Origin of the sequence: Acinetobacter sp. TSRC1-2 (assembly GCF_049895885.1) — a bacterium.
Lineage (GTDB): Bacteria > Pseudomonadota > Gammaproteobacteria > Pseudomonadales > Moraxellaceae > Acinetobacter.
Genome location: NZ_JAFCTF010000015.1, coordinates 1 through 106997, shown reverse-complemented (window position 1 = coordinate 106997; position 106997 = coordinate 1). Strand labels below are relative to the sequence as shown.

At 37.3% G+C, this 106997-nt stretch carries 90 protein-coding genes, 1 tRNA gene and 5 pseudogenes; 43 read left to right on the top strand and 53 right to left on the bottom strand.

Annotated features, from left to right (window positions below):
- The 4 genes from ACP69Y_RS14690 to ACP69Y_RS14675 form a co-directional block, all read left to right on the top strand.
- A partial coding sequence (locus ACP69Y_RS14690; RefSeq protein WP_425918557.1) for a 4Fe-4S dicluster domain-containing protein occupies positions 1-312 on the top strand: 312 nt, incomplete at its 5' end.
- A gap of 74 nt (positions 313-386) precedes the next feature.
- On the top strand, positions 387-1778 hold the full coding sequence (gene mdtD, locus ACP69Y_RS14685; RefSeq protein ID WP_425919188.1) for a multidrug transporter subunit MdtD: 1392 nt from the start codon (positions 387-389) through the stop codon (positions 1776-1778).
- Positions 1779-2224: 446 nt separating this feature from the next.
- Positions 2225-3103 (top strand): LysR substrate-binding domain-containing protein, encoded by an 879-nt coding sequence (locus tag ACP69Y_RS14680; RefSeq protein WP_425919185.1) that lies wholly within the window; start codon positions 2225-2227, stop codon positions 3101-3103.
- A gap of 18 nt (positions 3104-3121) precedes the next feature.
- Entirely contained in the window at positions 3122-4474 is a 1353-nt protein-coding gene (locus tag ACP69Y_RS14675; RefSeq protein ID WP_425919184.1) for an MmgE/PrpD family protein, read from the top strand.
- 127 nt (positions 4475-4601) lie between these two features.
- Here ACP69Y_RS14675 and ACP69Y_RS14670 read toward each other — a convergent pair whose 3' ends face one another.
- Positions 4602-6029, bottom strand: a complete 1428-nt coding sequence (locus ACP69Y_RS14670; protein WP_425919183.1) for an NAD-dependent succinate-semialdehyde dehydrogenase — start codon at positions 6027-6029, stop codon at positions 4602-4604.
- Positions 6030-6064: 35 nt separating this feature from the next.
- Positions 6065-6955 (bottom strand): NAD(P)-dependent oxidoreductase, encoded by an 891-nt coding sequence (locus ACP69Y_RS14665; protein WP_067724263.1) that lies wholly within the window; start codon positions 6953-6955, stop codon positions 6065-6067.
- 225 nt (positions 6956-7180) lie between these two features.
- Between ACP69Y_RS14665 and ACP69Y_RS14660 the strand changes: the two genes are divergently transcribed.
- The 12 genes and pseudogenes from ACP69Y_RS14660 (at position 7181) to ACP69Y_RS14605 (ending at position 23927) form a co-directional block, all read left to right on the top strand.
- Entirely contained in the window at positions 7181-7975 is a 795-nt protein-coding gene (locus ACP69Y_RS14660; protein ID WP_425919181.1) for an N-acyl homoserine lactonase family protein, read from the top strand.
- Positions 7976-8246: 271 nt separating this feature from the next.
- Positions 8247-9509 carry an MFS transporter gene (locus ACP69Y_RS14655; RefSeq protein ID WP_425919179.1) on the top strand — a complete coding sequence of 421 codons (1263 nt, stop codon included), beginning with the start codon at positions 8247-8249 and terminating at the stop codon, positions 9507-9509.
- 23 nt (positions 9510-9532) lie between these two features.
- Positions 9533-10870, top strand: a complete 1338-nt coding sequence (locus tag ACP69Y_RS14650; protein WP_425919177.1) for an OprD family outer membrane porin — start codon at positions 9533-9535, stop codon at positions 10868-10870.
- 157 nt (positions 10871-11027) lie between these two features.
- Positions 11028-12176: an acyl-CoA dehydrogenase family protein gene (locus tag ACP69Y_RS14645; RefSeq protein ID WP_425919175.1), complete on the top strand. Its 1149-nt coding sequence runs from the start codon at positions 11028-11030 to the stop codon at positions 12174-12176.
- 74 nt (positions 12177-12250) lie between these two features.
- Positions 12251-13486 (top strand): annotated as a pseudogene (locus ACP69Y_RS14640) (MFS transporter); the annotation flags it as partial.
- A 229-nt stretch (positions 13487-13715) separates the two neighbouring features.
- The gene (locus ACP69Y_RS14635; protein WP_425919173.1) at positions 13716-14864 is read left to right on the top strand and encodes an acyl-CoA dehydrogenase family protein; all 1149 of its coding nucleotides are present in this window, start codon (positions 13716-13718) and stop codon (positions 14862-14864) included.
- Positions 14865-14885: 21 nt separating this feature from the next.
- Positions 14886-16985, top strand: a complete 2100-nt coding sequence (locus tag ACP69Y_RS14630; protein WP_425919171.1) for an acetate--CoA ligase family protein — start codon at positions 14886-14888, stop codon at positions 16983-16985.
- Positions 16986-16988: 3 nt separating this feature from the next.
- Entirely contained in the window at positions 16989-19037 is a 2049-nt protein-coding gene (locus tag ACP69Y_RS14625; protein WP_425919169.1) for a 3-hydroxyacyl-CoA dehydrogenase NAD-binding domain-containing protein, read from the top strand.
- Positions 19038-19194: 157 nt separating this feature from the next.
- The gene (locus ACP69Y_RS14620) at positions 19195-19644 is read left to right on the top strand and encodes an acyl-CoA thioesterase (protein ID WP_227574697.1); all 450 of its coding nucleotides are present in this window, start codon (positions 19195-19197) and stop codon (positions 19642-19644) included.
- 35 nt (positions 19645-19679) lie between these two features.
- On the top strand, positions 19680-20885 hold the full coding sequence (gene pcaF, locus ACP69Y_RS14615; RefSeq protein WP_425919187.1) for a 3-oxoadipyl-CoA thiolase: 1206 nt from the start codon (positions 19680-19682) through the stop codon (positions 20883-20885).
- 247 nt (positions 20886-21132) lie between these two features.
- Positions 21133-22389: a DcaP family trimeric outer membrane transporter gene (locus ACP69Y_RS14610; RefSeq protein WP_425919166.1), complete on the top strand. Its 1257-nt coding sequence runs from the start codon at positions 21133-21135 to the stop codon at positions 22387-22389.
- A 399-nt stretch (positions 22390-22788) separates the two neighbouring features.
- Positions 22789-23927 (top strand): IS3 family transposase gene (locus tag ACP69Y_RS14605; protein ID WP_425919164.1). Its coding sequence is split into 2 segments (ribosomal slippage): positions 22789-23047 and positions 23047-23927, totalling 1140 coding nucleotides; the frame shifts between segments, so codons are not numbered across the junction.
- Positions 23928-24119: 192 nt separating this feature from the next.
- On the opposite strand, the gene ACP69Y_RS14600 is transcribed toward ACP69Y_RS14605, so the two are convergent.
- The 3 genes from ACP69Y_RS14600 to ACP69Y_RS14590 form a co-directional block, all read right to left on the bottom strand.
- Positions 24120-25352, bottom strand: coding sequence for a type II toxin-antitoxin system HipA family toxin (locus ACP69Y_RS14600; protein WP_425919162.1), 1233 nt, complete (start codon positions 25350-25352; stop codon positions 24120-24122).
- Entirely contained in the window at positions 25349-25609 is a 261-nt protein-coding gene (locus ACP69Y_RS14595) for a helix-turn-helix domain-containing protein (protein ID WP_425919160.1), read from the bottom strand. The genes ACP69Y_RS14600 and ACP69Y_RS14595 overlap by 4 nt, the downstream gene beginning before the upstream one ends.
- Before the next feature lie 366 nt (positions 25610-25975).
- Positions 25976-26470 (bottom strand): hypothetical protein, encoded by a 495-nt coding sequence (locus ACP69Y_RS14590; RefSeq protein WP_425919158.1) that lies wholly within the window; start codon positions 26468-26470, stop codon positions 25976-25978.
- A gap of 85 nt (positions 26471-26555) precedes the next feature.
- Here ACP69Y_RS14590 and ACP69Y_RS14585 point away from each other — a divergent pair, with 85 nt between their 5' ends.
- Positions 26556-26765: a helix-turn-helix domain-containing protein gene (locus ACP69Y_RS14585; RefSeq protein WP_425919156.1), complete on the top strand. Its 210-nt coding sequence runs from the start codon at positions 26556-26558 to the stop codon at positions 26763-26765.
- Here the strand turns inward: ACP69Y_RS14585 and ACP69Y_RS14580 are convergent.
- From ACP69Y_RS14580 to ACP69Y_RS14565, 4 genes are read right to left on the bottom strand one after another with little or no spacing between them, the layout of a single operon-like run.
- Positions 26754-27191, bottom strand: coding sequence for a hypothetical protein (locus ACP69Y_RS14580; RefSeq protein ID WP_425919154.1), 438 nt, complete (start codon positions 27189-27191; stop codon positions 26754-26756). The genes ACP69Y_RS14585 and ACP69Y_RS14580 overlap by 12 nt on opposite strands.
- A gap of 1 nt (position 27192) precedes the next feature.
- Positions 27193-29523 carry a hypothetical protein gene (locus tag ACP69Y_RS14575; protein WP_425919152.1) on the bottom strand — a complete coding sequence of 777 codons (2331 nt, stop codon included), beginning with the start codon at positions 29521-29523 and terminating at the stop codon, positions 27193-27195.
- Positions 29513-31093 (bottom strand): site-specific integrase, encoded by a 1581-nt coding sequence (locus ACP69Y_RS14570; protein WP_425919150.1) that lies wholly within the window; start codon positions 31091-31093, stop codon positions 29513-29515. The genes ACP69Y_RS14575 and ACP69Y_RS14570 overlap by 11 nt, the downstream gene beginning before the upstream one ends.
- Positions 31094-31104: 11 nt before the next feature.
- Complete coding sequence (locus ACP69Y_RS14565) at positions 31105-32451, bottom strand: tyrosine-type recombinase/integrase (RefSeq protein ID WP_425919149.1); 1347 nt, start codon at positions 32449-32451, stop codon at positions 31105-31107.
- 239 nt (positions 32452-32690) lie between these two features.
- On the opposite strand from ACP69Y_RS14565, the pseudogene ACP69Y_RS14560 reads away from it, so the two are divergent.
- Positions 32691-33458: pseudogene (locus tag ACP69Y_RS14560) on the top strand (ISNCY family transposase); the annotation flags it as partial.
- 61 nt (positions 33459-33519) lie between these two features.
- Here the strand turns inward: ACP69Y_RS14560 and ACP69Y_RS14555 are convergent.
- The 11 genes and pseudogenes from ACP69Y_RS14555 to ACP69Y_RS14505 form a co-directional block, all read right to left on the bottom strand.
- Positions 33520-34215, bottom strand: a pseudogene (locus tag ACP69Y_RS14555) (OmpA family protein); the annotation flags it as partial.
- A 70-nt stretch (positions 34216-34285) separates the two neighbouring features.
- On the bottom strand, positions 34286-35245 hold the full coding sequence (tagF, locus tag ACP69Y_RS14550) for a type VI secretion system-associated protein TagF (protein ID WP_425919147.1): 960 nt from the start codon (positions 35243-35245) through the stop codon (positions 34286-34288).
- 49 nt (positions 35246-35294) lie between these two features.
- The gene (tssM, locus tag ACP69Y_RS14545; RefSeq protein WP_425919145.1) at positions 35295-39113 is read right to left on the bottom strand and encodes a type VI secretion system membrane subunit TssM; all 3819 of its coding nucleotides are present in this window, start codon (positions 39111-39113) and stop codon (positions 35295-35297) included.
- Positions 39114-39169: 56 nt separating this feature from the next.
- Positions 39170-40597 carry a hypothetical protein gene (locus tag ACP69Y_RS14540; protein ID WP_425919144.1) on the bottom strand — a complete coding sequence of 476 codons (1428 nt, stop codon included), beginning with the start codon at positions 40595-40597 and terminating at the stop codon, positions 39170-39172.
- Positions 40594-41589: a type VI secretion system baseplate subunit TssG gene (gene tssG, locus ACP69Y_RS14535; protein ID WP_425919143.1), complete on the bottom strand. Its 996-nt coding sequence runs from the start codon at positions 41587-41589 to the stop codon at positions 40594-40596. Before tssG ends, ACP69Y_RS14540 begins: the two co-directional genes overlap by 4 nt.
- Positions 41553-43361: a type VI secretion system baseplate subunit TssF gene (gene tssF / locus ACP69Y_RS14530; protein WP_425919141.1), complete on the bottom strand. Its 1809-nt coding sequence runs from the start codon at positions 43359-43361 to the stop codon at positions 41553-41555. The genes tssG and tssF overlap by 37 nt, the downstream gene beginning before the upstream one ends.
- Before the next feature lie 11 nt (positions 43362-43372).
- Positions 43373-43849, bottom strand: a complete 477-nt coding sequence (gene tssE / locus ACP69Y_RS14525; protein ID WP_425919139.1) for a type VI secretion system baseplate subunit TssE — start codon at positions 43847-43849, stop codon at positions 43373-43375.
- A 74-nt stretch (positions 43850-43923) separates the two neighbouring features.
- Positions 43924-44427: an Hcp family type VI secretion system effector gene (locus ACP69Y_RS14520; protein ID WP_086193152.1), complete on the bottom strand. Its 504-nt coding sequence runs from the start codon at positions 44425-44427 to the stop codon at positions 43924-43926.
- Between the two features lie 51 nt (positions 44428-44478).
- A complete protein-coding gene (tssC, locus tag ACP69Y_RS14515; RefSeq protein WP_425919136.1) occupies positions 44479-45960 on the bottom strand; it encodes a type VI secretion system contractile sheath large subunit in 1482 nt (493 codons plus the stop codon).
- Positions 45953-46456, bottom strand: coding sequence for a type VI secretion system contractile sheath small subunit (gene tssB, locus ACP69Y_RS14510; RefSeq protein ID WP_425919134.1), 504 nt, complete (start codon positions 46454-46456; stop codon positions 45953-45955). The genes tssC and tssB overlap by 8 nt, the downstream gene beginning before the upstream one ends.
- Before the next feature lie 15 nt (positions 46457-46471).
- Complete coding sequence (locus ACP69Y_RS14505) at positions 46472-47173, bottom strand: hypothetical protein (protein WP_425919132.1); 702 nt, start codon at positions 47171-47173, stop codon at positions 46472-46474.
- A gap of 374 nt (positions 47174-47547) precedes the next feature.
- On the opposite strand from ACP69Y_RS14505, the gene tssH reads away from it, so the two are divergent.
- From tssH to ACP69Y_RS14475, 6 genes are read left to right on the top strand one after another with little or no spacing between them, the layout of a single operon-like run.
- Positions 47548-50226 carry a type VI secretion system ATPase TssH gene (gene tssH / locus ACP69Y_RS14500; RefSeq protein ID WP_425919130.1) on the top strand — a complete coding sequence of 893 codons (2679 nt, stop codon included), beginning with the start codon at positions 47548-47550 and terminating at the stop codon, positions 50224-50226.
- A gap of 38 nt (positions 50227-50264) precedes the next feature.
- The gene (gene tssA, locus ACP69Y_RS14495; RefSeq protein WP_425919128.1) at positions 50265-51383 is read left to right on the top strand and encodes a type VI secretion system protein TssA; all 1119 of its coding nucleotides are present in this window, start codon (positions 50265-50267) and stop codon (positions 51381-51383) included.
- 5 nt (positions 51384-51388) lie between these two features.
- Positions 51389-52753 carry a type VI secretion system baseplate subunit TssK gene (tssK, locus tag ACP69Y_RS14490; protein WP_425919126.1) on the top strand — a complete coding sequence of 455 codons (1365 nt, stop codon included), beginning with the start codon at positions 51389-51391 and terminating at the stop codon, positions 52751-52753.
- A gap of 11 nt (positions 52754-52764) precedes the next feature.
- Positions 52765-53571, top strand: a complete 807-nt coding sequence (gene icmH / locus ACP69Y_RS14485) for a type IVB secretion system protein IcmH/DotU (protein ID WP_425919124.1) — start codon at positions 52765-52767, stop codon at positions 53569-53571.
- A 12-nt stretch (positions 53572-53583) separates the two neighbouring features.
- Positions 53584-54015, top strand: coding sequence for a hypothetical protein (locus ACP69Y_RS14480; RefSeq protein WP_425919122.1), 432 nt, complete (start codon positions 53584-53586; stop codon positions 54013-54015).
- Entirely contained in the window at positions 54012-54980 is a 969-nt protein-coding gene (locus ACP69Y_RS14475) for a M15 family metallopeptidase (RefSeq protein ID WP_425919120.1), read from the top strand. Before ACP69Y_RS14480 ends, ACP69Y_RS14475 begins: the two co-directional genes overlap by 4 nt.
- A 48-nt stretch (positions 54981-55028) precedes the next feature.
- Here ACP69Y_RS14475 and ACP69Y_RS14470 read toward each other — a convergent pair whose 3' ends face one another.
- From ACP69Y_RS14470 to ACP69Y_RS14440, 7 genes are all read right to left on the bottom strand, one after another.
- The gene (locus ACP69Y_RS14470) at positions 55029-55793 is read right to left on the bottom strand and encodes an alpha/beta fold hydrolase (RefSeq protein WP_425919118.1); all 765 of its coding nucleotides are present in this window, start codon (positions 55791-55793) and stop codon (positions 55029-55031) included.
- Between the two features lie 331 nt (positions 55794-56124).
- Complete coding sequence (locus ACP69Y_RS14465) at positions 56125-56994, bottom strand: MBL fold metallo-hydrolase (RefSeq protein ID WP_425919186.1); 870 nt, start codon at positions 56992-56994, stop codon at positions 56125-56127.
- Positions 56994-57416, bottom strand: coding sequence for a DUF6691 family protein (locus tag ACP69Y_RS14460; protein WP_425919116.1), 423 nt, complete (start codon positions 57414-57416; stop codon positions 56994-56996). The genes ACP69Y_RS14465 and ACP69Y_RS14460 overlap by 1 nt, the downstream gene beginning before the upstream one ends.
- Position 57417: 1 nt before the next feature.
- The gene (locus tag ACP69Y_RS14455; RefSeq protein WP_425919114.1) at positions 57418-57834 is read right to left on the bottom strand and encodes a YeeE/YedE family protein; all 417 of its coding nucleotides are present in this window, start codon (positions 57832-57834) and stop codon (positions 57418-57420) included.
- Positions 57835-58255: 421 nt separating this feature from the next.
- Positions 58256-58990: a zeta toxin gene (locus tag ACP69Y_RS14450; protein WP_425919112.1), complete on the bottom strand. Its 735-nt coding sequence runs from the start codon at positions 58988-58990 to the stop codon at positions 58256-58258.
- 25 nt (positions 58991-59015) lie between these two features.
- A complete protein-coding gene (locus tag ACP69Y_RS14445) occupies positions 59016-59273 on the bottom strand; it encodes a hypothetical protein (protein WP_425919110.1) in 258 nt (85 codons plus the stop codon).
- A gap of 716 nt (positions 59274-59989) precedes the next feature.
- Entirely contained in the window at positions 59990-60346 is a 357-nt protein-coding gene (locus ACP69Y_RS14440) for an immunity protein Imm33 domain-containing protein (RefSeq protein WP_425919108.1), read from the bottom strand.
- A gap of 125 nt (positions 60347-60471) precedes the next feature.
- On the opposite strand from ACP69Y_RS14440, the gene ACP69Y_RS14435 reads away from it, so the two are divergent.
- Positions 60472-61080, top strand: coding sequence for a LexA family protein (locus tag ACP69Y_RS14435; RefSeq protein WP_425919106.1), 609 nt, complete (start codon positions 60472-60474; stop codon positions 61078-61080).
- A 149-nt stretch (positions 61081-61229) separates the two neighbouring features.
- On the opposite strand, the gene ACP69Y_RS14430 is transcribed toward ACP69Y_RS14435, so the two are convergent.
- Positions 61230-61379 carry a hypothetical protein gene (locus ACP69Y_RS14430; protein ID WP_425919104.1) on the bottom strand — a complete coding sequence of 50 codons (150 nt, stop codon included), beginning with the start codon at positions 61377-61379 and terminating at the stop codon, positions 61230-61232.
- A 344-nt stretch (positions 61380-61723) separates the two neighbouring features.
- Between ACP69Y_RS14430 and ACP69Y_RS14425 the strand changes: the two are divergent.
- The 4 genes and pseudogenes from ACP69Y_RS14425 to accC all read left to right on the top strand — a co-directional run bounded on the left by ACP69Y_RS14425 (position 61724) and on the right by accC (position 65218).
- A pseudogene (locus ACP69Y_RS14425) lies at positions 61724-62700 on the top strand (DUF4113 domain-containing protein).
- A gap of 246 nt (positions 62701-62946) precedes the next feature.
- Positions 62947-63402, top strand: coding sequence for a type II 3-dehydroquinate dehydratase (gene aroQ / locus ACP69Y_RS14420; RefSeq protein WP_425919103.1), 456 nt, complete (start codon positions 62947-62949; stop codon positions 63400-63402).
- A 16-nt stretch (positions 63403-63418) separates the two neighbouring features.
- A complete protein-coding gene (gene accB / locus ACP69Y_RS14415) occupies positions 63419-63832 on the top strand; it encodes an acetyl-CoA carboxylase biotin carboxyl carrier protein (protein ID WP_424620432.1) in 414 nt (137 codons plus the stop codon).
- Between the two features lie 18 nt (positions 63833-63850).
- Positions 63851-65218, top strand: a complete 1368-nt coding sequence (gene accC, locus ACP69Y_RS14410; protein ID WP_425919100.1) for an acetyl-CoA carboxylase biotin carboxylase subunit — start codon at positions 63851-63853, stop codon at positions 65216-65218.
- A gap of 78 nt (positions 65219-65296) precedes the next feature.
- On the opposite strand, the gene ACP69Y_RS14405 is transcribed toward accC, so the two are convergent.
- Positions 65297-65779: a hypothetical protein gene (locus tag ACP69Y_RS14405; RefSeq protein ID WP_425919098.1), complete on the bottom strand. Its 483-nt coding sequence runs from the start codon at positions 65777-65779 to the stop codon at positions 65297-65299.
- A gap of 441 nt (positions 65780-66220) precedes the next feature.
- Here ACP69Y_RS14405 and ACP69Y_RS14400 point away from each other — a divergent pair, with 441 nt between their 5' ends.
- On the top strand, positions 66221-67711 hold the full coding sequence (locus ACP69Y_RS14400) for an amidase (RefSeq protein ID WP_425919097.1): 1491 nt from the start codon (positions 66221-66223) through the stop codon (positions 67709-67711).
- Positions 67712-67740: 29 nt separating this feature from the next.
- On the opposite strand, the gene ACP69Y_RS14395 is transcribed toward ACP69Y_RS14400, so the two are convergent.
- Positions 67741-68898 (bottom strand): MFS transporter, encoded by a 1158-nt coding sequence (locus ACP69Y_RS14395; RefSeq protein ID WP_425919095.1) that lies wholly within the window; start codon positions 68896-68898, stop codon positions 67741-67743.
- A gap of 627 nt (positions 68899-69525) precedes the next feature.
- On the bottom strand, positions 69526-69666 hold the full coding sequence (locus ACP69Y_RS14390; protein ID WP_425919093.1) for a hypothetical protein: 141 nt from the start codon (positions 69664-69666) through the stop codon (positions 69526-69528).
- A 686-nt stretch (positions 69667-70352) separates the two neighbouring features.
- Between ACP69Y_RS14390 and ACP69Y_RS14385 the strand changes: the two genes are divergently transcribed.
- Positions 70353-70523, top strand: coding sequence for a hypothetical protein (locus ACP69Y_RS14385; RefSeq protein WP_425919091.1), 171 nt, complete (start codon positions 70353-70355; stop codon positions 70521-70523).
- A 239-nt stretch (positions 70524-70762) separates the two neighbouring features.
- Positions 70763-70999 (top strand): hypothetical protein, encoded by a 237-nt coding sequence (locus ACP69Y_RS14380; protein WP_425919090.1) that lies wholly within the window; start codon positions 70763-70765, stop codon positions 70997-70999.
- 64 nt (positions 71000-71063) lie between these two features.
- Here ACP69Y_RS14380 and ACP69Y_RS14375 read toward each other — a convergent pair whose 3' ends face one another.
- Complete coding sequence (locus ACP69Y_RS14375) at positions 71064-71318, bottom strand: hypothetical protein (protein ID WP_425919088.1); 255 nt, start codon at positions 71316-71318, stop codon at positions 71064-71066.
- Positions 71319-71442: 124 nt separating this feature from the next.
- Positions 71443-71610 carry a hypothetical protein gene (locus ACP69Y_RS14370; RefSeq protein WP_425919086.1) on the bottom strand — a complete coding sequence of 56 codons (168 nt, stop codon included), beginning with the start codon at positions 71608-71610 and terminating at the stop codon, positions 71443-71445.
- 1079 nt (positions 71611-72689) lie between these two features.
- Between ACP69Y_RS14370 and ACP69Y_RS14365 the strand changes: the two genes are divergently transcribed.
- Both ACP69Y_RS14365 and ACP69Y_RS14360 read left to right on the top strand, forming a co-directional pair.
- Complete coding sequence (locus ACP69Y_RS14365) at positions 72690-73304, top strand: SOS response-associated peptidase family protein (protein ID WP_425919084.1); 615 nt, start codon at positions 72690-72692, stop codon at positions 73302-73304.
- A gap of 392 nt (positions 73305-73696) precedes the next feature.
- A complete protein-coding gene (locus ACP69Y_RS14360; protein WP_425919082.1) occupies positions 73697-73906 on the top strand; it encodes a DUF2171 domain-containing protein in 210 nt (69 codons plus the stop codon).
- Positions 73907-74037: 131 nt separating this feature from the next.
- On the opposite strand, the gene ACP69Y_RS14355 is transcribed toward ACP69Y_RS14360, so the two are convergent.
- The 7 genes from ACP69Y_RS14355 to ACP69Y_RS14325 form a co-directional block, all read right to left on the bottom strand.
- Entirely contained in the window at positions 74038-74268 is a 231-nt protein-coding gene (locus ACP69Y_RS14355; RefSeq protein WP_425919080.1) for a hypothetical protein, read from the bottom strand.
- 269 nt (positions 74269-74537) lie between these two features.
- Positions 74538-74747: a hypothetical protein gene (locus ACP69Y_RS14350; protein WP_235942475.1), complete on the bottom strand. Its 210-nt coding sequence runs from the start codon at positions 74745-74747 to the stop codon at positions 74538-74540.
- A gap of 14 nt (positions 74748-74761) precedes the next feature.
- Positions 74762-74983 (bottom strand): hypothetical protein, encoded by a 222-nt coding sequence (locus tag ACP69Y_RS14345; RefSeq protein ID WP_425919078.1) that lies wholly within the window; start codon positions 74981-74983, stop codon positions 74762-74764.
- Between the two features lie 1636 nt (positions 74984-76619).
- Positions 76620-76850, bottom strand: coding sequence for a hypothetical protein (locus tag ACP69Y_RS14340; RefSeq protein WP_425919076.1), 231 nt, complete (start codon positions 76848-76850; stop codon positions 76620-76622).
- A gap of 256 nt (positions 76851-77106) precedes the next feature.
- Positions 77107-78198, bottom strand: coding sequence for a YheT family hydrolase (locus ACP69Y_RS14335; protein ID WP_425919074.1), 1092 nt, complete (start codon positions 78196-78198; stop codon positions 77107-77109).
- A gap of 83 nt (positions 78199-78281) precedes the next feature.
- A complete protein-coding gene (locus ACP69Y_RS14330) occupies positions 78282-78692 on the bottom strand; it encodes a nuclear transport factor 2 family protein (RefSeq protein WP_425919072.1) in 411 nt (136 codons plus the stop codon).
- Between the two features lie 105 nt (positions 78693-78797).
- Positions 78798-80822 carry an FAD-dependent oxidoreductase gene (locus ACP69Y_RS14325; protein ID WP_425919070.1) on the bottom strand — a complete coding sequence of 675 codons (2025 nt, stop codon included), beginning with the start codon at positions 80820-80822 and terminating at the stop codon, positions 78798-78800.
- Between the two features lie 137 nt (positions 80823-80959).
- Here ACP69Y_RS14325 and ACP69Y_RS14320 point away from each other — a divergent pair, with 137 nt between their 5' ends.
- A complete protein-coding gene (locus ACP69Y_RS14320; protein WP_425919068.1) occupies positions 80960-81502 on the top strand; it encodes a PadR family transcriptional regulator in 543 nt (180 codons plus the stop codon).
- Positions 81503-81520: 18 nt separating this feature from the next.
- A pseudogene (locus ACP69Y_RS14315) lies at positions 81521-82420 on the top strand (alpha/beta fold hydrolase).
- A gap of 61 nt (positions 82421-82481) precedes the next feature.
- Here ACP69Y_RS14315 and ACP69Y_RS14310 read toward each other — a convergent pair.
- Entirely contained in the window at positions 82482-83396 is a 915-nt protein-coding gene (locus ACP69Y_RS14310; protein WP_425919066.1) for a LysR substrate-binding domain-containing protein, read from the bottom strand.
- A 252-nt stretch (positions 83397-83648) separates the two neighbouring features.
- Between ACP69Y_RS14310 and ACP69Y_RS14305 the strand changes: the two genes are divergently transcribed.
- Positions 83649-84548 carry a LysR family transcriptional regulator gene (locus ACP69Y_RS14305; protein WP_425919064.1) on the top strand — a complete coding sequence of 300 codons (900 nt, stop codon included), beginning with the start codon at positions 83649-83651 and terminating at the stop codon, positions 84546-84548.
- Positions 84549-84950: 402 nt separating this feature from the next.
- Here the strand turns inward: ACP69Y_RS14305 and map are convergent, their stop codons facing one another.
- Entirely contained in the window at positions 84951-85745 is a 795-nt protein-coding gene (gene map, locus ACP69Y_RS14300; protein ID WP_425919062.1) for a type I methionyl aminopeptidase, read from the bottom strand.
- A 359-nt stretch (positions 85746-86104) separates the two neighbouring features.
- Here map and brnQ point away from each other — a divergent pair, with 359 nt between their 5' ends.
- Together brnQ and ACP69Y_RS14290 are read left to right on the top strand one after the other, a co-directional pair.
- The gene (gene brnQ / locus ACP69Y_RS14295) at positions 86105-87391 is read left to right on the top strand and encodes a branched-chain amino acid transport system II carrier protein (RefSeq protein WP_425919060.1); all 1287 of its coding nucleotides are present in this window, start codon (positions 86105-86107) and stop codon (positions 87389-87391) included.
- 489 nt (positions 87392-87880) lie between these two features.
- Positions 87881-88123 (top strand): hypothetical protein, encoded by a 243-nt coding sequence (locus ACP69Y_RS14290; protein WP_425919058.1) that lies wholly within the window; start codon positions 87881-87883, stop codon positions 88121-88123.
- 78 nt (positions 88124-88201) lie between these two features.
- On the opposite strand, the gene ACP69Y_RS14285 is transcribed toward ACP69Y_RS14290, so the two are convergent.
- Positions 88202-88666 carry a hypothetical protein gene (locus ACP69Y_RS14285; RefSeq protein WP_425919056.1) on the bottom strand — a complete coding sequence of 155 codons (465 nt, stop codon included), beginning with the start codon at positions 88664-88666 and terminating at the stop codon, positions 88202-88204.
- Positions 88667-88783: 117 nt separating this feature from the next.
- Here ACP69Y_RS14285 and ACP69Y_RS14280 point away from each other — a divergent pair, with 117 nt between their 5' ends.
- Positions 88784-89644: an alpha/beta fold hydrolase gene (locus ACP69Y_RS14280; RefSeq protein WP_425919054.1), complete on the top strand. Its 861-nt coding sequence runs from the start codon at positions 88784-88786 to the stop codon at positions 89642-89644.
- 285 nt (positions 89645-89929) lie between these two features.
- Here the strand turns inward: ACP69Y_RS14280 and ACP69Y_RS14275 are convergent, their stop codons facing one another.
- The 6 genes from ACP69Y_RS14275 to ACP69Y_RS14250 all read right to left on the bottom strand — a co-directional run bounded on the left by ACP69Y_RS14275 (position 89930) and on the right by ACP69Y_RS14250 (position 95154).
- Positions 89930-90151: a hypothetical protein gene (locus tag ACP69Y_RS14275; protein ID WP_425919052.1), complete on the bottom strand. Its 222-nt coding sequence runs from the start codon at positions 90149-90151 to the stop codon at positions 89930-89932.
- Positions 90152-90346: 195 nt separating this feature from the next.
- Positions 90347-91051, bottom strand: a complete 705-nt coding sequence (locus ACP69Y_RS14270; RefSeq protein WP_425919050.1) for a hypothetical protein — start codon at positions 91049-91051, stop codon at positions 90347-90349.
- Between the two features lie 148 nt (positions 91052-91199).
- Positions 91200-93839 (bottom strand): bifunctional aconitate hydratase 2/2-methylisocitrate dehydratase, encoded by a 2640-nt coding sequence (locus tag ACP69Y_RS14265; protein WP_425919048.1) that lies wholly within the window; start codon positions 93837-93839, stop codon positions 91200-91202.
- A 296-nt stretch (positions 93840-94135) separates the two neighbouring features.
- Positions 94136-94405 (bottom strand): hypothetical protein, encoded by a 270-nt coding sequence (locus ACP69Y_RS14260; protein WP_425919046.1) that lies wholly within the window; start codon positions 94403-94405, stop codon positions 94136-94138.
- A 156-nt stretch (positions 94406-94561) separates the two neighbouring features.
- Positions 94562-94921, bottom strand: a complete 360-nt coding sequence (locus tag ACP69Y_RS14255) for a hypothetical protein (protein ID WP_425919044.1) — start codon at positions 94919-94921, stop codon at positions 94562-94564.
- Positions 94922-95077: 156 nt separating this feature from the next.
- Positions 95078-95154: transfer RNA gene (locus ACP69Y_RS14250), tRNA-Met, on the bottom strand.
- Positions 95155-95720: 566 nt separating this feature from the next.
- Here ACP69Y_RS14250 and ACP69Y_RS14245 point away from each other — a divergent pair.
- The gene (locus ACP69Y_RS14245; RefSeq protein WP_053577989.1) at positions 95721-95930 is read left to right on the top strand and encodes a cold-shock protein; all 210 of its coding nucleotides are present in this window, start codon (positions 95721-95723) and stop codon (positions 95928-95930) included.
- 588 nt (positions 95931-96518) lie between these two features.
- Here the strand turns inward: ACP69Y_RS14245 and ACP69Y_RS14240 are convergent.
- Positions 96519-101033, bottom strand: a complete 4515-nt coding sequence (locus ACP69Y_RS14240; RefSeq protein ID WP_425919042.1) for a translocation/assembly module TamB domain-containing protein — start codon at positions 101031-101033, stop codon at positions 96519-96521.
- Between the two features lie 22 nt (positions 101034-101055).
- A complete protein-coding gene (locus ACP69Y_RS14235) occupies positions 101056-103782 on the bottom strand; it encodes an autotransporter assembly complex protein TamA (protein WP_425919040.1) in 2727 nt (908 codons plus the stop codon).
- 178 nt (positions 103783-103960) lie between these two features.
- On the opposite strand from ACP69Y_RS14235, the gene ACP69Y_RS14230 reads away from it, so the two are divergent.
- Both ACP69Y_RS14230 and coq7 read left to right on the top strand, forming a co-directional pair.
- Positions 103961-105283 (top strand): MFS transporter, encoded by a 1323-nt coding sequence (locus ACP69Y_RS14230; RefSeq protein WP_425919038.1) that lies wholly within the window; start codon positions 103961-103963, stop codon positions 105281-105283.
- A 4-nt stretch (positions 105284-105287) separates the two neighbouring features.
- Positions 105288-105923, top strand: coding sequence for a 2-polyprenyl-3-methyl-6-methoxy-1,4-benzoquinone monooxygenase (gene coq7, locus ACP69Y_RS14225; protein WP_425919036.1), 636 nt, complete (start codon positions 105288-105290; stop codon positions 105921-105923).
- A gap of 83 nt (positions 105924-106006) precedes the next feature.
- On the opposite strand, the gene ACP69Y_RS14220 is transcribed toward coq7, so the two are convergent.
- Both ACP69Y_RS14220 and ACP69Y_RS14215 read right to left on the bottom strand, forming a co-directional pair.
- The gene (locus ACP69Y_RS14220) at positions 106007-106207 is read right to left on the bottom strand and encodes a hypothetical protein (RefSeq protein WP_425919034.1); all 201 of its coding nucleotides are present in this window, start codon (positions 106205-106207) and stop codon (positions 106007-106009) included.
- Between the two features lie 153 nt (positions 106208-106360).
- Complete coding sequence (locus ACP69Y_RS14215; protein ID WP_425919032.1) at positions 106361-106579, bottom strand: hypothetical protein; 219 nt, start codon at positions 106577-106579, stop codon at positions 106361-106363.
- Positions 106580-106997 lie beyond the last annotated feature (418 nt).

Sequence of the window (106997 nt, the reverse complement as noted above, 5' to 3'; positions counted from 1 at the left end):
CTGACCTTTGACCGTCTGTCTTCGGTGTTTGTATCCAACACGGTACATGAAGAAAACCAGCCGGCGCATTTGAAGCTGACCGATGCTTCAATTCCAGTCAACGTCAACCTGCCGAAATGGGATGAGCCTGCTCAGCGCTATTGCCCGGCGGGGGTTTATGAAATCATGGAAAACAATGACGGCTCGAAACGTTTTCAGATCAATGCAGCCAACTGTGTACACTGCAAGACCTGTGACATTAAAGATCCCTCTCAGAACATCACCTGGGTAACGCCGGAAGGCGGTGGTGGTCCGAATTATCCGAATATGTAAGGTTATTATTAAGTAAATATATCAATGTCCGAATATAGGAAATGGAAATCCTTTTTTTTATCAATAGGTGAAAAATAAGCTCAATGGAAGAACATGACAAGCTCCAGCCCCAATATAGAATATTGGTTTTATTGGCATCTATTGGCTTTTTTATGCAAGCCTTAGATACAACGATAATTTTCACAGCCTTACCTGCTATCGCTGAAAGTTTAAATGAAAATCCATTGGATATTCATGGAGTGATTATTGGCTATGTATTAGCAGTAGCCGCGGGGATTCCATTAAGTGGCTGGTTAGCAGATAAGTTTGGGCTAAAAAATACTTATTTTACAGCTATATTGATATTTACAGTGGCATCACTCGGTTGTGGTCTATCGCAAAATCTTGATCAACTCATTGGCTTTCGGATATTACAAGGTGTAGGTGGTGCTTTACTAATGCCCGTTGCAAGATTGGCATTGCTTAAAATTATTCCCAGAACACAATTTGTTTCAGCCATCAGCACCATGAATATTTCAGGTTTAATTGGTCCTTTACTTGGACCTGCCTTAGGGGGATGGTTAGTCAAAGTAGCAACTTGGCATTGGGTGTTTTGGGTGAATGTTCCAATAGGTTTAATTGGCTTATTTTTTACCCTTAAAGTCATGCCAAATATCACTGAAAAAAGTGTAAAGCGGTTTGATTTAAGTGGTTTTGTTCTGCTGCTCATTACAATGATAGGGATTGTACTTGGGATTGAAATGGCATCAAATCCCGAATTCTCAACTTCATTCATTACAGGGGTGCTGATCGCTTCAGTTTGTGCAGCGTTCATTTATGCCTATCATGCTCATCTGCATGAGCAGGCCTTATTTAGAGCTGAGTTATTTAAAAACAAGCTTTTTACGGTAGGAATTCTGGGAAATCTATTCGCCCGATTGGGTGGCAATTCATTGCCGTTTCTACTGCCCTTAATGCTGCAGATTGCTTTTGGTGTTGAACCCTTTATGGCGGGATTAATGATGACACCCTTAGTCTTGGGTTCGTTATTTTCCAAGCCAATCACGCGACCCATTATTCAAGCTCTGGGCTATAGAAGCTTTTTAATTCTCAATTCTGTGCTGGTGGGTTTATGTATTGCCAGTTTTTCATTAACGTCTATTGATACGTCCATTTGGTTTAGAGGATTGCATTTCTTTGTCTTTGGCATATTGAATTCCCTACAGTTTGTTGCCATGAACTCGCTAACTTTGAGTGAACTCAGCGCTCAGCAAGCGAGTAGCGGAAATAGTTTTTTATCCATGATTATGATGCTTTCAATGAGTATAGGAATTGCTTTGGCCGGAACATTGTTAAATATGTTTATGCAGCAGTCTGGTGCTCAAAACTCTGTCGATGCTTTTCACTATACGCTGCTATGTCTGGGAACAATTAACATCATTACGGCATTCATCTTTTCCCGAATTCCAAAAAATATGGCGACTTAAATCTTGCTATAGCACCGTAATTTCAGCCAATAAAACTTTTCATTGTGACAGTACAAAAAATGGAAGGATAGAAATAATCAAGGCTCTAAAATCAATATGACGAAATATCTTTAACTTAAGACTTTCAATATATTAAAGAGCCTTCGCAAGACATCACAAGGGTAACGCCTTAGGGCGGTGATGAATTACATTACCCACTTATGTAGAGGTTATTTATAGCTCTTCATTTTTAATTTTTAGGTAAAAACAGTCTCTTAGGAGGCTGTTTTTTTATAACTCATAGCAACATGAGTTTTATTCAATCAACACAGTTCATAAATATGTATGCTGTTTCGCTAAAGCCAGACGTCGTGATCAGTGTTTGATCCTACGACTTATTGATGACAGGGTGTATGAGGATCATAGACTTTTCCTTTTATACTGTGCTTTTGAAACAGGAGGTTGATATGCGCGATATTCCACCATTAAATGCTCTTAGAACATTCGAATGTGTTGCCAGACATAAAAGTTTTACTAAGGCTGCTGATGAATTATATGTAAGTCAATCTGCTGTAAGTCGTCAAATTACATTGATAGAAGAATATTTAGGTATCGAGTTTTTTAAACGCGAACGCTCGGGCATCAGTTTAACGGATGCAGGTGAAAAATATTATTCAGAAATTGGGCCTGCATTTAATAAGATCGCCATCGCAACACGCGGTATGAGTTCTTATCGACGTAATAATGATATTGCATTACGTGTTTATTCAACTTTTGCAGCAAAATGGCTAGTACGTCGACTCCAAAAACTGCATGCAGAAAATCCAAAGCTAAGAGTTAATATTAAAACAGCAATTGCACCTGTAGATTTTGCCACTGAAAGTGTAGATGCATCTATTCAATTTGGCGATGGCAGTTGGCCTGATGTAGAAAGCTTTTTTTTATGTAGTGATGAAATTCGACCTGTATGTAGCCCATCACTAATTAAACATTTAACACGTCCACCAGCACCACAAGATGTAAATAAATACACACTCATTCATTCAACGTATCGAAAATTAGACTGGGCGGACTGGCTATCTGCACAAGATATTCAAAGTGAAGAAACAGATCAATTTATCTTACCCAATTCACTATTAGCTTATCAGGCGGCACTCGATGGTATTGGTATCGCTATGGCCCAAACCAAAATGGTGGAGCAAGAAATCGAAAATGGAAGTTTGGTTTATTTTTCAGACTTCGTTTTAAAACGTGATTTAGGTTATTACTTAGTGATGCCACAAAATTCACCTAAACAAGAAAAAATCACAGAATTACGTGATTGGTTGATAGGTGAACTCAATTAAAAGGATTTATACGAAAATATGACCACCATTATTCAGCAGTATGCAAACTATGCAGCATTAGAAGCAAATCGCGATTTATCATCAGAAACCTTACATCACGCTAAACGTGTTGTTTTAGATTGGTTCTCGGCACTCTATCCTGGAATGGTGAGTGATGTAGGCTCTAAAATTATTGCCACTTTCGAGGATGAATTTGGCGTAGGTAAAAGCCGTATTCCAAGTTTAAATCAAACCGGTTTTTCCTCAGCTGCTGCATGGATTTTAGGTACAGCCTCTCATGCCATCGAGTTTGATGATATTTTCCGAGATGCAGTTTATCATCCGGGTGTACCGGTAATTAGCGCAGCATTGGCAGTTGCAGATGAATATAATCGTACAGGTTTAGAACTTTTAAAAGCTGTTGTTGTGGGTTATGAAGTTTCTACGCGTTTAGGTGCTGCCGTACAACCTTCGCATTACTCGTTTTTCCATACCACAGGTACGGTGGGTGCCATAGGCAGTGCAGCAGCAGCAGCCTTTTTAATAGATCCTGAAAATTCAGATTTATTCGCTCATGCAGTAGCAACAGCGACAACATTTGCATCGGGTTTACAGCAAGCCTTTCGTTCCGATGCGATGACCAAGGCACTGCATGGTGGTCACGCAGCGTCTATTGGTGTAACTGCGGCGAAGTCAGCGGCTAAAGGTATTACTGGTGCTTTGGATATTCTGGAAGGAGAGGTTGGTTTTGCTGCAGCATTATCCAAAGGTGCGAACTGGGAAACTGCTGTTGCAGGCTTAGGTCAAGACTACAATATCTGTAAAATGACACAAAAAAATCATGGATGCTGTGGTCATACTTTTGCCGCAATTGATAGTGCGATTGAAATTCGGCAAACTATTCTAGATCAAGGATTCGTACTTTCAGATGTGCAAAACATTGAAGTGCGTACCTATCAAACAGCGCTTGATGTAACCGGAAACTTTCGCCCTGAATCTGCATTCCAATGTCGTTTCAGTTTGCCTTATGTAGTGTCACATGGTTTTCTACATGGTAGTGTTCGCTTAAATGCATTTGAGGATGCGCAGCGATATTCAAAAGAAACACGCGAGCTGATGCAAAAACTGGTATTGGAAAGTGATACTGAATTAACAGCCAAGTTTCCAAAGCAACGTACAGCGAAAGTCAAAGTAATATTAAAAGATGGCCGAACTTTTGAACATTTCTCACCATGTCGCAAAGGCGATCCTGAAGCACCATTAACAGATGAAGATTTAGATAACAAATTTTTTGAATTGGTTGATGGGGTGATTTCATTTGAACAAGCAAAAATATTAAGAGATCAGATTTGGTCTTTAGATCAGATTGATGTTCATGCACTAAAAATCTAAAAAGTTTAATGTAATATTTAAAAGGAGGACTTTGTTCTCTTTTTTTATTTAAAAGATTCTTAAACAAATAAAAACCGAGCTAATTGATTCACTCGGTTTATTACAACATTTTGAATTAGATCATAGTTTAATGTGCAATTCTAACTGTCTTGATTTTCAGGAATTCGTGGATACCTTCAGCGCCACCTTCAATGCCTAAACCACTGTCTTTTACTCCGCCAAAAGGTGTTTCAGGTAAAGAAGCTTGCCAGTCATTAATACTGATCACGCCACTTTCAATTTCATTACTAATTCGCTCAATGTATTTGAAATTATTGGTAAATGCATAGGCTGCCAAACCAAATGGCAAACGATTTGCTTCAGTAAGTGCCTCATCTAAATCATTGAATGATCTTAGAATGGCAATCGGCCCAAAGGGTTCGATATGATTAATCTGAGCATCTAAGTTGGGTTGAACAATGACTGTAGGTGCATAAAAACAACCTGATAAATCTTTTAGTTTCTCCCCACCAGCTGAAATTTCGACACCAAGCTCACGTGCATTTTGGACTAGCTGATCAATGGCATCTAAGCGACGTACATTTTTAAGGGGACCCATTTGTGTTTGAGCATCAAATGGATTACCGACTTTAATTTGTTTCGCATACTCAGCAAACTTTTCACTAAAAGTAGTAAAAATTGATTGATGAATTAAAAATCGAGTAGGGGAAGTACAGACTTGCCCAGCATTGCGGTATTTTGCAGCAACTGCAGCTTTCGCTACTTTCTCTACATCGACATCTTCACAAATGATAACAGGGGCATGACCACCTAACTCTAGGGTGAGTTTTTTCAGATGTTTTGAAGCTTTTTCTGCAAGTGATTTACCAATAGAAGTAGCGCCTGTAAACGTGATCATTGCAATATCCGAAGATTCGCACAGAATATTCGAGATTTCTTCAGGATTGCCAAACACCATGTTAATTACACCTTTAGGAAATTCAAGCTCATCAATAATCTGTGCAATTTTTAGCGCGATACCAGCAGTTTCTTCTGAAGGTTTAATGACAATAGAACAGCCTGCAGCGAGTGCTGCACTAATTTTACGAGCAGGTGTAATCGCTGGCGCATTCCAGCCAGAAAAAGCAGCAACAACACCGACAGGTTCATACACAATGGTTTGTTTGATATTTGCAGTGCGTGGAGGAATGGTTTTACCGTAAATACGACGCGCTTCTTCACTCGCCCATTCAAACATTTCAGCAGCAGTTTGTACTTCCTTTCTGGCTTCAGCAAATGGTTTGCCCAGTTCTAAAGTAATTTGTTCAGCAAGTTCATCTACACGTGCATACATGAGGTTGGCAATTTGACGAATCTTTAGTGAACGATCATATGCCGTGGTTTTAGACCAAATTATATAGGCTTGTTTGGCTGATTGAATCGCTTCTTCGATATCTGTTGGCGACGTAAATGTCAACTCACCTAAGCTTTCTGCGGTAGCTGGGTTTAGAACGTCATAGGTGATTTTTGATGTTCCCTGACGAAAACTTCCTGAAATATACTGATTATATTGCATAATAAATGGCTCTATTAAGTGGATATTCCAAAGGCTTAAATACGAATTTTCTCGATTTCGTTTGCTTCAGCCCAAAAATCAGTCATTGAGGAGGTATCTTGTCCGTCTTTACCTGCATGACGAGCCAGTTGGAACATATTGCGTACTAAATTACCGACTGGAAGAGAAATCCCTGTGGATTGAGCAGCTTGACATGCCAGAGTTAGATCTTTGAAACCTAGAGCAATATCAAAACCTGGTGTTAAATCACCCTTCAAAACTTTTACTGGCCATTTTTCTTTTAACTGACCATTCGATGCCGTTGTCCCAGTTAATACTTCAAAAGTTTTTGTTGTATCTAATCCCAGACCTTTCGCAAGCACTAAAGCTTCAGAGTTTAATTGGCAATAACATAAAACCATTAAGTTATTGATCAGTTTCATGCGTGTTCCAGCACCTGGTTCACCACAATGCAGAACAGTCGTGCCCATTTTTAGCAATAAATCTTGTAAATAAGAAAATTCAGATTCTTCAGCACCTAGCATAAATAGAGATTGGCCTTTATCTGCATGTGCAGCCAGACGTCCTACTGGTGCATCTGCAAATTTAATATTCTTTTCTTGAGCATTTTGATATAACAAATCGACTGTGTCAGTATCAATTGTACTGAGTTCAATTAAGTATTTACCTTCCGCAAGATTAGCCAAAACTCCATTTTCACCGAGAATAACGTCTTTAGACTGCTTAGGACCAGGTAACATAGTAAAAACAACATCGACATTTTTTGCAATATCTTGAATGTTCTCAGCATTTTTACCGCCTAATTGAATGAATTTTTCAATTTGTGCAGGATTTAAATCAAATGCTGTTACATCTAAACCGTTTTTTACTAAGTGAGATGCAAGTGGGAAACCCATACGTCCTAGACCAATAAATCCAATTTTCATAATTCTTCCTTTACATTTACGAAATATAGCTTTCCTATAGAAAACAATTTCTCATATCACACCATAAAAGGGTAATAACTATTTGGAATGCTATGATGAGTTTAGGTAAAGTGGAATCGAGGAAAAATGTTGAGGAAAAATCACCATAGTGTGAATTTTTGGAAATTAAAAAATAGATTGATAAAGTATTATTAAAACAAATATAAGGATTTTAAGGAAAAAAGGATGATTCCTAATTATGAAGTATATGCAATTAAATATGCGGGTGTGACTAAAAAGGAATCAGATAATTTCATTTATAATGATCAACATGATGTTGATATGGGGTTGGATTTTTTTATCTGGGTAATTAAGCATCAAGATAAAGTTTGGTTAGTTGATTTGGGTTTTGGTGAAGAAGAAGCGCTGCGAAGAAATCGAAAATTGATTCATAAAATCGACGAAGCACTCAGTCTTGTTGGCATAGATCATACATTGATAGAAGATGTGATTATTACGCATATGCACTTTGATCACGTAGGGAATTTAGATTATTTTCCAACAGCAAAATTCTATCTGCAAGATGCAGAAATGAATTTTGCGACAGGAAGAAATATGTGCCATTCCTGTTTGTCTCATCCGTTTAATGTAAATGATGTGATTCAGATGGTACAGAATGTTTATAAAAATCGAGTTGTTTTTATCGATGGGACAAAAGAAATTGCACCTGGAATTAGCTTACATAAGGTAGGTGGTCATACAGGTGGGTTACAAGTTGTTCGCGTACATACTGAACGGGGCTGGGTTGTACTTGCTTCAGATGCATCTCATTTTTATCGAAATAAATTAGAAAAAAATCCATATCCTATTGTATTTAATATTGGTGAAATGATGGAAGGATTCAATTTACTTGATGAATTAGCATCCTCAGCAGATCATATTATTCCAGGACATGATCCAGATGTATTAACTCGTTATCCGCATCCAAATCTGAAACTTGCACCATTTGTTGCAGTGTTACATAAAGAACCCTTGCTATAAGTTCTAATTTTTCTCTTAAACCATTCTTTAATGAATGTTTTTTTTATTGCTCTTATTTTTAAAAATGTAATCTGGTGATGAGTTTTCAGACATATTGAGTTTTCAAATTCTTATATATTCCATCATATCTTTAGGCTTAAAAATAGCCGATTAACGTGTTTGGCCTATAAAAGGATTTTATATGGAAAAGTCATCCCCTTTGAATGCTAATTTAGTAGATATAAATGAGCAGGAAAAACAAAAGTTATTAAATAAACTACTCTGGAAAATAATGCCAATTTTATTTTTGGCATATATGTTTTCATTTTTAGACCGAGTAAATATTGGTTATGCCAAGCTTCAAATGCAGGATTATATTGGATTTACAGATATTCAATATGCATATGCCGCAGGTATTTTCTTTATTGGCTATGCGTTATTTGAAATTCCAAGCAACTTATTAATGGATAAAATCGGTGCCAGAAAAACTTTAACTCGCATTATGGTCTTATGGGGGCTTGCCTCAGCAGCTACTGTATTTATTACTACAGTAAATCAACTTTATATGATCCGCTTTTTACTTGGAATTTTTGAAGCTGGTTTTTATCCAGGTGTATTTCTTTATTTTAGTTATTGGTTCCCAAGCTATATGCGAGGTCGTGTTGCGGCAATTATTTTGGCAGGCTCATTAGTTGCCCCAATTATTGGTGGTCCTATTTCAGGGATCATCATGACCGAAATGGATGGGTTTTGGGGGTGGTTTGGCTGGCAATGGATGTTTTTACTAGAGGCTCTTCCAATTATTTTTATTGGTATTTTTTGTCTATTTTATCTTTCCGACAAGCCAAGTACATCAAAATGGCTTACTGATCATGAAAAAGTGATGCATCAAAAAATGATGAATGATGATGTAGGGAGTAAAGCTACTCATCATGATAAATCAGCTCATTCAATGTCAAATATTCTCAGTTGTATGTCTGATGCACGCATATATTTACTTGCATTTTTAGCCTTTGCGACATATTGCGGCAACTATGGTTTCAGCTTTTGGCTACCGACTATGATTAAGGATATGGGTGTGACCAATATTGCGCATATCTCATTTTATGCCGTGATTCCATTTTCGTTAGGCGCTGTCGGTTTATTTCTTATTACGCGTAGTTCAGATAAACGTCGAGAGCGTCGCTGGCATTATGCCTTGTCGATGGTATTTGCAAGTTCAATGCTGGTGCTTGCTGCATATTGGGAGGGTGGCATCATTTCCCGCTTAATCATTCTAGGTTTTGCAAGTTTTGGCTTTATGGGTGGGATGGCTCTCGCATGGACCTTACCAACGGGTTATTTAGATGGGAAAACGGCACCTGTGGGTATTGCTTTAGTCAGCACGCTTGCTACGACAGCAGGTTATTTTGCACCTTGGATTATGGGTGTAATGCGTGAACACTTTGGAACGAATCAAGCGGCTCTTGTCAGTATTGCAGCAGTCATGTTGTTGGCATCAGTTTTGATGATGTTTGTTGTACCCGCCAAAGCAGTGTATGTCAGCAAAAAATAAGACCCCATAATCAAGGAAGAATTATGAAAATACCAGTGAAAATCTCACTGGTGATGGGGTTTATTTTGCCTCTATCACCAGCTGTTTGGGCAGATCTTTTTGATCAAGATAAGCTAACTGTCATTAATAAGAATTTCTATTTTTATCGTGATTTTAGAAATGGCGGTTATAATCCCTCAGGCGCTAATGTAAATGTTCCAATTTCAGAAAAAGAAGGTTATCGAAGTGAATGGGCGCATGGAATTATTGCAAATTACAGCTCAGGCTATACCGATAGTCTTATTCAATTCGGCTTTGATGCCTATGGTTTACTTGGTATAAAACTTTATAGTGATGAATATAAAACAGGTACGAATCTTCTTGAATTTGATCCTGTAACAGGTAAAACAAAAGCGGCATTTGGCGAGCTTGGTGGTGCATTAAAACTTAAATACAACGATACCGTTATTACCTATGGTAACCAATTTCCCAACATTCCTGTCATTGCCATGAGTACTGTACGATTGCTACCTACGGTAAGTACTGGTCTAACACTGCAAGATAAAACCATTAAAGATATGACCTTAAATGCAGGTTATTTTTATCAAATGAATCCATTTGATTCGACTAAAAACTTAAATTATTTTACGACAGATTATTCTTCGGGTATTAAAGCGGACAGTCTTAGCTTTATTGGCGGTACATATAAGTTACAAGATGGATCAATTACAGTCTATGCTTCCGAATTGGCGGATGTATGGAATCAGTATTTTTTAGGTGTCAGCTATCAGCATCCGTTGTCATCAAATAATGAAAATTTACGCTTTAATTTATCCAGTTATGCAAATAATGATACAGGCGATCGACTCGGTGGCGAGATTGAATCCTATATCGCGTCGACATTGCTGAGCTATCAAAAAGGCAGTCATACATTTACGGCAGGTTACCAGCAGGTTTTTGGAAATGAACCATTTGACTGGGTAGGTTTTTCCACAATGGGAGCAAATAAATCTATTTTAAATGCCGTCAATTTTTCTACGTTCTCTGAAGCTCAAGAAAAATCATGGCAATTAAAATATGAATTGGATTTAGCCGAATATGGCCTACAGGGATTAACACTCATGGGGCGTTATATGTATGGCTGGGATATGAATAATAGTCATAGCAATAATCCATATTACACAAAGCGGCATATTTATGACCAAAATGTTAATAATAAACATTGGGAAAGAAACTTTTTAATTAATTATAAAGTTTCAAGTGGTTTTGCAAAAGGGACAGATATTAAGTTGGTTCAATCAACTCATCGTGCAACTAAAGGCTATAGATATAATGATATCGACGAATTTCGTATAATTTTTGAATATCCGCTGAGTTTTTAAGTCTTTGAAAGCCAAATTATTTAATTTGGCTTTTTTATTAAAAATAAAAATGATAGGTCTTTTTTAAAATATTCATGAGTACATAACTTATTTGAAAACTTGAAAGTACTTTCATCTTTATTATTTTCTTATGTAGTTTACATATGGAAGAGTAAGGATGAACTTCAATTTAACCGAAGAACAAAATGCATTTGCGGACTCAGTTCGTAAGTTCGCTCAAAAGGAACTTGCAGATGGCGCATTAGAACGTGCGCACTCACATGACTATCCATGGGATGTGGCAGCCAAGCTCTCGGAAATGGGCCTACTCGGAATTACCCTGAAAGAAGAAGATGGCGGTATTGGTGGTGAACTCATGGATGCCGTGATTGCCATTCAAGAGTTAGCCTTAGTTTGCCCCAAAAGTGCAGACGTGGTTCAGGCGGGTAACTTTGGTGCAATTCGTACATTCGCAGAATATGCATCACCATATTTAAAAGAAAAATTCTTACCTAACCTTTTGGCCGGTAAAACACTACTTGCTTTAGGTATGAGTGAGCCAGGTGCTGGCTCATCAGTGACTGAGTTAAAAACATCAGCAGTTGAAGATGGCGATCACTACATCATCAATGGTTCAAAAGTCTTTTCAACCCATAGCCCACATGCAGACACGTTTCTGGTTTATGTTCGTTTTGGCGAAGGTTTAGACGGTATTGGTTCAGTCATCGTCGAGCGTGGCACACCAGGTTTTGAGGTGGGTCAGCCTTCAGCATTTATGAGCGGTGAAGACTGGTGTCAGCTGTATTTTGCAGACTGCCGTATTCCTAAAGAAAACATCTTATTGGGTCCTGGCGGTTTCAAAAAACAAATTTCAGGTTTTAACGTAGAGCGTATTGGCAATGCATCACGTGCATTAGCATTGGGTCGTCATGCCTTCAATGTCGCGCGTCAGCATTGTTTAGACCGTGAGCAATTCGGCAAACCACTGTGTGAATTTCAAGGCTTGCAATGGAAATTCTCTGAAATGGCACTGAAGCTTGAATCTGCTCAGCTTTTACTTTACCGCGCAGCAGTGAATGCTGATGGTGGCTTGCCGTCAGCCTATGAAACCAGTGTGGCGAAACTGTCCTGTAACCTAGCAGGTTGGGAAGTATCTAACGAAGCATTGCAAGCGATGGGTGGCTACGGCTATTCAACAGAATCATTGGTTGAATACTGTGTGAAGCGTACTCGTGGCTGGATGATTGCGGGTGGATCGATTGAAGTACTCAAAAACCGAATTGCAGAAGATGTATTTGGCCGTCGTTTTAATCAACGTGCTAAGTAAAAAAAAGGTAGTATTCACAGGATAAGTGAATATTCAAATGGAATGAAAATTGATTATTTGCAAAGGAAAATTGTATGCATGTAGCAACAGTAGCCGGTGATGGAAGCGGCAATAAAAAGTGGAAATTAGCATTTTTTTTATGTTTTCTAGCTTTGGTGGTAGATGGGGCAGATGTAATGATGCTTTCTCTGAGCCTATCTAAAATCACAGCAGATTTTGGATTAACCAGTGTTGAAGCGGGAATGCTTGGAACGGTCACTATCTTAGGTATGGGTATTGGTGGTATTTTTGGCGGTTGGGCGAGTGATAAATTTGGCCGAGTCAAAGCGATTGCTGCTTCCGTATTTCTTTTTTCAATTTTGACAGGATTATTAAGCTTTACCTCAAACATTTATGAATTCGCTGCACTCCGTTTCTTTTCAGGTTTGGGCTTAGGAACAGTATATATTGTCTGTGCAGGTCTAATTGCTGAGTATGTTCCAACTAAGCATCGTACAACCACCATTGCAGCGCTACAAACAGGATGGACATTTGGTTATATTCTAGCTTCAGTTATGGCAGGTGCTATCATTCCAGAGCATGGCTGGAGAATGATGTTCTTGTTAAGTAGTTCAGCGGTTGTACTTGCAATTTTAATTTACTTTTTTGTTCCTGAGTCAGAATCTTGGAAAAAAGAGCAAGCTACGCTTAAGACAAATAATGGTGTGGCTGTTAAACAAGCATCAAGTTTTAAACTTGTTTTCCAAGATAAGGCTGTACTTAAAATTTTAGCTCTATGGATGTCAGCCAGTGCTTTGTTACATATTGGGTATAATGGCGTAAACCATTGGATGCCACATTATATAGAGCATGAAATGGGTCTTGATTTTAAATCAATGACTTACTATATGATTGGTAGCTATACAGCAATGATTTTAGGTAAATTGTTTGCTGGTGTCTTAGCTGACAAAATAGGCCGACGTTTTAGCTTTGTTTTTGGTTCTGTTTCAACAGCAATCTGTTTATTTTTGATTGTAAATTTTCATACACCTGGAAATATCATGTACTTCTTGGTGGCTTTTGGATTCTTATATGGTATGCCATTTGGCGTATACAGTACTTATATGAGTGAAAGTTTCCCAACAAAAATTCGCGGTACAGCTTTAGGTACCGCACATAATGGTGGGCGTTTAGGTTCAGCACTTGCTCCATTGCTAGTCGGTTATGTTGCTTCAGGCGGTTCAATGGGTGCAGGTTTCATTGTATTAGCACTTGCATATTTACTGTGTATGATCCCATTATTCTTCGTCCGAGAAAAAATGTTTGATCCCGCAGCAAAAACTCAAACTGAGAGTACAGATAATATTCAATCAGCTTCACAGGTTAAAATTGAGCGAACGACCGCTTAAGTTTATGACTGGATAAAACGCCTATTCTTAGGCGTTTTTTTATTTTACATTTTCGCAAATAAGTCATAGCGTGATGATTTATTTGAAAACACAAAAGCCATAAAACACCTATTCTAGTTTTATAAGATTTGTTGCAAGTAGAGCTAGAAATATGGACTTTAATTTAACCGAAGAACAAAATGCATTTGCGGACTCAGTTCGCAAGTTCGCTCAAAAAGAACTTGCAGATGGCGCACTGGAACGTGCCCATTCACATGACTATCCATGGGAAGTTGCGGCGAAGCTCTCAGAAATGGGCCTACTCGGAATTACCCTAAAAGAAGAAGATGGCGGTATTGGTGCTGAACTCATGGATGCCGTGATTGCCATTCAGGAACTGGCTTTGGTTTGTCCGAAAAGTGCTGACGTGGTTCAGGCGGGTAACTTTGGTGCCATCCGTACTTTTGCAGAATACGCATCTCCCTACTTGAAAGAGAAATATCTTCCTGACCTTCTGGCAGGCAAAAAACTACTCGCTTTAGGTATGAGTGAACCAGGCGCAGGCTCATCGGTGACTGAACTGAAAACCTCAGCAGTTGAAGATGGCGATCACTACATCATCAATGGCTCTAAAGTCTTTTCGACTCATAGTCCCCATGCTGATACTTTCCTGATCTATGTACGCTTTAGTGCAGGTCTGGATGGTATTGGTTCTGTGATTGTTGAACGTGGTACGCCAGGCTTTGACGTAGGTCAACCTTCAGCCTTCATGAGTGGTGAAGAGTGGTGTCAGTTGTATTTTGAAAACTGCCGTATCCCTAAAGAAAATGTCTTGCTTGGTCCAGGCGGTTTCAAGAAACAAATTTCAGGCTTTAACGTAGAGCGTATCGGCAATGCCTCGCGTGCTTTGGCGCTTGGCCGTCATGCCTTTAATGTAGCCCGTCAGCACTGCCTGGATCGTGAACAGTTCGGCAAAGCACTTTGCGAGTTTCAGGGTCTGCAATGGAAGTTTGCAGAAATGGCACTCAAGCTCGAATCAGCACAACTATTACTGTACCGTGCAGCGGTGAATTCTGATGGCGGTTTGCCTTCAGCCTATGAAACCAGTGTGGCGAAACTGTCCTGTAACCTAGCAGGTTGGGAAGTATCTAACGAAGCACTGCAAGCGATGGGTGGCTACGGCTATTCAACAGAATCATTGGTTGAATACTGTGTGAAGCGTACTCGTGGCTGGATGATTGCGGGTGGATCGATTGAAGTACTCAAAAACCGAATTGCAGAAGATGTATTTGGCCGTCGTTTTAATCAACGTGCTAAGTAAAATATAAAAGGACTTAGAGAAATGAACTCAATGCTTAAAGAAGATAAAACCTTATCCAATGCGTTACTTAAACCCAAATCAGTGGCATTGGTTGGTATTTCTGATGACGTCAGTAAAACTGCTGGTCGCCCTTTGCATTTTTTAAGAAATGCAGGGTATAAGGGCACGATCTACTGTATTAATCCTCGCCGAGAAACAGTTCAAGGTGAAAAAGCTTTCCCATCACTGACAGCGCTTCCTGAAGTACCTGATCATGTCTATGTACTGACGGCAGCAGATTTAGCACTCGAAGTGGTTGAAGAATGTGGAAGACTCGGTGTACCTGTGGTGACCTTGATTGCCAGCGGTTTCAGTGAATCTGGGCATGAAGGCATTGAGCGAGAAAATAAATTACGTGAACTGAAAGCCAAATATCAGACACGCATTCTAGGTCCTTCTAGCTTAGGTATTGTCAATTTATATGAAGACCTGTTTTTAACCGCCAATGCGGCATTTGCAGAACCGGGTTTACCTAAAGGAGATATTTTCTGTGCTTCGCACAGTGGCAGCATGATTGGTTCTTTAACTTCACGTGGTCGTAACCATCACACTGGTTTTTATGGCCTAGTTTCAGTAGGTGGTGAAGTTGATTTAAGTGTTGGTGAAATCTGTTTAGCGACTTTGGATAATCCAGATATTCATGGCTATATGCTGTTTTTGGAATCTATGCGCCATGCAGATAAACTACGTGAATTCGCAGTAAAAGCAGCAGAGTTAAATCGTCCAGTGGTGGTGTTTAAACTTGGACGTTCACAAGTTGCTGCCGATCTTGCGGTTTCACATACAGGTTCTATGGCGGGGGAAGATGCAGTTGCAGAGGCATTCTTTAAAGATTGTGGTATTGCACGTGTAGAAACTTTGGATGGTTTTTTAAATGCAATTCCTTTACTCAGTAAAGTTGAACCGCAAACAGCGAATCAGAAAAAAATCAATGTAGGCGTATTGACCACGACTGGTGGCGGGGCAGCGATGGTCGTGGATCAGCTGGGTATCCGTAACGTTTCAGTGGTTTCTCCAACAGAAGACACGATTGCCAAACTGAATGAACGTGGTGTAGAAGTTTCAGCTGGTGGAATTATTGACCTGACTTTGGCTGGCACAAAATATGAAGTCATGAAAGCAGCTTTAGAAGTACTTGACGATGCACCTGAGTTTGATCTGGTACTCGTTGCTTCAGGATCTTCAGCGCGTTATCACCCAGACCTTGCAGTAAAACCAATTGTAGACAGCATTGCGACCTATAAAAAACCTTTAGTTAGTTTCCTTGTACCCGATGCGCCGGAAGCCTTAAAGCAACTAAAACAAGCTGGTGTACCATGTTTTCAGTCACCTGAAGCCTGTGCAGATGTCATCAATGCAGCATTCTCACGTCGTATACCAACTGCTATTCCTCAAGTAAGCAGTAAAGAATTTGCAAATACTGTAACCTTAGATGAAGATTCTGCTTACAAGTTATTACAACCTTTAGGTATTCAAAATGCGCCTTATCAGGTGCTATCAATCGATGATTCTGCGGACCATTTGACGATTGAATATCCAGTTGTGGTTAAAGTTTTACATGATCAAATTAGCCATAAAACCGAAGTAGGTGGGGTGATTCTGCATGTGAATAATGCAAATGATCTCACAACTGCTATTGCACAAATCAAGCAGAATGTAGAACAGCATTGCCCTGAACTGATTGTCGAAAAAGTTTTAGTACAGTCGATGGTGAAAGGTTTAGGCGAAGTTCTGGTCGGCTTTAAGCGCGATAAAGACGTGGGTCCGATTGTCATGCTTGCTGCAGGTGGTGTACTAACTGAACTGTATAAAGACAGCGCAATGCGTTTAGCACCTGTCACACTTGAATCTGCCTATGAAATGATTTCGGAAGTCAAAGGCTTAAAAGCATTAGATGGTTTCCGTGGCAAAGCTAAAGGTGATTTAAAAGCAGTTGCAGAGACGGTTGTGGCATTTTCTCGATTGGCATTGTCAGAAGAATATTACATTGAAGAAGCAGAAATGAATCCTCTGATTGTCAATGTCCAAGGTCAGGGTGTCACTGCAGTGGATGCACTGGTTCATATTGCGAAAGAGGGTTAAATCATGACGGATACCATTCATTTTGAAACCGAAGACTCAATTGCCGTTATTGTAATTGATAACCCACCCGTGAATACAGGTTCATGGTCTGTACGAAAAGGTTTACTCGACGCTGTAGAGAAATTTGCACAAGATGATGCCCTGACTGCAGCGGTGATTATTGGCAAAGATAAAAACTTTATTTCGGGTTCAGACTTAAAAGAATTTGGCAAGCCAATTGCCTTACCAGAACTACCACAAGTGATCGAAGCCATTGAGAAATGCCCTAAACCTATTATTGCAGCAATCAGTGGTGCAACATTGGGTGGCGGTTATGAATTAGCACTTGGTTGCGATGCTCGACTTGCTGCACAAAATACGCTGGTCGGTTTACCAGAAGTGACTTTAGGTATGTTGCCTGGTGCAGGTGGCACACAGCGTTTGCCTCGTCTTATTGGTATAGGACCAAGTATTCAAGTGATTTGCAGTGGCAAACGTATCAAAGCGCCAGAAGCGTTAAAACTGGGCATGGTGGATGCGATTGCAGAAGGGGACTTACGTCCTTTCGCTATTGAATTTGCCAAGACTGCAGTCAAAAATCCGCTCTCTTTGAAATCTGTTGTGAAAGATGAATCTGCTGAACTGGATGCAATTGTAAAGAAAGCATTAAGAGCAGGAAAGCACCGTCCGCAAGTGCAGGAATCAATTCGCCTGATTAAGGCAACAGCGGAACAGGAATTTTATGTAGCCTTAGCTGAAGAGCGTCAAGTGTTCCAGAAATTACGGGTGGCCGACGATGCCTTTGCATTAAGACACCTATTCTTTGCTGAAAGCAGCGCAAAAAAAGCCATTAATTTAAAAGAAGCTGTTCTTAAACCGCTTAAAAATATTGTAGTTGTCGGCGCAGGCACTATGGGAACTGGTATCGCTGTTTCTGCATTGAAGGCTGGCTTTCATGTAACAGTCTATGACCAATCCAAGTCAATTTTGGTGCAATGCAAATCAAAAATTGATGCCATCTATGAAAAAGATATTGCCTCTGGCCGAGCTAAAACTGAACAGCGAGATGCCCAGCTGGCACAGCTTGAATTATCTGATCATGATTCTGCTTTTGAAAATGCCGATTTGGTCATTGAAGCCATCTTTGAAAATTTAGCAGTAAAGCAAAATTTAATTAAGCAGATTGAAAATATTGCATCTTCAAGCACCATTATCGCCAGTAATACCTCTTATATTGATCTGGATGAAATTGCAGAAGTGAGTTTACGTCCGGAAAACATCGTCGGTATTCATTTCTTCAATCCTGCGTATATTATGCGTTTAGTTGAAATCATTCATGGCAATAATACTTCACAAGAAGTGATTTCAACGGCTTTTGGCTTTGTACAAAAACTCGGAAAATTACCGATTCTCTGTAAAAATTCCTTTGGTTTTATTGGCAACCGTATATATTCAGCATATCGCTATCAATGTGAGTTAATGCTGGAAGAAGGGGCTTTGCCAAATCAAATTGATAATGCCATTGAAAGCTTTGGTTTCAATATGGGACCCTTTGCAGTCGGTGATTTATCTGGATTGGATATTGCATGGAATATGCGTCAAGCCAATGCAGCTAAACGTAATTCTGCAGCGCGCTATGTTTCAATTCCAGATCAAATCTGTGAAGCAGGCCGCTTTGGATGCAAGACTGGCGCAGGCTATTACAATTATGCGGACGGGATTAAACAAGTTGATCCATTTGTATCAGAACTGATTATCAAGACATCTGCAGATAAAAAAATCGAACGTCAAGAATTCAGTTCAGAGCAGATTGTTGAGCGTGTTTTGCTCACTATGTCTAATGAAGCTGCATTGCTGTTGGCTGAGGGAGTCACTACACGGATGAATGATATCGACTTGGTCATGGTCAACGGGTTTGGTTTTCCTAAATGGAAAGGTGGACCAGCATATTGGGCTGCAAGACAAGATTTGAATAACCTGTATACCAAACAAAAAGCTTTAGCAGAAGTAACAGGTGCGGGCTTTATAGCAGGAGATCTATCAATTTTTCAGAAACTTGCTAAAACAGCTTAACTCTAAATTTATTATTGAAGCGTGCCTATTTGCCTGACGAAAGTCGGGCTTTTTTTTGCCTGAATGTGATGAGGCTGTGATTTTTTGGAAATTGTCACGGATTTCAGATCCATATAATCAAGCTAAGAAAAATTTAACCCTAGCGATGTCATATTTTATGAATGATCGGACTGAATTGTCCATGAGTGTGTTAATGACACCAGATATGGCAAATTTCTCTGGCAATGTGCATGGCGGAACAATTCTAAAATTACTTGATCAAGTTGCATATGCCTGCGCCAGTAGCTATTCGAGTGCCTATGTCGTGACATTATCGGTAGATAAAGTTCTGTTTAAAGAACCAATCAAAGTTGGTGAAATGGTCACTTTTCTTGCCACAGTAAATTATGTGGGCAGAACTTCCATGGAAATAGGTATTCGTGTCGAAGCGCAAAATATACGCAATGGAACAACACGGCATACCAATAGCTGTTATTTCACCATGATTGCAGTCAATGAACAGGGTAAACCTCAACCGATTCAGCCGTTGGATTTAAACACGTCGCTTAAACAATGTCGCTTTGATGCAGCACTCAAGCGTAAAAAATTGAGACTGCAGTTGGCTTAAAGATCAATAAACAGAATATCTGAAAGGAAAAAATGATGAAAAATGCTTATATCGTGGATGCAGTTCGTACTCCCTTTGGCCGTTATGCAGGTGGTTTGGCTACTGTGCGCACCGATGATTTGGGGGCATTGCCGATTAAAGCTTTAATGGAACGCAATCCATCTATTCAGTGGGGATTGGTGGATGATGTGATTTATGGATGTGCCAACCAGGCAGGGGAAGACAACCGAAATGTCGGCCGTATGTCTGCGTTATTGGCAGGCTTGCCATATCAAGTTCCTGCAACGACGGTGAATCGCTTATGTGGATCATCCTTAGATGCGATTGCTATGGCAGCTCGTGCAATTAAAGCAGGAGAGGCCGACTTAATTATTGCTGGTGGTGTTGAATCCATGACACGTGCACCATTTGCGATGGGAAAATCTGAAGGGGCATATGGTCGCAGTCAGAAAATTGAAGATACCACCATGGGCTGGCGTTTTATCAATCCCAAATTGAAAGAAATGTATGGTGTAGAAACCATGCCTCAAACTGCTGAAAATGTAGCAGAACAATTTAAGATTAGCCGTATTGATCAAGATAAGTTTGCACTGGAAAGCCAAAAACGAACTGCAATAGCTCAACAAAATGGTTTTTTTGATAAAGAAATTATTCCAGTGACCATTCCACAGCGTAAAGGTGAGCCTATTGTCATCTCTCAAGATGAGCATCCACGTGCATCTACTACAGCTGAAGGTTTGGCAAAACTGAAACCCGTGGTAAAAGCAGATGGTAGTGTGACTGCGGGCAATGCATCTGGGATCAATGATGGTGCAGCTGCATTGCTTATTGCTTCGGATGAGGCTTTAGAAAAATATAATTTAACACCGCGTGCACAAATTATTGGTGCAACGACCATTGGGGTTGAACCACGCATTATGGGCTTTGGGCCAGCACCTGCGATCAAGAAGTTATTGGCACAAACGGGTTTAACGCTTGAACAAATGGATGTGATTGAACTGAATGAAGCATTTTCTGCTCAAGCTTTAGCATGTACGCGTGATTTGGGACTTGCAGATGACTGTGACAAAGTGAATCCAAATGGTGGCGCGATTGCTTTAGGACATCCATTAGGTGCTTCAGGAGCGCGTTTAGTCACGACTGCTTTGAATCAACTTGAAGCGATAGATGGCAACTATGCACTGTGTTCGATGTGTATTGGTGTAGGGCAGGGTATCGCACTTATTATCAGCCGAAAATAAAACAGATAAACCCATGATCTCTATGTTTGGTAGAGATCATTTTATTGAATGTATTTGCATGATTTACAGTGAATAAATAATTGATCTGAACTTGCAAATAGCTAAAACCTTTTTGAAAATCAAAAAAGCTGGATGAGAATTAACATGTATTCATGAGGAATATGAATCATCATTTTTATGACTTATTTCAGCTTCTAAAAAATTCAAAAAGACATGGATGTAATATATTTAAATATTGGAGATTTTCATGCGACTATTGGTAAATAGCCTTGCATTAACGGTAATAACTTTCATGTTTAACAATGCTTATGCAGGGGAGCCTGAACAGCAACAAATACAAGAGTTGCGTAGTGAACTCGAAGCAGTAAAGGCATGGATTCAACAACAAAACTTAAATACCCCATGGTCACCCCATACTCAAGTTGAATCATCACCCATCCCAGTAAATTTAACATCAGATATTTATCAAAAAACTGCTGAAACTTCTTCATTGAAATGGAAATCAAAGGCCGGAGCAGAAGTTAATCTTTATGGTTTTGTACGTGCTGATACTGCCTATCAAATTGAAGGGGGAGATGCTATTTTTAACCGCATAAATAAAATTGCATTGGATGGTGATTTAAATAAAAAATCAACAGAAGATAGATTTGATTCAACATTAACGACAACACGTATAGGCATAGATTTTAAAACCCCTGTTGAAGATATGGATGTTGCTGGAAAAATTGAAGTTGATTTTCGAGGTGGGGATAAAAATGAAACTTTACGTATACGCCATGCCTATTTAACTCTTAATAATTGGTTAATTGGTCAGACTACATCATCATTTCTTTCCACAGAAACCTCACCTGAAATGTTAGATTTTAATGGTTTACTTGGTGGCGGAACATTCCGTACACCCATGGTTCGCTATAGCAATAAGATTGATCCAAATACACAATATTTCCTAGGCCTTGAAAAAGGAAATGAAGATAACCGATTACCTACTGCTACTGCGAAAATCAGTCATAAATTTGCCGATGGATCAGGAATGTTTACAGGCCGAGGTCTAATTCAGGAAGTACGTGCACGTGACGTGAATAACGAAACTTCATTAGGCTGGGGTATTGGCTTAGGCTTAAGTTACCAAGCTATGGATAAATTGGCACTAAATGCTAATTATTCACATATTGCAGGTGATAATAAGTATTTGTTATATAATACTAATAATTATATAAAGAAAGGTGATGATATTGATTTGATTGATCTCGATACATTTACTGTTGGGGCAACATATAAATTCAATTCAAAATTACGTAGTACGATAGCGTACAGTGCAATGTATTATGATCAAAATGTGGAAAAGGGAAATGATAAGCTTCAACAAGGCTGGCTCAATGTAATGTATAACCCCGTAAAACCAATTACAGTTGGTCTGGAGTATGTATATGGTGAGCGTGAAACTGTTGATGGTCTATCAGGGACAGATAATCGTTTAGAAGTTATGGTGAAATATGAGTTTTAATTTTAAATAAATTGTAAGGAATAGAATTTTTCTATTCCTTATTTAATTTGAAGATGATAGTTTTCTTAAATAAGAATTTCTGTATATAATTTATATTTTAATCAATTTAACTTATGTTTTCCTGAAGTTTATTTCATATAATAAATCATATAAATTTTATTTTAATTATAATAACTTATAGTTTTGTTGTTCATAAAATAATATTGTTTGGTTCATGAACTTGATCGATGAAGTGATAATACAGCTGTTCATGACAAATAATGATGATCTGATTTTGTGGTGTACGTCCTGCTCTATATGAATAGCAACCAATTTTCTAGACACTTTAAAGTTAGATATGGACTGCTCCCAGTATCTTAGACAAATATCGTCTATTCTTTTTGCACAGGAGAAAACATTATGAGTGGACAACGATATACCCCAGAATTTAAAGACGAAGCTATAAAATTAATTACTGAACGAGGATATTCTGTCACTGATGTAGCGGAACGTTTAGGTGTATCACAACACAGTATTTATAAATGGTTAAAGGCGATACAGCCTTTACGCAACAACCCTGATGAACATGAATTGCTCGAAGCAAAGAAAGAGATCCTCCGTCTTAAAAGTCAACTTAGACAAACTGAAGAGGAACGGGACATACTAAAAAAGGCCGCAAGGTACTTTGCAAGTCTGCCCGAGTAAAGTATCAGTTTATTCTTGAGTACAGTAATCAATTTAAGATTAAAACGATGTGTCGGGTTTTAAAGATTGCTCGTGCTGGTTATTACGCTTGGTTGCATGAACCCGAATCAGGCAGAACTATTGAAGATAAACGGTTATTACAGCTCATCCGATCTTCTTATGATGCTAGTTATGGTATTTATGGTTATCGTCGCATTACTTTGGATCTTAAAGAACTAGGTGAAGGCTGTGGCCCGAATCGTGTACTGAAGATCATGAAAAACAATGGTATTGCAGCAGTTAGAGGATACAAGAAGCATAAAAGTTATGGCCGTGGTCGTCCTCAGATTGTGCCACCCAACCATTTAAATAGAGAGTTTGTTGTGAATACTCCGAATACTTCCTGGGTAACTGATATTACCTATATTCGGACTTGGCAAGGCTGGTTATATCTGGCTGTAGTGCTTGATTTATATTCGAGAAAAGTGATCGGTTGGTCAATGAAACCAACTCTTGCTAAGGATATTGTTCTTGATGCACTACTCATGGCAGTATGGCGACGCAGACCCGATGAACCTGTGATCATACACTCAGACCAAGGCTCACAATACAGTAGTGGAGACTGGCAGAAATTCTGTCAAAAGCATAATTTAATTCCCGGTATGAGTCGCAGAGGAAACTGTTGGGACAACGCTGTTGCTGAATCTTTTTTTAGCAGTTTAAAGAAGGAAAGAATTAAAAAGAGAATCTATAAAACACGAGAAATGGCTCGTGCGGATGTGTTTGATTATATCGAAATGTTCTACAATCGAATCAGGCGTCATTCGCATCTCGATGGTATGAGCCCAGAAGCATTCGAGACAGCTTCAAAATGAGGCTATCTCATGTCTAAGATACTGGGAGCAGTCCAGATAAAGTGGCTAATAAATGAAGTGGTTATAAGTAGTAAAAAAAAGTCAGAAAAATTTAAAAATGAAGTAGTCAAAAAAGTCATAGTATTGCACATAATGTAACCCAGCTAGTAACTATGACCCCATAACCTATATATGAATCACATATTCAATTAACTATTCAACTTTCTTCTTTTTATCATGTCGATAATTTTTTGTACCAGGGTTTGACATCATAATGTTTGAGATTGAACGTTCTATAGATGTCCGCAATCCATCAAATAGCTGGACTTCATTTGAGGTTTGAAGATAGTCCAATATATTTTCGCTAAAGTATTCTATTATTTCCTTGGGATTTCTGATTCTAAATTGGTTACTTTCGGCCAATTTGATGAGATGTGAAAGATCTGGAAATGTCTTGCTACCAGCCAGTTTGAGTGCCATTTTATTATCAATGGACTCATAGATCAGTGTATGCGTAATATCAAATGGTGGTGAAACAAAAATGTTCTTCATATCTGCGGAATATTGCAGAGCAAAGTTTTTAAGATGTGCATCACCATTACCGATTAAACAGTTGAATACGATGTATTTATACATTTTCTCAACTTCAATTGCGCTACCAGTATATAAATATGTCGCTTTCAGTAGTGTTTCATAGCTACCTGTATATTTCGCATTTGGGTCATTTGACTTTTTCATGAGCGTCGTAAAGTCTTCATAGCCTAGTTTTGTACCATCATTGGATCTATCAAATCGCTCTATCACATACGTTTCTAAATTTTCAGACAAGTAAGCCTTTGGTGACTCAAGTCCACAATGCCAAGCAGCCTGCATACAGACAAATTCGTTGACTGTAAGTAAAGGAAATTCAGAATCAAACGACTTTACAATCAAATCCCTTTGTTGAACTGTGCTATCCGTTTGAACCGTATATGCATTTGGGATGCTTACTTTGGGTTGCATCCCAGCCAATGAAGTCCTGAGATAGTATTTTTCTAATAGTTGTGGGAAAAGGGGTTCATTACTACGGTAGGATAAAATCTCACCCAAGCTCAAAGATTCAGCTTTTGGCAAGCTTAGCTCACTTTCATAAGAGAGCATTCCGATTCCCTGATTACCTTGTAGTGCCAATAAGTACATATCATTGACTTTGGCATATCTGGCAAGCTTTTCAGCAATAAATCTACGATTAAAGCCTTCTGGTAGGTTTTGAGCAAATATTGGGTGTAATTCATCCGAAGAATAACCATCCATGCCTCTTTGAGTCATGGTGAGTGAGATATGCTGTGTTTTTTGTGTTGGCTGATAGTGGTGCACTGAACCATATGTCAATATGCCTAATTCAGCTTGATTAGCACACACTGTGATATTGGTGATTTTGGCAGGAAGGTTGGTTTGTGTATTCATTCGTCATCTTCAGCAAACATACTTTCAATCTCATCCCAATGGGGGAGTGAATGTCGCTTTGGAGATACATCAAATTGTAAACCAACTGCATCAAGCACACGCTCAAATATGTCAAAAGACCCCGTAAATCGACCATTCTCGATCTCTGAGATTGTGGTTTTATTGATTCGAGATAATTCGGATAGTTTTTGCTGTGTATATCCAAGGGTTTTTCGCTCTATACAAACTTTTTTCCCAATTTCGACTCTACTTACCATAGGAATTTGATGACAACTTGTTAGCTATATGGCTAATATATTATATTAAAAATAGAAAGTTATCTATATAGCTAAGATAATAAACATGATTTAATTAGAATGAATAAAGTAAGTCATACAATAGAAGTAAGGTTACTTCAATCATTCGATGTGACTGCAGTCAGTAGAATCCTAATCTGAACAGTAGGATATTTGATGATTCAAGATTCTTTACAGACATTAAATCCAGTTCAATTGTAAGCATGTCCAATTGCAAACGAGACGATTGTATTGATTTGGGTTAGAAAATCCATGTATGCAGTTTTTAAAAGCTTTTTTATTTTCCAACAATTAACATTCGTAATTCATTTAAGATTTGAAAATCAGCTATGTGAATAAATAATCTATTAATGAACTGACTGCTGTGATTCTTATTTTTAAAAAATTACATCTACATACTTTAGTTTGCTTTAGCTGTTCAATTTTAAATTGGATATCAGGGAATTGCTCTTTCAGACCTTCTAATGCCTGAATTTCTTCTTCAAGTTTATTGATTTCATTTTCAAATTGCTCTTTCTTTAAATTAAGTTCATGAAGGGTAGACGTAGATTCAACACAGAATTGTGAACGTAACTCATCTAGCCTTTCAACTTCGGTATAAGTCTTTTGCCCAAATTTACTTTTTTCAGCATCAATAGTTAAATAACCTTCTTCAACCAATCTGCATAGCAGTCGCTTAACACTTCGATAATTAATATTACTATCTACAACTTTTAAGAGCTTAACTTTATCCCAGAAATCTACATTTTGCCATGACTCAATTTTATAGCTACAAAAGACTCTAGAAAGCTCTCGAAACATAGGTAAGTTTTGAATTTTCATATTCATCACCCAAATAATGAGGATTATAGTCCGTGGATTAAAACACTTCAATTATTGATAGTTCTTGTATTTGTGATCTTCAACTATGAATCAAGAATTAGCCTTGTCAATTGGCTCTAAAATTAGAGAAACTCGTAAAAATAAATCAATTAGTCAAGAGCAGTTAGCACTATTAACAGCAATTGACCGTAGCTATTTAGGCCGAATTGAAAGGGGAGAAGTCAATATTACTATCGAAAAACTTTACCAAATATCACAAACGCTAAATGTTGACCTTAAAATATTACTCCCGTGATAGATACTTTTTTAGTAGGTGGGGAGCCAATAGATGATCAACCTTCAAATTAGTTCTTAGTTTTACTTCTTCAATGATATTTATAAGTGTTTCTGTATTCTGATGAAGCTGGGACTCTAAGTTATCAATTTGTGTACGTAAATTTTTATTAGTATCAGTAAGAGCCTGTCTTGTCTTTTTATTCACGTAAAGTTGCTGTTCTTTTGCTCTTAAATGCAATGGCGAAATTTGCTCTGATAAATAGAGACTAATGAGTTTCTTTCTTGCAGCAGAACTCAAGGTACTTAGTCCGCCAGATATATATCCCTTAGAGGTTAGGCGCTTATGTAGAGTTTTGTGCGAAATAGGAGATTTCTCAAAACCCTCAACCAACATCATTTGCAATTCTTGCTCAATTACTTCATCTAGTTGTTTACCACGTAACATTTTAGGCTTCCTTAGACTCAATTTTTTGTTGCTCTATGGCGAATAACTCACTTAATGTCGATGGTAATTTAGTGATCGTATCTCCATAAGAAAAAATAGGAATAGGAGTTAAATTATTTTGTCTATTAAGTGTTTTTGTCTTTAAACCCCTTAAATAAAGGATTTTTTGACGTAAATTTTCAAGCATTTCAGTATATGTAGAATCACGAGCTACGATTTGTTCTATACATTCAAACTCAGCCGTTAACTTATTCAAAGTGTATTGCAGGGCTTCTAATTCACCTTTTCGGCCAGTTAAAGCAAAGTTTCCACATGGGTCACCTGATTGGCAGGCAATACGTTTAGGACAGTCATGTACAGCGACCTCACGCATACACCCACCAAAAGGCAAGGGATGCAAACAAGCATGACGTTGAATCAATGAATTAGCTATTTTTTGATCTTCTTTAATCAATTCATTAAACGATTCAGCAATATCTTGAAAATATTCATCAAAAAAAGATTCCTTTAGATAACTAGCTACTTCTTTTTTTGAGTCAAAGGTCTGTAAGTTCATCTTTAGATTATTTTCTAAATCTAACTGATCAGAAAAGTACATTAATCCATCATTTTTGATGGAGTCAACGGGATAGTTGGGCTTTAGTTCTTGCTTATCATTTTCATAAAATACCAATTCATGCTTTTCTAGCAGACTGGCTGCGACTTTACGCTGTTTTAAAGCCAAGTGTTGATAATATTGATTTTGTTTGATATCAACACGTCCCATTAGCATTGCCTGTAAATGCTCAGCTAAGCCACTAAGCGCAAGAAAGGTATTTATGTTATGCCGTGGAATATGACTTGTTAATTTTGAATGATCTGATTCTGTTTCCAATAAATTATATTTTTGAAACACTGACTTATTTGGCTTAGAGGTACCACCTAGAAAGTTATTAATCGTCATCACATTGAATGGAATAACAAGGGATTTAAAACTAAATTCTCTCGTCATATTCACCGATCTATATTCATGTATAAAAAGCAAATCCTCAAATGCGATATTTTCAACTTTACCTTCATAATTAAAAACATAATCAATGAGATATGTTGGATCAGATTTAGTTATTGATTTAAGATGTAGGTCAATATCCTTTTTTAAATAATATTTGTATTCTTCCCTTCCATTTTTTTTAGATTTTAGAATAGGAACTTTATGCAAATTATTTGCAACAGTATGTCTTTTTACAGACCGTCCTATGTTAGATTCTCTCATTCTAAAAATAGTATTAATTAGATCATCAATCTCAATATGATCTTCCTTTATATCATCTATCGACTTGGGAAAATAATTTATACCCCCCTTTGATCTTATGTAATTTAGATGACTTCGATATTCAGATGTAAGTTCTAATACGGAATGAAATATGGTCTCGACTAAATTGGCAGCCAACGGCTCAATCCAGTGAATTCTAAAACCAGAACCTTTTGCACCATGATATTTAATCCCTAAGGTATATTGATTAATACCATCTAAACTTAAATGTTCTTTAGTTATAGGGTCAAGTATAGGTTGTTTGATTAAAGCATCAGTTCTTATAAGAATTGCTTCGGTTGAACGTAAACCAGTAACTATAAGTAAGAGCAAAAGATTGAATATAATTTTTTCACCATTTGTTTGACATAAACTTATGAGCGAAACAATATTGATAAATGTCCGAATGGAAATCAGCTTATCTTTGTCAAGATCACTTTCGTCAAGTTCCAACTGATCTAACAGTGCTTTTGTTCTCTTAGCATTGGGAGTTCTATTTTTAGAATTTATATATAAATATTTCTGAGAAAAATCCAATCGTTGTTCAGTAAAACCATAATGATTTAACATTTCCTGTAATCTAAGGTATGTTCCAGCATGGTCAGGAAGGTTCGTTTTACTTGAATTTTCAGCTAGTATTTTAAATGAATTTTCTAAAGTTAACGTTGATAAGAAGCAGGGGTGAGTATTCTCTTGATTATCTTTATATAATTCACTATACCAGCGCTTAAGAATCAGGACTTCTGCATATAATTTTTGTGGTGAAGTTTTTGAATTAGCCTTTCTGTAACTAAGAACCATTACTGCTTTGATAAACTCTTGGTACGTTATATTTATAGAAAGATCATCTATTCCTTTCATTCTTTTCGCTGTTTGAAATGAAAAGTGTGTTTTCCCACTACGTGAAAGTAACCATCCTGAACCAACAACTCCTCCCACCCATTCAGGATCAGTCCATACCCATTTAAAATTTGGTTTAATATTTTCTTTAAAATAACTTTTCTGTTCTTCAATAAAATCATTATATTTTTCAAGATTCATAAATATCATCCTTGTGCATTACACAACGGGAAATTACAGATTCGATTTCAAATTTAGTTGACTCATGGACTCGAATCAATGGATTTCTGGACACACCTATACCATCAGATAGCCTGATGAGATCATTGATTTCACTTTGTATACTTTTTAGCACATTGCCGTGGTTAGCATCGATAAAGGGGTGAAAATACATACAACCATAACAATTGCGAACAGGTTGAAATAGACATTTGTCCTTATAGGAGCATCCACCAATATCGAAATGAATGTTGCTACCAATATTGCCTAATACTTTCTTTTTTTCCCAATCTTTTTTATAAATTAGCCTTCCAGTGAGGAGCATAGCCATCATTTGCTGATATAAAGAATTTTTACCCAGAGCTCGCGCTCTTATCTGGGCTAGTTCAGGGGTAGAATATATATAATGTCTAGCGGTCACAACCGAAGAGTGACCCAAGATATATGCAATTTCTTCAGCAGAAGATCCCGCCATTGCTAGGCTATAACCAACATGATGTCTAAAATCGGAAAAAGAATATTTTTGCCTTATCATTTCACCCTCAAGAACAGCATTTCTATAGCTTTCTGGTGCAAAATTAAATAATTGTGTATTAATCGCTTTTGAACAAAAGCGAGCCGAATTTTCGCCTGGATCAAATAATTTACCACCCGGATTTAGCTTAAATCTTTTGATATAAAATAAAATAATCTCAGCAACTTCTTCTGGCAGTTTTACAGCTATTTTCTCATGTACATATCTTGCTTGCTTTGCATAGGGAATTAATACGCTATAGCGATGAAAATGATCTGTAGTACGTGTGGTGTCTATTTTTATATCTTCTACAGATAACTTAGCTATTTGGACAGGTCTAAGTCCAGTTACATATATCAACCCAAGAATTGCTGAGTAAAGTAGTGTTTCATTATCAACCCTTTGAGAATCATTCTTGATATCTTGGTTTAACTTGATAAAACCCTGTTGAATCATTGAGATAAGAGGATAATCAATAGAATCTTCGTATTGTTGGTAATATAGTTTTGAATTAAATGCCTTAGGACGTTCAAGAAATTCCAATTCATATTCCTGATCGAGATCAAAATATGAAAAGTTCTCTAGAAACAGTAGTTTCACTAAAAACTTGAAGTGATAATAATATGCATAATTATTGTCTTTTGCTAAATCAACCAATAAAGATTTTGAATTATGATAATCAAGCTTTAACTTTCTAGCTTTTAATGATTTTATTGCAAAAGTGTAAGCCTGTAATTTAGCTTCTAGAGCAGATGGTGTATTAACTTGAACATAACTAGCTAGAAAAAATTTAGCTAGTTTATTCTCAATTTTACTGAAACTAGAGAAGTTTAACTGAATTTTCCTGCCAGAATAAGTAAAACTCCAAGCATCGCTAGACGTATGAACAAACTTACTATCAAATTTATAAGCTCTATGAAATTTGATGATTGCTGGTAAATGTAAAGACTCTATGAGTCTAAGGTCAGCATCATGAAAAATATTAAAGTCACTAGGACTATCATCATTTTTTTCAAAATCTAGACTAAGTTGAGGCATATTCTTATCATTCATAATTTAATACTGGAATCAATTATCCGAGCCAAGTTCATAAAATTAGCACGTTCTACAATAAAACGTTTGCCATAATATATAGGCATTGTACTTGTAGGTGACCAACCACCTAAGACTCTTAGATCATCCTGTGCTTTTAGCAAAGCATCATTTACACTTTGTCTGAGATCAGAATGAATAGCATTTTCTTTCTTATACTTATCAAAAGAAAAGCTTAACATCATATAAGCCCAAGAATGTCTACATACGTGTGGAGTTAGACGTTCTATTGAATCATAAGTTGAAGTATCAAAACACTCAGGTAATAACGCTTTTAATGACGAATCTACTTGATCAAATATTTTTTTAACACTGGCATAACTTAAAGCAGAGTAGGGAGGCTTTAAGGATGTAAATAAGATTTGTGAAGGAATTTCTTTTCGGATTTCGTTTATATAAATCTGAAGAATTTTATAGTCACGTTCCTGTAGTTTAATTACTCGGTAAGAGTACTCATTTTTGATTTTTGGCTTTTTTGATCGATCGTCGAACTCATCATCTGTACTTGTAATAATTAAACTAAAATTATGATTTTGAATGGATTTTTTAATAGAATTGGTTGTTAGTAGCATAAGCTCACCAATTCTAAGCCCATAATTTAGCATAAGATGTATGATCAAAAAGTTTCTGAGTTGTACACTTTTGGATCTAAACGGATTTAATTCATTGTATTTATTAGAGTTGCTCGGTGAAATAATTGAATACAATCCTTTGATCATTTCATGATTCATACTTTTAAACGTGTGATTTATCTCGCTTTTAATTGTCTTATTAGATTTTGAAAAGTTATTTATAATTTTTTTCTTTATAGTCATATATTTATTTAGGTTTTCTTTAATTTTTTGAATTTCCTTCAGCGTAAGTTGAGGTTGGGATTGGATGCTTAGGTATTCATCAATTAAAAAGCTGTAAAACTTTAGAAATGATCTAATTCTATGGCCAATTGTCGTGTAATTAACATGTTCTGCATTTCTTAGTCTAATAAGATTGTTTTGAATTTTTTTATTGTTTTCTAAGTAGACAATGAAATTATCAATTTCAACTTGAATGATCTCAAAATTGTAGGATGTCGAGTAGAACGACTCACAAAAGGATGTCGCAAACTTTTCATACCAAAACTCATACCAAAATTTTATTGCTATCAAATCTGCGTGCTGTGTAGAAATACTTTGAAATCTAAGGAACTTCATTGTGTACAGCATAGGGTACAAACATGGACAAGATGTATCCAGATCAAACAATAGAATAATTTGATTTTCGTTTGAAACTTTCTTTTCCAAATGAATTGTTGTTAAAGCAAACATAGTAAAATTTATGAAGTATTCTTAAGGTCAACATATCATATTTTATAAGTGAAATATAAATCACTTAAGTTATTGAATTTTAGTTTAAGAAAGAAAGATATGAAGTTATTGTTAGGTGTATCGGATTTAACATAATATACATTATACGAAATCAGTTTGTAAGCCCCAAATAGAAATGTCCGCTTTTAGAATACTCAATTAAAGAATTGCTTAGCGGACGGTTTGATATGTTGGTATCTATGTCGGATAAAAAACTTAAACGATTGTCGGTCTTGCAGAAAATCTGTGATCGACGCATAACGCAATCTAAAGCCTCCCAGCTCTTACAACTCTCAGCGCCTGAAACGCCCATATCAGCCTCGATATAACCGGGATTGTTATGATGAACTGGTACAAATCGATGGCTCTCTCCATGACTGATTCGAAGGACGCGCTGCTAAATGCTGTCTGCTGGTGTTTATTGATGATGCCACAGGTAAATTGCAGCATTCACGCTTCTTTGAATCAGAATCAGCCTTTGACTATATGATTTCAACACGCTTGTATGTCGAACAGCACGGTAAACCATTGGCATTTTACAGCGACAAACATTCGGTCTTTAGGGTCAATCAAAGCCGCAAGAAAGACACCAAGATTACCCAGTTTGGACGCGTATTCAGCCTCTGAATATCGATATCATTTCCGCTAATTCACCCTAAGCCAAAGTTCATGTGGAACGAGCGAATAGAACACTTCAGGATCGTCTGATTAAGGAGATGCGCCTGAAAGGCGTCAGTTCGCTTGCTGATGTGAATAAGTGGTTACCCTGCTTTATTGAGAAATTTAGTCTCAAATTTGCAAAGACTGCCTCTAATCCAAAGGATTTACACCGTACTATCAATGAAACAGCCGAGCAATTAGATGATATTTTTACCTGGCCTGAACCCCGCAGAGTCACCAATAGCCTGACCATTACTTATGATAAATGCGTATATCTTCTGGAGAATACAGCAGAAAATCAGAGGCTAACATGAAAAAAACTAAAAGTTATTTATAAAAAGCCACATAACGTAGCTCTTTATATATGCTTTATAGAACTTCAAATTCGATTCTACGGTTTTTCTTTCGGCCTTCGGCCGTTGTGTTATCTGCAAATGGCTTGTTTGAACCTAGACCTTCAACACTTAAACTTCTTGTTGGTATATTCTTTCCAATTAAATAATTTTTTACGGCAGTTGCACGTTCGTGACTTAAAATTAAATTTTTAGCCGGATCACCTGAACTATCCGTATGCCCAATAATTCTGACTTTTTTTGCAGTAACCTTGCTTAATGCAACTGCCATTTCATCCAAAATTTTGGTACCTGATTCAGCCAATATCGCACTGCCAGATTCAAACTCAATAATTCGATTTTTTAAAGTATCATCAAGAATTTTTTGTTCTGCCTGATTTACTGTTAACTGTATATTTAAATGATATGGTGCTTGAACCAAATTTTGAAAATTTGCTGTGGTTTGCTGTATATCACTTTGATTTGACACTTTTCCAATCAACTCAAGCTGTGTACCGCGTACAGATAATTTACCTTGTTTAACTTTATTTAAATCTGATGTAATGACTTTTGCAACAGAATCACTCCAGCCATTAGGTGCAGATACAGCACGAACCTGAATTTTATCAATTACTTGATTTGCACCGTAAATAGCATACATTTTATTTAAAATTGCTTGTTTACTTGTTTCATTAGGTACAGCGCCTTCAACTACGATTGGTTCTGCATATGCAACGACGGCAGCATTTAACATCAAGAAAACGATATTAAAAATAAATCTAATTATTTGTTTTTTCATATTTTTATTCATTAATAAATGTTTGTTTAAATAATTTCATAGCTTGGCTTAAGCTCATTTGGCGTTCACTTAGGCATTGTTCCAAAGCTGCTAAACCGGCATTTTGTTCTAAATACGGATCAATCCAGTCTGCATTGAGCAATGAAACCCAATGCTCTGAATCCATTTTTTGATTAAATATTTCGCTTAATGTAATAATATCAGCACCTTGGAATCCAAATAACAATACCGGTGAATCACTGTGTAAAATTCCAAAGAACAATTCAGTATTTTGTTTAGACACAAAACAGGTAATTAAATTGACCCAAAAAGCGGCAATTTCATAGCAATAATTTGGATTATTTACCGGTAAAATCAATACCTTTTTTAACCTGCTGGTTCCTTGTTTAATTACTGGTTGCAACAATAATCCTAAACCGATCATACTTTGAGCAAACTTATAAGCACTCATTCTCATTAACTGTGAAAATGAATGAATCGTATGATGTTCATAAAATTCCGCACTTTCTGCATTGGTAAATATCTGAATCTCATTACTTAATTTTTCTAACTTATCTAGCAGAACGTCTGGATCACGTACCGAATGTATCATCCGATTTTTTTGAAACAAATCAATCAAAGTCTGCTTATGATTATAGGGTGCGTACAAAATATGATCGTATGCTGAATTAACCTGTAATAAATGACTCAGTAGCATCGGAAATTGACGACCTGAACTATCTTCACTGGCGATCAAATTAGCTACCAGAAACTTACTTTCTTGTGAATTAGCAATAAAAAAATCAAATGATGGTAGTTTTGCATATGTGGCATTAAAATCTGATGACTGCATGGCATATTCAAGTGCCTCCGTAATCCATTGATCTATCGATCGAATTAGAGAAGACTGGCCTCTAGTTTTCAGGAAATCACCCCGTGCAGGACATTTACCATAATAAAGTGGGAAAGTTTTCATTTCATACATTAAAACTCTCCTCCTCTTTCTATTAGTCTGATTAGTCGTTTGTGATCAATCATTGCCTTGTTCCATTAAAATCTGATAATGGAGATGTTGCATTGGTTTTAACTGATGCGACAGGTGTCGATGTTGCTTGTGCAGCGACAACACGCACGGATTTATGATTTACCACCTGATCAACCAATTGCATGCCAGCATAACCCCGGCTCGAACCAATTTGACTCGAATTGCCACTAATCAGACGGAAATTCACTTTCACAGCTAGGTTTGGATTTTGTGGATTTTTCCAAATCATTTCAAAACTACCATCGCGTTGAGTACGCTGCGCACGATCAATTAAACGGTTTATTCCATACTCACCCGGCTCATCAAAAATCGTATGGGTCTGCCCTTCTAAATCTACAGCTGTAATACGCGCACCCGGAATAGCCCCTTGATTTGGCCAGACAAAATTTACCCATTGCTGAATGCCATTTTCGTAGACCATTCTTTGTCCATCAATATCAATGGTATAGGAAAGCAGCTGGGTATTTTCCAAGGGATAAAATTGGAAGTTTGATTGATTCGTTACAGCGGATACTGAAGCTGGATTCAACTCTCCTGTCGCTACTCCATTACTCGGTGCAACATAACCTTGGAAATTCATGACAAATTGAGGATTTAAGCTCAGCCCTAAATCCTTCCATGTTTTAGAGGTCAAGGTATAGCCACGACGAATCACCAATGGATCAAGATGATCTTTCACAAAGCGTGCAATACTGCCATTTCCACCAAATATTTGGCTAATTTCATTGCTGGTCGCCTGCAAGCTCGCAGAAGAATTAAACGGATATTTTTGGCTTAAATTTGCTGCAAACGGTTGATTAACTTGCAGCGTCCATAAGTTATTAAGCTCATCCTGTGCAGGAATCAATAAACTATTAAATGCTTGCGTTAATGGGCTCATCAATAGTTTTTGTAAAACTTGTTGATCCAGTTCATTTAGTCCAACGGACATTTTTTCATCAACAATTTTTTGGGTACCGTTAAAGACTGAATTTTGATCATTAATGGTTTTCTTGACCAAAGTCATGGCTGAAGGACCCATATCTCCTGCACTTTTTAGATCATTAAACTTGCTCCGTACTTGAGCAAGGGATTGCATGTATTCATCCAATAAAGATTTATTCTGCTGATCATCCCGCTTACGCACCATTTGATAGAACATCTGAAATTCTTTTGAAATTACACCTTGAGCTTGATTCGATGCCTGTTGTGCAATTTGAGCTTCATCATTACTTAAAACTTTACGTTTAAACCAGGCCACGAAACCTGTTTGCGGTGCAGAGAGTTCTGCTTGAACGACTGGATTATCCCAACTGGTTTCTTTCGCAATATGATTGATAATAGAACGAATCGGTGAATTTTCTGGTTCACCTAAAGTTTCTATATTCTTTGCCTGTTGTTTGAAATCATGGGTTTTTGCATAATGAATGCCATTCAAGAATTTACGCCATTCAGTGATATATTCCTGTTTATATAGTGCAGTCAACTGCTTGCGAACTTGGTCTGGACTGCCACTAAAAGTCAGATCATCTGATTGTGTGCTGTTTAATACCCAATCCTTGCTATCCGTTGGACGGTTTGCAGCTATATCAATGGCTTTTTCTACATAATCCGACCATGCTGTATAGGTAAATATGCCAGGCAAGGCATGACTGCCCAGTACTGTATTTTGGCTATTTTCCCCAACTAACTGCTTCACCGTGACTGCAGGATAACGTACTGCTGCACGCATTTTTATTTCGTTATATACACGATCGCGCGCAGGCATACCCCGAATCACGGACAATAAAACTTGGCGGGTTTGATCTACCAGCAAAGTATCCGATTCAAGAATAGGAAATTTCTGCTCATTCGTTAGATTCATACTGTAGGATAAAATTTGCTCCGCTTTCTGGATCATTTCCCCACGCGGCATTTGACCACGGTTTGCATCCAGCCAGGAGCGCCAGAAACGTGTGACTTGATCACTTAAATGACTTGAATCCATAAACTGTGGATTGCTCATCATCAAATAAGCTTTTAATGCATTATAAGCATCTTGAGGATTGGTTTCAGATGGCTCTAAATATTGTATATTTTTAGCAACTTGCTTAATCTCAACATTGACATGATTGGCTTTTAAAGTCGCTTCATTACTTTTTACCCGTTGTAAATACTGGGCAATATTCTGCAGTGTCGGCTGTAAAACAATTTGCTTCACGCCTTTTAAATATTCCGCTTTTAACTTGTCACGCAATTCATTGCCTTGATACAAACCAAAACTAAATTTAATAGGTCGTTCTTCATCAAACTGATCCAGTTGTTGCATGCGATCCTGTATAATCAACAAAGCGTTCAATTGCGTTGATAGCTCTTGTCCCGATTGTTTTTCAAGCTGAATAACCTGATATAGATCTGCCTGAACATCAGCAATCAGCTGTTGATTATTACGATATGACCATACCCATAAACTTAGGATCAACGACATACCGAATAATGCAGCAATAAAAGCAAGGTTGCGTTGTCGCTTACGTCCTGGATTAATATGCTGTTTAACCAGGTTCTTGTCTTTTAAAATTACCTCTGAAAATAAACCTTTCAGGAAGTAACCATGATTTTGGGAAATCGAATTGATCGGTATGCTATTTTCCCTATTCGGACTTTTGGATAAAAGAAAATCCTGTGCAATCTGCTCTGTCATTGGACTTTCGATCCTGCCTTCTTGCAAGGCACTGGTGAAATAGAAACCACGGAATACAGGTTTAAACTGGTAGGGATTTTCTTCAAATAAAGTTCCAATAAAGGTTTTTAGGGCCGGTTTTAGGCTCTTAAACTCTAAAGGAAATGTCATTACACTCGGTGAGATATTTTGTGAATGACGTCGACTGAGATGCGTGGTACTTACCCCTTTTAAACCATCATATAAAATAGAATAATGCTGTTCAAAAAGTTCAACCGCATTATTTGCAGAATTCGAGTCATATTTTAAGGTGGCACCCCATACCTGATCAAATTCATTGACTTCATAACAATCAAAAAATTCGGTAAATCCTGCGATCAAATCCATTTTAGAAAATACCAAATACACAGGTGCAAAAATCTCTAAACGTTCGGTTAAGTCTTGAATTCGTGCTCTTAAATTTTTAGCCAGTTTGATTGATTTTTCAGGACTTTGACTGACCAGCTCTGCAATACTGACAATCACGATGAGACCGTTAATCGGTGCTTTAGGGCGGCTTTTCTTTAATAGACCTAAAAAGCCTAACCATTCAGAATGATCTTCAGCATAAACCGAATAACGCCCCGCCGTATCGAGTAACACCCCTTCAGTCGAGAAAAACCAGTCGCAGTTACGAGTGCCACTTAAGCTTGAAGAAACCATTTTTTGATGCGACTGTTCAAAGGGGAATTTAAGCCCCGAATGATAGATAGCTGAACTCTTACCTACCGCCGGATTACCAATCACCATATACCAGGGTAATTCATATAAAGCAGCATTACCTTTTCTATCTCCCAACTTCGACTTACGAATCAGTTGAATAGATTCCTTCATTTGCTGATTAATCAGTTGTAATTCATCTTTATCTTTCTGCTTGCCGTATTCTGCATGCGTATTATTTTTTATTGCTTCAGCAAGTGTTTCACCCTGTTTAGAATGACGATATTTTTCCATCAGCCAATATATGCCATAGCCGATGAGTATCAAAATATAGGCTATGACCAAAGCCCAAAAAATATTTCGGGGAATGATATTATATGAAGAAACCAGTGCTACTAAAAAAGATAGTGCAATAATGGCTTTAGGATGGGTTACATACTGCCAGACATAAGCTAAGATGTTATAAAACATAAGATTCTCATTATTCTATTCATTTTTATTAATATTTAAATGTCTTGTTTTTCGAATTAATTTGATTCAGCAACCGCTTGAAAAATAGCATGAGTTGAGGCTTGATCGATACTGTGTACCATTGCTATAAGATCCTTTGGCATATGCACGCCCAACATAAAGCCAAAAATTTTTGCAAGTGGTTGTGTATGACCAAAATTTTGTTGTGTATATAAAAGATGATATGTTTCTATTAAAGTGGGGGCAAAAATCTGGTTGGTTTTTTTAATCACCTTGATATCAATTGCATCATCTAAAACCAGCACAAAAGGCTGTTCCTGCTGGGTATATTCCGCATGATGAGGTACGGCATGATCTAGACACGCCACTAGATCATGGCCATTAAGTACAATTTTAAGTGACTTGATGGCTTCTGCATGATTAATCTTTAGGTCCTGAGCAGCTACGCACCAACTGGATGCAAATTCTGCAGCCAAATAATGATCCGACAACCATATTTTTTCATCTAGCAATTCTTGATCAATTTCAGAATCCACATTGATCACTAACGAAACTTCATGTGATTGTGTTGATATTTGATCTAATAAATTCAGCCAGTTTTTATAGGAACTTTGCTGATTTATAAAATGATGTTGGATATGTATATGCTGCGAAATAATCCCCAATGACTGCATAAAATTAAGCAGCATTTCTTCGCTGAAATGTTCATCCCACACATGCAATAAATTATCTGCTAATAAAATATGAATATTTAGTCGATTTAAACGTGGTATTTGCTCAACTTGAAGTTCCCACTCCTCTTCATTGCTAGTTTGATCGCTTACAGAGAAGTCAAAGTTATTCCAAGCAGGATGCATACGATACTGGTATGCCAGTTCACTATCATAAAAAAATGCAGACTGTTTTAGATGTTTAGCCGCCTGCAATAAAATTTCGCTTTGCTGCTCTAACTGGTGTTGAATTAAGGCTTGGATACGTTGCAAACGCTCCTGATTCTCTTCTATCTCCTCCTCATCGTTCTGTTGTTCCAATACATTATCCAATGCCGTAATTCTGTAGGATAAGATAGGTAAGCCATAACCATTGGTTAACCTGTGATCTAATTCTGGGCTTTTAAAGTTTTTCATTTCATCAATAATGGCTTCATTTTCACCAAATGCACTGAATGCCGATGAAGAAAAGATATGTAGATTTAACCATTTAACATCTTCAACTTTTTCATTAGTTTCTGATATTTCTTTATTCGACTGTTGCTCTAATAAAGCTATTTCTCGTTGTTGTTTACGCAATTTATATGCCTGGTAAGCTTGATAAATTAGATATGGTGAAAGCAGAATTAAAGATAAAACTAAAGGTAAAACAATAAAATATGACAATAAATCTATGCTAGATGGATCGTATTGGATGTCACGCCAATAATAAATAATCGCTATGCTGACAATTAGAAAGATACTGCTCAATGCTCCCAGAATGAGTTTAATCATGGCATATCTCCCAATAATGCATAACAGGTTTCTGAATTATGTTCAGCAAGTTTAGGCATTAAAAAAGCCCCCTGTGACAAGCCAAACTGTGAGCTGGAATTTAGGCAAAGAGGCTGCATTTCTTCTTTTTTTAGAATTAAGCGTAAATCCACCACCACGGTTGGACTGCACCAAGTCGACAAAAAAATTTTAAGCTTTTCACTCAGCTTCTGTTTAGGCATGAAGTTGTAATAATCTTTTCTAGATAATGGACCGACTTGTATTTCTATTTTTCCGTCGATTTGTCGAATACTTTCTCCACAAAATGTATTAATACCTAATAAACTGGCATTTAAACTGCCTAAAGTTGTTTTTTGTGCCTCATCTAATTTGAATTTTTCTTCAACAAACTGTTTTATTTCAAAATCAGCTTTAAAAATACAATTCAGCATTGTCCTTAAAGCATAGACCGTATTATTTTGCCCCTGCATTAAACCTGAAAATTCAGCGAAATAATCATCTAATTCAGCGTGATCCTGTTGCGAACTGACATAACCATTTAACGCATGCAGAATATCAAGATAATCATTTTCTTGTTCAATTTCATAACGTACAGGCAAATGATAGGTCAAGCTTGCATCTACATATTGTGCGGTGAGCTTATGGTTGAACAATCCCAGAAAGTTAATGGTTTCTACTTTCTGCTGTCGACTACTGTGTTTCATTTTCTGGGTATAGGTATACGGTAAAGTACCTTGCATCCCCGTTAAACCGAAAATCAGATTGGTTAAATGAATCTGCCCATTTTCTAAAGTTAATGTTTCAATTTCAGAAGTGGGGAAATTAAGATTTAAAGAACTGTTAAATTTAAAGTCATTTGCCCAATACTGCGTTGCAGCGGTATAAGGCATGTGTCTTAATAAGCGTGTAGCCTGAATAAACTCATAAGCTGTAGGTGTATTTATCAGATCATCAATTACAGAAGCATCTTTCCACCAACGTTCTGAACGCATTGGTATACCTCCTGTTGTGTATTTGAATCACTGACGACTATGTCTACATAGCTATTCATTTGAACTTTCAAATTAAATACATGACTTAAAAGTTGTGAAAAAACATACAGACTATGCCCTCTAAAAACCTGCGAATCGATGGCTAAATTGACTTTGACACCTCGTACAAATAAAGGAAATGGCTTAGCTTGAATGAGTTTTTGCGTTAAAGAAAAATCAATATTTTTAATGGAATCGATAATGAGATGATTTTCTTTTAATTGAGGTAAATTATACAACTCCAAAAGTTCCTTCATATGACTAATCGCATCGCCTTTCATGAATGACAATGTGTTTAAAGAAAGATGAGAAATAATGCGCCATTGTTCCTTTTTATTTTGTTCAAAATAATAGGGCTTAGTGGGCCTTTTTAACATAAGCGCACGCCGTGCCAAACTACTATCATTTAAATGAAGAATATTATTGGCCTGACTTAAAGCCTCATGCGGTAAATCTCGATTGCAACACAATAACCGGGTACTGATAAAATCAGACTTGGTACTTTGGGGTGACAAGTGTTTCGAAATAATCGAATACCTCGTTTCAACGGGTTTATTTTGTAATTGAATGGGATTCAAACTATAAAAAAATTGAATACCCTCCTGATGATAATGACTCATCGCAAAAAATGGCAAAACAGGAAAAATGACCTGATCTTGATTGCTTTTTTCCCGAATCATATTCATCTCAAGGATTGAATAAACTTGATAAAATTCGGGATGATGAGCATCTGTCGCCAAGGAATACTCCAATTGTTTATGATTGATTTTTTGGGGTTCTGCTTGCTTATTAAATAGATTCACCACTGGCGTCGAAAACAATTTAAAGTTAGCAATGTTGAGTTCAGTATAATTTCGGATACATGCCTGATCATTCAGATTTAATTTTAAATGAATCCTCACTTCAAATTCGTTTTGCTCGACGAGTAAATGCTTTAAAAAATTTAAATTGAGATTTAGATAATTAAATTTTTCGGGAAAGCAAAAATATTCCATTAACAAACGATAAGCATGATGAGTATGCTGATCGATAGGTAATAAACTTTCTTTTTCATCAAAACCCACCACTTCAAATGGATTGTTAATTTCAATAAAATCATTCCCTATTTTTAATGAAAATCCAGTACTTTTATTGAATATGTTATCTAACACCTGTAACGGAAAGTTGGAAATTGCATCCAAATAAATCGGTAATTTTTCATTACTTAACTTTTTTTTACTTTGATTAAAAATTTCAAAACTGAAACTCAAGGTCGCATTTTGATTTAAATGCATATGTGCACTTGGATTAGTTTTAAAGCTTAAATTATTCAATAAAATAGGCAGTAATCTAACTGGCCTAGTCGTCGTAAATTCACACTGTACCCCTTTAAAACTACGCGACTTTAATGCAGTTGATTTAGGAATTTCATGTGCTTCAGTCAGTTGTTTGACCTTGTTGATATCCTCAAAACTCGCTACTGAACATGCAGGGAAAGGTTTAAGATATTGAGGAAACATGACCTCGAATAATGAGCAGGTAAAAAGGTCATAACTGTCCGCTAGCTTTTTATCAATACGAGCAGCAACCAGTGAAAAAGCTTGAATCAACCGCTCAATATGCGGATCATCAATTTGTTCCTGATTAAGCGATAAGCGTTGAGCAATTTTTGGATACTTTTGTGCAAATTCACGTGATTGTTGCCCAAATTCTTGTAATTGCTTTTCATAATACGGTAACAGTTCTTCTATCACAGAAAACCCACTTAAGATCGTGCGGAAATAACATATTGTTGTGTTGTTGGTTTTAATGAAGCATCAAAAATAACCGGTTCAAATAGAGGATGAATGTTCAAATAGGCTTGAATGCTTAAACATAAGGCTCCCATATTATGACCATCGAGCAACATCTCTACTTTAATTTGTCTTAACCTGGGTTCATGTGCAGCTATTGATTGTTCAATCGATTGACAAATTTTATCCCGATCAGTTGGATTGGCGGTCGATAACCCAACAAAATCAATAATCCCAAATTGCAAAATAGATTGTTTCGCTAAAGGAAAATCTTCAATGAAGTCATCCAATTTAGCCATGCGGCTATTTAGCAAATCTTCGAGATCAGAGGCAATAGATTCCCGTAGTTGTTGAAGCGATATGCCCTGATAATTTTTCTCTGTTTCAGGCAATAAACGGTCAAATAAAGTTGTTCTAAAACCATATGGATATAACTGATCTGGATTCATATTTTTCTTATTTATTCATGTAATTGATGAAAAATAGAGGCCAACATGGGTTAGCCACTATTCTTATCACAAAATTATGCAGCGTAAGATGCGGTATTATTTGAAAGTGACCATTTCTTGGTTACAGCACCTTTTTGGGTGCCGTTAATATCTTGTTGATTATAGGTCCACTCTACCGCTGCATATTTCAATCCGAATGATTCAGTAGGTACACCTTCTTCATTTACATGTGGTGTTACGCTTGATACCAGAACATGTTTTAATTTTATTTGAAGATATTTAATACGTTTATCACCATTTGCGCGATAAAAGTCGATTTGAACTTCATCAAAGGTATAACCGGCTGAACAAGCTTCCCAAAGTTTTGGACTTGTTGCATCCAGATCTTTAACAAACAGCATATCTGAATGTTCAACACGTTCAGCAGTATGACCACCAACACTTGAAGATGTTGCAGATTTTGGTTGACGGATATTGTGCGCCCAAGAGTTTACTTCTAGCCAATCTTTATGTTCTGAGTCACGAGATTCGCCATCAACTTTATATTTTCCTCGAAATTGTACGTATATATCTTTCATTTTTATAAATTTTCCTATTTTAATTTTAAGTTATTATAAATTGCACTCTGATTAATGAGAGGACTGAGGTAACTCAGTAACAAGTCGTAAAGAAACTGACAACTCATCCAATTGAAAATGTGGTCTTAAAAAGACCACAGACTTGTAGTGTCCAGGTTGAGCTGGGTTCTCTACAACTTTTACTGAAGCTTCACGAAGCGGATATTGTGCTTTCGCTTCTTGCGAGGCTCCATCGTCCAACAAAACGTATTGCGATAACCATTCATTTAAAAATGCTTCCACATTTCCCGCAGAGGCAAAACTACCCACTTTGTCACGCATCATGGCTTTTAGATAATGGGCAATACGAGAAACCGCCATAATGTATTGAATCTGGCTAGATAAAGCTGAATTGGCATTTGCAGTATCGCTATCATATTTTTTCGGTTTTTGAGTCGATTGCGCACCGAAGAAAGCGGCATAATCTGTATTTTTACAATGCACCAGCGGAATAAAGCCTAAATCACTGAGTTCTTTTTCACGACGGTCGGTAATGGCAATTTCAGTTGGACATTTAACCACAACTTCACCATCATGGGTTTTAAAAGTATGCACCGGTAGGCCTTCAACCAAGCCCCCACCTTCAACACCCCGTATGGCTGCACACCAGCCATGCATATCAAAGGCATTGGTTAAACGCGTCGCAAATGCATAGGCTGCATTCATCCATAAATATTCCTCATGATTTTGGCCCGAAACTTCTTCTACGAAGTTAAAACCTTCAGTCGCAGTACCTTCTTTAGGATGATATGGCAGACGACTTAATACGCGTGGCATGGTTAATGCGACATAGCGCGCATCATCACTTTCACGGAATGAACGCCATTGCACATATTCAGCTGTTTCAAAAATTTTAGAAACATCACGTGGCCGATCAATGTCAGTAAATGATTCAAGTCCAAGCATATTAGGACTTGCTGCTGAAATAAATGGCGCATGTGCCGCAGCTGCAACATGAGAAATTTGCTCCAACAAATACATATCTGATGGTGTGCGATCAAATTCAAAATCACCAATTAAAGTTGCGTATGGTGCCCCACCAAATGAACCATATTCTTCTTCATAGATTTTTTTAAATAATGTACTTTGGTCAAAATCTGTCGCACCCTGAAAATCTTTGGTCAGTTCTTTTTTAGTCGTATTGAGCATACGAATTTTGATTAGAGAATGTGAAGGCGTTTCTTGGCAGAAATAATATAAACCACGCCATGTTGATTCAATTTTTTGAAATTGCTTATGATGAATAATTTTGCTTAACTGGTTTGAAATTAAAGCATCAATTTCTGCAATTCGCTTATCAAGCGACAAAATCATGTTTTCAGAAACTATAATAGTTCCCGCCATGACTTCTTTGGCTAATTCGCCAATTAAGCTTTTTGCGCGGTCATGTTCTTCATCATTACGGGCAATACGGCTTTGCTCTACAATAGAGTCAAGCAAAGTAAATTCGTCAACATCTGTATGGGGCATACGAGCAGTTTGTAAATTATTCATGTTCTGCCTCCGCACTTAACCTGCGAACTTGATCGGTATTCTGTAAAACCTCATCAAGTAAGTCTTCAAGACGTTCATTATTCGAAATTTTGTTGCGTAAATCGGTTAAACGCTCACGCGCTTCTACCAGTTTAAGTAAAGGATCAACCTGCTGTACCACATTTTCTGGACGGAAATCTTGCATTGAGTTAAAGGTTAAATCGACTGACATACGCCCACCGTCTTCAGTTAAAGTATTTTCAACCTGAAAATTTGCACGTGGCGCAAGCGACTCCATGACCTCATCAATATTATCCAAATCAACATTGATAAATTTTTTATCTTTTAACTTTGTTTTTTCTAATTCTGAAGCCGCTGAAAAGTCACCTAACACTCCAATAACAAAAGGTAATTCTTTTATCTCTTTACTATCACCCACTTCCACATCGTAAGTCAGTTGTACACGCGGTGGACGAATTCGTTGTAATTTCTTTTGCACACTTTCACGTTTAGCCATGAATATTTTCCTATTTTAGTTCTTATTAAATGAAGCAAAAGGACTTGAACCAGAAACTGTTGTATTGCCGCTTTGTGGTTTGGTCATTACTGTTGTATTTCGTGTGCTTGCTTTTACTGGCATTGGATGAGCATTAATATTTTTTGCGCGGTCTGTTCGTGTTGTCTTATTACCTGAACGATTTGATGAAACAGTTTTAGTTAATCTTTTTTGTTTAATAGATATCTCCGTGATTGCTTTAGCATCAGATGTGTCAGGTTCAGGTAGTGAGGTATAAATACTTTCAGACAGTTTTTTCGCTGCAGGATAAGTCGTTTTTGCACTTAAATAACGCATTTCATTAGAACGCATATGCTGCAAAGAACTATCAGCAATACCCACTCCTGCAAGAAAAGCAATATCCGTCAGTACAGTACGTTGAACATTTTGTTGACCTAAACTTTCTACGAGCTGTAATGCTTTTAGATTCTTTCCAAGTTGTTGATATTTTTGTGCAGCTTGAATTAATAATTCATTTTGCAAGGTAATATTTTTCTTATTCTTTTTATCGCATATTTGGCTATAAATATTGAGTAAGTTTGGGTCAGTTTCGCCAATAACTAAAGGATAATCTTTCATACACCCTTTTTTTAGCTCGACTGGCTTTTCATCGGCAAAAGTTAATTGACTCACCGAGATCATTACAATCAAGGGGATAAAAAATATATTTTTATTCAAAAGATGCCTCTAATTATTCTAATTTTATTGTTTAGCTGAGTTAAATCATATTCCTCGATTTTCTCATTTTAGTTTAATTTTTATAACTTCAAATCAACGTTGCGAATTTAACAAAAAATAACCACTTAAAGTCAACAGGGAATTAACAAAAAATGATGCTTTTATCATTTTTATTGTTTATTTATGTAAAAGAGCCTAATTTTGATCAAATATTTTTTAATATTTCGAAAGAAATGTGTAGAATGTGCCAGATACTTTAACCAATAAAAAATAAGCTATTGTTTTTAATAAAAATTTAAAAAAATAAAATCCGATCAATTCAGTATTGAGATAAAAACAAAAACTGATTGTTCTTTTAGCATGTTGAGTAACATATGAATAATTTAAAAATTTTAATTACAAAATTATCTTCTAGTGCCCGTTTAGCCCTGGAAAAATCAGCCAATACGTGTATTTCTCAACAAAATTATGAAATAGAAATTGAACATTTCTTTTTAGAACTTCTACAGAATAATTCAAAAAATGATTTACAGCTGTTATTGGAAAAATACAAAATCTCGACTGATGGTTTAATGAATGATTTGAAAGAAAGTATTTCACAATTACCTAAAGGCAATGCACGAACCCCTATTTTTGCAAAATCAATTATAGGTCTATTAGAACAAGCCTGGTTGTTGGCTTCAGCAGAACAAAAACCACTCATTCGTAGTGGGCATTTACTGATTGCATTATTGACTGGGTCTGATCTTTATCAAATTGCAGTTCGCGCTTCCAGTCTATTTGACTTGTTCCCTTTGGATACCATGAAACATAAGTTTTTAGATATATGTTCACACAGTATTGAATGTGAAAACGAAAAAAATGCAGATCAGCAAGACATAATAAAAACAAAGCAGCAAGCCGAGTCAGTATTAAAAACCCCTGCTCTGGATCAGTACACCATTAACTTAACGGAAAAAGCAAAAAATGGTGCGATTGACCCCGTCATTGGTCGCGAGTTTGAAATTCGCTTAATGCTTGATATTTTAATGCGCCGTCGTCAAAACAATCCTATTTTAACAGGGGAGCCTGGAGTTGGAAAAACTGCAGTTGTTGAAGGTTTAGCCCTAAAAATAGCTAACAATCAGGTTCCTGATGCTCTAAAAAATGTCCATTTACATGTGCTTGATATGGGGCTATTACAAGCAGGTGCCAGCGTTAAAGGGGAATTTGAGAACCGTTTAAAACAAGTCATTCAGGAAGTTCAAAGCTCAAGCTACCAAATTATTCTATTTATTGATGAAGCACATACCTTAATTGGTGCAGGTGGTCAAGCTGGTCAAAATGATGCTGCAAATTTACTCAAACCCGCTTTGGCTCGCGGTGAATTGCGAACTATCGCTGCAACCACTTGGGCTGAATATAAGCAATATTTTGAAAAAGATGCTGCATTAAGTCGTCGCTTTCAGGTCGTAAAAGTTGAAGAACCGACGGCAGTTGTCGCAATAGACATGCTTCGTGCCATGATTCCTGTCATGGCAAAGCATTTTAATTTGCAGATTGAAGATGAAGCGATTGTGACAGCAGTAAACTCCTCTCATCGATATATCAGTGGACGTCAACTTCCGGATAAAGCGATTAGCGTACTTGATACTGCAGCCGCTCGTGTTGCGCTCACGCAGAATGCTCAACCAGTCAAGCTAGACCAGCTCAAGGCACAACAACATAATTTGAATCTTGAGCGTGAAATTCTAGAAAATGAACATAAGCATCTACCTATTCATCATGAACGTTTAGAAGCATTACGTCAGAAAATTGAATTACTTAAATCTGAAATTAAAGCTACAGAACGACAATGGCAATCTGAACTTAACTTTGTTCAACAGATTCAATCTCTAGAGCAACAAGAACAGTCTCATAAACCCGTAGATCAAAACAAAGACGTTATCACTGCCCTTCGTCAGCAATTGGTTGATATTCAAGGGACCTCACCCTTGGTTTATGAACGTGTAAATGCACAAGTAATCAATGAAATTATTTCTGACTGGACTGGTATTCCTGTCGGGAAAATGGTCAATGATGAAATTAAGCAGATTCTGACTTTAGAAAACAAGTTGGCTGAACGCGTCATGGGACAAGACTATGCATTGCAGCAACTGGTTCAGGGCATCAAAACTTCGAAAGCAAAACTTGAAGATCCCAATAAGCCGCAAGGTGTATTTTTATTGGTGGGTCCAAGTGGTGTAGGTAAAACTGAAACTGCACTCGCCCTTGCTCATGAATTATATGGGGGTGAATCTCATCTGATTACCATTAATATGTCTGAATATCAGGAAGCGCATACCGTCTCATCGCTTAAAGGTGCTCCTCCTGGCTATGTCGGATATGGTCAAGGGGGTGTTTTAACTGAAGCGGTACGACGTAATCCCTATAGTGTTGTCTTGCTCGATGAAATTGAAAAAGCCCATAGCGATGTTCAGGAATTATTTTATCAGGTTTTTGATAAAGGTATGCTTGAAGATGGTGAAGGTCGTTTAATTGATTTTAAAAATACCACTATTCTTTTAACTTCCAATGCAGGCTCGAGTGACATCATGCAAGCTTGCTTAAACTCGCCTGTTACTGAATGGCCTACTGCAGAAGAATTAATAGATCAACTAAAACCTAGTTTATATAAACAGTTTAAACCTGCATTTCTAGGTCGTATGCGTGTTATACCTTACTTCCCTCTACATGATGAATTACTGCTACGTATCATTAAGCATAAATTGGGGAAAATTACTGCACGTTTAGAACAACAATATTCAAGCAAAGTTACCTATAGTGAAGACTTGATTGAATTAATACTCAGTCGTTGCACCGAAGTCGATAGTGGCGCACGTAATGTAGATAACATTCTTAATTCTTCGATATTACCTGCCTTAGCCACACACATTTTAGTTTGCTTAGCAGAACAAAAATCACCCAAGCAAATCTATATTGATGTTCAGGGGGATGACATCGTTTATCAACTTGATCCTGTTGCGAAAACCACAAAAGAAAGAACAAAAAAAACCAAAGCTATAGAATCATAATTTATAAAAACTTTATTAAAAAATTAAAAAGGCAGAACATGAGTTTAGAACTCGAAGTATTATTAAAAGCAATTTCAGATGAAGCCCCGTGCGGGATGGATTGTTCATTTTCAAATGAGTTTCATGCCATTAAGAAAGCAAAAACTCAGGATGATCCACTATTAGATCAGGGTGACTGGATTGCTGAACCTAAACAGGCCGACTGGATTTTTGTAAATTCCAAATCAACTGAATTACTGACCGAGAAAACCAAAGATATTCGGTTATATAGCTGGTTGATTGAAGCATGGTCAAACCTGTATGGTTTTGCAGGCGTGGCCAAAGGTCTAGAGCTGACACAACGTAGCTTAAATGATTTCTGGATGTTATTGCATCCAGAAATTGAAGATGATGATTTGGATCAACGTCTGGGGTTACTGCAAGGACTGATTAATCAACTGCCAGCGCTAATCAAAAATACCCCCGTGGTGAATGTGTCACCTTTTTATTCTTTAATTGATTATGACGGCTTATTGCACCAACAAAATTTACGCCGTAAATATCCTGAAGATACTGAAAAGGTGCAAGTAAAATCGTCACTTGAGAAATTCGAACAGGCACTCTTCAACACAACTCAATCTTTTCAATATCAAAACTATCAGAATTTTTTAGAAATTTTGAAGCAATGGAATATTTTAAAAAATGTGCTGGATGGCTTACTGGGCTTAGATGCACCAAGTTTTGCGGCAATTGATGTGCAAATGGAAGCAGTTCATAACAGTCTGAGAAAAATATATAAAACAGATGCTTTTGAATTACAAGCAGTAGCAATGAGTCAGTCAAATACTATATCAAAAACAAAAAAATCACCTGAAGCTATTCATTCACCCATTGAAATTGCATCCGCAACGCATCCACAAAAATTTCAACCACAAGCTCAAAATCATGTGGCAAATCGTGAACAGGCCATGCAAGTTCTACAAGATCTTGTAGATTATTTTCAGGCCAATGAACCGCATAGTCCAGTCAGCTATATGCTGCAAAAAACCATCAAGTGGAGTCAGATGCCATTACATGAATGGTTAAGCCAAGTGATAAAAAATGAAAATCCTTTAGAAACTGTACATGAGCTTTTAGGTGTACAAAAAAATAATCATGAAACAAATAATAATTGGTAAATTACATGTTTAAAGCAGAAAAAATTCTTTGGGGCGAAGGCTTATTTTTACGCCCACAACATTTTCAATTACAAGATGCATATCATGAACAGCGCTTAAATCATACTATTCGCTCGACCATTCCTTTTGCTTATGGTGTGCAATCCATCCAGTTTGATGAAGTACAATTAAGCACCCATGTCTTGGCTTTAGAAAAAGTGAATATGATTTGGCAAGATGGCGATATTTACCAAGCACCTGCACGTGACTTATTACCACAACCGATTCAACTGAATGAGTTAAGTTTACGTGGTGAAATGACAGTCTATTTAGCCTTACCGATTATTCAACCTAATAAACGCAATGTCTCTTTTGAGGAGAGTACCCAACCAAGCCGTTATCATTCACATCTTAGCGAAACACATGATTTATTTACTGATGCAAGCGTAGCAGATATTACTTTATTACGACGCCGTGCAGAATTTAAATTATTTGAATTCGGTATTGAACCTAACCATGAACTGGATGGCTTTTTATATTTACCTGTGGCAAAAGTTAAACGTCAAAGTTCGGGAAATTTTGAACTCGATCGCAAGTTTATTCCACCGATCTTGCATATTGAAGCATGCGAAACGCTGATTTCAGGATTAAAACGTACCTTAAATATAATTAAAGCCAAGATAAAAACCATTCAAAGCAACAATCGTGAAAACGAACAAAAACTGATTGAATTCCGTTCAGGCGATATTGTCTCTTTTTGGTTAGTCAATACCTTAAATACTGCACATACCACACTGAATCATCTTTTGCAGTATCCACATAGCCACCCGGAACGATTATTTTTCGAATTACTGCGTTTAACCGGATCATTACTTACCTTTTCAACAGCATATGAAGTTGATCAATTACCACAGTATAGGCATCATCAGTTACAAGAGAGCTTTTCCCAACTCGATGTGATTTTACGTGATTTGCTGGACACAATTATTTCAAATCGCTATCTCAGTATCGCGTTGAAAGAAGCTCGACCATCTTATTGGATAGGTAGTCTTGAATCCGACAAAATTACGCGTGACACGCGACTTTATATCGCAGTTTCAAGTGGCATGATGCAAACCCATGAACTGGTACAGTTCGTCCCGCTGCGTTTTAAAGTAGGTACTTCTATCGATGTTGAACAACGCGTTATTGCCGCACTTCCAGTTATCCCTTTACATCACTTAATGCAGGTTCCAACGGCAATTCCGGTACGTTCTGGTGTGAGTTATTTTGAAATTGAACCGAACAATGATCTCTATCAACGGATGCTCGATGCTGAATCGATCTGTATTTATATCCCTGCAGGTTTTCAAGATATTTCGATTGAACTGATTGCTGTAATGAATAGCTAAGGAGGTTTCAGATGAATATAAATAATAATGCGCCTTCGCTTTTTGATGATGGACAAATAGGCATAGGTTCCAACTCAACCACGACTCAAGCCAAAGTTACCAGTGCGACCAATCTTGTCGATTTATTACATGATGGTTTCTATATCGTTTTTTTACTGAAGAACCAATATATCCCTTCTAATGCAGATGAGTTCCGGGACAAAATTTTAAATCTCTTAAACCGCTTTGAAAATCAGGCAAGAAAACTGCAATTTTCAGCGGATGATATTCATGATGCCAAATATGCCTATTGTGCATTACTGGATGAAACGGTTGTGACCCAACAAGATGCTCAGTTTTTTGATTTGCAAAACACTTGGATGATTAGCCCTTTACAGTTGAGTCTTTTTGGTTCGCAACTTGCTGGTTATCGTTTTTTCGAAATCTTAGAATTCCTCCGTAGCCGCGGTAAAGAACGACTCGCAGCATTGGAAGTATTTCACTATTGCATGTTGCTCGGTTTTCATGGGAAATTTCGAATCGAGTCTATACAAAATTTAAATCATCTGGTTGCACGTGTCGCAGATGAAATCGACTTCTTGAAAGGAAAAAAAGCATCTTTTTCCCCTTTTTCAGGTTTACCTGACCAAATCAAACATATTATTCATCGCGAATTACCATTTTTTGGAATTTTAATCTTTTTAGCGATTTTTGCTTTATCTTCATTTATTGGCTTAAATTTTATGCTTTCACATCAAAATAATAAATCATTAGCAGGCTATCAGAATATTATTAGTTCACCTGCTGAACAGGTATATATCACTATACATTTACCATAAGAAAATATAAAAATGGCGAACGAAAACCAAACTTCTTTAAGAATACTACAGCCTTCAAAAAAAATAATTCATCCACCGGCATTTTATGGAATTTTAGGATTTTGTACTGGGGTGGTTTTTAGCTCGATTGTGGGCTATGTGTATTTAAATACTTTAATTCATAATGAAATTGATCGTAACTTGAGATCCATTAATACCCACTATTCAGAACAAGCTCTCTTAGAAAAGAAACAGCAGTTCGCTACAGGGTTAGAAAATCATGCCATTCCACCCGATATTCAAATCAATCAGCCTGTGCAAGATGAGGAACATCCTGTTGAATTTCCTCAACCCCAAGAGGATGATTTAAGTAAGGTATTTATACATCAGGATCAGCCAAGGTCTATGGTAAAAAGCCTAAATAAAACGCCAGTAATATCTAAAGAAACCGCCGTGTCTCCATGATTATCGTTATTTTTATTGGATTCATCTTGGTTTCTTGCAGCCTAGCATTTCTATCCTCTTATGAGTTGCGGGATAAAGTACAACAATTTTTCTTGGGTGTTATTCCTCAAACTAAGAAACAATTTAATTCTGCCAAGCAATTTGCTCTACAGTTGAATCAGGCTGCTGCGCCTGAACAGATCCAGTCATATTGGCATTTACAACAATGGTGGATTCTGGTTTCAGGTTTTTTTCTATTCGCCAGTATCTTGATTTTTACTTTTACGCGACCGATTAATCCAACAAAAATCGAAGCGGACTATTTAAGAGAAGTGGATCCTCAAATTTATGTCTTGCTGGATGGGCAGATGCTTTCATCACCACCAGAAGTGGAAGAATCATTAATTGAAGAAGCCATTATTACTGCGACAAATATTGAGTCTACTGAGACTACTATTCAGGCAGGCGTGTTTAACCCAAATGTTGCAGACCTACATATGCAATATTCGCATGGTGATCTTGCATCGGCTGATCGTAAATGGCATAAAATGAATCCACGTTATAAACAGCGGTTACTGATGGTATTTAAAATCATGCAAGAACGTCATGGTTATGAAATGGTTTTATTAGAGGGCTATCGCAGTCCTGAACGTCAGAACATATTGGCTGGAAATAGCAATATTACCCGTGCGAGAGGTTTTCAAAGCTATCACCAATTTGGTTTAGCTGCCGATGTTGCATTTAAGAGAAATGGAAAAGTTGTTATTTCTGAACGTGATCCATGGGCAATGCAAGGTTACCAATTATATGGCGTAGTTGCAGAATCGGTTGGTTTAACTTGGGGTGGTCGTTGGAAGTCGATTCAGGATTATGGGCATACGGAGTATCGTATGCCAGGACTCAGAAAAACAGCTGAAATGGCTACGCAATTAACTTCTGAAGGTCAATTGTTGACGAGTAATGTGAATAAATTATTTAACCAGTAGCTCAATAGCTCAATCAAAAAGATGAGCTACTATGTTTAAAACTTTAACTTAATCTAAATATTGATTGATCTCATCAAGTACCTGCTGGGGTTTTTCTGCATGTAACCAATGTCCTGCACCCTCTATCACTTTAATTTTGGCATTTGGAAATTGCTGTTTGATTGCATTAAAATGCTCATCTTTGCTTATATATGCAGATTTACCACCCCGAATAAACAGTACTTCTTTTTGCCAAGGCTGAATCGCATTCCAATGAATAATATCCGGGTAATGGTTAAATAAAACATCTACATTAAAAAGCCAGTGACCTTGGCTAAATGATTTCATTAAAAACTGGATGACCATTTCTTCATTTAAATATTCACGCATGATTTGAGTTGCTTGTTGTCGGTTTTCAGCCTTCGCATTTTGTACAGCAAATAATGCTTTAAAAATTTGATCATGATGATTTTCAGTATAAGCAAAAGGTGCGATATCCAGAATAACCAGTTTCTCTAATTGATCCCCTATTCTATTCGCCAATTGCATGGCAATTTTTCCACCCATTGAATGACCGATAACAGAATATTTTTGAAGATTGAGAGAATCTAAAGTGTCTATAACATCCTGTGCCATATCGATATAATTCATTTCTGATGAATGTGCTGAATGTCCATGATTACGTACATCAATTTGAACAACTGAACGTGATTCATAAAATGCGCGTGCCAACATACCCAAATTACTTAGGCTTCCAAACAGACCATGAATTAATACAAGAGGTGTTTTTGTCAAAGTGGTTTCATTTAGATGAATTTGGTAATTTAAAATCATGAATGTCTTTTATAACAATTTTAGTTGTAATTATTTTTGATGATAATAGGGATTTAATCAATTGCCATTTTTTAAAAATATAATTTTGCTTAGGCTATTTATTGAAGGTTAAAAATTTTAGCTAGTACTTTTACTCTACGTTTTAACAGTATCTAAATGGCAAACTCTCTTAACTTACTCATAAATAAAATAATTAAAAACAAACATTTATAAAATTAATTATAATAATTCTATATTTGCTTAGGCTATATTCTAAAATAAGTTCCTATAAGACCCGATATTACCGAGTTCCTCTATGCATTTACTGTTTTAAATCTGCTTCACTCTTGAGCTATTTAAAATAATTCAGTGGCAATTTTAAATAACGAATTCCGTTTGCTTCTGGTTCAGGAAATCTTCCCCCATCCATATTGATCTGAATCGCAGGTAAAATTAGCTTAGGCATTGAAAGTGTTGCATCACGGCGGTTTCGCATCTCTACAAATTCTGTTTTGCCTGTATTCTCATTCAGATGAATATTGTTTTTTTTCTGCTCCTGAATACTGCTTTCACTTTGATATTCTTTTCTGCCTGTAGGTAAATAATCATGACACAGAAAAACCCGGAACTTTTCATTTAACTGATATAGTTTTTGTACTGAGTCAAACAAAGTCTCGGCACTGCCCTTGGGGAAATCACAGCGTGCTGTTCCATAATCTGGCATAAACAAGGTATCACCTACGAACACAGCATCTCCAATTACATAGCTTAGGCACGCAGGTGTATGTCCCGGAGTGGGGATGTTATAGGCTGCCAACTCCCCTATTTGAAACTGTTCTCCATCTTCAAAAAGATGATCAAAAGTTTGGCTCGAATTAAAGTGTTTCATATCCAGATTATAAATTGCACTGAATGTTTCTTGTACAATGGCAATCTTCTTACTCATTGCGATTTTTCCACCTAATTGTTCTTTTAGATATTGAGATGCTGTGAGATGGTCAGCATGCACATGGGTTTCTAAAATCCACTCTACACTTAGGCTATTTTGAAGAACATAGTTGATCATCAAATCAGCCTGTGTGGTTTTGGTGGTTGCTGACGACGCATCGTAATCCAAAACACTATCAATAATTGCACAACGCTGACTGACAGGATCGGTCACTACATAACTAAAGGTATTGGTCTGCTGATCAAAAAAATGCTGAACGTGTGGGTATTGCATCATAAATGTTTTCCCATCAATTGGCGCTGAAGCAACATACTGATAAACATCGCAACAATAAAGTAAATCGCTTGGTAGTGGCCCAAGCCGATTAAAGTCAGGCTTGGTGCGGGACAAATACCTGCAATCCCCCAACCGATTCCGAAGATTAGGCTCCCTAGCAGTAAATTAGAATCGATCTTGTTATTTTTAGGTAAATCAATGAAGTCTCCATACACAGTTTTTGGAGTCTGTTGATGTATCGCTTTTTGAAACGGAATAAATGCCACGGCGATTGCACCTAACATCACAAATGCAAGACTCGGATCCCATTGACCAAACAAATCTAGAAAATCTAATACTTTTTTAGGATTAGACATACCTGACAGCATTAAGCCAATGGAAAACACTCCGCCAAATACAAAAGCCCATATATTTTTCATATCAGAATGCTCCTGTGATATGGCGAAGAATATAAACCGTCATAAAACCTGCAAACATAAAAGTTATAGTCGCTACAATCGAACGTTTAGAGAGGCGGCTTATGCCACAAATGCCATGCCCACTGGTACACCCGGAGCCCATACGCGTACCAAAGCCAACCAACAAGCCGGCAATGATCATCATCAGCGGGCTAGCCTCCAATACAATATAGGGAGTTTGAACCCTGCCATAGAAAAATGGCACGACAAACAATCCTAGCAAAAACCATAAAGCAGGCGTTTTGAATAGAGTTTGAGGGTTTAATACTTGCGCAATTAAGCCGCTTACCCCAGCAATACGACCATTCACATACAAGTATCCCACTGCAGATAGACCGAGCAGAATTCCACCGAGAAATGCGAGTAGAAAGTCGTGCATGAGATCGATGCTCCAATAAACAATATACGTTTATATAATATATTTTAAAATATATCAAATAATGGGGTTTTGTAGATGATGAATTGGAAGGCTTATTTTATCGAGATCATTTAGCGATGCAGTTGAGTTTCACAGTAATCTTTTAGAAATTTAAAAGACCACATCGACCTAGATTTTTATACTAAATTATTCTACCCAATCCACGGCGTATGCACTATGAGATATCGTTTAAATCTTGTTTGATTTATTTCAAATTCCTTTTTAGAAGCTCAGATATAGTCCCTGAGTAGACTTCCTAACCTAGTAATTAATCCCCTAGTTTTTTATATCTTTTGGGATCGAATGACTTGTCAGATCTGTAGTCCATTAATTTCTTGCTGTGGTCTTACTCAATGGCTTGTTGATAGATATATACAATCTTTTATTTTTCAGTGAAATTTTTCAGAACTTTGTCTGCAAACCACCAGGGCAAGTGTTGAACTTCAGGATTAATGTTTAAAGTTTCCGCAGATTGAATCTCGGCAATAAATGCTGCCTTTTCACCATTTGACGAATTATCAAATAAATAGGTGCGATCACTGGCATCTACGGCCTGCATCAGTAAATCCATACTCCGGTAATAACGTTCAACAATCTTTTTTTCTGGAACAGGATGTCCACCGACACTGACCCGATACTTGACTCGAGCAATATTAATTATCGGATCGACAGTCGACACATAATACAAATAGGTTCTAAAACCCTGCCGCTTTGCTTCTTGCAGAAACTCTACCTTAGAAATATGCGACATCACTGTTTCAAAAGTAAAACTAATCTTTAAGCGTAGAAATTCTAAACGAATATAATCAATGATACGTGCGCAGAGATAGGAATCTATTTCTGATGGATCAAACTGAATAATATTGCAATCATCCAATATCACCGGTTCCATTTTTAACAACGAAACCAGCTGTCCCGCATTAGGACGTTTTTTCTGTTTTAGAAAATCAATAAGATCTTGTGCTTTTAAAGCCGGGTGATAAGTCATCAAATCTAGCTGATAACTGGTATGAAGGTTTTGTTCTAGTTCGTCAGCATTTAAATAAGCCCCAATATGATGGGGCAATAAATATTCTTTAACTGTACTTTTTCCAGATCCATTCGGACCCGCAAACATCCTTATTCTTGGTTGAGGCATTAAATTATACAGCTGCCTCTTGTTTTCTCTTGCGTTTTAAAACTTTAGGAAGATGATCTAGGGTAACGTAAGCCTGAGACAAGTCATGAATCACGGTTTCGTTACCATTGGCTTCGCGTCGTACCAACTGCTGTTCTTTTGCATAAACGACCGTCGCGACCGAACATGCTTTCTTAAAGGCATGACGAAATGCATGTACAGCAAGTTTAGGAATCATATCATCCTCATATTTCCCTGCTTTCATGATGGTATAAGCTGTCATACAACAACTCCAGTTACACAAGGTATATTTCTCTAATATATTAACATAGTACGAATAATTGTCTATTTATACAGCAACACAAAAATGTAACCCTTTGCTCGATCTAGATATAGATATCATCTGCTGGAATTTTTTGTATATACCTAAAATCTGCTTTCTTGATCACTTCAACAAGCTTAGACAGATTTAAAATCCTTGTTCTCCGCACAAACATATTATTTGAAACAGGTCTATTATTTGTTTTTCACTCCAAGATACTTCAAGGAAGATTAAAAGATCTTAAGCAACTTGATGGATCCATCCCCACTGCAAAATATTCACTTTGGTTCTTATACCACCCCCTATTGAAGTTAGCCTCTAACGACGTCACATTCTACAGTCATCTTATATGAAATTTCTCTTTTAGCAGATTCCCTCGAATCAACAGAGATAGAGCCGAAATAACCGCTACTATTAAATAATTAAAGAGCTTGTTTTGAATTATGCTGATTGTCTTCATGAACTGACAACTGCGTTCATACATAGGCTTCGAATAATTTAGTAAGCCCAATCGCAATCCAACAACAATCAGAAAGTACGTATATATAACATCATTAATTTTGATTCAAAGCTGCGCTAAATATTCTGATCATTGTATTTTTAAATTCAGGTTCCGAAGAAGAAAAAAGCCACTTATTCAGTGGCTCATATCATTAACTTGGACAGCTTACTTTTACTTAAACTTGGCCTTCTTTCCATACATCTTCATAATCTTCACGATCAATCATAAAGCGGAAACCTTCAGCCAAAGCCAGGTACGGAAGGACTTCGGGCAAAATATCCTGTAACTCTCGCACAGTCATGGTTTGAAAAAAATCTTGACCTTCTCCCAGTTCCCCGCCATAGATAAACCAGGCCACATTTTCTTCAGTTTCAGGCTTCTTACGAATTCCGACAATCGGCTCTTGATTTAATGTCTCTACAGCAACTGCAACTACATCGTCCCCACTGACTTGGATATAAGCAGAATCAAATTCCTCACACAATAGTTTTTGTTCTGCAATTAATTCTTCTAAAGGAGATTTCTGGTTCATGGCTTATACCTTGGTAAATTGAGCTGAATAGGGCATTTTATCCTAGATCATAAATATGTAGGCAATCTTTTTATTTGCAGTATTTTTTGTTAATCTTGAAAAAGTTACAAATTCAAGAAAAAACAATGAAACTTAAAAATGCAATGATAGTCGAACATAGCCACGGCGGCAGACGCAAAAATGCAGGGCGAAAGACACAATATCAGGAAAAAACCGTAGTCATGCGTGTGCCAGAGTCTAAAGTGCTGGAAATTAAGGCGTGGTTACAGCCAAAGCCTGAAGATGATCGCATTAGCAATATTGAACTGCATCCAATTCAAATCCGAACAAAGTTAGATATTCCTTATCCCCTGGAATCAGTTGCCACAGGTTTTTCCTCATCTGCTCTGGATTACACAGAAGACTTTATCGACTTAAATGAATACTTGATCCATAACCCACTTAATACATTTGTATTACGAGTGAATTCTTTGTCGATGAAAAATGCAGGTATAGAGATAGATGACCAGATTCTCATTGATCGTAGCTTGAACGCTGAACACGGCGATATCGTTTTAGCTTTAATCAATAATGAATTCACGGTAAAACGACTGATGAAAGAGAAACAAAACAATGGTCAATGCAAGATCTGGTTAAAAGCAGAGAATCCAGAATATCCCGATATTTATTTACATAGTGAAGATCAATTAATTATTTGGGGAGTTGTGACCTGTATTTTAAAAAAACTACGATAATGAAATTATACAAGCGCAATAGAAACCGAAATTTTTTCGGTATAAATGAAAAGACTTTCATAAAAAATAAATGTTTGATTGCCGTAAAACAGCAAACTATTTATAGAGAAAAAAGCCCCAAGATAATCTTGAGGCTTTTTGTTTAACCCTTAGCGTTGTTGTTGCTGTGGATTTTTTTGCTGTTGATTTGATTGTTGCTGTTTGTCTTGTTGTTGCTGTTGCTGTTTGTCACTTTGTGGGTTGTTTTGCTGTTGTTGACGTTGATTGTCATTCTGTTGATTGGGTTGTTGATTAGCCATTTCCATATCCATCCTTTAGTTGTTAGGGATATGCCGTACTAATTACGACTCTTACTAATCTAGCGGATATTTCCGTTTCACCAACCCCCAAACTGTATCTACTTAATTCATTGTAATATTCAGAATATTAATCTATTGATTTCTAGTAAGTAACTCTTGTCAAGCTTTACGCTCTTAACTGTAATTACACTGAAGCTTACACGAGGTTAAACCTCCTCATCTAATATCCTATTGATTACTCACAAATTTTTAATTTGAATTTTTTTTGAGCATCTCTTTATCCTCAACTTGATAACGTTACAGAATCAAGATTAAAAATAGTGGAACAATAACTATTTGCTTTAATAGATATTAATAACGTTTATGTCAGCTGTGAGCGCGTATTTAATCCGTTTTTGAATGGAAACCTGTAGTTGTATTCTCTAATAATAATGGCTGCGTGGTTTACGTAGTAATGAAGCCAAAGCTTTAACCATTGGGATGGCTATTCCTTGGTATGAAACTGAGAAAGAGGCTTTACAGGCAGGGGGAAAAGTATTTTTCAGTAATTATGAAAGCCTACTTCAAGAAACACCGGTAGCAAATGTTTAGGGTATTGGTCGCAAAATCAGCAAGCAACTTCAAGGTTATAAAAATTTATAATAGCTATGACTTAACTTTTGCCAATGAACACCATCTTGCCAAGCAGCTTTCAGTGGTCTTGCACAGACTATTCGTGAGCTAAAAGGTCAATCCTGTATTACCCTGAAAGATCCTTCAATTCGCTCAAAAAAAATCCTTTCTTCCCGCAGCCTTGACTGAAAAGACCATCATAAAACAAGCGGTTACTTTCCATCTAAAGCGTGCTCATAAACGCTTAACTGCACAACAGCGACTTTGCGCATGTATACATGTTGCGCTGTATGAAAAAATATCCATTCCCCCTATAAAAAGAGTGCTTCCTATGTACTATGATTTGGAATCTGGAACAGATGATTTACTGAATTTAAACCAAGTTTAATTAAAGCAAATAGATGTTTTATTTAAAGAAAATAAAAAATATGTCAAAGTTGAGGTTATATTTACTGCGCTACATTCAAAGCAGCAGCATATTCATGACTTATGGCAGCTATTAGAACTGATTCAACCACGTGAGCATTTGATGAAAACCTTATTGAAAATGAAGCAGCGATACGGTTCGGATTGTATAAAAGTCGGTTACCATTCCGCCAGTCAGGTATGGCAAATGAAATAGCATCACTGATCTTCACGCTACACCATCTGTTGGCAAGAACTTCTGACAATTAATGATTCAGTAATGGCTGTTACACAAAATAAATGAACTGTTTTGGTCAATTCGGTTTACAATGTAAAAAATAGTAATAACGAGAAAAAATTATAAAAAATGTCATTTTTTAACATTGCCAATTCCTTGCAAAGTTTCCATTATATAGCTCAGTTTTGACACATAGCTTCCACATTGATTCAAACAGTTTATAATAACAATGTGGAAATATATGCCATAATACGCAAACTTTGCTGACATCTTGCAAGGTGAATTTGCAAACTTATAATTGGAGCAAGCTGAATGAGCTCGACCATTTTGGTTATTCATGGACCGAATCTAAATTTGTTAGGAAAGCGAGAACCTGAAGTTTATGGATATCTCACCCTAGAAGATATTAACAAGAAGCTCATCTCTCAAGCTCAAAATGCATCTATTTCATTAGACACTTTCCAAAGTAATTGGGAAGGTGCAATTGTGGACCGAATTCATCAAGCTCAACAAGAAGGCGTACAGTTCATCATTATCAATCCTGCCGCATTGACACATACCTCTGTTGCAGTCCGTGATGCCCTGCTGGGTGTCGCAATCCCGTTTATTGAGGTTCATTTATCGAATGTACATGCTCGAGAGGCATTTAGACATCATTCATATTTGTCCGATAAAGCCGTTGGCGTAATTTGCGGTTTAGGTGCTCAAGGCTATGCCGCTGCACTAGATTATGCCATCGAAAAAATTCAACTTTCTACGCAATCATAATTAGGAATACTGTCTCATGGATATCCGTAAAATCAAGAAACTCATCGACCTGATGATTGAATCTGACTTACAAGCGATAGAAGTTAAAGAAGGTGATCAATCCATCGCCTTAACTCGTCGCAATCCAGTGGTTGCGGCAGGTGTTCCAACCATGCCTGCTGCTGTAGCAGCGCCTGTAGCTAAAACTCCACGTGGCGCTGTAGAAAATTCACCGATGGTTGGTGTGTTCTATGCTGCACAAAGCCCTGGCGAACCACCATTTGTTAAAGTGGGTCAAACCATCTCTGCTGGCGACACTCTAGGCATCATTGAAGCCATGAAAATCATGAACCCAATTGAAGCAACTCAAAGCGGTGTGGTTGAAGAAATTCTAGTTAAAAATGGTGAAGTCATTCAATTTGGTCAACCACTTTTCCGCTATCGCGCGTAAAACCACGGGGATTTATAAATGTTGCAAAAGGTATTAATTGCAAACCGTGGTGAAATTGCTTTACGCATTACCCGGGCTTGCAAAACTTTAGGAATTAAAACCGTTGGTATTTATTCCGATGCCGATAAAGACCTCATGCACCTTCGCTTTGTTGATGAAGCTGTGTGTATTGGTCCGGGTTCAAGTAGTGAAAGCTATTTAAACATTCCAGCAATTATTACTGCTGCAGAAATTACTGGTGCAGATGCCATCCACCCAGGTTATGGCTTCTTGTCTGAAAATGCCGAGTTTGCAGAAATTGTTGAAAATTCCGGTTTTATCTTTATTGGACCACGTCCAGAACATATTCGCTTAATGGGGAACAAAGTTTCTGCCATTATTGCAATGAAAAAATCGGGTGTACCCACCGTTCCAGGCTGTGACCATGCTGTAACCATTCACAATGCCCTTGCTGAAGCAAAAGAAATTGGCTTTCCGCTGATTGTTAAAGCGGCATCAGGTGGTGGTGGTCGTGGTATGCGTATTGTTGAACGTGTAGACACTTTACTTGAATCTGTTCAGGCAGCACAGCGTGACGCAGAAATGTGGTTCGGTGATGATACCGTCTACATGGAACGCTTCTTGCAGAAGCCGCGTCATGTTGAAGTACAGATTTTGGGTGATGGTAATGGTCATGCGATTCACCTTTTTGACCGTGACTGTTCTTTACAACGTCGCCATCAAAAAGTACTGGAAGAAGCACCTGCTCCAGGCTTACCGGAACAGGCACGCGCTGATATTTTAGAAGCATGTGTCAATGCATGTAAACTTATGCAATATCGTGGTGCCGGTACATTCGAATTCTTGTTTGAAGATGGTGAATTCTTCTTCATTGAAATGAATACCCGTGTTCAGGTTGAGCATCCAGTGACAGAAATGGTGACTGGTATCGACATTATTGAACAGCAACTGCTTATTGCAGGCGGTCTTGGTCTTAACATAGAACAAGCCGATGTTGAATGTCATGGTCATGCGATGGAATGCCGTATTAATGCGGAAGATCCAACAAATTTCCTGCCATCTCCTGGGAAAATTGAGCATTATTATGCGCCAGGTGGTGCAGGTATTCGTTTGGATTCGCACATCTATCAAGGCTATAGCATTCCCCCTTACTATGACTCAATGATTGCCAAACTCATTGCGCATGGTAAAGATCGTAAAACTTGTATTGCACGTATGAAACAAGCATTAGAAGAAATGATCTTAACGGGAATTAAGACCAATATTCCTTTGCATAAAGACCTGATCTTACAAGATGAAAATTTCTGTGCTCAAGCCATGGATATTCATTATCTTGAAAAGCATTTGCTTCAGAAATTAGAAGGTCAGCAAAAAGAAGCATCTTGATACTAACTTCTTAAATAAAAAACCGCTCTTAATGAGCGGTTTTTTATGTCTTTACTTTTATTATTTAGTTTTTAGCTCTTACGGTAAAACACGGCGTAATGTCGCGAAACATTGTTCTGCTTTTTCATTACTACAAAAATTAATAGTTGATGGATTTTTCCATTGCACAAAATACTGAGAAATCTCGCCTGTTTGATCTTCCTGAAGACCCGAGCAATCTTTTTCATTATTATCATACTTTACTTGCAAAACCAGTGCAGGTAACAAAGTACGTTCCTCTTGGGATTGCTGGTAGTCATAAATGCCTGATGACCACTCTTGCCCACTTTTTATGATGACGTTGTTATTACTTTTAAAATTATAGTATTCAATACATTTTTTATTATTGGCAACTTGCATTCCCCATAAGCCAACAATTTCAGGACGAGTTGCGACACGAATAGTATTTGAACTTTCTGTTTCAGCTGTGTCATCTTCTGTTGCCACCACTGCTTTATTGTCATTTGCCATCGTTACAGATGAGCATAATATAAGTAAAATTGTTAGATATGCGTTTTTCATACAGAAGTTCAATGCTAAAAAATCTCTTTCTATAACTTAGCATATTTTTATGAAAAACCAGTATTTATCACCATATTACAACAATATATTTGCCCATTTTTATCTAAAAAATGAAAAGATAACGACTTGAAAATATTAAATTATTTATTATGAAATTGAATAATAATGATCTACTTAACCTGACCTCTAATAACATCAAAAGCGCCGCTATTTGTGAACCTTAATGAAATCATCTAAAGCTTGTTCTATGTAGGTAATACTTATCTCATTACTAAATTGATGTGATTTTTATCTTTTGTAAAGTTTTACTTTCGATATCTAAAGGTTGATTAAACGCTCTATCAATTAAAAGCCTTGAGGCCTAATCAAGTCCGTGTTGCTTCTTCATGTAAAATCCATTACAACAACTAAAGTTCATATCAAAATAAAACAAGGGCCTTAATGAATCTTTTTGAATATCTACAATATGACGGTCTAGGATTGGCTAAATTAGTTGCCAACAAAGAAGTTTCATCTTCCGAATTACTGAATTTAGCACTAGAGCGTGCGACCCATACCAATCCCAAATTAAATGCCATAATCATTCCCATGCATGATTATGCACAGAAACGTACCCAACAAGAATTAACTGGTCCTTTTGCGGGTGTGCCTTTTTTAGTCAAAGACTTATTTCAAGAATATGCAGGCTATCCCACTTCCTATGGCTGTAAAGGCTTAAAACGCATCAATCATATTTCTGAGCAAAATTCTGAAATTGTAAACCGATGGGAAAATTCCGGTATTGTCACCTTTGGACGTACCAACACTCCAGAATTCGGTATTAAAGGCATTACCGAGCCAGATGCCTGGGGAACTTGTCACAACCCCTGGAATTTAAAACACAATAGTGGCGGATCTTCAGGAGGTTCCGCATCTGCGGTTGCAGCAGGCATTGTTCCGATTGCCGGCGCTGGTGATGGGGGTGGTTCTATTCGTATTCCAGCATCTTACTGTGGCTTATTTGGCTTAAAACCGAGCCGTGGCCGTACACCTTGGGGTCCACAACTGAGTGAAGCCATGCATGGAGCAGCAATTCAACACATACTCGCCAAAACGGTACGAGACAGCGCTGCAATGCTTGATGCGACACACGGCGCTGAACATAGCTCCTTGTTTAAAATTGAACATCCTCAAAGTAGCTATTTAGACGCTATTCAACATCCGCCTAAAAAATTAAAAATTGCTTTTAGTACCCATTCCCCGATTGGCACCCACGTTTCTAAAGATGCGATTGCTGCAGTTCAAGATACGGTAAAATTATTGGAGTCATTAGGTCATACTGTGGTGGAAGATACGCCACCGATTGACGGTATGGCTCTAGCCAAAGATTTCATTACCACCTGGTTCAGTCAGTTTTCTTATATCCTGAACCAAATTAAACAACAACATCAGGCAAAAAATAGCGATTTTGAACTGGATTCACTCGCACTTGCTGCATTCGGTGGGCAAACCACGGCAATTGAATATATTCACAACCTGAATAACTGGGGTGTCTATGCCACAAAAATGAATCATTTTTTTGATCGCTATGACTTATATTTAACCCCTGCAACGGCTACTGTCGCACCTAAAAATGGCGAAATTAAAATACCCAACTGGCAAAAACCGATTCTGAAAAGTTTATTAAAATTGGGTAAAGCCCATTTACTCGCTCAAGGAAAATTAGTCGATCAAATTGTGAAAGAAAATTTAAAATGGGTTCCCTTTACTCAATTGGCCAATATTACCGGTCTTCCTGCAATGTCTGTTCCACTCTACTGGAATCAAGACAATTTGCCATTAGGTTCACAGTTTATTGCACCTTTTGCCCGTGAAGACTTGTTACTGCAACTTGCGGCTCAACTTGAGGAAGCACAACCTTGGTTTAATCGTTATAGTCAAATTCAACTGTAAAAATAAGCTCACAATATCGGGGTTTCCTTTTAGGCTTGTTGAATCTGTTTCGGTAGCCACCGAACAAACAGCAAGCCTACTAGAGTTGAAAGCCCGGCAATCATAAAAACCATCTCGCCAGAGATCAATTGCCAGTATCTACCTGCCAAAATACTGCCTATAGCTACACCTAAGCCCCACATGGTGCTATACATCGCTTGCCCACGTCCTTGCTGCCCCATTGAGAAGTTTTGAAAAATAATACGCATGGCAATCATATGAAATAAACCAAAACTAAAGGCATGAGTGGTTTGTGCTAAAAACTGCGCAATAAATGAATTGGGCAATAGGCCAACAACAATCCATCTTGCTCCAGTCAGAACCAAACATAGACTCACTAAACTACGCCAAGAAAATCGAGTTAAAAATATATGGGCAAAAGCAAACATGATAATTTCAGCGACCACGCCAACTGACCATAAAAAACCGATTTCTGTGGTGCTAAAACCGACTTGATGCAAGTAGTTGCTATAAAAACTATAAAATGGCGCATGGGAAAATAACAAGACAAATTCAATTGCAAAGAATGCCGCCACTACAGGGCGTTTTAATATGGGCAAGAGCGGTTCTAATTGCATTTGTGAACGCGGCGCGGTACTGGGTTCTTTAATGCTAAAAGACCAAATGAAAGCCAGAAATGCAATACACAGCAACATGACAGGTAACATTGAAATTGGGACAATTTCCAATAAAGCCCCGATACCAAAAACCCCTACAATAAAGCCAATCGAGCCCCATTTTCTCACTTTGCCATACAGTTGCGTTCGCTTTTCGCCTAACCAAAATAAAGTCACCCCTTCAAATTGCGCTAAAATTGCATTTTGAAAAAAGCTAAAAATCAGCATAAGTAATGCAACAGACTGGAAAGTATTTGGGATCAGGAAAATCATGAACCAAATGCAGGCTTCCATCCACGTTGCAAGGCGTACCAACAACATTCTTTTGCCAGACTTGTCAGCAATCCACCCCCAAATAAACGGTGCAAAAAAGCGTGTCACAATGGCTAGGGAAGATAAAAGTCCAATCTCTTGATAGTTAAACCCCTGATCTTCAAGATAAAGACTCCAAAAAGGCATGAAGGTTCCTACTATTGAATAGTAGAAAAAGTAGAATCCTGACAGTTTGTGCTGGATTGGCAAGCTTAGCATTTAGTTGCATTCCATCGTATTTTCAATAACTTAAATATTTAATAGTTGCATCACATTGCATGGTTTTGCCACTAATTTCACTTCAATAGTCTACGAATCAGTCTACAAAAATTAAAATAACTATTTTTTCATTTTTTGTAGATTCGTATTAAGCAGTCCTAACCTTACTGATTTTAGAATAAAAATTTATAAAATGAACATAAATATATTTTTATAGAACCTTCCCAATAAAATGAAGCAGACTATCTGACTTGGGACATCAATTAATATCATTGTATATTTTTCTTCATATAACCCATTACGCTTTAGAATGTTCTAAATATAAAACTCAATTATCTCAATATAAGTCGAACATACAGATTTTAAAAATCCTAATTTTTTGCAGGGTGCTCAAGGGAATCAATACATTTGATGACTGTATTAGGATTGTATTTTAGAAAATAGAAAGGAACTTAGAGCGATTTGGTGGCAAGGGCTATTTTTGATGCATGGTTGGATGAATAGGATTGATAATTAGGAAGAATAGTCTTTAGAAATATGCAAATTTGCGTACTGTTGCAAGTGAGTTAATGAGTTTGATAAAAATATAGGCCCTAATGTAATTAGAGCCTATTTGTATCTATAGCGTTATTTCTGCTCTTTAAGCGGATTCTCGGGTTGTTCATTTGGTTTTTTCTGTGGCTCTGAATTTTTATAAGAGTCTTGGTTGCCCTTATCATCGTTAGATTCTTTTTGCGGAGTTGATTGTTGATCTGATTTATTAGTCATGCGTATTTCCTTTTTGTATATGATTAACGAATAAATATGACATCTGGGGTTAAACATCAATAATATTTATGTTGCTCATTTTGTTTCCTGCGCTATACAAACACATACCCACTTCCCAAGTTTCTTTTTAGGTTTTGCTATAGGGGGACATTTTTTGGACGTATCAGACATACTCAAAATTAAACCAATAGTCAAAGCTAAATTGAATGGATGACGTATTCCCATAGGAATTGTCATAGCTAAGCCTTGTGGATCAACTTCATGTAAGAACTACTTCCAACATATCCATAAGTGTTCATGCCACCACCTCAACCTTCCCACATAGCGTCCTATAATTGCACCCTAATCTCTGAAATAATTATAGAATAGGTTAACTTTCACCTCGCACTACTGCCCTGTATGTCTTATGTGATACGTATCAATAACATTCTTTTACTACACTTCTTAAAAGGGATTAATAAATTGAAAGAGTAGGATTGCGTTGGGCTAAAAAAGAACTCAAAAGCAGCTCAGCTTTATAGAAAAGTTTTAAAACTTAATTATTTCAAAATTTGTATACAACTTAAAAATTATTATTTTTCAAAAATCTAGGATACATCTCGAGTATCAGTTATGTCTGTTAAGTTTTTATTAATTGATTTAAGATTACTAAGACCATCTATTTGATTTCGTGGGAGAATGAAAATATGCCTACAGGTGAAAAATCGGCTTATACAGATAAGCAAAAGCGAAAGGCAAAACATATTTCCGAGAGTGAAAAGGAACGTGGTCTTTCTGAAGAAGAGGCAGAAAGTATTGCTTGGGCTACAGTAAACAAGCAAGATGGCGGTGGCAAGAAAAAAAGACATTCCCATTAGAAAGTAAATCAATGTTGCATTATGCCAAAGCCCTTTGATTAGGGCTTTGTTCTGTTCGCTTCGTATTTATTTAGGATCATTTACCACTTATCGGGGAGTAAAATAGAATAAGCCATGTAAAAACATAGTTTTAATCCCATGTTAACCATACTCTCACTTGCAAATCACAATTTAACAATATTCAAGTCCCCTTGCTCATCTACAATTTCAGTTTTACCTTATATGAGGTGGAAAAGCGGATGGCGCTTTATTGCATAAAGAAAGATGGAAATTTCTTAACTTACCGCGATCAATTTAATGACTCACATACATGTGAGATATCAGAGTTGCATTTTGCAATATTTAGTAAATGGCACTGGACGACAGATGAAGATCGATCAAAAATTTTTATGAGTCAAAGAGAAGCTGAGATTTTTATTGCAGAAAATGAAAATGATTTTTTAAAGGGTGCAGAAGTTATTTTATTTAAATTATAATTGCATCAGTGACCAATATGTAACTAGCAATCTTATATAATCAGCTCTACTTAGAAAACTTCTTTTATTTTTCAAAATATTTCTTACAACCTTCAAAAAATTCCTCATTAAAATTCATTGATGGATCATCTTTATCATCATCACATTGATCTATGGACTTTAGCGTATCCTGTGCATAGCGATAACCATTGTATTGCTCTGTACCTTCTTTAAAACCACCAAATTCTTCTGGTTTCATGGCGGATTGAAAATAGAGAAAGGCCGCAATGCCTATAATTGCTAATACAGCGCTGATGATTTTGAAAGGTTTTAAGTTCATTATATTTATTTTTTGCCTTTGAATGAAATGATGATAAATAAAGATAAACGGAAAATTTATGTACGGGAACTTTAAAACAATAAAAACCCTGAATACTTGGATTCAAGGCAGGTAAAGCAAAGTTCTATTTCTGTTGCTTTTGCGGCTGTTCAGGTTGCTGATTTGGCTGCTTTTGAGGATTGGATTCCTGAATGTGCTGATTCTGCTGGTCAGGCTGTGGCTGATTCGATTGTTTCTGTTCATCAGGCTGTTGATTATGTTGACTTTGCTGCACTGGTTGTTGATTAGCCATTGTTATTTGCATCCTGTAGTTTGAAATACGTCATAAAGATTACGACTTTTTTAATCTACTCCTTAATTCTGTTTATCCCATAGTGTATCTGTTTCAATTTCCTTCTATGTAAGTTTAATTCCTTCATATAGTTGATTTAAAAAATAATATTTCTATCCAAGTTCACATTATTTACCAAAAGTATTAGAAATATTATTTTCACTAACAAGCCAATTTTAGGATCGGTTACCTCTCAAAAGTTTCGATCTAATTCAGTCCCCCTACAATGCTGATACAAATTCAAATCTCTCCTGACTAAGCAGTTCGTTTAGTTTCTTAAAAACTACCACTTAAAATCTTGATATTTCGCAAACGCATCGCAACAGAACTGCAAATCTTTTTAACTTGTATGGTGCTTTCACAACTCATTAGGATATCAAAAGAAAAACCCTGCCAATATCGAGTATTTAGCAGGGTTTTATGAGCTTTTGACTAAGGATAAGAAGCTAATTAATCAGCCTTACCACATTTACGGCACTCATGCGTGTATCCCTGCTTATGATCCCAGTTGAATTCATAAACATGAAAGCAGAATAGTTTACGAAGGGAATTAAGCATATTTTGTCTCCACAAAATTATAGTGAGCGCGCCCTCTATAACATGACTTCATCATCATTAGCTAAAATATGGCTCGGAATGAGATAATATAAATTTCAACTAATTTCTATCAATTATTTTCCAGAAATAATGCATCAAACTGATTGGCAAAAAATTCCTTATATGAATTAATCCAAATATAAGATTACATTATCAAAATAATCCACATACTATTTTCAAAACCCACTCGAAAACAAACTGGAAATATAAAGTTTTTTTATCCTAATATTTACATTTATATAGATCAATCTGAAAACCTGAATTTCCGAATTGACGTTATGAACTCTTGATCACTCGAGGCTTCTATTTTTCCGTTTGCGTAATATAATTAAAGCCGCGACAATAACTGGCCTGACTAGGAATGGTTCTAGATTTGTAAGATTCATTATGATTGCTGATTATTTTTGATTTAATGAGTATGAATAAAAATAAAGAGACAGCTCATGTGTGCAAATTTTGAAGCAATCAAAAAAAATCGAGCATTCCTCCTGGATCTTCCGGAGCCTCCATTTGAATTTCCTGACGATATTTTTCCTTTATACAACGCACCAATTTTAATGCATGGTGCTGATCAACTCGAATGGGATCTCGCCAAATTTGGACTCATTCCTTTTTGGGCTAAAGAGTTAAAATTTGGTCGTCATACCTATAACGCCAGAACTGAAAGTGTTGCTGAAAAGCCCAGCTTTCGACATGCCTGGCATAAAAATCAATTTACCTTAGTCCCCGTGGAAACGATCTTTGAACCTAAATATATAGATGGAAAGCCGCATTGGTATGGAATTTCTCGTGAAGATGGATTACCTTTCACTCTTGCAGCGATCTATGAAGATGCGGTTATCAATAATAAACCTGTCAGATCAATGAGCTTGTTAACCATCAATGCAGATCATCATCCATTTATGAAGCAATTCCATAAGCCTTATGATGAAAAGCGTTCCGTTGTTGTAATACCTGAAGACAAAAGAATCGATTGGCTAAATTGCAACGCTAATGTAGCAAATCAATTTTTCTTTGAAATGAAAGATGAATATGTGGCAACGCCAAAACGTCATTAAACAGAAAAACTATAGTAGAACGATATTCTTGATGCATAAGAAATTTAAAAGTCTGTCATTTTATTCGCACCAAGTATGCTGTTCATTTTATGAATAAAGCTAGATGACGATAAAAGTGCGCTTCTATAAGGTTTCAGAATTAACGCATAATCCCTGTAATTATTTTTTAAAATAAATACATATTTTTCAGTAACTTAATAAATCAAAAAAAATATTTACCCACTCATAATTAAACGATGTAAGTTAAAAATTTTAGTTCATTAAAATTATACTCATCCACTAAAGTAAATTTACTTAACAATTTATTCCCTTTTGCATATATAGCGCTCAAGATCCGAGAATGGCTTAAATTAGATAGTACAAGATTACCGCTCTTGTAGGAGAGGTATGAAATGGCAACTGTCAATGTAAATAACATTACCAAACATGCAGATGTAATTGCATTGTGTGGTACAAAAGTGGGAAAAGTTAACCACCTTGAAGGTTCATACAAAATTAAGTTAACAAGAAATAAAGCAGGTAGTCATCACCTTATTACACTTTTCTGGATAAATGAGATTAAAGGTAATCAAATACGCTTCAATATCGACCTGAAGAAATAAAAAAACATGTGGGTCGCAGCTCAAATTAAAGCTGCCATTTAAAGCAAAAGTCGTTTATTTGAAAAGACTTATTTTTAGTATAAAGCTTTATTTTGCTCAAATTTGATAAACGAAAATACCAGTGAATCTTATTACTTAAAGTAATGCTTACAGCCTTGTGAAAAATTAGGATTAAAATTGATTGCTGGATCATCTTTTTCATCATCACACTGCTTTACAGAATTTAATCGATTGTCTTGGGCATAGCGATAACCATTGTATTGTTCAGTGCCCTCTTTAAAACCGCTAAACTCTTCAGGTTGAGAAAAATACTGAAATGCGAAAAATGCAGAGATACCGAGAATAGTTAGAACAGAACTCATTATTCTTAGTTGTTTTGATATCATTTTTAATTGCCATAATAGCTTGTGCATAAGAAATACAAATATATATGATTTCCTTAAACTTTTCCTTAATATTTCATCATGTTTGAATTTATTTAAAATAGTTTATTTTATATCAATCCAACACTTAATTTTTAAATTTAAGCATCTAATTATATAAAAATTAGTATTATTCTTATTAGTTAATTTATATTCAAATTTTTCATATATATTCTTTATAACAACCTAAAGAAATATAAATCAAATATCTATTTAAAGTGATCCTTACACACCCATACTTCTCCATCTATCCGAACACGATCAGGTCCAATTAATTCTAATTTTTTACCATAATAATTGGTAAGATTTATGAAATTTCCATTTTTATCATAATTAGCCCAAACACCTCGCTGAATATCAGGACTGTCTAATTTATAAAATGTAACCAATTTCTGCGGATATGTTGTTGTCATGTTCATTTTACATAACCCTGTTAATCTGTTAGATCAGGAAGATCTTGTTCTATAAAAAAAATCTTCCCCGTCGAATTTGAAACCCATTGATAAGTCCCCATAATTCTGGTTAATTTTTCTTGAGATGAGTCATAGACATTCATCAAATTAAGCTCGTCATCATACTCACCCATATAAATGAGCTGGAGTGAAACTTTAAAATCCTCATTCATTTTATATACTTTCACGGATTTAATATGCATACTTTACTCCTTTTGTCCTGTTTAAAGGGGCCTAAACCCCTTTCAACATAATAGTGACATAATGAGCTGATTCTTATTTTTCATTTTGTGTTGGCTTTTCAGGCGATCTTTTCTCATTATTCCTATGGTCATGCTCTGGTAGGTGGTGGGGTTGTTTTATAGGTTGATTTCGTTGATTAGACTCTGTTTGATTTTGAGGTTTCGATTTAGGCATAATAGTATTCCTGCTGGATATTTTACTTAATGATAATATCAGCTCAATTATTAATCATAATATTAGCATATACCCAAGTTAACTTAATAAAAACAGCAATGATGTATCAAAATATAATATTTAAATAAAAGTATATTTGTAAAATAAAATATTAATACTAAACAAACCATTAGTTTATAAATCAAGATATAAAAATTAATGATTCTTAAATTAAATATTTATAAAAATTAATTTAATATAATTTTTAGCTATTCAAAATATCTTCAGTTCCAATTTAAAAAAAATATATAAATCATCTTTAAAAAGAACAAATAATCTAAAAAATATAAAATGATATAATCAAAAAAATTCTATATATTCAGTATGTTGTTTATTAGAAAAACTTGTTAATTCAGTTAAGAAAATATGAATAAGGAAAAAAATATCTCAAAAACTCCAACAGTTTCAAATTTTGAGTTTGATCGTTATCTGAGTACTTGATATGAACATAAAATAGCCCGCTTGCCCATCAAGCATCAACCAGAAGATAGCACTAATATTTCTGCCACTTCCAGCTTAAATTAAAATGGCACAATTCGGTACAAAATCGTTGCTTAGATGAAAATGAAGTATTAGATAAATCAATTGGTGAAGCTAGTATTATAGATGAAGTAAATGGCAAACTTAAAGTGAGTTTCCTCCTGAAGAATTAAGCTGGATTCCTTTTACCAAATGTGATTATGGGGTTTTAAAAATTGATGTGCCTTACCATAATGTATTAGTCGGTGAACCCTGACCTAAAGTACTTATAGCTACTTAATCCGATATAAGCTTAGATGAAGCGACTAAACAAAAATATTTAAATTATGCAGAAAGCTTAGGCGATGATCTATCTGAATTAATTCATACTGTGTGTGTACATACGGGGCATAAAACTTCTTAAGCTTAAAGTGGGGTATTTAACTAAGTTGATAAAATTCAAATTAATAAAAAAGCACCCTAAGGTGCTTTTTTATACAACATTCTTTGACTAATTCAACATTTGCCCAAAAGCATAAATAACAAGCATTAGCATAAGAGCTGATGAGGAAGTTAATAATAATTCTAGTGTGCTCATCATCTACCACCCCCTATATAAAGTGGATTACTTTTTATACCCCTATTATACTCACCCATAAATGACAAAAAGTGACAAAAAACGCTCAAAAAACCACAAAAATGTAAAAATTAATTTCTTCAAATATATCTTTAGATAAAATCCTAACTTCTTTAATTCGTAAAGCACATCAAGCATTGCACATATCAAATCATATTTTTCATTATAAAATGACTTATTAAAAGAGAATTTTATTGATACAAAACAACAACTGTAAATAGATAATCAGATAGCAAAAAAACCGCCTTTTAGGCGGTTTTAATTTGGATCAGTGATTATTTATATGTTTAATTCACACGTGAGGTGAATCGGAACATTTCATTAATACCTGTATAGAAGCTACGACCATCAAGATTCAAATCGATTTCAACACCAGACTGAAGTAAAACTTTCTTTCCAACTTCAACCCATTTAAACCCATCGCGAGTACTTTGCATTTTTTTTGAAGGAACCAGCGATACAATAATTTCACTACCATTTACAGATTTTGCTACTAAATTTTCAATTATATTCAACATTTACACCAATTTTTTTCAACACATACAGAAACGCCACCATTGGCATTTCAAAATAACAACCTTAACTTTGATAACGCAGATTAAATAAGACTTATATCAATTTTAAAAAAAGAACACTTTCATGTCATTTTTATTGTTGCGTTGATTATAACAGAAATACTGATTTAAACACCAACTATTTATCAGTCAGACCAATGGTAATTGCATCAAAATATTTCAAAGAGTCCATTATAAATCAATTTCTACCTTCTTAACTTTACTGATGTTGCGCAATGAAATAGTCTGCAATCAATCGCGCTGACCATGATTGCGTGTGATTTAAACCCTCATAAAAACCGCAATGACTACCCTTTTTCGTGGTTACCACCATAATATTCGACATCTGCTGGAGAGCTTCTTTAAAGGGATCAAAATTCCGAATATGGCAAACTGGATCATCCTCTGCGTTTAAAATCATGAGTGGGATTCTGACATTTTCAAATACTAAGATCGGGTTGGTTGCCTGATTATAGTCCTCAAAACTGCTATAGCCTGCCAGTTCAAAACACTGATACTGAAATTCTAATAGGCTTGTACTAGCTAGCACCTGAGACAGAGATGCCGTTTTTTCCCACGTCGCCGTATAAGGATAAATAAAAGACTTAAAAAGCTTTTTGGTCATCACCTTGCTGTAAAAAGGATGGACGTTTTTAAAGCCATGTTCAGTGTCATAGCCTGGACAAAGCGCAAAAGCGGCTTTAAATGGAGTTTGCTCCCCTTCTTCTCCCAAATAGCGCACCAATAATCCTGTACCTGCAGAGGAACCTACGGCATATAAAGGAGAAACTGGAAATTTTGTTTGAATATGTAGAATCTGTTCACGCAAATCATCGGTTGAACCAAATATAGAAATCTTCGGTATCGGCATGGGTAAGTTGGCATGACCACGGCGCAAACACAACGCTACACGCCAACCTGTATGTTGATGTAAGTCACGCACCAGTTCTGACATACTTTCAGGTGTGCCAGTCAGTGTATGCATTAATATAATAGTCGGGGTATCTACCGGAAGATCAAGCCCATACCAGGCAATACCTGTGACGCCACCATCCGACATGTGTAACTCTTCAATGGCATCATATTTAAGCTGAATGGTTTTCTTTTTAATCAAGTCAAAATACATCAGATGCAAATGCGTATTTGACAACCACGGCGTCGGACGATATTTCTGTTTCAGTTGAGGCAAAACATCGAGCATTTGCCGTGCTTCACCTTGTGGATTGAAATATAGCGTAGGAAATTCTGCACCGGTCATCTGATCGACAATTTCCTGTGCCAAAACACTAATTTTTTTGACTAAAAATCTCATATTGGCTCCACCTTAATAATGATGCAACTCAAAATACTTAATACATGTCAGTCTATTAACAGTTTATATATTTACTATACTCTTTATGCTTTTGGCATAAAAGCAGCCATGCGTTGTCCCATCTGTGCAGCCAATGCTTCCAAACCACTCTTAGGACGTAGCATCACCTCAAAATCAACAATTTGACCTTGTTCATTAAAACGAATCATATCGATGCCTTTAAGCTTCTTTTCTCCGACATTGGCTGAAAACTCCAGTACCACGCTCAATCCATCGTCTGCATAAAATTCACGGTGATAAGTAAAGTTTTCAAAAATCTGAATGACATTGCTCAAAATAAAAAACACTACTTGCTTACCTGGATAAGGGTTAAATGCCACCGGTGAGCGGAAAACCACATCTTCAGCAAGCAGATCATCCAAGATAGACATATCGCGTGTTTCAAGCATTTCATGCCAGCGTTGAATCGATGCTTGAGTAGTTTTTAAAGCCATTTTTATTTCCTTATGATTTTATTATTTCGATTCATGGATAGAGTGGTTTTTCTTTCTACTCTAAACCTATTTGAGTCCTCTCCAAAGGGAGAGGACTCCATAACTTTAAATCACTGCCGCCAAATCAGCACCTTGACGAATGGCGCGTTTTGCATCCAATTCACCGGCTTCTTTGGCACCACCAATCAAATGCACGTTCTTACCATCTGCTTTAAGCTGATCGAACATGGCAGTAAACGGTTCCTGACCGGCACAGATCACTACATTATCAACTTCTAATACAGTTGGCTGACCATTGACCAGTATATGCAAGCCTTGATCATCAATCTTTTCATAGCTTACCCCTGCCACCATTTTTACTTCACGGTGTTTTAAACCGGTACGGTGAATCCAGCCCGTAGTTTTACCCAAGCCTGCACCCACTGATTTTGCTTTACGCTGCAATAGGTAAATTTCACGATTGGATTGTTCTAGTTCTGGGGCTTTCAAACCACCGACATTTTGATACGTGGTATCAATGCCCCATTCATTATAGAATTTTTCCGGATTCAGGCTTGCGCTATCACCTTCATGCGTTAAATATTCAGCTGTATCGAAACCGATACCACCTGCACCAATAATCGCGACACGTTGTCCGACTGGCTTACGTTCTTTTAATACTTCCAGATAAGTCAGAACTTTTGGATGATCAATACCCTCAATCTCTAAATGGCGTGGAGTCACCCCGGTTGCTACTACGATGTCATCAAACTCTGATTCAGTCAGTTCGTTATAAGTCGCTTGATGATTTAGACGTAACTTAATATTAGGAAGTAATTCAATTCTACGTTTAAAATAACGTAGTGTTTCATAGAATTCTTCTTTGCCCGGAATGGTTTTGGCAATATTAAACTGACCACCAATCTGATTGGCCGCTTCAAAAATAGTAACCTGATGTCCACGTTCTGCCGCATAGGTGGCAAAACTTAAACCAGCCGGACCCGCACCAATTACTGCAATATTTTTTGCAACGGCGGTTTCTTTAAAGATTAATTCTGTTTCATAACATGCACGCGGATTGACCAGACAAGTTGCAATTTTCATCGAGAAAATATGATCTAAACAGGCCTGATTACAGCCAATACAGGTATTAATTTCATCACTACGACCTTGTTCCGCTTTTTGCACAAAAAATGCATCAGCAAGCATTGGACGCGCCATAGAGATTATGTCTGCATGACCCGAAGCCAAAACATGCTCTGCCATTTCTGGGGTATTAATACGGTTTGAAGTAATCAGTGGAACCTTGACCAGACCTTTCAGTTTTTCTGTCACCCAGGTAAATGCTGCACGCGGCACTTTGGTGGCAATAGTCGGAATACGTGCTTCATGCCAGCCAATACCGGTATTGATAATGGTTGCACCCGCTTTTTCAATTTCTTTCGCCAGTTGTACCACTTCATCAAAAGTTGAACCGCCCTCAACCAGATCCAGCATGGATAAACGATAAATAATAATAAAGTTTTCACCAACTGCTTCACGGGTACGTTTTACAATTTCAATTGGGAAACGAATCCGGTTTTCATAGCTCCCGCCCCATTCATCATCACGATGGTTGGTCCGTGCGGCAATAAATTCATTAATCAAATAGCCTTCAGAACCCATGATTTCAACACCATCGTATCCTGCATATTGTGCCCACTTGGCACAGTGAGCAAAATCTGCAATGGTCTGATTCACTTCTGCTGTGGTTAAAGCATGCGGTTTACTTGGATTAATCGGTGCTTGAATGGCAGACGGCGCGACCAAATCGGCCTGATAAGAATAACGACCAGTATGTAAAATTTGCATGGCAATTTTGCCACCTGCATCATGCACCGCTTTAGTAATCACTTGATGCTTTTCAGCTTCTTCACGACTGTCTAATTTAGCACCACCAGAAAACGTCAGTCCTGCGTCATTCGGTGAAATACCCCCTGTGACAATCAGCCCTACACCACCTTGAGCACGTTCAGCATAAAATGCAGCCATACGATCATAACCACCGGGTGCTTCTTCCAGGCCTACGTGCATAGATCCCATCAAGACACGGTTTTTTAGCGTGGTAAAGCCTAAATCTAAAGGTGCTAACAAATGAGGGTAATTAGACATATGATCTCCTTGGCGTGCTATTTGAGCTAGCGAATAGGGTGTTTAATGCAACTTGTTGCATAACTTATATTCCAGATTTGATTTTTATGCAACATGTTGCATAATGATTGGGTAATTTTTTACTGACTGAGCCGTTTATGTCTTTAGCCCATGTTTTATTGACCAGCTTAATTGAAAAACCAAGTACGGGAATTGATTTAGCACGTCGCTTTGACCGTTCAATGGGCTTCTTCTGGAATGCAACGCATCAGCAAATTTATCGTGAACTCAGTGGTATGCAACAAAAAAACTGGATCTCCACCATTGAAAACCATAACGCAACCAGTCGTAAAAAAACTTATCAAGTTGAAAAATTGGGTCGTACTGAATTAGCGGACTGGATGATCAAACAAAGTCCTCCAGCACAATTACGCGAAGAGTTAATGGTTCGACTACGTGCCGAAGCTCAACTGGGTGGCAATACTGTACTACCTGAATTAGAACGACATCTGATTTTACACAAAGAAAATCTAAAAATTTACCAAACAATTTTTGCAAAAGATTTTGCCAATGGGCAAGATCAAGATCGAACCCAATTTATTCATAAAATGATTCTACAACTTGGGATTGATTTAGAAATAGGTTGGATCAAGTGGCTAGAAAGCATGATTCCACAATTAAAAGCATTCAATGAACAATAATAAACCCAGGAAATAACCATGTCACATTACCGTATGCCTGATGGCGAACAACTTTTTGTCCGCGAATTTGGACAAGGCCAGCCTGTTCTAGTCCTGTCAGGTTTAGGTATGCAAAGTTGGCAATGGCTCCCTTTCTTATATTCCCAAGCCAAGAACAATAAATTCATTATTCCGGATTGGCGTGGTTTTGGCGGCTCACAGTGTTGCAGCATTCCTGAACTCGATGCGATTTCAAGCCACTGGCGTGATATAAACAGCTTAATTGAACAGCTTAACTTAAATGAGTTTTCTGTTATTGCCTATTCCATGGGTGCAACAACGGCCATGCATGGCATGCATTACAGTAATTTAAATGCAAAATTAACCCGTTATTTACATATTGATCAAACGCCAAAAATTTCAGTAGATGAGACTTGACAATACGGTTTATTTAGCCAGCAACAACCTAAATTTAAACAACTCTTGGCAGAGATTTCGCAACTGCTTGCAGCAAAACCTGATGCACTTCAGTGGTCTGATCTAGATCCAGCATCCCGACAACATTTATTAGAACTTTGGCTCGGGTTTCTTCTACTTCAAGCGAGTAATAAAGCTACTCCTTTACTGTTCAAAACGGCATTAAAACAGCCTAAATTACAGTCCCTCATTTTACCGATGCAGCGTCTAGATTATTTAGCCTGGTATGTGAATAATTATTTACATCATAACGAAGATTATCGTGAGGCCATTGCACAGCTTTCTTGTCCCAGCACTTTTTTTATTGGGGAAGAATCCAAGCTCTATCCAGCAGCAGGACAAAAAATAATTGCCAATAGCGTAAAAAACTCAAAACAGATTATCTTTAAAAAGTCTGGGCATACGCCATTAATCAGTGAACCGATCAAATTTAGCCGCGAAATTGGCCAGTTTCTAAAATAAAGTAATATTTCTTAAACAGAGCAATTAAATAATAAATAAAGTCATTAAATAGCGATCAAGATTAAAAAATACGACGATCATACTTGATGGCTTCCAGGTCATAAACTTGATAAACACTATCCAATAATGAACGGATATAATCACTGTCGTCTGCGTTCCGAATAATCAAAAATACTGGGCTGACGGCGTCATCATCTAATATAGGAATATAATTCATATGCTTAAACTGAATGGTTTTGGCGCTCTCTGGAACAATACACAGACCTTCGCCTGCAGCCACCAAACCTAAAGCCAGTTGAATATCCTCAACTACGGTTAAATTTTTAGGCTCTAAACCATATTCTGAAAATAGACCTTTCATTTGGGTCGAAAAGCTCGGCTTGGGTTGATTGGGATATAACAACACATGTTCATCCACTATTTCTTCGAGTTTGACCCCTTGTTTTTTTGCAGCTAGCGCATGACTTGAATGCACAGCAACCATCAACGGCTCTTCACGCAATAGAATTCGCTTAATTGAAGGATCAGAAATTCGGACCCGACCAAAACTGGCATCAATCCGACCCTCTTTAAGCGCGTCTATTTGCTCCATGGCATTCATCTGAACCAGTTTAATTTTCAAATACGGCTGTTGCTGACGAAATAAATAAACCACTCGAGGTAATAGCCCATACAACAGGGAACCCCCAAAGCCGATGGTGAGGGTTCTTTTTATCACGCCTTCACGCATGGTAATCGACTTCAACTGGTCTGCACTGGATAACAGTTTCACTGCTTGCTGATAAAAAAAATGTCCTACCGCTGTAGGTTTTAATGGACGACTTCCACGCTCAAACAGTAAAGCGCCCAGCTCAGTTTCAAGGTTTTGAATTTGACGACTTAAAGGAGGCTGGGCAATAAATAACTTTTCAGCAGCCTTGGTAAAACTCTGCTCCTCAACCACTGCGACAAAATAGCGTAAATGTCTTAATTCCATGACATTTTTCCTTTATTCAAATCTATATATTGATAAGAAGTCATAATAAGAATAGAGAAATCCAACCTTGTTTAACTCAAAGCAGCCACAGATCAAATTAAAGAAAAGCCTTCTATATAGATATTCCACTTTAGCCTTGTGATCTCAATAAGATAGCCAATTAAAATCTGAAAAATTAAACAAATTTAAAATTGACAAACTGAAACGATAAATCTTTAATCTTCAGTATTGTTGCATAAATGGAATTCTTAAATGCTGTCTGATCTTGATGATTTTTATTGCTTTGCCTTGGTGGTTGAACATGGAGGGTTTAGTGCAGCAGAACGCGCGACCGATATCCCCAAATCAAAATTAAGTCGTCGCGTTTATAATCTTGAAGAGCATTTGGGGGTTCGGTTAATTCAACGCAGTTCACGCCATTTTGCAGTCACTGATATTGGGATGAATATTTATCGCCACGCGCAAGTCATGATGAATGCTGCCCAAGCGGCACATGATTTAGTCGATCATCTGAGTATTCAGCCACGCGGCGTGATTAAAGTCAGTCTACCGGTCTCCATCGCGCAAAATGAAATTGCAAAAATTTTGCCTGCATTCCTCAAGACCTATCCTGAAATCAAAATCCAGCTCATTGTGAGTAATCGCCGTGTCGATATCATTAATGAAGGCATTGATATTGCTTTACGGGTACGCTCAAATTTAGATGACGATCCTAGTCTGGTAATACGCAAATTCGAAAACATCGAACAACACTTATTTGCCAGTCAGGCTTATTTGAATGAATTTGGTGAATTAAAACAACCGGAAGATTTAAGTCAACATCACATCCTGAGTATGGCAGATGAACATCTCGATCAGCATATTGTGGTACACGATGAACATAATCATCAAAAAAAAATCAAGGTAAACCCCATGGTGATGGGATCTGATTTAATGATGCTTGCGCAACTGACAAGACAAAATTGCGGTATTGCCTTATTACCTGACACTATTGTGGAGGATTACGTCCAAAGCGGTGAATTAGTTCGTGTGCTCCCTAACTGGAAAGCCCCGCATGGTATTTTCCATGCTGTTTATCCCTCACGCCGTGGACTACTACCTGCTGTACGTGTCTTTATCGATTATCTAGTAGAACATCTCAGTAAATATTAATTTTTCTCATGTCTGATCTATTAAGAGATCATGGCTGAATATTTAAAGCGATTTGCATACACATTTCAGCCTTCCCTCGACAAAAAAACCGTGATCAAAAATAAAGCATGAAACATCACTTGATGTATTAAAAATTTTAGACAAAAAAAAGCTTACCCGAGTTGGATAAGCCTATAAACTTTAAAAAAGAAACTACAGCTAGAATCTATATGGATATAGTACGAAAAAAGTAAAGTAAAATCTAATATTTAATACATCTTATAGAAAAATCCCAAAAAAATATTTTCTAAGTAAAACAACAATATAAATTTTTAAATAATAGTTTTTAAAACTTTATTAATCTATAAAATAGACTGCTTTTCACAAAATATAAAACAGTCTATTTCATTTAAATCTTATTCATTAAATTTCAGGATATGAACCCGTACCCTCTGGCCAAGCAGATAAAAGCTCAAAACCGGTATCAGTCACAGCAACCATATGTTCCCATTGTGCAGTCAAAGAGCGATCTGCTGTAACCACTGTCCAGCCATCTTTAAGCTCTTTTACACGTGGCTTGCCGGCATTGACCATCGGTTCAATGGTAAACACCATGCCTTTTTTAAGCATAAGCCCCTGACCCGGTTGACCATAATGCAAAACATTCGGTTGTTCATGGTAAACCTTACCAATGCCGTGACCGCAATATTCACGCACAATGCTATAACCTTCACGATGTGCAACCGACTGAATCGCAAAACCGATATCACCGAGCGTTGCACCCGGTTTCACTGCATGAATACCCGCTACCATCGCTTCATAGGTGGTTTCAACCAGTTTTTTAGCTTCAGGCTTAACTGTACCGACGTAATACATACGACTGGTATCACCAAAGTAACCATCTTTAATAATCGCAACATCAATATTGATAATATCGCCATCTTGCAAAATGGTATTTGGCGATGGAATACCGTGACAAACCACTTCATTGGGTGAAATACAGGTGGTTTTGGTATAACCATAATAGCCAACATTGGCCGGAATCACTTTTAATGTATTTACAATGAAATCATTACAAATATCATCCAGATATTCTGTACTTACGCCCGGCTTGACATACTCCCCTATCATTTCTAAAACCTGAGCAGCCAGACGCCCGGAAATACGCAGTTTCTCGAGATCTTGCTCAGTTTTAATGGTAATAGTGGAAGCTTTCATTGCATCATCCTCATAAATAAGGCTTATGATTATAGACCTTTTCCTATTTTTTTGTTTAATTACAGTGCATAAAGGAAAAAGAGTTGGACTTTTTAGGGTTTTAATGACTGAATTACATACATTTAAACTGTCATTACAAAAAAATTAAACAGTGCGTAAAGCTTTAAAAGAGAAGACTATTTTCCCTTGTTTTGTATTTTTTATTCAATAATCAACAATATAAATCAACCGGAATTTAGCCATTTGTTTATATATCTGTATATGCATATAAATAAAAATCATAACCTGAATAAAATAAAGTACCAAAATGCTTTTCTATCCTCTAAAATTGCCTCTTTTGGTCAATCCATCTCCCCTCTATGACAAGTCTCCGTACAAGAGATATTATTGCCTTAGGTTTTATGACCTTTGCACTTTTCATTGGTGCCGGCAATATTATCTTTCCTCCGATTGTCGCTCAACAAGCGGGTGAGCATGTATGGTTAGCTGCTTTAGGTTTTCTAATTACTGCAGTTGGTCTACCTGTCATCACCATTATGGCGTTATCGCGTGTAGAAGGGTCCATCCAAAATTTAAGTTCGCCTTTAGGCAAAATCGCCAGTCTGATTTTGACTATCGTGTGTTACTTAGCTGTTGGTCCTTTGTTTGCAACTCCACGTACAGCAACGGTTTCTTATGAAATCGGTTTTTCCTCTTATTTTGGTACTTCAAGTGGCAGCCTGCTCATTTACAGTGCAATTTATTTTGCCGTTGTGACAGTGGTGTCTTTATACCCAAATAAATTGCTAGATACGGTAGGTCACTTTCTTGCACCCTTAAAGATCATTTCTTTGGCTGTGCTAGGTATCGCAGCATTTGCAATTCCTGCTGGGTTCATTCCACCCGCAATTAATAACTATGTGACTGCTCCTGTTTCTGAAGGCTTTGTTAATGGTTACTTAACCATGGACACTTTAGGCGCATTGGTCTTTGGTATTGTCATTATTCACGCGATTCATTCACGTGGTGTAACTGATAAAAAACTGGTGACTAAATATGCAGTGATCGCAAGTCTGATTTCTGGTGTAGGTTTAACGCTAGTTTACTTAAGCCTGTTTAAATTAGGCTTAGGCAGTCACGAAGTGGCTCCAAATGCAGCGAATGGTGCAGTGATCCTGCATGCATATGTGCAACATGCGTTTGGTGATGCTGGCTCTCTATTCTTAACCGGAATGATTTTTCTTGCCTGTATGGTTACAGCCATTGGTCTAACCTGTGCATGTGCAGAATATTTCTCAGAACTGACTAAAGTGCCTTATAAAATCTTGGTTTTTATTTTGGTAGGCTTCTCATTTATCATTTCAAACCTGGGTTTAACCAAACTTATTGCAGTGTCTGTCCCTGTATTAAGTGCAATTTATCCACCCGCTATTGTTGTCATTCTACTGAGCTTCTTCTGGAAGTTTTTCAATAAACCTGCTTACGTTGTTGCACCCGTAACCGCGATTGCATTTTTATTTGGCATACTGGATGGACTTAAAGTTGCAGGTTTCAACTTACCTGAAATTATTCAGCATTTACCTTTAAATGCACAAAATTTAGCATGGCTTATTCCATCAACCGTTGTGCTGATTATTGCTATTGTGATCGACAAAGTTAAAAAGTAACCAAAAACTGATGTCATTAAAATCAAGTTTTACCCAAACAGGATTTTAAGCGTGATCAATAAAACATCCTGTTTTACCCAAGCAGAGTTTTATTGTTTACATCTCTAATTGACAGAGTTTTCTGTATATATCTCATTCTAAAAAAGATTAGCGATTCATCGTTATTTGTCGCACGATATTCCCCTTTAATATGCTCTATTGCATATGACTGGCATTACTATTGCTTTCTTATATCTGTATCTACTCTTGTTGAAATACCGCTTATTTCTTGCCGAGTGAAACCATACACAATGGTCACATGCGCACTAAAAAATACCAAATATGTACTTTTTGAATAAAATCAGCATATGAATTTATGCAATAACATAGTTTTATGACAAATTAATGACATTTGCTATTGAAATTCTAATAAATAAGAAGTACAACATTAGAAACCAATCTGACTAAAACAATTAGGTTTAGGTCAAAAAAACCACAGGAGGGGTGGAGATGTTATCATTACATTTCAATAAAGAAATCTTCATTAACGCTCTAAAAGCAAACAAAAACATGGTCACTTATTTGAGTACTACGGTTGCTCTGCTCGTGACATTAATATTTCATGGTTTAATTCAAGGCAATTTAAAACCTGAATTCTTTATGTATGCTTTTATTGTTTCAGTTGCCTTTTATATTTGGGCTGTGGTCGATCAAAAGTATCGTCAACAGAAACATAGTAATTCTACAGAATAAAAGATGGGTGACTATCACCCATCTTAAAAAAGAAAAATCTAAAAAACTTATAAAGATTATCTACCTAAACATTCTTAGTCAAAACCCATTCAAACCCATTATTGCACCGAGCAACAACCCTGCTGTCGCTCCCAATTCTCCAATCACTAAAAAAATCATCGCACTGCTGAGCAACCATTTTGGCAGATGCCAACGACCCATTTGATGCGGCTGTTTAAATTGATTATTTGTATCTTTAAGCCAGCCATGGAGCACATAACTTAAAATTGAAAAACTAAAAAAGAACAGATTAATCAACACAAAGATGAAGTTCAGTCCCTCTGCCCAGACTGAAAAATATGCCAATACCGCAATAATTAAACTGGCGGGCGCATAAAGCAAACTGCTTCTATGGGCAATATCGACATAATAATGTGCACGAGCCTGTTCAGAATGACGTATTTGATAATATTTCCATACCCCAGTCAGCATGCCAACCCAAAGAAAAATACCGCTAAATATAATTGCCAGCGAAACAGACTGATCTAAACTTTCAATATCCATTGATTTATATCCTTATTTTTAGAGTGCTATTCTGACTTTAAAGTCATCATTTGCGCAAGTTTCTTTTTGGAACTTGGGTACAGTAGTAGCAAGATAAATTTAACGCATGTTCTAAATATGAGTATTTTTGAAACATTAGAAATCAGCTGTAAAGATGGATATTCTCTCAGTGGACGTTTTTACCCAAAACAAAATTCAAGTCAAAATAATTGGCCGGTTTTGATTTGCCCTGCCACGGGTATCACCCAACATTTCTACCAGGCTTTTGCAGAATGGTTGGCTACACAAGGTTATGATGTTTTAAGCTTTGACTTCCGTGGTATTGGTCGCTCCCTACACGGTCCTTTAAACAAGTCTGACGCTAGTATTGTCAATTGGGGACAGCTTGATATTCCTGCGGCTATAGACACCTTGTTATGCAAGACACAAGCAGAACAGGTCATTTTATTGGGCCATAGTGCAGGCGGGCAGCTTTTAGGCATTGTGCCAAATTATCAAAAAGTTGCCAAAGTCATTGCAGTTTCGGGTTCAACTGGACATGTGAAAGGGTTAAAAGGTAAAACCAAGCTGCTTGCTCCTGTTATGTTTAATGTTATTTTCCCATTAGCGCGTATTGCCAAAGGCTATGGTCCGACCCAAGCCATTGGTATGGGTGAAAACTTACCTAAAGATGTGGCTAAACAATGGGCGCAATTTTGTAGCAAACCGGGTTACGTCATGAATGCGATGGGTAAAACCGTGTTTGAAGATTTTCATGCTGAAATTAGCTGCCCAATCACGGTGCTTTGGTCTTCAGATGATGAAATTGCAACGAAAGCAAACGTAAAAGATTTACTGCGTTTATACCCGAATGCAGATACCCAGATGATTGAACTTAAACCTAAAAATTATGAGCATAAAGCCATTGGTCATATGCTAATGTTTAAAAAATCGCATCAGAATTTATGGCCGGTAATTGCACAGCAATTGGCTGTTTAGATCAGATTTAGATGGTTATTTAAAGGCTGCTGTGTTCTAATACTCTCAGTTTGAGATGAGCCTCTTACAGTATATGGGCTTGACCTATATACGACTAGCCCCTAACCATGGGGCTTTTTATTATCTGAATGTTTTAAAATCGGATATAAAAATAGGCTGGTTACAATACCAACGCTTTTCTAGATGCAAAGATCTTAAATGAATGATTAACCAAAAAATGCGATGGTCATTTAAATCCCAATCGCGTTAATAATAGTTTTAAAGATATATTTACTCAATAAAAAATTAGTTAGATTCGATGTCATAGACCCAATTTCTGGCTTGTTGATCCGTTGTTGTTTCACAAACATAGTAATAATCATCCCACAAATCTGGATGAAAAATTTCAAGTTTTCGATAAGTCACTTTTTTTGACTTCTCAATACATTCAAAGCTGTCGCCCTGCTCTTTCACGGCTGATCCATTCAGAAATCCACCAATACATAAAAACCGTGTCTGTTTAGCCATTTGGTTACTTCAACTTTTCATTCGTTTATCAATGCGTGGATTAAACGATGGATTGGTCTAGTTGTAAAGCGTAACCAATAATATGCTTATAAGACCTGTTGAAGAATCGAAGTGAATGATGATCTTAGTAATTAAAATCATGTTAGATGCTGATAATATGTTTTAGAAAATACTCCAAAATACCAATTTTCGTAACTATTGATAAGATATTAATAATTGAGCTGTTTGAAATGGTCTTTCAAAACATTCTTTAGGTACTTTTGCTGCATTTAATATGGATGGATACATAAGATTAATATTTTTTAATGGTAAATTTCTTTCATCTAATTCATAAGCCTGTATAAGCTGAAAACTCAATTGTTGTATTATTTTGGATAAACCGACAATAAGTAATTCACCTTGATTTAACCGTTGAAAAACCTTTTCCTGTAATAATTCTAATAGTGGATGACCGTCTTCATCCACATGAGCACCACCACCTTTATTTGCGATTAATTTTATTAATTTTCTTATTGTCAAAGGAATTGGATAACTAAGAATAATTTGATCTGCCCAATCATTCAAGGGTAAAACCTTTTGACCATATAGTGGAATACTATCTTCTACCCCATTCCAATAACACCTAGCCTCAAAAGACATACCTATTAAGACATTTCGTGATAATTTTAGATCCAAATCTTTGGAATCATCGTAAGTGTTAACCAAGCTTAGCAATTCTAAATTTGGAATTAATCTCATTAAAAGTGGCTTTGAATTATTACTATAATCACATAATAAGATCCTTAGTTGTGCAGATAAAGCTCTACACATATGAGTTTCACCTGAATAAATAGATTTTAAACAAGACTCTATAACCTTAAAACATTCTAACGCTTCTAAAAAATCCCTTTTATTATTCATATTATTCTCGAATAAATTTCAATTAAAAAAATAAGGGCTGATTACTCAACCCTTATCTTATACCTCTTATTGCTTAATTATCAAAGTAAATCATAGATTTACTCTTGCGCTAGGGAAAAGCCTTTCGGCTTTTCTTTATCCTAGCTCATTAAGTCAACTGAGCAGCAGCAATTTTCTTCGTATCAACATTCGCAGCAGCTTTTGTATACTCGCTCATTTTATCGAAGCTTAAGTATTGATAGATGTCAGCTGACATGCTGTCAATTTGAGCTGCATACTGTTGGTATTCTTCTGGAGAAGGTAATTTACCCAATACAGCAGCAACAGATGCAAGTTCAGCAGAAGCTAAGTAAACGTTAGCACCCTGACCTAGACGGTTCGGGAAGTTACGAGTAGAAGTCGATACACAAGTTGTGTTCGGAGCTACACGTGCTTGGTTACCCATACATAATGAACAACCTGGCATTTCAGTTCGCGCGCCAGCTTTACCATAAATGTTGTAGAAACCTTCTTCCATCAACTGATGTTCGTCCATACGCGTCGGTGGAGCAATCCACAGACGAGTTGACAACGCACCACCTGGAACTTTCTCTAACAATTTACCAGTCGCACGGAAGTGACCAATGTTTGTCATACAAGAACCAACGAATACTTCGTCAATTTTCACGCCTTGAACGTCAGAAAGAAGTTTTGCATCATCTGGATCGTTCGGGCAGCAAAGAACAGGTTCTTTAATGTCAGCTAGATCAATTTCATACACTTTCGTGTATTCAGCATCAGCATCAGCTTTGATCAGGCTAGGATTTTCTAACCATTTTTCCATGTTCTCAACACGACGAGCCATAGTACGCGCATCGCCATAACCTTCAGAAATCATCCACTTCAACATGGTGATGTTCGAACGAAGGTATTCAGCAACTTTCTCTTCAGAAAGTGTGATAGAACAACCAGCAGCTGAACGTTCAGCAGAAGCATCAGACAATTCGAATGCTTGCTCTACAGTCAGGTCAGTTTCCATTTCTGTTAAGTCAATCTCAAGGATACGACCAGAGAAGATGTTTTTCTTACCTTTCTTCTCTACAGTTAAATCACCCGCTTGAATTGCGTAGTAAGGAATTGCATGTACCAGGTCACGTAGCGTGATACCAGGCTGCATTTTACCTTTAAACTTCACAAGTACAGATTCAGGCATATCAAGTGGCATCACACCAGTTGCTGCAGCGAATGCTACAAGACCAGAACCCGCTGGGAATGAAATACCAATTGGGAAACGAGTATGCGAGTCACCACCAGTACCTACGGTATCTGGAAGAAGCATACGGTTTAACCAAGAGTGAATAATACCGTCACCTGGGCGTAAAGACACACCACCACGGTTCATGATGAAATCAGGAAGCGAGTGTTGCATTTGAACGTCAACTGGTTTTGGATACGCAGCTGTATGACAGAAAGATTGCATCACAAGGTCAGCAGAGAAACCTAGGCAAGCCAAGTCCTTCAATTCGTCACGAGTCATAGGACCTGTAGTATCTTGCGAACCAACAGTTGTCATACGTGGTTCACAGTAAGTACCTGGAAGTACACCTTGACCTTCAGGAAGACCACAAGCGCGACCAACCATTTTCTGTGCTTGAGTAAAACCTTTGCCAGTCGCAGCAGGTTGAACCGGAACCCGGAACAAAGTAGATACTGGAAGACCTAAAGCTTCACGAGCCTTAGTCGTCAAACCACGACCAACGATCAGGTTAATACGACCGCCAGCACGAGCTTCGTCTAGAAGTACAGGCGTTTTAAGATCAGCTTCAGCGATTTGCGCGCCGTCTTTGAACGCAGTGACTTTAGCAGCAGCATGATCAATTTTAAGAACGATTTCATCGCCCATGTTCATGTTGCCAACATCGATCTCGATTGGTAACGCACCAGCATCTTCCATAGTATTGAAGAAAATTGGAGCGATTTTAGAACCTAGGCAGTAACCACCGTCTTTTTTGTTCGGAATGTGCGGAATGTCATCACCGAAGAACCAAAGTACAGAGTTAGTTGCAGATTTACGAGATGAACCTGTACCAACAACGTCACCAACGTAAGCAACCTGGTTGCCTTTCGCAATAAGTTCTTTGATTTGATTCAGTGGACCCACTTCACCAGGAACTTCTGGGTTGATCCCGTCACGTACGTTTTTCAACATCGCATTTGCGTGCAATGGAATGTCCGGACGGCTCCATGCGTCTTGTGCAGGTGACAAGTCATCTGTATTTGTTTCGCCAGTTACTTTGAAAACTGTCAATTTAATTTCAGATGGAACGTCTGGACGTGTCGTGAACCATTCAGCATCAGCCCAAGACTGCATGACAGCCTGAGCATTTGCGTTACCCGCTTTCGCTTTGTCTGCAACGTCATGGAACGCATCAAATACAAGCAGAGTTTTTTTCAACGCTTCAGCAGCAAGTGCAGAAAGTTCAGCGTCGTCAAGCAATGTAACTAAAGGCGCAACGTTATAACCACCAAGCATAGTACCTAGTAAGTAAACCGCACGTTCTTTAGAAATAAGTGGAGAAGTTGATTCACCTTTTGCCAAAGCAGCCAAGAAAGCAGCTTTAACATAAGCAGCTTGGTCAACACCTGCAGGAACACGGTTTTCTAGCAAATCAACTAAAAATGCTTCTTCTCCAGCTGGCGGATTTTTTAATAGTTCAACCAAGTCAGCTGTTTGAGCATCATCAAGTGGCTTCGGTGGGACTCCGAGTGCGGCACGTTCTTCAACGTGTTGGCGGTAAGCTTCTAGCACGGTGTTATTCCTCTTTTTTAAAAAATTACCTGTGAATTCCAGCTTGTATAAAGCTTCACAAATAATATGGACTGCAAAATTTTACTAAAATTCCAGTTAAAAGTTAATGCAAGTAGAGTGTTTCTTTATGATGTCCATTATTTAGTATCTAAATGATGCCCATATTGATCACTCAATGATCAAGCTCACCCCAATGTACACCTTTAATCAGAATGATAATTAACTTTTGACTGAAACTCATACATAAAAAAGGCAACCTAATGTTGCCCTCTTCTTAAAAAGAAAAATATTCAACCTTAGTGGACTGTCGTTGCATTCATATATTCACGTAAATCATCGCGACAACCTTCAAATTTAACCTGAATTTCATCTTCATGCAGCATAGCATGCTCTGTGCTGGCAAATGAAATATGAACCTGATAAAGCTTCGTTTCTTGATCAATTATATGCCGAAGATAGACTTTATCGCCCAAACTGAGTACATAGTGACTGCCACCCATCACGATAACACCCTGTTCATCTTCTAAGAGCAAGTCTGCATTATGTAAATAACCCACGACATCCATATAGCGCTCCTTAGTTTTTTTATAGTTATTTTTATTATTCACTATTTATATAAGCTTTTCTATATTTATGATTTACTCAAATGTCACAATTTATACTGACTAGACTTAGGCTATTTTTAACCCTTAAGATAACGATAAATATAAAAAAACCGTTCTTTAGAACGGTTTGTAGTCTGGCATCTTACCATGGGGAGTCGCGATACATTTTTCTGTAATTTTTTGCTTGAACTGATTACGACTTGCTTCTGGATTTGCAGTAATCTCAGTTAATGGAAATGCATAGACTTGTTCAACAATATCCAAGATGAACGTTTTTGTCGTTTCATCTTCAATTTTATTGGCATGTTCTAACGCCGCTGCTTTATCAATAGCATTCTGACGGTCATACATAATCGTGTTTGCAGCATTTCCCACACTTTTACAATAACCCATCCACTGCTCTTCGGCGGTTAGTGGTTTTTTTTCAGCACAACCTACTAAAGCAACCAGTACGACTAAAGTGAATAACTTATTCATGAACCTTCTCCTATTCCCACCATCATAATCAAAGTTAAGGAAAATATGAAATAACTCATCCTTTATACACGGAAAAACCCAGCTTTAAACTTAAACGAAAAACATAAAAAAAGCCTAATCTGTGTAGATTAGGCTATAAACTCTGTATTCTTTCGTTGGTAGCGGGAGCTGGATTTGAACCAACGACCTTCGGGTTATGAGCCCGACGAGCTACCAGACTGCTCCATCCCGCATCAACGAGTTAGCTTTATACGCCCTAAATCATAACAAAGCAAACTTTATTCAATTTCAATTGAAAAATAACGTTTTTGAGCATTCATAATCCTAACTAGATTCTGAATTCAAAATCACTGGTGAATAATAAAAATATAATCAAAGCTGGTTAAAGTCAGCCAATCAGTATTTTTGGATGCATAAAATGACCAATCGGAAAGAATTTAAGTCATATTTTCAAATAAAGTGGTTTAAAACTATGCAATAGAATCTAACCCTTATTTCAACTCGACAGAAAGCTAAGCAGAGCCAAAATATAAGTTATTGATTTAATGTGTATAATTATTTATTTACAAATATAAGCCATAAAAATCATCAATAGATAAATATTTACTTGCATATTCTTAAATACACCTGTATTCTTTATCTTAACTAGAGAAATAGTTTTGTTCTGGTAAATCTTTTTGTATTTCGCAGTTTTAGTCATAATCCTTCGTTTTTCAGATTTAAAGTTCCATTCATATTTTCAAGTTAACACCGGGTTTTTAAATAAACCAAAAAATATTAAAGTTTATAGGATTGTATTATGTCTAATACTGTTAAAGGTACTGTTAAGTGGTTCAACGAAACTAAAGGTTTCGGTTTTATTCAACAAGAAAACGGTCCTGACGTTTTTGCTCACTTCAGCGAAATCGCTAACTCTGGTTTCAAAACTTTGGCTGAAGGCCAACAAGTTGAATTCAGCATTACTCAAGGTCAAAAAGGCCCGAATGCTGTAAACATCGTAGCACTATAATTCTAAAATTCTTCTTACATTAGTAAGATAGTTTAAGAGTAAAAAGCGAGAGTCCACTCTCGCTTTTTCACATCTGGGCTTTATAAAAATATTATTTCTACTAATAAATAAAAGCCTTATTATCAGTGTGTCCTTTTTAATTGTTTACTCCTCTAGTTTCCACCTTCATATTTAAATCTTACACAGATATTCAATTTACAAATAGTATATTTAATCATTAGATAAGCCATATTTTTAATTTAACTTTTATAATTTAGCCCCACAATCTAATACCTCAATTTTATTGAGTGGAAATTAATATCGGACGTATATGCTGCCTAGTTTCGTGCATATGTTTTTTACTAATTGGTCTGGTCAGTTTCACAGCAGAGATCTATTTAGGTGACACTTTTGTTCTATACGCTAGAATTTTAATGATTCTTGCTTCTACTCTTAATTCTTCAGATTATGAAACATTAGATAATGACCCATTCTTATAATTCTTAATATCAAAATAAAATGAGAAGCTGATCATCCGCATAGTTGAACAACTTCTCAGATATCTTAGAACAAATAAAATCAATTCAAAAAACCATATTTTTCATAAACTTAGAATCTCCAATTATAGAATAGATCTATTGCTCGTTCTAAGGATTGGCTCGCTTCTAAATACAATCGTTTATTCATTTGATAACGCAAGGTCAATTTATTCACGGGTGTAAACACACCTACACCATAACGAATAAACAAGTCTGGCGTAATATAACCCGTCACACTGACTTGGGTATCATCCCCTGTTCCTTGTGCATCGAGTGCTAAACCACTCAAGCCAAAGGTACGACCAATTTGATTGGTTAAGGCACGTGTACCGCCCAAGCCCATACTAATTCCTGCGGCAGCAATGGTATTGTTTACATCTGACTTAAAGCCTTCTGATTGACTAATACCACTGGCACCTTCATTAATACGACCGGTAATGATGGCGTTTAAAGCTTCCTGTTCCGATAAACCAGCATCGTTATAGATCTGAATATTTGGGCTAGTGGCCGTTCCTGTAACCCGCACACCCACTGTACTCCCTTGTACACTTTTATTGGCGTCAACATCTAAGGTTGGATTATATAAAGGGCCATTAAAACGGGCAATCGCACGATTCAAATCCAAACTTTGCCCATAAGCTTCAATTTTTACCTTTTGACTAACACCAATTGCACCATTGGCACGCATTGCTGTTTCAAGCCCGCGTTGTGATAAATATAAACGTCCAAGTAGTGGAATACGGCTATCAAAACCTTGGAAAATTACTTGATTGCCTAGATTCACCATAACATCTGCACGAATATCCCACGGTCGAGCTGCTCTCAATATTGCGAGCTGATCTTGTCCTTCATGAACAATACGTACATCAGACGATACATTAATTACCGGTGCCGAAGCTTCAGGCATTGAAATTAAGGCACGTGGCACTTCAACCTTGCCATTTAAGCTCAACTTTTTCTTGAATGGCAAGACATCCAGCGTTAAATCTGGGGTGACTACTGCCGTAATTAATGGTGCTTGGCGAAGCAGCAAATTTTCGCCTTTTAAATGCAATTGAATACGCGGATCATTTTTCCAATCTATATTACCCGTTAATGCCCCTACACCTTGACCACTATTAAATGCGCCATTAATACTGGCATGATCTTGGCGAATAGATGAATACACCTGGATATTGCTTAAGTTCACCGGTAATGAAATCATACTGATAGCACCATCTTTCAGGCGCATTTCACCATTAAATAAAGGTTGAGTCAGGGTTCCTGCAATTTTCCCTGCAAAAGACAAGGTTCCCGCAAGTGACCGAACGTCCTGGATGAATGGCTTAAAGACTTTAAGTTGTACCTGGTCGAAAGCCACTTCACCGCGCATTGGTTTATCAGCTTTATAAGGATCAATAATCACATTGGCATAACCGGTACCAATTTCCGGAGTTTTGACATCTAAACGAACTTGTAAACCTTCGGCTACACTTTTCGCAATAAGGCCAATTTCGTTGTAACTTAATGTAGAACCAATATCTTGTGGGTCTTCAGCTGCCAATCCAATCACACCATTGCGTGTTACCAGCCTTGCATCTATTTTCGGTTTGGCACCTTGCGCCCATGCTGCTTTTGCATAGCCATTCACCTTACCGGTAATTGCCAAACCTTCAGGCATAAATGCAGCAAAATCATTCAAATCGACATTTTGGGTAACAAAGGATACATTTCCTCTGGTTTTACTGACACGAATCGGTTGATCGAAACATAACTGGCTCTGCTGACTTGACCAACAATGGGCACCGACAAACAATTCTGATTTCGCTGAACTGTAAATGACCGAGGCATTTTGACGTTGTACTAATCGAGCACGTAAAGAGTCAAAATCACCTTTCTGAATTTGCCCCAGCCAATCATTCTGTGCATTAAAACCACCCGCCAATTGCACATAAAATTTGGAAATTTTGTTTTCTGCCTGAACTTTCAATATATGAGCTTTACGAGTGCCTGCCAGTGAAATTTCACCTTGTTGAATCTCACGCGAACCACTACGTAAACTTTCCATTTTCGCCGTCATGAGCGCTGGAGTAAGTTCAGAGGTTGGTAACTCACCTTGTACACGTAATTTTTTAACACTGAATAAATTATTAAAACCAAAGTCATCTACCGCCAGATTTGCAGTCGCTTGCAAACGTGGTTGAGATTGCACATTTAAATAGCCATAAGCACGGCCACGAAGCCCACTATAAATTTCATACAAGGCAGGTGCATTAATTTTTAATCTTAAGTTTTGTGCATTACCAGTCGCTTGAATCTGGTTTTTTGCATAGGACAGATACAAATTATTGGCTTCAAACTGTTTGGGCAAGAAGCCTTTTTGATTTGAATCAATGACCATTGCCAAATTCCCTGTTCCACGAACAGGTTTATTATTAATGATACCGGCTAAATTTAATTTTTCAATATTAATGCGTTTTAGGGTATCGGACCAAACCCCTTCAGTTTTCACATTACCAGATAGCTCACCACGTACAGAGGACACAAAATAATGCGGTTTGAATCGGACCAGGGATGCATTTACATTCCAGCCAATGCCATTTTTAAGATTGACTAAACCGCTGGCAAAAATTTTACCAGCAATCCCTGAATGCTGTAATTCAGCAATTTTAATCAATTCAGGTGTACCTGAAACTTTAAACTTGAGTAAGCCTTCGCTGACCGGAATCTGACTGGCATTTAATGCACCATCATAATTGACGGCAAAACTTTTAAAGGCGCCACCCGATTTTTGATCGTTGAATAAAATGGCTGCGGTGCTACGCCCAGTTAAGCGAACGGTTTCCTTGTTATTTTGCTGTGCCAGACGACCGGTCAAGTTAATTGCATTTAAATGAATAATCTGCTGATTGGGTTTAGCAAAACCATCAGCTTTAACTTGGCCATTTAATAAGTTAACCGGTGCAGCATCAACCACGGTTTGCGGATTAAAATCTTTGGCGTTAACAATGGCATTCCATTTTAATTGACGTTTTTCAGTCGGCAACTCGACTTTTGCACTTCCGCTCAAGCTCCCTTTACCTGCCACGTAGCTGAAGCTTGGTACATTCAAATTATTATTTTTAAGATTGAGCTGTGCCTTATATAAACCTTCAGGCAACATGCCCTTGTCATGCTTAGTCACAGCAGTTGCAACATGAATATCCTGTTTTCCTTCTACCAATGCCAGTTGAACATCACCTGATTTACTGCTTAACCAACCTATATAGGGTACGACACGGTCAATATTTTTCCACGCCACGTCAAGTAGCATCGGATTTGGCTTTTTACCTTTTTGCTCATCTTGATCGAGCTTTAGGTTCCATGTTTCATAACGATCAAAATCAACCAATGCGGTCAAATGCATGCCTTTGTCTAAACTGCCTTTAGAAGCAATTTTTCCATCCAGACTCGGCGGTAGAAAATCCTGAATCACGAGCGGAATCAGTTTGTCTTTTGGATTGATCTTGTCCAAACGACCCGTCATATCCCAAGTGACTTGGTCTTTCCAACTCACCACACCTGCGACATTCACGGCGCCATTCATGAGCTGACCATTTAAATTGCTAATATCAAGTTGATGAACTAAATCGGTATGCATGCTTCCGTTATATTGACCTTGTGGAATATTTTTGCCGCTTAGGTCCGTCGCAACATCGATATTTAAACGCTCGATATCACCATTGAATTTCGCCACACCATCTTTAGTAAACAGCTTCTGTTCAGTCATCAATGGCCAGTGATATTGCTTAAACTGCAACTCCCCAAACATCGGTACATGTTTACGTACCGGATGTACTACAGCCCAACCGGTTAATAAATCGGGGGTATTGGTTGCTACACCAGCTTGAATGGTATCTAAGGTGCCTCTGGCGACGACTTTAATATCATGAATATTCAAGCTTTTATTCAGGGACGGTATATTTACATCAGCGACAGCATTTAAAGGATATTTCCCTTCAAATTTCATATCTCCAGTCGCATTTTTTACTGACAGATAACCCATATCCATACGGGAATCTTCAAACTTGAGTTCTGTACCTGACCAAAGTGCCTTATTTAAATGAATATCATTAAATTTCACGCTGCTGGTTGCAGTTTTAATCAGTAGATGGTCAATATCAGCCGTATCTACGCGTAAAACAAAAGGTAAACGGATTACACTAAATTTAAAAGGATCATCACTTGCTGGATTCTTGCTGATAATTTGCAGATTACGTACATCGGCACGATTCAAATGAATTTCTTTTTTCAAGATTGCGCGCCAACCCAAAATCACATCGGCACGATCAATTTTAACGTCTACAGGTTTTAAGGTAACCCGAATATTTTTTAGAATAATGCCATGTAAAAGATTACCGCTTTCATATTCGTAATCAATAATTTTTTGGCTCTGTAAAACCCGGTCCAGTAAGAATTTACTGCCTTTATCGGTAGTAAACATCACAGCGAAGGAAGCAATAAGCAGAATCAACACAATAAGCAGTGTGAATAGCACACTCCTCAAAATACGACGTTTTTTTGGTCGTGGTGTTTCTGTCTCTGGTTGCTGTTCTACTTCAGCCATAATGCTCTCTAAAACCTAAAAATTATAATTGTGAACCAATAAAGAAATGGATACGGATCGGATGATCGTCATCAGAAATACCTGAAGCCACATCAACACGAATTGGGCCAATTGGCGAGGCCCAACGAACCCCTAAACCAACACTATATGCGGTTGGTGTATTAAAATCTTTGTCATATGCATTCCCCACATCACTAAATACGGCTGCACGCCAGCCTTCTTTAAATTGATAGTTATATTCTAACGAACCTACAGCTAAAGCTTGCCCGCCAATTTTGAATCCATTTTCTTCAGGCGATAGACTTTTATAATCAAAACCACGAACAGTTTGGTCACCACCCGTAAAATAACGCAGGTTATAAGGCACTTTAGTAAAATCTTGTGCAAAGATATAACCTACGTCACCACGCCCTACAAACTGGTGGTTATCATTTTCACCTAATGAATAGATAAAGCGCCAACCCGCATTCACAATGGCCATATCAGCATCGGATAATAAACTTTCACTGCCCAGTTCAACTTTATAATTTTGTCTAAAGCCTTTGCCTGGATTGACGCGCTTATCACTGGTGGTACGAGCAACTTCATAGCCAAATAATAATGATTGTTGCTGCTCATTCGCATTTGCTAAAAATGCATCCGGAATTTCTGCAGCATCTACGACACCCTCTTGTGTAATACGATCTAAACGATAACGTAAACCAAAAGTATGTTGCCAACTTCCGCGTGGTCTTTTGATAATTCGATCCACACCCGCAACTGCAGATTCGATCATCAATCCATTGCCCTGTGCAACGTCATCCCGTTCTTCGCGCTCATAACCGCCCACCAAACTAATATAGTCATTAAGGGGATGGTGATAAGGAATATTATAGCGACCGTCAATCGACTGACGGATTTTGGATAATTCCAGGTTGGCATCAAATGAATGGCCACGGCGGTTCACAATGGCACGGCGGTACTGACCACGAATACGTGCGCCGGTATCGCTACCATAACCGGCACCGATTTCTGCACTATTTAAACGGTCAGCATTTAAAGTCACAATTACCGGGATTTTCTTTTCTTCACGTGCTTGAGCTTTTAAGCGCTCTTCTTCAGTTTCTTTGGTTTCTTGTTCTACGCGCATTTGACGCAGATTTTGATCAGCTTCTGTATCGGTTTTACCCGCAAATTGTGTCTCATCAACCACGGATTGAGTAACTTCTTTTGAAGAAACAGCCTGTTTTTTATCCTGAACGCTCGCTTCATTTTCTGATATTTTCTGCTGATCCACCAAAGCTTGAATATCAGGTGGAAGTTCTAACTGTTTTTCAATGGGATCTGGTCGTACAGCATCAACCAAAGTGTAATTAAAATAACGCGAGTTGGTTAAGTTATTGGCCAGGCCGTTGACCCGCCAAAAAGTATAATCGGCCCCATCTTCCCAGGAAACCATACTTTGCAACACATCCATATCGATTGGAAACGGCTTAGAAGGATCACTCATACGAAATTCTACAGGTCCTAATTTGTAGCGATCACCTGTTTCATAACGTAAATTTATATCTGCCGTATTTTGCGGTTGGGCAACTTTTACATCATGCAAACGCCAGTAACTGTCAAAATAACCATTATTGTTCGCTGCATTACTAATACGTGTTTTGGTTTGTTCATATAAACCATGATTGAAAATATCACCGATATCTTGATCAGGTAATACACTGATGACCTGGAACTGCGCTTGTTGTTCACCTGCTCCACTAAACTCTACATTTTGTTCTTTAATCAGCACAGGTGAATTGGGGGTGACATTTACCCGAACCCGATTCTCGCTGAGTTTCTCAAATTTAAATTTGGCATTATAAAAACCGACTGCTTGAGCTGCCTGATTTGACATGGTTCTTAATTGTGGCAGTGCCGAAGGAAAATCACTAAAGGATTCCTGAGTAAAACTGGAAAGTTTACCCTTAAGATTATCTTTTAAATTTTCCAAGGCTTGCGTATAAGCCTTACTTGAAACCTCGCTAGGGTTTTGTACCGAGGCAAATACTACATCGGCAGTGATCCGTGGAACTTTTGCAGTATTCAACTGACTTGATGGTCGTATTTTGTATAACCAACGCTTAAAGAAATTCGGTTCTTCAACTTCATCTGCAGCCGCTAACTCAGGTAAAGTTTTTCCTGCTTCATTGGCTTCAACCACAATTTTGCTGTCGTCTTGAATGCTCGACATCAATTGATCGACATTCACCGGTGCCTGATTAATTTCTACCAGTTCTTGTTGAGTAGCGTCGGAAACCACTACTTCATTAACTTGTCCAGCACGATATTGTTGTGCTTGAATTTTCGCATTTTCCGCCTCACGGAATATTTCGTCTGCCATTGCTTGGCTGACTGGCGCAATGGGCAGTTCTTCTAAATCTTCAAACTCAATCGGTTTAAATTCTTCTAAAGGTTGGCTTGCTTGTTCTTGTTGTTGCAGCATTTGCAAACTATTAAGCTCAGTTTTATTTTCCTGAAAATTTTCAATTTTTTCTATTTCTTCAGGGCTATCCATCCCTTGCTTAACAGCTTCACTCTTGAGTTGTTGTTGAAATTCTGCTTGAGTGACCGTTGTATTCGGCTCAGTTACTTGTGCAAAACTTTGTTGGGCAAGTAATATTAAAAAGAGACTAAAACAAAATTGTTTATGTTGATCATCCCACTTTATGAAAGAGCGGACACTTAGTGTAAGAGTCGACTTTTTAAAATTCAGTTTTGCAAGCATAAAGAACTCTAAACTAATATAATATTTGTAATGGAAATACCCAAAATCAGCTTTCTAACAAGCTCAAATCTATTGGAATTTTCACAAAAGTATAGGTTGAAAATATAATACATGATTTTTTATAGTATTTTACCAAATGCTCACATTTCTTAATAAAACTTAATGAAGCCCATAAACCATGGAAAAAAATGAACATCTTTTAGCTACACGTCGATTTTTACCAATGTTTGTCACTCAATTTTTCGGTGCACTGAATGACAATGTCTATAAACAGTCCCTGTTACTGGTTATTACCTATGGTTGGATCAATCAGCAAAGCGCCAGTGTCAGCACCCTGAATAATCTCGCCGCCTTATTGTTTATTTTACCCTATTTTATTTTCTCTGCTACAGCCGGACAGATTGCAGATAAATATGAACGTTCACAACTGGTACGAGGCATTAAAATACTCGAAATTGTGATTATGCTGATTGGTTCTGCTGGCTTTTTACTGGGTCATTTATGGCTATTATTAACTGCTTTATTTTTAATGGGTGTGCATTCGACTTTCTTCGGTCCAATCAAATATGCCATTTTGCCTGAAATTTTGAAACCCAATGAATTGATGTCCGGAAATGCCTTGTTCCAGTCCGGCACTTCTATTGCCATTTTGATTGGTATGATTTTAGGCGGTGCCGTGATTTCTGCATCAGATGGCAATCTGTTCTGGATTAGCCTGACTGTGGTCACTATTGCTGTTCTAGGCTATATCTCAAGTCGTTTTGTGTTAAAGCAAAATGTAACCTCACCTGATCTTAAAATTGACTGGAACTTTTTTAGAACCAGTTTTCAGACCTTAAAATATGCCAAAAGCTTACCGATTATCTTTCTGATTTTATTAGGTAATTCTTGGTATTGGTTTTATGGGGCAACCTATCTGACCCAGATTCCGCAGTTAACTCAACAAAACCTGCATGCCTCTGAAAATGTGGTAAGTCTACTTTTAACATTCTTCTCTGTCGGGATTGGTGTGGGTTCTTTGTTGTGCCGTAAAATTGGTGGTACAGAAGTCAATTTAAAGATGGTGCCGGTAGGTGCTATTGGTTTGACGGTTTTTGCTTTTTATTTGGCAGCAAGTTTAGCTTTTGTGCCTGAACGTAGCGGTGAAATGCTAGGTTTAAAAGAGGTATTTACCCAAGGCTGGAGCTATTACCATGTCATGCTGGCTGTGACATTACTCGGAATTAGTGGCGGTTTTTATATCGTACCTTTATACGCCATGATGCAAGCCTTTTCTCCACGCTCACATCGTGCGCGTATAGTAGCGGCAAACAACATTTTAAATGCAGTATTCATGGTATCCTCTGCTATATTTTCGATTATCATCTTAAGTATATTCAAGATTGATATTAAAATACTTTTCAGTATTACTGCTATTCTAAGCGCAATTTTCACTACATGGCTCCTGTTCAGGCTTAAGCCAATGCTTGCAGCACAGCAACAAGAAGCTTTAGAGGATTAATTTTATGCGTCAATATACCGGTATCGACAAATTTATTCATTCGTTTGATCAAGCGCTTCGCAGTCTGGTTCCCGGAACGACCTCTGCACAGCGTGAAAATCCAGGCAGTGCTGTGGAAACCCAACTCGGTGTCAGTGAAGCACGTCATGTTGCCGGTTTAATGCGAGTGAATCATAGCGGTGAAGTATGCGCGCAGGCGCTTTATCATGGTCAGGCACTCACTGCAAAATTGCCCAATGTACGCCGTGAAATGGAACAAGCCGCTCTTGAAGAGCAAGATCATTTGGCTTGGTGTGAAGACCGCTTAAAAGAACTGGATAGCCATACCAGCTTGTTAAATCCGGTCTGGTACGGCCTGTCCTTTGGTATGGGAGCGATTGCAGGAATTGCCGGCGATAAATACAGCCTAGGTTTCGTAGCCGAAACTGAACGTCAAGTGAGCTTGCATTTAGAAGACCATATCAAGCAGTTGCCGGAGCAAGATGAGCGTTCGCGTAAAATTCTGGTACAAATGAATGAAGATGAGTTGCATCATAGAGATACAGCATTGAATGCTGGGGGTGTAGATTTACCCGCGCCTGTACGTATTGCAATGACAGGCATTTCAAAGTTAATGACAAAAACCAGTTATTATATTTAATTAATTTTTGAATGATTTAACGCCCGCATTATTGCGGGTTTTTTATGCTTTTTTCTAGGTTTCTTGAACTGTAGTTGTTTAAATTATTTTTTGCGGTAATAAGTGCAAATGCTGTAAACAATACGCACTATCACCATACACGCGATAACACTAGCGACAATATAAAAATCGTGATGATAGGGTAAGTTTTTCTGCCAGAACACATGTAACCAATGACTCACTTGCAAGCCAACACTCACAATAACAAATGCCCAGATAAAACATGCCGTAATATTCACCAGCATGTATTTCAGCAAAGGATAGCCTTTCACTCCAATCGAAATAGGGAGAATTATCCGTAATCCCAGGCAAACCGCATCAGTAAAATAGTTAACACAGGATAATCTTCAATAACTTGGTTTGCCTGCTCAAACTTTTGCGCCAATTTTGGCCTCTTTTTAATAAATTCGATGCCATAGTGTTTGCCAATCTAGTAATAGAGTTGATCCCCCCAAAAACCCACCCAGCATGACAACGATAATTAATAACCAGAAATTAAAGATATGCTGATGTACAGCATATGCTCCAAGCATGAGAACAGTTTCACCTTCAAAAAAGCTACCAATAAAAATAGCAAAATAACCATAGTGTTGGAGGAGATCGGTCCAGTTCATCATTTTTTATATCTGATCACAGTTTTATTATGTGCGCTACATCACTATTGATTACCAAGACAACTCCGGTTGCTTTTTTAAGCATTTATACTTCACCAGTAAAATAAAGTGATTTCTCTGCCTATTTGGAACCTAATTCACTGAGTATATGGAGATTATTTAAGACAAGTGTTTGCTTCAAATTAGGCCCAATCGACAGAGTCAGCTGTTATGCAGATGAATTTTTTTATATGGCTAAAAACACTCAATTTAAAATTATGAGTCAGAACATAAGCGATTATGTTTAGCATCTGGAAGATCGTTATGATTATCTGCAAGCTGCATTACACAATAATTGATCAAGCATAAAAAAGCCCAACATCCTGTTGGGCTTTTTCGTATTTGATGCTTAGATCTGACTCCTGTCTGATCTTACGTTCCT

What these genes read in the sequence shown, in the direction of transcription:
- ACP69Y_RS14320 (WP_425919068.1), top strand. Translation starts at nt 80,960, where the DNA reads ATGTCTTTAGCCCATGTTTTATTGACCAGCTTAATTGAAAAACCAAGT.
- ACP69Y_RS14540 (WP_425919144.1), bottom strand. Translation starts at nt 40,597, where the DNA reads ATGATTAAACTCATTCTGGGAGCATTGAGCAGTATCTTTCTAATTGTC.
- ACP69Y_RS14595 (WP_425919160.1), bottom strand. Translation starts at nt 25,609, where the DNA reads ATGGTAAGTAGAGTCGAAATTGGGAAAAAAGTTTGTATAGAGCGAAAA.
- ACP69Y_RS14475 (WP_425919120.1), top strand. Translation starts at nt 54,012, where the DNA reads ATGATTATCGTTATTTTTATTGGATTCATCTTGGTTTCTTGCAGCCTA.
- coq7 (WP_425919036.1), top strand. Translation starts at nt 105,288, where the DNA reads ATGCGTCAATATACCGGTATCGACAAATTTATTCATTCGTTTGATCAA.
- ACP69Y_RS14290 (WP_425919058.1), top strand. Translation starts at nt 87,881, where the DNA reads ATGTTATCATTACATTTCAATAAAGAAATCTTCATTAACGCTCTAAAA.
- ACP69Y_RS14610 (WP_425919166.1), top strand. Translation starts at nt 21,133, where the DNA reads ATGCGACTATTGGTAAATAGCCTTGCATTAACGGTAATAACTTTCATG.
- aroQ (WP_425919103.1), top strand. Translation starts at nt 62,947, where the DNA reads ATGAGCTCGACCATTTTGGTTATTCATGGACCGAATCTAAATTTGTTA.
- ACP69Y_RS14460 (WP_425919116.1), bottom strand. Translation starts at nt 57,416, where the DNA reads ATGAAAAATATATGGGCTTTTGTATTTGGCGGAGTGTTTTCCATTGGC.
- ACP69Y_RS14260 (WP_425919046.1), bottom strand. Translation starts at nt 94,405, where the DNA reads ATGGATGTCGTGGGTTATTTACATAATGCAGACTTGCTCTTAGAAGAT.
- tssK (WP_425919126.1), top strand. Translation starts at nt 51,389, where the DNA reads ATGTTTAAAGCAGAAAAAATTCTTTGGGGCGAAGGCTTATTTTTACGC.
- ACP69Y_RS14345 (WP_425919078.1), bottom strand. Translation starts at nt 74,983, where the DNA reads ATGCATATTAAATCCGTGAAAGTATATAAAATGAATGAGGATTTTAAA.
- ACP69Y_RS14395 (WP_425919095.1), bottom strand. Translation starts at nt 68,898, where the DNA reads ATGCTAAGCTTGCCAATCCAGCACAAACTGTCAGGATTCTACTTTTTC.
- ACP69Y_RS14445 (WP_425919110.1), bottom strand. Translation starts at nt 59,273, where the DNA reads ATGACAGCTTATACCATCATGAAAGCAGGGAAATATGAGGATGATATG.
- ACP69Y_RS14430 (WP_425919104.1), bottom strand. Translation starts at nt 61,379, where the DNA reads ATGGCTAATCAACAACCCAATCAACAGAATGACAATCAACGTCAACAA.
- ACP69Y_RS14385 (WP_425919091.1), top strand. Translation starts at nt 70,353, where the DNA reads ATGCCTACAGGTGAAAAATCGGCTTATACAGATAAGCAAAAGCGAAAG.
- ACP69Y_RS14650 (WP_425919177.1), top strand. Translation starts at nt 9,533, where the DNA reads ATGAAAATACCAGTGAAAATCTCACTGGTGATGGGGTTTATTTTGCCT.
- ACP69Y_RS14465 (WP_425919186.1), bottom strand. Translation starts at nt 56,994, where the DNA reads ATGCAATACCCACACGTTCAGCATTTTTTTGATCAGCAGACCAATACC.
- tssG (WP_425919143.1), bottom strand. Translation starts at nt 41,589, where the DNA reads ATGCGTTCAGAACGTTGGTGGAAAGATGCTTCTGTAATTGATGATCTG.
- accC (WP_425919100.1), top strand. Translation starts at nt 63,851, where the DNA reads ATGTTGCAAAAGGTATTAATTGCAAACCGTGGTGAAATTGCTTTACGC.
- ACP69Y_RS14285 (WP_425919056.1), bottom strand. Translation starts at nt 88,666, where the DNA reads ATGGATATTGAAAGTTTAGATCAGTCTGTTTCGCTGGCAATTATATTT.
- tssE (WP_425919139.1), bottom strand. Translation starts at nt 43,849, where the DNA reads ATGAATCCAGATCAGTTATATCCATATGGTTTTAGAACAACTTTATTT.
- ACP69Y_RS14565 (WP_425919149.1), bottom strand. Translation starts at nt 32,451, where the DNA reads ATGTTTGCTTTAACAACAATTCATTTGGAAAAGAAAGTTTCAAACGAA.
- pcaF (WP_425919187.1), top strand. Translation starts at nt 19,680, where the DNA reads ATGAAAAATGCTTATATCGTGGATGCAGTTCGTACTCCCTTTGGCCGT.
- tagF (WP_425919147.1), bottom strand. Translation starts at nt 35,245, where the DNA reads ATGTATGAAATGAAAACTTTCCCACTTTATTATGGTAAATGTCCTGCA.
- ACP69Y_RS14625 (WP_425919169.1), top strand. Translation starts at nt 16,989, where the DNA reads ATGACGGATACCATTCATTTTGAAACCGAAGACTCAATTGCCGTTATT.
- ACP69Y_RS14585 (WP_425919156.1), top strand. Translation starts at nt 26,556, where the DNA reads ATGAATCAAGAATTAGCCTTGTCAATTGGCTCTAAAATTAGAGAAACT.
- ACP69Y_RS14520 (WP_086193152.1), bottom strand. Translation starts at nt 44,427, where the DNA reads ATGAAAGATATATACGTACAATTTCGAGGAAAATATAAAGTTGATGGC.
- ACP69Y_RS14455 (WP_425919114.1), bottom strand. Translation starts at nt 57,834, where the DNA reads ATGCACGACTTTCTACTCGCATTTCTCGGTGGAATTCTGCTCGGTCTA.
- ACP69Y_RS14580 (WP_425919154.1), bottom strand. Translation starts at nt 27,191, where the DNA reads ATGTTACGTGGTAAACAACTAGATGAAGTAATTGAGCAAGAATTGCAA.
- tssM (WP_425919145.1), bottom strand. Translation starts at nt 39,113, where the DNA reads ATGTTTTATAACATCTTAGCTTATGTCTGGCAGTATGTAACCCATCCT.
- ACP69Y_RS14230 (WP_425919038.1), top strand. Translation starts at nt 103,961, where the DNA reads ATGGAAAAAAATGAACATCTTTTAGCTACACGTCGATTTTTACCAATG.
- ACP69Y_RS14370 (WP_425919086.1), bottom strand. Translation starts at nt 71,610, where the DNA reads ATGGCTAATCAACAACCAGTGCAGCAAAGTCAACATAATCAACAGCCT.
- ACP69Y_RS14365 (WP_425919084.1), top strand. Translation starts at nt 72,690, where the DNA reads ATGTGTGCAAATTTTGAAGCAATCAAAAAAAATCGAGCATTCCTCCTG.
- ACP69Y_RS14620 (WP_227574697.1), top strand. Translation starts at nt 19,195, where the DNA reads ATGAATGATCGGACTGAATTGTCCATGAGTGTGTTAATGACACCAGAT.
- ACP69Y_RS14240 (WP_425919042.1), bottom strand. Translation starts at nt 101,033, where the DNA reads ATGGCTGAAGTAGAACAGCAACCAGAGACAGAAACACCACGACCAAAA.
- ACP69Y_RS14680 (WP_425919185.1), top strand. Translation starts at nt 2,225, where the DNA reads ATGCGCGATATTCCACCATTAAATGCTCTTAGAACATTCGAATGTGTT.
- tssH (WP_425919130.1), top strand. Translation starts at nt 47,548, where the DNA reads ATGAATAATTTAAAAATTTTAATTACAAAATTATCTTCTAGTGCCCGT.
- ACP69Y_RS14235 (WP_425919040.1), bottom strand. Translation starts at nt 103,782, where the DNA reads ATGCTTGCAAAACTGAATTTTAAAAAGTCGACTCTTACACTAAGTGTC.
- ACP69Y_RS14405 (WP_425919098.1), bottom strand. Translation starts at nt 65,779, where the DNA reads ATGAAAAACGCATATCTAACAATTTTACTTATATTATGCTCATCTGTA.
- ACP69Y_RS14670 (WP_425919183.1), bottom strand. Translation starts at nt 6,029, where the DNA reads ATGCAATATAATCAGTATATTTCAGGAAGTTTTCGTCAGGGAACATCA.
- ACP69Y_RS14335 (WP_425919074.1), bottom strand. Translation starts at nt 78,198, where the DNA reads ATGAGATTTTTAGTCAAAAAAATTAGTGTTTTGGCACAGGAAATTGTC.
- ACP69Y_RS14340 (WP_425919076.1), bottom strand. Translation starts at nt 76,850, where the DNA reads ATGTTGAATATAATTGAAAATTTAGTAGCAAAATCTGTAAATGGTAGT.
- ACP69Y_RS14675 (WP_425919184.1), top strand. Translation starts at nt 3,122, where the DNA reads ATGACCACCATTATTCAGCAGTATGCAAACTATGCAGCATTAGAAGCA.
- tssA (WP_425919128.1), top strand. Translation starts at nt 50,265, where the DNA reads ATGAGTTTAGAACTCGAAGTATTATTAAAAGCAATTTCAGATGAAGCC.
- ACP69Y_RS14305 (WP_425919064.1), top strand. Translation starts at nt 83,649, where the DNA reads ATGCTGTCTGATCTTGATGATTTTTATTGCTTTGCCTTGGTGGTTGAA.
- ACP69Y_RS14360 (WP_425919082.1), top strand. Translation starts at nt 73,697, where the DNA reads ATGGCAACTGTCAATGTAAATAACATTACCAAACATGCAGATGTAATT.
- ACP69Y_RS14435 (WP_425919106.1), top strand. Translation starts at nt 60,472, where the DNA reads ATGAAACTTAAAAATGCAATGATAGTCGAACATAGCCACGGCGGCAGA.
- brnQ (WP_425919060.1), top strand. Translation starts at nt 86,105, where the DNA reads ATGACAAGTCTCCGTACAAGAGATATTATTGCCTTAGGTTTTATGACC.
- ACP69Y_RS14470 (WP_425919118.1), bottom strand. Translation starts at nt 55,793, where the DNA reads ATGATTTTAAATTACCAAATTCATCTAAATGAAACCACTTTGACAAAA.
- tssB (WP_425919134.1), bottom strand. Translation starts at nt 46,456, where the DNA reads ATGGCTAAACGTGAAAGTGTGCAAAAGAAATTACAACGAATTCGTCCA.
- ACP69Y_RS14600 (WP_425919162.1), bottom strand. Translation starts at nt 25,352, where the DNA reads ATGAATACACAAACCAACCTTCCTGCCAAAATCACCAATATCACAGTG.
- ACP69Y_RS14355 (WP_425919080.1), bottom strand. Translation starts at nt 74,268, where the DNA reads ATGAGTTCTGTTCTAACTATTCTCGGTATCTCTGCATTTTTCGCATTT.
- ACP69Y_RS14400 (WP_425919097.1), top strand. Translation starts at nt 66,221, where the DNA reads ATGAATCTTTTTGAATATCTACAATATGACGGTCTAGGATTGGCTAAA.
- ACP69Y_RS14450 (WP_425919112.1), bottom strand. Translation starts at nt 58,990, where the DNA reads ATGTTTGCGGGTCCGAATGGATCTGGAAAAAGTACAGTTAAAGAATAT.
- ACP69Y_RS14440 (WP_425919108.1), bottom strand. Translation starts at nt 60,346, where the DNA reads ATGAACCAGAAATCTCCTTTAGAAGAATTAATTGCAGAACAAAAACTA.
- ACP69Y_RS14655 (WP_425919179.1), top strand. Translation starts at nt 8,247, where the DNA reads ATGCCAATTTTATTTTTGGCATATATGTTTTCATTTTTAGACCGAGTA.
- ACP69Y_RS14380 (WP_425919090.1), top strand. Translation starts at nt 70,763, where the DNA reads ATGGCGCTTTATTGCATAAAGAAAGATGGAAATTTCTTAACTTACCGC.
- ACP69Y_RS14570 (WP_425919150.1), bottom strand. Translation starts at nt 31,093, where the DNA reads ATGCCTCAACTTAGTCTAGATTTTGAAAAAAATGATGATAGTCCTAGT.
- ACP69Y_RS14270 (WP_425919050.1), bottom strand. Translation starts at nt 91,051, where the DNA reads ATGAATAATAAAAGGGATTTTTTAGAAGCGTTAGAATGTTTTAAGGTT.
- ACP69Y_RS14590 (WP_425919158.1), bottom strand. Translation starts at nt 26,470, where the DNA reads ATGAAAATTCAAAACTTACCTATGTTTCGAGAGCTTTCTAGAGTCTTT.
- ACP69Y_RS14325 (WP_425919070.1), bottom strand. Translation starts at nt 80,822, where the DNA reads ATGTCTAATTACCCTCATTTGTTAGCACCTTTAGATTTAGGCTTTACC.
- ACP69Y_RS14390 (WP_425919093.1), bottom strand. Translation starts at nt 69,666, where the DNA reads ATGACTAATAAATCAGATCAACAATCAACTCCGCAAAAAGAATCTAAC.
- ACP69Y_RS14220 (WP_425919034.1), bottom strand. Translation starts at nt 106,207, where the DNA reads ATGCTGGTGAATATTACGGCATGTTTTATCTGGGCATTTGTTATTGTG.
- ACP69Y_RS14665 (WP_067724263.1), bottom strand. Translation starts at nt 6,955, where the DNA reads ATGAAAATTGGATTTATTGGTCTAGGACGTATGGGTTTCCCACTTGCA.
- ACP69Y_RS14350 (WP_235942475.1), bottom strand. Translation starts at nt 74,747, where the DNA reads ATGAACATGACAACAACATATCCGCAGAAATTGGTTACATTTTATAAA.
- accB (WP_424620432.1), top strand. Translation starts at nt 63,419, where the DNA reads ATGGATATCCGTAAAATCAAGAAACTCATCGACCTGATGATTGAATCT.
- ACP69Y_RS14255 (WP_425919044.1), bottom strand. Translation starts at nt 94,921, where the DNA reads ATGAATAAGTTATTCACTTTAGTCGTACTGGTTGCTTTAGTAGGTTGT.
- ACP69Y_RS14660 (WP_425919181.1), top strand. Translation starts at nt 7,181, where the DNA reads ATGATTCCTAATTATGAAGTATATGCAATTAAATATGCGGGTGTGACT.
- ACP69Y_RS14275 (WP_425919052.1), bottom strand. Translation starts at nt 90,151, where the DNA reads ATGGCTAAACAGACACGGTTTTTATGTATTGGTGGATTTCTGAATGGA.
- ACP69Y_RS14215 (WP_425919032.1), bottom strand. Translation starts at nt 106,579, where the DNA reads ATGATGAACTGGACCGATCTCCTCCAACACTATGGTTATTTTGCTATT.
- ACP69Y_RS14575 (WP_425919152.1), bottom strand. Translation starts at nt 29,523, where the DNA reads ATGAATCTTGAAAAATATAATGATTTTATTGAAGAACAGAAAAGTTAT.
- ACP69Y_RS14245 (WP_053577989.1), top strand. Translation starts at nt 95,721, where the DNA reads ATGTCTAATACTGTTAAAGGTACTGTTAAGTGGTTCAACGAAACTAAA.
- icmH (WP_425919124.1), top strand. Translation starts at nt 52,765, where the DNA reads ATGAATATAAATAATAATGCGCCTTCGCTTTTTGATGATGGACAAATA.
- ACP69Y_RS14635 (WP_425919173.1), top strand. Translation starts at nt 13,716, where the DNA reads ATGGACTTTAATTTAACCGAAGAACAAAATGCATTTGCGGACTCAGTT.
- ACP69Y_RS14310 (WP_425919066.1), bottom strand. Translation starts at nt 83,396, where the DNA reads ATGGAATTAAGACATTTACGCTATTTTGTCGCAGTGGTTGAGGAGCAG.
- ACP69Y_RS14645 (WP_425919175.1), top strand. Translation starts at nt 11,028, where the DNA reads ATGAACTTCAATTTAACCGAAGAACAAAATGCATTTGCGGACTCAGTT.
- ACP69Y_RS14330 (WP_425919072.1), bottom strand. Translation starts at nt 78,692, where the DNA reads ATGGCTTTAAAAACTACTCAAGCATCGATTCAACGCTGGCATGAAATG.
- tssC (WP_425919136.1), bottom strand. Translation starts at nt 45,960, where the DNA reads ATGAATAATTTACAAACTGCTCGTATGCCCCATACAGATGTTGACGAA.
- ACP69Y_RS14480 (WP_425919122.1), top strand. Translation starts at nt 53,584, where the DNA reads ATGGCGAACGAAAACCAAACTTCTTTAAGAATACTACAGCCTTCAAAA.
- map (WP_425919062.1), bottom strand. Translation starts at nt 85,745, where the DNA reads ATGAAAGCTTCCACTATTACCATTAAAACTGAGCAAGATCTCGAGAAA.
- ACP69Y_RS14375 (WP_425919088.1), bottom strand. Translation starts at nt 71,318, where the DNA reads ATGAACTTAAAACCTTTCAAAATCATCAGCGCTGTATTAGCAATTATA.
- ACP69Y_RS14630 (WP_425919171.1), top strand. Translation starts at nt 14,886, where the DNA reads ATGAACTCAATGCTTAAAGAAGATAAAACCTTATCCAATGCGTTACTT.
- ACP69Y_RS14280 (WP_425919054.1), top strand. Translation starts at nt 88,784, where the DNA reads ATGAGTATTTTTGAAACATTAGAAATCAGCTGTAAAGATGGATATTCT.